This is a genomic window from Limnohabitans sp., from assembly GCF_034680285.1.
Taxonomy (GTDB): Bacteria; Pseudomonadota; Gammaproteobacteria; order Burkholderiales; family Burkholderiaceae_C; genus Limnohabitans_A.
Map to the genome: position 1 here is coordinate 57,672 of NZ_JAXITC010000009.1, position 86,720 is coordinate 144,391.

General features: G+C 58.3%; 77 protein-coding genes and 1 pseudogene (1 of these 78 only partly in view). 52 read left to right on the forward strand and 26 right to left on the reverse strand.

Annotated elements, in window-relative coordinates:
• Together SWE17_RS09005 and uvrA are read right to left on the reverse strand one after the other, a co-directional pair.
• A protein-coding gene (locus SWE17_RS09005; RefSeq protein WP_322992768.1) for a glutaredoxin crosses the window boundary here: on the reverse strand, window positions 1-227 show its 5' portion. Its footprint begins 172 nt before the window's first position; only the first 227 of its 399 coding nucleotides appear in the window; it begins with the start codon at window positions 225-227; its stop codon lies off the left edge, out of view.
• Window positions 228-279: 52 nt separating this feature from the next.
• The gene (gene uvrA, locus SWE17_RS09010; RefSeq protein ID WP_322992769.1) at window positions 280-3,195 is read right to left on the reverse strand and encodes an excinuclease ABC subunit UvrA; all 2,916 of its coding nucleotides are present in this window, start codon (window positions 3,193-3,195) and stop codon (window positions 280-282) included.
• Window positions 3,196-3,382: 187 nt separating this feature from the next.
• Here uvrA and SWE17_RS09015 point away from each other — a divergent pair, with 187 nt between their 5' ends.
• The 4 genes from SWE17_RS09015 to SWE17_RS09030 all read left to right on the forward strand — a co-directional run bounded on the left by SWE17_RS09015 (window position 3,383) and on the right by SWE17_RS09030 (window position 7,420).
• A complete protein-coding gene (locus SWE17_RS09015) occupies window positions 3,383-4,570 on the forward strand; it encodes an MFS transporter (protein ID WP_322992770.1) in 1,188 nt (395 codons plus the stop codon).
• A 79-nt stretch (window positions 4,571-4,649) separates the two neighbouring features.
• Window positions 4,650-5,150, forward strand: coding sequence for a single-stranded DNA-binding protein (gene ssb / locus SWE17_RS09020; protein ID WP_322992771.1), 501 nt, complete (start codon window positions 4,650-4,652; stop codon window positions 5,148-5,150).
• Between the two features lie 84 nt (window positions 5,151-5,234).
• Window positions 5,235-6,563, forward strand: a complete 1,329-nt coding sequence (locus tag SWE17_RS09025) for a DUF3422 domain-containing protein (protein WP_322992772.1) — start codon at window positions 5,235-5,237, stop codon at window positions 6,561-6,563.
• Window positions 6,564-6,664: 101 nt separating this feature from the next.
• Window positions 6,665-7,420 carry an SDR family NAD(P)-dependent oxidoreductase gene (locus SWE17_RS09030; RefSeq protein ID WP_100172405.1) on the forward strand — a complete coding sequence of 252 codons (756 nt, stop codon included), beginning with the start codon at window positions 6,665-6,667 and terminating at the stop codon, window positions 7,418-7,420.
• A 19-nt stretch (window positions 7,421-7,439) separates the two neighbouring features.
• Here the strand turns inward: SWE17_RS09030 and SWE17_RS09035 are convergent, their stop codons facing one another.
• Window positions 7,440-8,354 carry a LysR family transcriptional regulator gene (locus SWE17_RS09035; RefSeq protein WP_322992773.1) on the reverse strand — a complete coding sequence of 305 codons (915 nt, stop codon included), beginning with the start codon at window positions 8,352-8,354 and terminating at the stop codon, window positions 7,440-7,442.
• A gap of 97 nt (window positions 8,355-8,451) precedes the next feature.
• Between SWE17_RS09035 and SWE17_RS09040 the strand changes: the two genes are divergently transcribed.
• The 5 genes from SWE17_RS09040 to tcuB all read left to right on the forward strand — a co-directional run bounded on the left by SWE17_RS09040 (window position 8,452) and on the right by tcuB (window position 15,144).
• Window positions 8,452-9,411, forward strand: a complete 960-nt coding sequence (locus SWE17_RS09040; protein WP_322992774.1) for a tripartite tricarboxylate transporter substrate binding protein — start codon at window positions 8,452-8,454, stop codon at window positions 9,409-9,411.
• 1 nt (window position 9,412) lies between these two features.
• Window positions 9,413-11,437: a 4-oxalomesaconate tautomerase gene (locus tag SWE17_RS09045; RefSeq protein ID WP_322992775.1), complete on the forward strand. Its 2,025-nt coding sequence runs from the start codon at window positions 9,413-9,415 to the stop codon at window positions 11,435-11,437.
• Between the two features lie 85 nt (window positions 11,438-11,522).
• Window positions 11,523-12,425: a LysR family transcriptional regulator gene (locus tag SWE17_RS09050; RefSeq protein ID WP_322992776.1), complete on the forward strand. Its 903-nt coding sequence runs from the start codon at window positions 11,523-11,525 to the stop codon at window positions 12,423-12,425.
• Window positions 12,426-12,548: 123 nt separating this feature from the next.
• Window positions 12,549-13,991, forward strand: coding sequence for an FAD-dependent tricarballylate dehydrogenase TcuA (gene tcuA / locus SWE17_RS09055; RefSeq protein WP_322992777.1), 1,443 nt, complete (start codon window positions 12,549-12,551; stop codon window positions 13,989-13,991).
• Window positions 13,978-15,144, forward strand: coding sequence for a tricarballylate utilization 4Fe-4S protein TcuB (gene tcuB, locus SWE17_RS09060; protein ID WP_322992778.1), 1,167 nt, complete (start codon window positions 13,978-13,980; stop codon window positions 15,142-15,144). Before tcuA ends, tcuB begins: the two co-directional genes overlap by 14 nt.
• 1 nt (window position 15,145) lies before the next feature.
• Here tcuB and mnmA read toward each other — a convergent pair whose 3' ends face one another.
• The gene (gene mnmA, locus SWE17_RS09065; RefSeq protein ID WP_322992779.1) at window positions 15,146-16,318 is read right to left on the reverse strand and encodes a tRNA 2-thiouridine(34) synthase MnmA; all 1,173 of its coding nucleotides are present in this window, start codon (window positions 16,316-16,318) and stop codon (window positions 15,146-15,148) included.
• Window positions 16,319-16,393: 75 nt separating this feature from the next.
• On the opposite strand from mnmA, the gene SWE17_RS09070 reads away from it, so the two are divergent.
• Complete coding sequence (locus SWE17_RS09070) at window positions 16,394-17,122, forward strand: lytic transglycosylase domain-containing protein (protein ID WP_322992780.1); 729 nt, start codon at window positions 16,394-16,396, stop codon at window positions 17,120-17,122.
• 15 nt (window positions 17,123-17,137) lie between these two features.
• On the opposite strand, the gene SWE17_RS09075 is transcribed toward SWE17_RS09070, so the two are convergent.
• Together SWE17_RS09075 and SWE17_RS09080 are read right to left on the reverse strand one after the other, a co-directional pair.
• Window positions 17,138-17,896, reverse strand: a complete 759-nt coding sequence (locus SWE17_RS09075; RefSeq protein WP_322992781.1) for a sulfite exporter TauE/SafE family protein — start codon at window positions 17,894-17,896, stop codon at window positions 17,138-17,140.
• Window positions 17,893-18,387, reverse strand: a complete 495-nt coding sequence (locus SWE17_RS09080; RefSeq protein WP_322992782.1) for an NUDIX hydrolase — start codon at window positions 18,385-18,387, stop codon at window positions 17,893-17,895. Before SWE17_RS09080 ends, SWE17_RS09075 begins: the two co-directional genes overlap by 4 nt.
• A gap of 214 nt (window positions 18,388-18,601) precedes the next feature.
• On the opposite strand from SWE17_RS09080, the gene SWE17_RS09085 reads away from it, so the two are divergent.
• The 4 genes from SWE17_RS09085 (at window position 18,602) to SWE17_RS09100 (ending at window position 24,402) form a co-directional block, all read left to right on the forward strand.
• On the forward strand, window positions 18,602-20,203 hold the full coding sequence (locus SWE17_RS09085; protein ID WP_322992783.1) for a Re/Si-specific NAD(P)(+) transhydrogenase subunit alpha: 1,602 nt from the start codon (window positions 18,602-18,604) through the stop codon (window positions 20,201-20,203).
• A gap of 100 nt (window positions 20,204-20,303) precedes the next feature.
• The gene (gene pntB, locus SWE17_RS09090; RefSeq protein WP_322992784.1) at window positions 20,304-21,722 is read left to right on the forward strand and encodes a Re/Si-specific NAD(P)(+) transhydrogenase subunit beta; all 1,419 of its coding nucleotides are present in this window, start codon (window positions 20,304-20,306) and stop codon (window positions 21,720-21,722) included.
• A gap of 129 nt (window positions 21,723-21,851) precedes the next feature.
• On the forward strand, window positions 21,852-23,534 hold the full coding sequence (locus SWE17_RS09095) for a long-chain-fatty-acid--CoA ligase (protein WP_322992785.1): 1,683 nt from the start codon (window positions 21,852-21,854) through the stop codon (window positions 23,532-23,534).
• A 106-nt stretch (window positions 23,535-23,640) separates the two neighbouring features.
• A complete protein-coding gene (locus SWE17_RS09100; protein ID WP_322992786.1) occupies window positions 23,641-24,402 on the forward strand; it encodes a 5'-methylthioadenosine/adenosylhomocysteine nucleosidase in 762 nt (253 codons plus the stop codon).
• A 7-nt stretch (window positions 24,403-24,409) separates the two neighbouring features.
• Here SWE17_RS09100 and corA read toward each other — a convergent pair whose 3' ends face one another.
• Complete coding sequence (gene corA / locus SWE17_RS09105; protein WP_322992787.1) at window positions 24,410-25,396, reverse strand: magnesium/cobalt transporter CorA; 987 nt, start codon at window positions 25,394-25,396, stop codon at window positions 24,410-24,412.
• A 256-nt stretch (window positions 25,397-25,652) separates the two neighbouring features.
• Between corA and SWE17_RS09110 the strand changes: the two genes are divergently transcribed.
• The 4 genes from SWE17_RS09110 to hprK all read left to right on the forward strand — a co-directional run bounded on the left by SWE17_RS09110 (window position 25,653) and on the right by hprK (window position 29,020).
• Window positions 25,653-26,879, forward strand: coding sequence for an MFS transporter (locus SWE17_RS09110; RefSeq protein ID WP_322992788.1), 1,227 nt, complete (start codon window positions 25,653-25,655; stop codon window positions 26,877-26,879).
• Window positions 26,880-27,088: 209 nt separating this feature from the next.
• Window positions 27,089-27,418: a ribosome hibernation-promoting factor, HPF/YfiA family gene (hpf, locus tag SWE17_RS09115; protein ID WP_100118000.1), complete on the forward strand. Its 330-nt coding sequence runs from the start codon at window positions 27,089-27,091 to the stop codon at window positions 27,416-27,418.
• 168 nt (window positions 27,419-27,586) lie between these two features.
• On the forward strand, window positions 27,587-28,054 hold the full coding sequence (locus tag SWE17_RS09120; RefSeq protein WP_322992789.1) for a PTS sugar transporter subunit IIA: 468 nt from the start codon (window positions 27,587-27,589) through the stop codon (window positions 28,052-28,054).
• A gap of 24 nt (window positions 28,055-28,078) precedes the next feature.
• A complete protein-coding gene (hprK, locus tag SWE17_RS09125) occupies window positions 28,079-29,020 on the forward strand; it encodes an HPr(Ser) kinase/phosphatase (protein ID WP_322992790.1) in 942 nt (313 codons plus the stop codon).
• A gap of 12 nt (window positions 29,021-29,032) precedes the next feature.
• Here the strand turns inward: hprK and fur are convergent, their stop codons facing one another.
• On the reverse strand, window positions 29,033-29,461 hold the full coding sequence (gene fur / locus SWE17_RS09130) for a ferric iron uptake transcriptional regulator (protein ID WP_322992837.1): 429 nt from the start codon (window positions 29,459-29,461) through the stop codon (window positions 29,033-29,035).
• Between the two features lie 85 nt (window positions 29,462-29,546).
• Here fur and SWE17_RS09135 point away from each other — a divergent pair, with 85 nt between their 5' ends.
• From SWE17_RS09135 to SWE17_RS09190, 12 genes are all read left to right on the forward strand, one after another.
• Window positions 29,547-30,086 (forward strand): outer membrane protein assembly factor BamE, encoded by a 540-nt coding sequence (locus tag SWE17_RS09135; RefSeq protein ID WP_322992791.1) that lies wholly within the window; start codon window positions 29,547-29,549, stop codon window positions 30,084-30,086.
• Between the two features lie 56 nt (window positions 30,087-30,142).
• Complete coding sequence (dapB, locus tag SWE17_RS09140; protein WP_322992792.1) at window positions 30,143-30,958, forward strand: 4-hydroxy-tetrahydrodipicolinate reductase; 816 nt, start codon at window positions 30,143-30,145, stop codon at window positions 30,956-30,958.
• A 10-nt stretch (window positions 30,959-30,968) separates the two neighbouring features.
• Window positions 30,969-31,613, forward strand: a complete 645-nt coding sequence (locus tag SWE17_RS09145) for a MotA/TolQ/ExbB proton channel family protein (RefSeq protein ID WP_322992793.1) — start codon at window positions 30,969-30,971, stop codon at window positions 31,611-31,613.
• 3 nt (window positions 31,614-31,616) lie between these two features.
• Window positions 31,617-32,045 (forward strand): biopolymer transporter ExbD, encoded by a 429-nt coding sequence (locus SWE17_RS09150; protein WP_322992794.1) that lies wholly within the window; start codon window positions 31,617-31,619, stop codon window positions 32,043-32,045.
• Window positions 32,046-32,208: 163 nt separating this feature from the next.
• On the forward strand, window positions 32,209-35,004 hold the full coding sequence (leuS, locus tag SWE17_RS09155; RefSeq protein ID WP_322992795.1) for a leucine--tRNA ligase: 2,796 nt from the start codon (window positions 32,209-32,211) through the stop codon (window positions 35,002-35,004).
• 6 nt (window positions 35,005-35,010) lie between these two features.
• Window positions 35,011-35,550, forward strand: a complete 540-nt coding sequence (lptE, locus tag SWE17_RS09160; protein ID WP_322992796.1) for an LPS assembly lipoprotein LptE — start codon at window positions 35,011-35,013, stop codon at window positions 35,548-35,550.
• Between the two features lie 22 nt (window positions 35,551-35,572).
• On the forward strand, window positions 35,573-36,625 hold the full coding sequence (gene holA, locus SWE17_RS09165) for a DNA polymerase III subunit delta (protein ID WP_322992797.1): 1,053 nt from the start codon (window positions 35,573-35,575) through the stop codon (window positions 36,623-36,625).
• 66 nt (window positions 36,626-36,691) lie between these two features.
• A complete protein-coding gene (locus SWE17_RS09170; RefSeq protein WP_322992798.1) occupies window positions 36,692-37,972 on the forward strand; it encodes a glutamate-5-semialdehyde dehydrogenase in 1,281 nt (426 codons plus the stop codon).
• 119 nt (window positions 37,973-38,091) lie between these two features.
• Entirely contained in the window at window positions 38,092-39,387 is a 1,296-nt protein-coding gene (gene gshA, locus SWE17_RS09175; RefSeq protein ID WP_322992799.1) for a glutamate--cysteine ligase, read from the forward strand.
• A 112-nt stretch (window positions 39,388-39,499) separates the two neighbouring features.
• Window positions 39,500-41,368 (forward strand): potassium transporter Kup, encoded by a 1,869-nt coding sequence (locus SWE17_RS09180; RefSeq protein WP_322992800.1) that lies wholly within the window; start codon window positions 39,500-39,502, stop codon window positions 41,366-41,368.
• A gap of 71 nt (window positions 41,369-41,439) precedes the next feature.
• Window positions 41,440-42,921: a DUF1800 family protein gene (locus SWE17_RS09185; RefSeq protein WP_322992801.1), complete on the forward strand. Its 1,482-nt coding sequence runs from the start codon at window positions 41,440-41,442 to the stop codon at window positions 42,919-42,921.
• 5 nt (window positions 42,922-42,926) lie between these two features.
• Complete coding sequence (locus tag SWE17_RS09190; RefSeq protein WP_322992802.1) at window positions 42,927-44,081, forward strand: DUF1501 domain-containing protein; 1,155 nt, start codon at window positions 42,927-42,929, stop codon at window positions 44,079-44,081.
• Window positions 44,082-44,144: 63 nt separating this feature from the next.
• Here SWE17_RS09190 and asd read toward each other — a convergent pair whose 3' ends face one another.
• A complete protein-coding gene (gene asd / locus SWE17_RS09195) occupies window positions 44,145-45,002 on the reverse strand; it encodes an archaetidylserine decarboxylase (RefSeq protein ID WP_322992803.1) in 858 nt (285 codons plus the stop codon).
• 71 nt (window positions 45,003-45,073) lie between these two features.
• On the opposite strand from asd, the gene SWE17_RS09200 reads away from it, so the two are divergent.
• The 8 genes and pseudogenes from SWE17_RS09200 (at window position 45,074) to SWE17_RS09235 (ending at window position 52,092) form a co-directional block, all read left to right on the forward strand.
• Window positions 45,074-46,003 carry an ATP-binding cassette domain-containing protein gene (locus SWE17_RS09200; RefSeq protein ID WP_322992804.1) on the forward strand — a complete coding sequence of 310 codons (930 nt, stop codon included), beginning with the start codon at window positions 45,074-45,076 and terminating at the stop codon, window positions 46,001-46,003.
• Between the two features lie 2 nt (window positions 46,004-46,005).
• Window positions 46,006-46,812, forward strand: coding sequence for an ABC transporter permease (locus tag SWE17_RS09205; RefSeq protein WP_322992805.1), 807 nt, complete (start codon window positions 46,006-46,008; stop codon window positions 46,810-46,812).
• Between the two features lie 65 nt (window positions 46,813-46,877).
• Entirely contained in the window at window positions 46,878-47,753 is an 876-nt protein-coding gene (locus SWE17_RS09210; RefSeq protein ID WP_322992806.1) for an AEC family transporter, read from the forward strand.
• A 34-nt stretch (window positions 47,754-47,787) separates the two neighbouring features.
• The gene (locus tag SWE17_RS09215; protein ID WP_322992807.1) at window positions 47,788-48,486 is read left to right on the forward strand and encodes a glutathione binding-like protein; all 699 of its coding nucleotides are present in this window, start codon (window positions 47,788-47,790) and stop codon (window positions 48,484-48,486) included.
• Window positions 48,487-48,506: 20 nt separating this feature from the next.
• Window positions 48,507-49,220 carry a haloacid dehalogenase type II gene (locus SWE17_RS09220; protein WP_322992808.1) on the forward strand — a complete coding sequence of 238 codons (714 nt, stop codon included), beginning with the start codon at window positions 48,507-48,509 and terminating at the stop codon, window positions 49,218-49,220.
• Between the two features lie 101 nt (window positions 49,221-49,321).
• Window positions 49,322-50,182 (forward strand): annotated as a pseudogene (locus tag SWE17_RS09225) (3-hydroxybutyryl-CoA dehydrogenase); the annotation flags it as partial.
• A 52-nt stretch (window positions 50,183-50,234) separates the two neighbouring features.
• The gene (locus tag SWE17_RS09230; protein WP_322992809.1) at window positions 50,235-51,041 is read left to right on the forward strand and encodes a crotonase/enoyl-CoA hydratase family protein; all 807 of its coding nucleotides are present in this window, start codon (window positions 50,235-50,237) and stop codon (window positions 51,039-51,041) included.
• Between the two features lie 31 nt (window positions 51,042-51,072).
• Window positions 51,073-52,092 (forward strand): serine/threonine protein kinase, encoded by a 1,020-nt coding sequence (locus SWE17_RS09235; RefSeq protein WP_322992810.1) that lies wholly within the window; start codon window positions 51,073-51,075, stop codon window positions 52,090-52,092.
• 2 nt (window positions 52,093-52,094) lie between these two features.
• Here SWE17_RS09235 and SWE17_RS09240 read toward each other — a convergent pair whose 3' ends face one another.
• The 3 genes from SWE17_RS09240 to SWE17_RS09250 are packed head-to-tail and all read right to left on the reverse strand — an operon-like array spanning window position 52,095 to window position 55,279.
• Complete coding sequence (locus tag SWE17_RS09240; protein ID WP_322992811.1) at window positions 52,095-53,078, reverse strand: glucokinase; 984 nt, start codon at window positions 53,076-53,078, stop codon at window positions 52,095-52,097.
• Between the two features lie 11 nt (window positions 53,079-53,089).
• Window positions 53,090-54,580 carry a sensor histidine kinase gene (locus tag SWE17_RS09245; protein WP_322992812.1) on the reverse strand — a complete coding sequence of 497 codons (1,491 nt, stop codon included), beginning with the start codon at window positions 54,578-54,580 and terminating at the stop codon, window positions 53,090-53,092.
• Between the two features lie 30 nt (window positions 54,581-54,610).
• Window positions 54,611-55,279 carry a response regulator transcription factor gene (locus tag SWE17_RS09250; RefSeq protein ID WP_322992813.1) on the reverse strand — a complete coding sequence of 223 codons (669 nt, stop codon included), beginning with the start codon at window positions 55,277-55,279 and terminating at the stop codon, window positions 54,611-54,613.
• 192 nt (window positions 55,280-55,471) lie between these two features.
• Between SWE17_RS09250 and SWE17_RS09255 the strand changes: the two genes are divergently transcribed.
• The 4 genes from SWE17_RS09255 (at window position 55,472) to SWE17_RS09270 (ending at window position 59,643) form a co-directional block, all read left to right on the forward strand.
• Complete coding sequence (locus SWE17_RS09255) at window positions 55,472-56,716, forward strand: ABC transporter substrate-binding protein (RefSeq protein ID WP_322992838.1); 1,245 nt, start codon at window positions 55,472-55,474, stop codon at window positions 56,714-56,716.
• A gap of 117 nt (window positions 56,717-56,833) precedes the next feature.
• The gene (locus SWE17_RS09260; protein WP_322992814.1) at window positions 56,834-57,712 is read left to right on the forward strand and encodes a sugar ABC transporter permease; all 879 of its coding nucleotides are present in this window, start codon (window positions 56,834-56,836) and stop codon (window positions 57,710-57,712) included.
• Window positions 57,709-58,563, forward strand: coding sequence for a carbohydrate ABC transporter permease (locus tag SWE17_RS09265; protein ID WP_322992815.1), 855 nt, complete (start codon window positions 57,709-57,711; stop codon window positions 58,561-58,563). The genes SWE17_RS09260 and SWE17_RS09265 overlap by 4 nt, the downstream gene beginning before the upstream one ends.
• Before the next feature lie 12 nt (window positions 58,564-58,575).
• Window positions 58,576-59,643, forward strand: coding sequence for an ABC transporter ATP-binding protein (locus tag SWE17_RS09270; protein ID WP_322992816.1), 1,068 nt, complete (start codon window positions 58,576-58,578; stop codon window positions 59,641-59,643).
• A 46-nt stretch (window positions 59,644-59,689) separates the two neighbouring features.
• Here the strand turns inward: SWE17_RS09270 and SWE17_RS09275 are convergent, their stop codons facing one another.
• Entirely contained in the window at window positions 59,690-60,928 is a 1,239-nt protein-coding gene (locus SWE17_RS09275; RefSeq protein WP_322992817.1) for an MFS transporter, read from the reverse strand.
• A gap of 143 nt (window positions 60,929-61,071) precedes the next feature.
• Here SWE17_RS09275 and SWE17_RS09280 point away from each other — a divergent pair, with 143 nt between their 5' ends.
• A complete protein-coding gene (locus SWE17_RS09280) occupies window positions 61,072-61,650 on the forward strand; it encodes a phosphohydrolase (protein ID WP_322992818.1) in 579 nt (192 codons plus the stop codon).
• A gap of 71 nt (window positions 61,651-61,721) precedes the next feature.
• Here the strand turns inward: SWE17_RS09280 and htpG are convergent, their stop codons facing one another.
• The 3 genes from htpG to SWE17_RS09295 form a co-directional block, all read right to left on the reverse strand.
• Window positions 61,722-63,713 carry a molecular chaperone HtpG gene (gene htpG, locus SWE17_RS09285; RefSeq protein ID WP_322992819.1) on the reverse strand — a complete coding sequence of 664 codons (1,992 nt, stop codon included), beginning with the start codon at window positions 63,711-63,713 and terminating at the stop codon, window positions 61,722-61,724.
• A gap of 81 nt (window positions 63,714-63,794) precedes the next feature.
• Complete coding sequence (locus SWE17_RS09290) at window positions 63,795-64,703, reverse strand: pseudouridine synthase (RefSeq protein ID WP_322992820.1); 909 nt, start codon at window positions 64,701-64,703, stop codon at window positions 63,795-63,797.
• 59 nt (window positions 64,704-64,762) lie between these two features.
• Window positions 64,763-65,470: a Crp/Fnr family transcriptional regulator gene (locus SWE17_RS09295; RefSeq protein WP_322992821.1), complete on the reverse strand. Its 708-nt coding sequence runs from the start codon at window positions 65,468-65,470 to the stop codon at window positions 64,763-64,765.
• A 146-nt stretch (window positions 65,471-65,616) separates the two neighbouring features.
• On the opposite strand from SWE17_RS09295, the gene SWE17_RS09300 reads away from it, so the two are divergent.
• From SWE17_RS09300 to SWE17_RS09335, 8 genes are all read left to right on the forward strand, one after another.
• On the forward strand, window positions 65,617-67,563 hold the full coding sequence (locus SWE17_RS09300; protein WP_322992822.1) for an AMP-dependent synthetase/ligase: 1,947 nt from the start codon (window positions 65,617-65,619) through the stop codon (window positions 67,561-67,563).
• Window positions 67,560-68,342: an ABC transporter ATP-binding protein gene (locus tag SWE17_RS09305; RefSeq protein ID WP_100117969.1), complete on the forward strand. Its 783-nt coding sequence runs from the start codon at window positions 67,560-67,562 to the stop codon at window positions 68,340-68,342. Before SWE17_RS09300 ends, SWE17_RS09305 begins: the two co-directional genes overlap by 4 nt.
• 12 nt (window positions 68,343-68,354) lie before the next feature.
• Window positions 68,355-69,284 carry a branched-chain amino acid ABC transporter permease gene (locus SWE17_RS09310; RefSeq protein WP_322992823.1) on the forward strand — a complete coding sequence of 310 codons (930 nt, stop codon included), beginning with the start codon at window positions 68,355-68,357 and terminating at the stop codon, window positions 69,282-69,284.
• A gap of 11 nt (window positions 69,285-69,295) precedes the next feature.
• Window positions 69,296-70,372 carry a branched-chain amino acid ABC transporter permease gene (locus SWE17_RS09315; protein ID WP_322992824.1) on the forward strand — a complete coding sequence of 359 codons (1,077 nt, stop codon included), beginning with the start codon at window positions 69,296-69,298 and terminating at the stop codon, window positions 70,370-70,372.
• A 64-nt stretch (window positions 70,373-70,436) separates the two neighbouring features.
• On the forward strand, window positions 70,437-71,774 hold the full coding sequence (locus tag SWE17_RS09320; protein ID WP_100117966.1) for an ABC transporter substrate-binding protein: 1,338 nt from the start codon (window positions 70,437-70,439) through the stop codon (window positions 71,772-71,774).
• Between the two features lie 137 nt (window positions 71,775-71,911).
• Window positions 71,912-72,721: an ABC transporter ATP-binding protein gene (locus SWE17_RS09325; RefSeq protein WP_322992825.1), complete on the forward strand. Its 810-nt coding sequence runs from the start codon at window positions 71,912-71,914 to the stop codon at window positions 72,719-72,721.
• Window positions 72,722-72,766: 45 nt separating this feature from the next.
• Window positions 72,767-74,023, forward strand: coding sequence for a phenylacetate--CoA ligase family protein (locus SWE17_RS09330; RefSeq protein ID WP_322992826.1), 1,257 nt, complete (start codon window positions 72,767-72,769; stop codon window positions 74,021-74,023).
• 133 nt (window positions 74,024-74,156) lie between these two features.
• Entirely contained in the window at window positions 74,157-75,143 is a 987-nt protein-coding gene (locus SWE17_RS09335; protein WP_322992827.1) for a tripartite tricarboxylate transporter substrate-binding protein, read from the forward strand.
• 170 nt (window positions 75,144-75,313) lie between these two features.
• On the opposite strand, the gene SWE17_RS09340 is transcribed toward SWE17_RS09335, so the two are convergent.
• The 8 genes from SWE17_RS09340 to SWE17_RS09375 form a co-directional block, all read right to left on the reverse strand.
• Window positions 75,314-77,008, reverse strand: a complete 1,695-nt coding sequence (locus tag SWE17_RS09340) for a hybrid sensor histidine kinase/response regulator (RefSeq protein ID WP_322992828.1) — start codon at window positions 77,006-77,008, stop codon at window positions 75,314-75,316.
• A gap of 88 nt (window positions 77,009-77,096) precedes the next feature.
• Window positions 77,097-77,747: a response regulator transcription factor gene (locus SWE17_RS09345; protein ID WP_322992829.1), complete on the reverse strand. Its 651-nt coding sequence runs from the start codon at window positions 77,745-77,747 to the stop codon at window positions 77,097-77,099.
• A gap of 65 nt (window positions 77,748-77,812) precedes the next feature.
• Window positions 77,813-78,241, reverse strand: coding sequence for a biopolymer transporter ExbD (locus SWE17_RS09350; RefSeq protein ID WP_322992830.1), 429 nt, complete (start codon window positions 78,239-78,241; stop codon window positions 77,813-77,815).
• A 28-nt stretch (window positions 78,242-78,269) separates the two neighbouring features.
• Window positions 78,270-78,698 carry a biopolymer transporter ExbD gene (locus SWE17_RS09355; RefSeq protein WP_322992831.1) on the reverse strand — a complete coding sequence of 143 codons (429 nt, stop codon included), beginning with the start codon at window positions 78,696-78,698 and terminating at the stop codon, window positions 78,270-78,272.
• Window positions 78,698-79,504 (reverse strand): MotA/TolQ/ExbB proton channel family protein, encoded by an 807-nt coding sequence (locus tag SWE17_RS09360; protein ID WP_416235000.1) that lies wholly within the window; start codon window positions 79,502-79,504, stop codon window positions 78,698-78,700. Before SWE17_RS09360 ends, SWE17_RS09355 begins: the two co-directional genes overlap by 1 nt.
• A 69-nt stretch (window positions 79,505-79,573) precedes the next feature.
• A complete protein-coding gene (locus tag SWE17_RS09365) occupies window positions 79,574-80,245 on the reverse strand; it encodes an energy transducer TonB (RefSeq protein ID WP_322992832.1) in 672 nt (223 codons plus the stop codon).
• 124 nt (window positions 80,246-80,369) lie between these two features.
• Window positions 80,370-80,807, reverse strand: coding sequence for a hypothetical protein (locus SWE17_RS09370; RefSeq protein WP_322992833.1), 438 nt, complete (start codon window positions 80,805-80,807; stop codon window positions 80,370-80,372).
• Complete coding sequence (locus SWE17_RS09375) at window positions 80,804-82,879, reverse strand: ATP-dependent helicase (RefSeq protein ID WP_322992834.1); 2,076 nt, start codon at window positions 82,877-82,879, stop codon at window positions 80,804-80,806. Before SWE17_RS09375 ends, SWE17_RS09370 begins: the two co-directional genes overlap by 4 nt.
• Window positions 82,880-83,061: 182 nt before the next feature.
• On the opposite strand from SWE17_RS09375, the gene SWE17_RS09380 reads away from it, so the two are divergent.
• Window positions 83,062-84,030, forward strand: coding sequence for an AEC family transporter (locus tag SWE17_RS09380; RefSeq protein WP_322992835.1), 969 nt, complete (start codon window positions 83,062-83,064; stop codon window positions 84,028-84,030).
• Between the two features lie 24 nt (window positions 84,031-84,054).
• On the opposite strand, the gene priA is transcribed toward SWE17_RS09380, so the two are convergent.
• Window positions 84,055-86,160, reverse strand: a complete 2,106-nt coding sequence (priA, locus tag SWE17_RS09385) for a replication restart helicase PriA (RefSeq protein WP_322992836.1) — start codon at window positions 86,158-86,160, stop codon at window positions 84,055-84,057.
• A 397-nt stretch (window positions 86,161-86,557) separates the two neighbouring features.
• Window positions 86,558-86,720: uroporphyrinogen decarboxylase family protein (locus SWE17_RS09390; protein ID WP_322992840.1), on the reverse strand; the 163-nt coding region annotated here is incomplete at its 5' end.

Here is an 86,720-nt window from a genome sequence, read left to right on the forward strand (position 1 = left end):
TTTTCAATCGGCAGCGACAAGCGACGCATTTCTTGGCGCACCTTGATGCAAAACGGGCAGGTGCTGAACTGGTAGAGCGCCAGGCTTTGGCAGGCTTGGTCGACCGCGGCTTGCTCGGCGGGTGCGCGTTGCACGCCAGCGGGTTGGGTCAGGCGCTCTTTGAGCAGCATGACGGGGCCGAGCACGATGCGCAGAGTTCTGAAGAATGCTCGGATGACGGTTTTCATAAGGGTCTCAACAATTCAAAAATGGATGAAAAAATAGGGGGAAGCCGCACCATCACAGCAAACGTGCCAAATAGTGGCCCGTGAAGCTCGCCTTGTTTTTGGCCAGTTGCTCTGGCGTGCCTTCGCCCAGCACCGTGCCACCGCCCGCACCGCCCTCTGGCCCCATGTCAATCAACCAGTCGGCGGTTTTGATCACGTCAAGGTTGTGCTCGATGATGACGATGGTGTTGCCCGCGTCGCGCAGCTGGTGCAAGACTTTCAGCAGCAGGTCGATGTCTGCAAAGTGCAGGCCGGTGGTGGGTTCGTCCAGGATGTAGAGCGTGCGGCCGGTGTCGCGTTTGGACAGTTCCAGCGCGAGCTTCACGCGCTGGGCCTCGCCGCCAGACAAGGTGGTGGCGCTTTGCCCGAGGCGAATGTAGGTCAGACCCACGTCGAGCAGGGTTTGCAGCTTGCGGGCGATGTTGGGCACGGCGCTGAAGAACTGGTGCGCGGCTTCGACCGTCATATTCAAAATCTGCGCGATGTTCTGGCCTTTGTATTGCACTTCCAGCGTTTCGCGGTTGTAACGCATGCCATGGCACACGTCGCAGGGCACATACACATCGGGCAAAAAGTGCATCTCCACTTTCACCATGCCGTCGCCTTGGCAGGCTTCACAGCGGCCCCCACCCGACGATGCACTCACGTTGAAGCTGAAACGCCCCGGGCCATAGCCGCGTTCGCGTGCGGCAGGCACTTCGGCCATCAGCTCGCGGATGTGGGTGAACAGGCCCGTGTAGGTGGCGGGGTTGCTGCGCGGGGTGCGGCCAATAGGCGACTGGTCGACGTTGATGACCTTGTCGAAGTGTTCAAGGCCTCTGATCTCTTCGTGGGCAGCAGCTTCATCGTGGGCACGGTGGATCTGGTGTGCGGCGGCGGTGTAAAGCGTGTCGTTGACCAGCGTCGATTTGCCCGAGCCTGAGACACCCGTCACGCAAGTGAGCAGCCCCACGGGGAACTTCACGTTCACGCTTTTCAGGTTGTTGCCACTGGCCCCGACGATTTCGATGAAGTCCTTGCCCGCTTTGTGGCGCTTGGGGATCTCGATCTTTTTGCGGCCCGACATGTATTGGCCGGTGACCGAATCGGGTGCGGCCAAGATGTCGGCGCAGGTGCCCTGCGCCATCACGCGGCCGCCGTGCACGCCCGCGCCGGGTCCCATGTCGATCACATGGTCCGCCACGCGGATCATGTCTTCGTCGTGCTCGACCACCAGCACGCTGTTGCCGATGTCGCGCAGGTGCTGCAGCGTGCCGATCAGGCGGTCGTTGTCGCGCTGGTGCAGGCCGATGCTGGGCTCGTCCAGCACGTACATCACGCCCGTGAGGCCCGAGCCTATCTGGCTGGCCAGTCGGATGCGCTGCGATTCACCGCCACTCAGGGTGTCGGCGCTGCGGTCTAGGCTCAAATAATTCAGGCCCACGTCGTTCAAGAACTTCAGGCGCAGCGCGATCTCGCGCACCACCTTGTCGGCGATCTCGGCCTTGGCTCCGTGCATTGTCAGGCCCTGAAAATACTGCTGCGATTCGCCCAGGGTGATGTGGCTGATCTCGTAAATGGCGCGGGCCTGATCGCCGTCGCCAATGCGCACATGGCGCGCCTCGCGCCGCAAGCGGGTGCCGTGGCAATCGGTGCAGGCCTGCATGTTGCGGTAGCGGGCCAGGTCCTCGCGCACCACGGCCGAGTCGGTCTCGCGGTAGCGGCGCGTCATGTTGGGAATGATTCCCTCAAACGGGTGCTTCTTGCTGACCTTTTTGCCTTGCGATGCGCCAGATTCCATCACGTAACTGAACTTGATTTCTTCCTCGCCCGAGCCGTGCAGCAGCACCTGTTGGTGAATCGGTTCGAGTTTTTCAAATGGCGTTTCGATGTCGAATTGGTAATGCTTGGCCAGGCTTTCGAGCATGCTGAAATAAAAACCGTTGCGCCGGTCCCAACCCTTGATGGCGCCACTGGCCAAGCTGAGCGACGGGAAGGCGACGACCCGCTCCGGATCAAAAAACGCCATGTTGCCAATGCCGTCGCAGGTGGGGCAAGCGCCCATGGGCGAGTTGAAGGAGAACAGACGCGGTTCGAGCTCGCTGATCGAATAAGTGCACACGGGGCAGGAAAACTTGGCGTTGAACAGGTGTTCTTTGCCCGTGTCCATTTCCAGTGCCATTGCGCGGTGCTCGGCCAGGTGCAGCGCAGCTTCAAAGCTCTCGGCCAGGCGCTGGCGCAGGGCGTCGCGTGCTTTCGCATCCTCCTCAGATCGGACTTTGATGCGGTCTACCACCACGTCGATGTTGTGCTTCTCGGTTTTCTTGAGGGTGGGCAGGTCTTCCACTTCCACCGTCTGGCCATTGATGCGAAAGCGCACATAGCCCAGGGCCTGCATTTGCTCAAAAACTTTTTCAAACTCGCCTTTTTTCTCACGCGCAATGGGCGCGAGGATCATCAGCTTGGTGTCTTCGGGCAGGGCCAGCACCGTGTCCACCATCTGGCTCACGGTTTGCGCCTGCAGCGGCAGCTTGTGGTCGGGGCAATACGGCGTGCCAGCGCGGGCATACAGCAAGCGCAGGTAGTCGTGGATCTCGGTGACCGTGCCCACGGTGGAGCGGGGGTTGTGGCTGGTGGCTTTTTGCTCGATGGAAATCGCGGGCGACAGGCCTTCAATCAGGTCCACATCGGGCTTGTCCATCAATTGCAAAAACTGCCGCGCATAGGCTGACAGGCTTTCCACATAGCGGCGCTGGCCCTCGGCATACAGCGTGTCAAAAGCCAGGCTCGACTTGCCCGAGCCGGACAAGCCGGTGATCACCACCAGCTGGTTGCGGGGGATGTCGAGGTCGATGTTTTTCAGGTTGTGGGTACGCGCCCCGCGCACGCTGATATGGGTCTGCCGCAGTGCTGTCGCCAGATACCGCGCGGGTTCGGGTTCTTCGGGCAAGAGAGGAGAGTCAGCTAGTTTCACGTTGGGGCCAGATCAGCAAAACCTTTGATTATCCCCGCCGGGGCTTTTTTTGGCAGTGCAGGCCATCCATCAGGGACAATCCGCGCTTGGCTTTTCGCCTTTTTCAGAAATTTTGGTGGCAGATCTCGTGCATTCCCCTTCGCCCTCTCCTCACTCCTTGGACATGACGCCCATTGAGCGTCGCGCCAGTGCCTCGCTGGCGGGCATTTTTGCGCTGCGCATGCTCGGTTTGTTTCTGGTGTTACCGGTGTTTGCCATAGAGGCCCGGCGCTATCCAGGCGGCGAAGACCCGGTGATGTTGGGTTTGGCCATGGGCATTTATGGCCTGACGCAAGGTTTGTTGCAGCTGCCTTTTGGGATGGCGTCTGACCGTTTTGGGCGCAAGCGCGTCATTGTGTTGGGTTTGGTGGTCTTTGCACTGGGCAGCTTCTGGGCGGCAGCGGCGACCGACCTGAGCAGTTTGCTGGTGGGTCGAAGCCTTCAAGGTGCGGGGGCCGTGTCGGCTGCTGTGACCGCTTTGCTGGCTGACCTGACCCGGGACGAAGTGCGCACCAAGGCCATGGCTCTGGTCGGGGGCAGCATCGGCTTGATGTTTGCATTGTCTTTGGTGGTGTCGCCCTTGCTCACTGCTTGGATAGGTTTGTCCGGCTTGTTCTGGTTGACAGGCTTGCTGGCTTTGCTAGGTGTGGGTGTTGTGATTTGGGGCGCCCCTGCTGCACCCATGCCGGAAGTGGGGCAGCACCGGGGGCGTTTGCGTGACGTGCTGGTGAACGCCGACCTGATGCGATTGAATGTGGGGGTGTTTGTGTTGCATGCGGTGCAATTGGCCATGTGGGTGGCGGTGCCCGCCTTGTTGGTGCAAGCGGGTTTGCAGACAGCGCAGCATTGGCAGGTTTATTTGCCCGCTGTGCTGGTGTCGTTTTTGTTTCTGGGGGTGGTTTTCACCTTGGAGCGGCGAGGCCACCTGAAAAAAGCGTTTTTGCTTTCGATTGTGCTGATTGTGGTGGTGGAGGGGGGCTTGTTTTGGCAGTCGATGGGCACCACCCATTTGAGCGCGATGGCGGTACTGCTCTTGCTGTTCTTTTGCGGCTTTAACGCGCTGGAAGCGACGCAACCGAGCTTGGCTTCGCGCATGGCGCCCCGGGCTTTGCGTGGCACGGCCATGGGGGTCTACAACACACTGCAGTCTTTTGGCTTCTTTGTGGGGGGATTGATGGGAGGGTGGTTGGTCAAGTCCTGGGGTACTCCCGCACTGTTTCTGTGCTGCGGTGGGGCCTTGTTGAGCTGGTTGCTGGTGGCTTGGCCCATGCAAACGCCGGCTCGGGTGGCCACGGCTGCGCCGTCGGCCTGAGGCTGCGGCCCTGCTCGCGACGGGGGGCTGTCAGGGTGCCGGATTGGCCCCATAATTCGAACATCATCGAGGAGTTTTCATGGCATCCGTCAACAAAGTCATCATCGTCGGCAATCTGGGCGCCGACCCCGAAACCCGCTATTTGCCTTCGGGCGATGCCGTCACCAGCATCCGTGTGGCCACCACCGACCGTTACAAAGACAAGCAGTCCGGCGAGATGAAAGAGGCCACCGAATGGCACAGCATCAGCTTTTTTGCCAAACTGGCCGAAATCGCTGGTCAATACCTCCGCAAAGGCAGTCAGGTCTATGTCGAGGGTAGCCTGCGCACCCGCAAGTACACCGACAAGAACGGTGTTGAGAAATACGCCACCGACATCCGCGCCGACAGCATGCAGATGCTGGGTAGCCGTCAAGGCATGGGCGGCCCTTCCGAAGACGGCGGTGGTGGCGGTGGTTATGCGCCTCGCCAAGCCCCTTCACGTCTGGCTGCAGCACCTGCGCAACGCCCTGCAGCCGCGCCAGCGCCCAGACCTGCTGCCAGCAACTTTGACGACATGGACGACGACATTCCGTTCTGATCCACAAGCATGAGCTTTTCAAGCCCCTGATATCGTCACTCAACCCGTGGCCTTCGTCACGGGTTTTTTATTGAAAAATTGGCCATGAACGAAATCACCTCCCGGTTTTTGCCAACAGAGGACGCCCAGCGTCGTGAACTGCACAACGAAGTCCACGCTCGGCCCTCAGCCCGGGTGCGCTTGCCAGCTTTGATTGTTTATGTGGCGGTGCTCAATGAGGGCGTGTCGCGAGAGCAAGAATTGGCCCATTTGCAGCTTTTGCCGGGGCATGCCGATTTGACCTTGGATCGCATGCAGGGCAACTTTTTGCGCCTGCGCTGTGACCACTACACCGTCAAGTGGGAGCGTCACACCGAATTCACGCGTTACTCCATTGTGCAAACGCTGCCAGCACATGCGGGTTGGGGAGAGACCTTGCCCGAGCTGGCTGCGCATGTGGCGCCCGGTACCGACTGGGTGCGGGGCTTGCCTGGCCAAACCATGGCTGCCATCCACATGGGCATGCTGCAAGTGGACATCGACCAAGGTGACTTGATCCCGACAGCGCAAACTTGGTTGGGCGAGGGAGCGGTTTTGGCTTCGCGCATGGGCAACACCACCGAAGGCATGCCCCACTCGTGTATCTTGACGAATTTCCGCATTGGTGCCGATGGGTTTGAGCGCATGTTGGTGCTGGCCCCGGAAGGCACGTCCGAGGCGCGTGCGGGCCGCATTTCGCAGCGTGTGCTCGAAGTTGAAACCTATCGCCTGATGGCTTTGCGCGGCTTGCCCGTGACCAAAAACCTGTCGGCCATGTTGTCGGCTGCCGAATCTCAGCTGGCCGATCTCACAGGATCGCTGGAGCGCAAGGGGCAGACCGATCAGGCGCTGCTCGATTCGCTGGTCGCCTTGGCGGCCAGCATCGAACGGGCCACCGCTGAGCACGGTTTCCGCTTTTCGGCCACGCGGGCTTACGACACACTCGTCAGCCAGCGTTTGGTGGAATTGCGTGAGCGCCCTATTTCGGGCACACAAACTTTGGGTGAGTTCATGCAGCGGCGTTTGTCACCCGCGATGGCCACGGTGCAAGCTACCGAGATGCGACTGGCCTCTTTGGCCGAGCGTGTCTCGCGCACCAGCGCATTGCTGCGCACGCGGGTAGACATCGCGACCGAAGCTCAAAACCAAATGTTGCTAGAAAAACTGACCAAAGGCCAAGCTTTGCAATTGCGCTTGCAAAGCACCGTGGAAGGGCTGTCGATCGCGGCGATCTCTTACTATGTGGTGAGTTTGGTTTTTTACAGCGCTAAAGCCCTGAATAAATTGGGCTTGCCGTTCAGCCCAGAAGTGATCGCTGGCCTGTCTATTCCTTTTGTACTTTTAGGAACGTGGAAAACCGTGCAAAAAATCCACGCACGAATACACCGCGACTAGTTTTTTGAGCTGAAAATCAAACAGACTCAATTTTTTCGGCTGTGCAAGCTGGTTTTGTAAGTCCGCTACAGAGGGTGGCGGTTGATCAAAGAGGATGAAAAATGAACCTTCAACTCAGTGGGAAGACAGCGCTGGTGACGGGCGCCAGTGTAGGGATCGGACGTGGTATTGCCAAGGCTCTGGCGGCTGAAGGCGTGCGGGTTGCCGTATCGGCCCGACGTGTGGACAAACTCAAAGAGCTGGCCGACGAAATAGTCGCAGCGGGTGGCCATGCGCCCGTGATCATCGAATCAGATTTGTATGTCGAAGATGCTGCCAAGCGCCTGGCCGATGCGGCCCTGGCTGGTTTGGGCAGCGTGGACATTTTGGTGAACAACGCCGGGGGCTCGCGCAGCTTCAAAGAGCTGCATGTGAGTGAAGAGGCTTGGCAAGAGGCCATTACCCTGAACTTCCACCGTCCACGTCAAGTGGCCGACGCCTTGATCGACCAGATGATTGAGCGCAATTGGGGGCGCATCATCAACATCACGGGTAAGAGCGAGCCCGAGCACACCAACGGCGCGTTTTGCGCTAAGGCCGGCATGCACAGCTGGGCCAAAGGCCTGTCTCGCATGGTCGGAAAACACGGTGTTACCGTCAACTGCGTGCCACCCGGACGGATCCATTCAGAGCAGATCTTTCGCAACTACACCCCGGAATACCGTCAGTGGCAGTGCGAGAACGAGATCCCGATGGGTCGCTACGGTGAGCCCGAGGACATGGCCAATCTGGTGACCTTTTTGGCATCGCCTTTGGCCAGTTACATCACGGGTGCGGTCATTCCGGTCGATGGCGGCTTGCGTAAATACCAGTTCTAGTCCGCGTTAGGGAAGCATTTCAGAGGCCACTGATTTTGCGCTTTTGGAGTGCTTCAAACAAATGGTCATGAAACATGGCCGCTGCAGGCCTGAGAGTGGACCCTTGTTTTCTCAGCAATCCCAAGCTGCGCGCAATGGATGGATTTTTCAAAGGCAAACCAATCACCACCGGGTGATTGGTCGGTAATGCCGTTCGAGGGACTGCCGCTATGCCCAGACCCGCCTCCACCATGCCCAGCAAAGTTCCGATGTGACTGACCTCAAAGGCGAAGTTGGGTAACAAGCCCATTTTGCTCATGACATCGTCGAGTAATTGACGGTTGCCACTGCTGCGTGCCACTGAAATAAGCCGCTCGTTTTCAATGTGGGCCCAATTCACACTTTTGCGAGTGCTCAAGGCGTGGTCACGCCGCATGGCCACGACAAACGGATCGTTGTGAATGCCTTCGAACGTGATCTCCGGCATCAGGGTATTCATGAATCCGATTCCAAAGTCCGACTCTCCCGTCAACACACTTTGCAAAGTCTGGTTCATGGATTCATCAATCACCCGAATCCGTATGGACGGATATTTGACGGAAAAACTGCTGATGACATGAGGCAAAAAGTACAGCGCAGCGGATGGAACGCACGCCACCGTGACGCGACCACTGCGTGTTGCTGCAATGTCTGAGATGCCCAGTATGGCGGACTCCAAATCGTCAATGGCCGCACGTGCCCTGTCGAGAAAAATCCGACCAATGCTGGTCAGTTCAACCTCTCGTGTTGTTCGATTGAAAAGCCGGGTCCCAATGATGGACTCCAGTTTTTCGATGCGCCGACTCAGTGCAGGGGGAGAAAGATGGATGTGATCAGCGGCGGCTCGAAAGCTACCGCGCTCTGCCACTGCGATAAAAGCCTGGAGTTGTTGCAAATCAAAATTGATGTGTCTCATGCATCAATCATATTAAAAATTGCAATTCAATAAAAGCTGAATTTCCTGCACCATTCGCCGACTTTGAAATCAAGTACGACACGTTGAAAGGTTCGGTATGAAATTGAATTTGGCATGGGTGGCAGGATTAGCCTTGGCAGCAACTTGCAATTTGGGTGTGGCGCAGTCAGAAAAACCGCTGACCATTGTTGTCCCGACAGCGGCAGGCGGAGGCAACGACGCCATGGCCAGGACCATTGGTCAAAAATTGGGGGTGTTGCTCAATCGGTCTGTGATTGTGGATAACAAGGCCGGTGCCAATGGCGCTTTGGCCGCTGAGTTTGTTGCCAAGGCAGCACCGGATGGCAATACCCTCATGTTCGGTTACATCGCGACACACGCCATGAATCCGGCCTTGCAGAAGTTGCGTTACGACCCCGTCAAGGATTTTGAGGCTGTCGGTTTGGTCGGCTATTCACCCACCCTCATGGTGGTCAACCCCTCGCTCAAAGTCAAAGATGTGAAGGACTTGGTGCGGGTCTTGAAGGAAAAACCGGACCAGTACAGTGTGGCATCGGCAGGCAACGGCACCGCGCCCCATTTTGCCGCTGAACTTTTCAAAATGTCGACACAAACGTCCTTGCTCCATGTGCCTTACAAAGGTTCTGCACCGGCAGTCAATGACACCATTGGCGGACAAACACACGTCATGTTTCCCAGTTTGTTCACGGGTGTGCCTTTTGTGAAGTCGGGCCGCTTGCAAGCCTTGGCCATTGCGGGCAACAAACGCTCGGCCGTGTTGCCGGACGTGCCGACCTTGAAGGAGCTGGGCATTGACGGCGTTGAGGTGGATCAGTGGTACGCGATTTTTGCGCCTGCCAAAACACCAAAAGATGTCGTGAGCAAACTCAATCAGGCTTTGAACAAGGTCCTCAATGACCCAGAGATCATCAAAAAAATTGAAGGGCATGGGGCAGATGTTGATACCAGTACGCCAGAACAACTGAGTGAGATGGTTCGCAAGGATTTGGTGAAGTGGCGTCAGGTTGTGCAGCGTGCCAAATTGCAGGCTGACTGAAATGTCCAAAGTAAATCGTCAAATTCCTTGTGTCTTGATGCGTGCCGGCACATCTCGTGGCCCTTTTTTCCTCAAGGATTGGTTGCCATCGGATCCGGCCGCGCGTGATCAGGCTCTGATTGGTGCGATTGGCGCATCGGACCCATTGCAGCTTGACGGATTGGGTGGCAACAGCACGCTCAACAGCAAGGTGGCGATTGTTTCACTGTCCACCTTGCCGGATTGTGATTTGGATTATTTGTTTGCCCAAGTGGGTGTGGGCCACCAATCTGTCGATACACGTCCGAACTGCGGCAACATGCTCTCCGGTGTGGCCCCCTTTGCCATCGAGCAAGGTTTGATTGAGGCACAGGACGGGACCACCACAGTGCGCATTCACAATGTCAACACCGGTGCCAAGATTGAGGCGACGGTGCAGACCCCGGGCGGGCGTGTGACCTATGAAGGTTCGGCGCGAATTGATGGTGTGGCGGGGACGGCAGCTCCGGTTTTGTTGAATTTTCTGGACGCATGGGGCGCTGTCACTGGGCACTTGTTTCCCACAGGCCAGCGCACAGAAAGCATTGAAGGCGTCACGGTCACTTGCATTGATGCCGCCATGCCACTGATGATCCTGCGGGCGAGCGAGTTGGGGCTCACGGGCCGTGAACGTCCTGCTGAACTCGACGCCAACGCCGCTTTGTTGGAAAAGATCGAGGTCATGCGTCTGGAGGCGGGTCGCCGCATGGGGCTGGGTGATGTGTCGGGCAGTGTGGTGCCCAAGCCAGTCATCGTCAGCCCGGGTGACAGCCCGGCCAGTATTGTGTCGCGCTATTTCACGCCGCATCGTTGCCATTCTTCGCACGCGGTGACGGGTGCCATTGGCGTGAGCACCGCATTTGCGTTGCCTGGAACCGTGGCCTCAGGCCTGTTGCGTGCCAGTGGACGTCACTTGTTGTCGGTGGTGCACCCTCAAGGGCAAATCGACATTGATGTGGAAGTGGCGGGTGAGGGCCATGATGCGGTGGTGCAAAAAGCCGCCTTGGTGCGCACTGCACGCAAGATCATGCAAGGCCAGTTGCACTTGCCTGATTATGTTTTCCCGCCAGAGCAGGCAGATTCGCCCGTAGCCCTGGAAACTTACCCCAGCGAGCCCATCACCATCATCGTGCCCACCAGTGCCGGTGGTGGCAATGACACCATGGCGCGGGTCCTCTCGCGCAAGCTCGGGCCTCAACTTGGTCAGTCGATCGAGGTGGACAACCGTGCGGGTGCCAATGGCAGTGTGGCGGCGGAATACGTGGCGGCTGCGAGGCCGGATGGTTACACCTTGATGTTTGGCTACATCGCGACCCACGGTATCAATCCGGTCATGCAAGACGTGCGTTATGACCCGCAAGCGGACTTTGTGCCTGTCGGTTTGATTGGCCACTCGCCCAGTGTGCTGGTGGTGCGTGCTGGGCAGGGGCTGCGAACAGCCAAAGACTTGCTGGAACAGTTGCGCAGTCGACCCGAGTTGATGAACTATGCCTCGGCTGGCGAAGGCACGGTGCCGCATTTGGCGGCCGAAATCTTGCTCAAACGCCATGGTGTGGCCGCAGAAGGTGTCACACATTCGGGTGCAGCGCCCGCTTTGAACGCGTTGATGCGGGGTCAGGCGCAGTGGATGGTGCCCAGCTTGTTCAGTGCTTTGCCCTACCTCAAGTCAGGCAAGCTGGTGGCTCTCGCTGTGGCGGGGCAGGAGCGCTTGCCCTCATGGCCAGAATTGCCCACCTTCAGCGAGCTGGGTCTGAACGAGTTGGACTTGACCCAGTGGTACGGGCTGTTTGCACCCGCCGGTACGCCGTCTGCGGTGGTGGGCAGTTTGAACGGCGCCTTGAACAAAGTATTGGTCGACCCTGAAACCGTGGCACGCTTGCTGGACGATGGTGTACAGGTTCAACCCAGCTCGCCACAACAACTGGGATGGCACGTCAAATCTCAATTGCAGCACTGGGCCAAAGTGACACAAGAGTTTAGATTGACTGAGCCAGCTGAATTGGTGTGAGGGCCTCGGTATCCTCATAGGGGGGATGCCTGCAGGCTCACAAGCGTTTCGGACCACAATACAGGCCATTTGATCCGTCACGCTTATGAAAATCGATTTCGATGGCTTGCAGGCATTTGTTACTGTTGCGGAGTTGGGGGCCTTCAACAAGGCCGCCGACAAACTCGGCCTGACTCAGGCTGCTTTGACCCGTCGAATCCAGAAGCTGGAGAACTACCTCGACCTCAAGCTGATGGACCGCACCACGCGCCACATGGCTTTGACACCCGTGGGCCGAGACCTGCTGCCCAAGGCCCGGTCCTTGGTCATGGACATGGCCAGCACCTTCACGCAACTGAAGGACGCATCACAAACAGGAAAAGGCCATTTCACCTTGGCGTGTGTGCCCACCTTGGCGACCTCGGTGCTGCCGCTCTGGATTCGCCAGTACCGAGATCGGTTTCCAGCCAATCGCGTCAAACTGGTCGATGCCAGTGCTTACGAAATACGCGAGGCCGTTTTGGGTCAGCAGGCTGAGTTGGGGGTGACAGTGCAAGGCAACAAGCATCCTGATCTGGAGGAGACCATGCTCTTCGATGATCCCCTGATGTTTTATTGCCGCAGCGAACATCCTTTGAGCAACAGGTCATCACTGACCTGGGCCGACATGAATGTGGATGACCTGATTGTGGTCAGCAGCTTCACAGGCACCCGCATCGTCATGAATTACCAACTGGCCAAGAAAGGTATCGAGCTTCAGGGGCATTACGAAGTTCAGCACCACGCCACCGCACTCAACTTGGTGACGGCGGGTGTGGGTTGCGCCATCATGCCGGCAACCACGTGTGCGGACGGTGACCGTCCAGGGGTGCTGCGCATTGCGCTCAAATCGCCTGTGGTGCGCCGGAAAATTGTGTTGGTGCGCAAGAAGGGCGTGACGCTTTCGCCAGGTGCTCAGGCCTTCAGTGACATCGTGCTGTCGATGGCCCATGCGGGTTTCCGCCCTTGATGGGGTGGTCCGGGCGTTGGTGTGGTGATTGTTTCGATTCTCGCAATAATCGGCTTTATTTTTTCATTTGTCGTTCAATCGATCTTCGACCATACTGAATGCATTGACCTGAGGACTTTCCACGTGAGCTTAGATGTTTTGGTGATTGGCGGTGGCAACGCGGCCCTGTGCGCGGCCTTGATGGCCCGCGAAGCGGGGTGCAGCGTGACGCTGCTGGAGTCGGCCCCGCGCGAGTGGCGCGGCGGCAATTCGGGCCACACCCGCAATTTGCGCTGCATGCACGATGCGCCGCAGGATGTGCTGGTCGACGCCTACCCGGAAGAAGAGTTTTGGCAAGACCTGCTCAAGGTCACAGGTGGCTTGACCAACGAGCATCTGGCCCGCTTGGCCATTCGGCATTCGGCCACTTGCCGCCCCTGGATGGTCAAGCACGGCGTGCGCTTTCAGCCTTCGCTGTCGGGCGCTTTGCACACGGCCCGCACGAACGCGTTTTTCATGGGCGGGGGCAAGGCACTGGTGAATGCCTATTACCGCAGCGCCGAGAAAATGGGCGTGCAGATCCACTACAACGCCGAGGTGGACGCGGTCGAATTGGATGAAGGCCGTTTTGTGGCCGCGTCCGTCATGCACAAGCAGGCTGATGGCAGCGTGCGTCGTGAGCGCATCACCGCCCGCACTTGCGTGTTGGCGGCGGGAGGCTTCGAGTCCAACCGCGAGTGGCTGCGCGAGGCTTGGGGACAAAACGAGCGCGGTGAATACCCGGCGGATCAGTTTTTGATTCGCGGCACGCGCTTCAATCAAGGTGTGTTGCTCAAGCACATGCTCGAGCAAGGCGCCGACCGCATTGGCGACCCCACCCAAGCGCACATGGTGGCGATTGACGCCCGTGCGCCTTTGTACGACGGCGGTATTTGCACCCGCATCGACTGTGTGTCTTTGGGTGTGGTGGTCAACCGCGAGGCGCGACGCTTTTACGACGAAGGCGAAGATTTTTGGCCCAAGCGGTACGCGATTTGGGGTCGCTTGGTGGCGCAGCAGCCGGGGCAGGTGGCGTATTCCATCATCGACGCCAAAGCTGTGGGCCGCTTCATGCCGCCCGTGTTTGAAGGCACGCAGGCGGACAGCCTGCCCGAGTTGGCCCGCAAACTGGGCCTGGATGAAGCGACCTTCATGCAAACCCTGAATGACTACAACGCAGCCTGCCGTGAAGGTACCTTTGACCACACGGCCCTGGACGATTGCCACACCGAGGGCGTGAGCCCGGCCAAAACCCATTGGGCGCGGCCGCTGGACACCGCGCCCTATTACGCCTATGCCGTGCGGCCTGGCGTGACCTTTACTTATCTGGGCCTGAAAACCGATGACACGACCGCTGTGCGATTCAACGAACAACCCAGCCCCAACTTGTTCGTGGCGGGCGAAATGATGGCGGGCAATGTGCTGGGCAAGGGTTACACCGCTGGCGTGGGCATGACCATTGGCACGGCCTTTGGGCGCATAGCGGGCGAGCAGGCGGCCAAGGCCGTTAAAGCTCAGAAAGAAGGAGCTTCCCATGCAAACGCTTGAAGCCCTGACCCAAGATGCCCGAGCATTGGCGCGTGGCGAGATGACCGCGCCCGAGGCCGAAGTGGCGCGGCAGATGCAAATTTGCAATGGCTGCCGCTATTGCGAGGGTTTTTGTGCGGTTTTCCCGGCCATGACCCGTCGGCTGGAGTTTGGCAAGGCAGACATCCATTACATGGCCAACCTGTGCCACAACTGCGGGGCGTGTTTGCACGCTTGCCAATATGCGCCGCCGCACGACTTTGCCATCAACGTGCCCAAGGCCATGGCCCAGGTGCGCGGCCAGACCTACGCCGATTACGCCTGGCCGCCCGCTTTGGGCAGCCTGTACCAACGCAACGGCCTGACCTTGTCGGTTGCGCTCGCTTTGGGCTTGGCGCTGTTTTTGGCATTGGCCATGTTGCGCCAGGGCACCTTGTGGTCAACCCCTGTGGCAGGTGGCTTTTACGCGGTGTTCCCGCACAACCTGATGGTGAGCCTGTTCGCCCCCATCTTCTTGTTTGCCGTCTTGGCGCTGGCGCTGGGTGTTCGCCGCTTTTGGCGCGATGTGACGCCCGCCACCAGTGGGGCCGATTTGACGTCTCCTGCTGCAGCCGAGGCCGCACACGCTGCGCTGAAATTGAAGTATCTGGACGGTGGCCACGGAGAAGGTTGCCACAACGAAGACGATGCGTGGACACATGCCCGCAGGCGGTTTCACCACCTGACGTTTTACGGCTTCATGTTGTGTTTTGCCGCCACCAGCGTGGCCACGCTGTACCACTACGTGCTGGGCTGGCCTGCACCTTACGATTTGACGACCTTGCCCAAGTTGTTGGGCGTCATTGGCGGGGTGAGCCTGGCGGTGGGCACGGCTGGTTTGTGGCGCTTGAACCTGCGCCGCCATCCAGACCACGGCGACGCAGCGCAAAAGCCCATGGACCGGGGCTTCATTGCCTTGTTGTTCTTGGTCAGCGTGACGGGTTTGCTCTTGTGGCTGGTGGGCCAAACGGCGGCCATGCCTTTGATGTTGGCGCTGCATTTGGGCGCGGTGATGGCCTTGTTCCTGACGCTGCCCTACGGCAAGTTTGCGCACGGTATTTTCCGCACAGCGGCCTTGCTGCGCTTTGCCATCGAAAAGCGCCAACCCAACCGCTTGGGGCTGGGCGGCGAATAAGTCAGTCCGTTTTGGGGGGGCAGGCGCTGGCCGAATGGATCATGCCGCCGCCCAAACACACTTCGCCGTCGTAGAGCACCGCGCTTTGGCCGGGGGTGACAGCCCATTGAGGGTCGTTGAAGGACAGCTCAAAGCCTGTTGACCCATCGGGCATTCCGAGCCCTTGTAAGCTGCATGGTGCATCGGTCTGTCGGTAGCGCGTCTTGGCCGCATAGGTACCGGGGGCTGGGGCCTGGCCCGCGCACCAGCTCACATCGGTGGCTTGCAGCTGGGGTGACAGCAGCCAAGGGTGGTCATGGCCTTGCACCACCCACAAGGTGTTGTTCGGAATGTCTTTGCGGGCCACAAACCAAGGCGTGTGTTCACCCGCGCCCCGCAAGCCTTGGGCTTGTAGCGCCTTCATTTCTGCCCCTTTGGCTTTGATGCCACCAATGCCCAATCCTTGGCGTTGCCCCAAGGTGTAGAAGCTCAGGCCCACATGTTGGCCAATGGAGCGGCCTGTTGGGTCTTTGATCGGGCCGGGTTCTTTGCTGATGTAGCGGTTCAAGAACTCGCGGAAAGGCCGCTCGCCGATGAAGCAGATGCCGGTCGAGTCTTTCTTTTTGGCGTTGGGCAGACCGATTTCTTCGGCAATGCGGCGCACCTCGGTTTTGTGCAACTCGCCCACCGGGAACAGGGTTTTGGACAACTGTGCCTGGTTCAGACGGTGCAAAAAGTAGCTTTGGTCTTTGCTGGCGTCCAGACCCTTGAGCAGCTCGTGTCGGCCCGTTGCGCCATTCAACCGAACCCGTGCGTAATGCCCGGTGGCAATCTTCTCTGCTCCCAGGCGCATGGCGTGGTCCAGAAACGATTTGAACTTGATTTCAGCATTGCACAAGATGTCCGGATTGGGCGTACGCCCGGCCTGGTACTCGCGCACAAACTCGGAAAAAACGCGGTCTTTGTAATCGGCCGCAAAATTGACGTGTTCGATCTCGATGCCCAGCACATCGGCCACAGCGGCGGCATCCACAAAGTCAATGTTGGATGAGCAGTATTCACTGTCGTCGTCATCTTCCCAATTTTTCATGAAGATGCCGATCACCTCATAGCCTTGTTGCTTGAGCAGGTGAGCGGTGACAGCGGAATCGACGCCGCCGGACAAACCGACGACCACACGGGTGGGATGGGACATGCCCCAATTATCCCGTGACCCTTGGGTGTGCCCGCTTGAGCCCCCAAATTTATAATGCGCTACAGGGCAATATCCATGAATCAAACCTGCACTTGGTGCCAATACGGCAGAATTTTCCTGCGCGACGTCGCGCAGGGCATGTTCATCATCACCCACAGTGGTTTGGCCATGGTGGGCATGACCTCGCTCGCTTTGGTGCTGGCCCTGTGGCTGAACCCGCAATGGCTGCATTCGGCGGAAGGGACGGTTTTTAACTGGTTGCGCGATCGTCAAGTGTTGTTGTCGTGGCTGCCCCAAGACACGACCGAGCGAGCGACTGCCCTGCGTGTGCAAGATTTGCCCAAGCCCCAAGCGGCCGTGGCCGAATGGTTGGCCCGTAAATACAAAGTCGCGCCAGAGCCCTTGGCCGCTTTGGTGGCCGAGTCTTACGCTTTGTCTAAGAAAACCAAATTGGCACCACATTTCATTTTGGCGGTGATGGCCATTGAGTCGAACTTTCACCCTTATGTGCAAAGTCAGGCTGGGGCGCAAGGTTTGATGCAAGTGGTGACCGAGATCCATGCCAAGCGCTACGAAGCCTATGGCGGTCGCCTCGCCGCTTTCGATCCCATTGCCAATGTGCGCGTGGGGGTGGCTGTGCTTGCCGACGCCATCAAAATGCGAGACGGTTCAATGGAAGAGGGTCTCAAGTTCTATCTGGGTGGTTATGCACTGACAGAAGACGGCGGGTATGTGGCCAAAGTGTTGGCCGAACAAGCGCAATTGGATGCAGTGGCCGCAGGGCAAAAACCGGCTTTGCCATGACCCCTGCGGGTCGATTCAAGCGCGGTAGAAAAACACGCTGCTCATGACGAGGCCAGTACCGATGACCAAGCCGCGGACCCAACGGGCCGGGAGCCGCTTGGCCCAACGTGCTCCAACCCAACCGCCTACGGTGGCCAGTGCCATCATCCAGAGTGCTTGGGGCCATACGATGGCACCTGCCACGGCGAAGGCGGCGACCGACAGCAAGGACAGCACAAACGAGTTGAGGTTTTTCAGTGCATTGACCGTGTTCAGCCGGCTCTCGCCTGTCAAGGTGTACAGGGCCATCAGCAAAATGCCCAAACCGCCGTTGAAATAACCACCATAAATGGACACAGCCATCAGGCCGGGTAGGCGCCAGGCAGCTTGGCCTTGGCCACCATGGCGTTTGGCTAGCCAAGGGCCTGCGGCAAACAATGCGGTGGCCAAGAGCAAAAGCCACGGCACCAGGCCTGCAAACACGCGGTCTGGGGTTATCAACAGCAAGCCTGCACCAATCAGCCCACCGACGGCCGCGATGAGCACCTCCCGCTGCAGCAAGGCGCGGGGCAAGGTGCGAAGCTCAGACCGGAAGCCGAGAACGCTGCCCAAATAGCCTGGGCTGACGGCCATGGCGCTGGTGGCATTGGCCGCCAAGGGCGGAACGCCAGCAAACACCAAGGCTGGAAACGTCAGAAAGCTGCCGCCACCGGCAATGGCGTTGAGTACCCCTGCGGCAAAAGCGGCGGCACCCGTCAGTAGCCAAAGGGCTTCGTTGGGCCAAGCGCCGATCATGGGCGCAATGGCGGCAAATTGGCCACAGCCGGATCGGTGTGGATCACGGCCAGGGGAAAGCGTTGACCAGACAGGTGGTCTTCCATGCAACGTAAAACCAAAGGACTGCGATGTCGATCGGTACTGGCACGCACTTCGTCAGGAGTCATCCAAAGGGTGCGCACAATGCCCTCATCCAGTTTCAGGTGGGGCTGCAACGCTCCTATGTCGCCGCAAAAAGCCATGCGAACATAGGTGATGTCCTCACCCGTTGCGGGGCGTTGGAAGCGCGACAAGTAAATGCCCACTAACGATGTGGGTGTGAAAGGATGTGCCGTTTCTTCCAAGGCTTCACGGGCACAGCCTTCGGCCGGTGATTCGCCCGGGTCGAGGTGACCGGCCGGGTTGTTCAGGCGCAAACCTTCTTGGGTGTGCTCTTCGATCAACAGGTAGCGGCCCTCTTTTTCAATGATGGCGGCAACCGTGACATTGGGTTTCCAGCGTGTATCCATGGATTGATTATCGATGCTTGCTAAGGCATCGCACCGTTTTGGGGACTCTGTCCAAGGAATTGATGGGAGTTTTTGGTTAATATCAGGAATGACTGATATTTGCCGTGTGCGCAATGATGTGCAGTTGAACAAAGCATGCTCACCCCTGAAAAAGCTTGACATCGGTTAAGCTGGAGCATTGCTTATTTTTTGTAGATTGAGCGAGGAGACAAACATGCAAACAGGCGATACCGCCGCCACGCCTCAGCGCATTGGCGTGCCCAAAGAGATTTTTCCCGGTGAAAAACGGGTAGCCACGGTCCCCGATGCGGTGACCAAACTGGTCAAGCTCGGCTTTGCCGTTGTGGTGGAGCAAGGCGCTGGCGAGCTGGCCGACCTGTCGGACGCGGCTTTTGTGGAAGCAGGCGCGACCATTGCCCCCAACGCTGCGGCACTTTGGAGCGGCAGCGACATCGTTTTTAAAGTGCGTGCCCCCACGCCCGACGAAGTGGCCCTGACGCACGAAGGCCAGACGCTGATCGGCTTCTTGTGGCCCGCCCAAAACCCCGATTTGATGCAGCAGCTGGCGGCCAAAAAGGTCACCGCGCTGTCGATTGATGCTTTGCCCCGTACCCTCAGCCGCGCCCAGAAAATGGACGCCTTGACCTCGATGGCGGGTGTGAGCGGCTACCGCGCTGTGGTCGAGTCGGCCAACGCCTTCGGCCGTTTCTTCAACGGCCAGATCACGGCCGCGGGCAAAGTGCCCCCTGCCAAAGTGTTCATTGCCGGTGCCGGTGTGGCCGGTTTGGCCGCCATTGGCGCGGCCGCCAGCCTGGGCGCCATCGTGCGTGCCAACGACACCCGTGCTGAAGTGGCCGACCAGGTCGTGTCGCTCGGCGGTGAGTTCGTCAAGGTGGATTACGAAGAAGAAGGCTCGGGCGGTGGCGGTTACGCCAAGGTCATGAGCGAAGGCTTTCAGGCCGCGCAGCGTGAGATGTACGCCAAGCAAGCGAAAGAGTGCGACATCATCATCACCACCGCGCTGATCCCCGGCAAACCCGCACCCAAGCTGATCACGGCCGAGATGGTGCAAAGCATGAAGCCCGGCAGCGTGATCGTGGACATGGCCGCTGAGCAAGGCGGCAACTGCGAGTTGACCGAACCCGGCAAGGCTGTGGTCAAGCACGGCGTGACCATCGTCGGTTACACCGATCTGGCTTCGCGCATGGCGCGCCAGTCGTCCACGCTGTACGGCACCAACCTGTTCCGCTTGACCGAAGAGTTGTGCAAGACCAAAGATGGCGTGATCAACGTCAACATGGAAGACGACGCGATTCGGGGCCTGACGGTCATCAAGAACGGCGAAATCACCTGGCCTGCGCCGCCTTTGGTGGTGGCCCCCAAGCCCGCCCCCAAGCCCGCTGCCGCGCCTGCCGCCAAAAAAGGCCACGGCCATGGCGAGCCATCTGGCCCCATGCCGCTGGGCCAGTTGCTGATCGTTTCGGCGGTCGCTGCTGTGCTGCTGGTGCTGGTGGGTGCTTATGCGCCAGCGGCCTTCCTGTCGCACTTCACGGTGTTTGTGTTGGCCTGCTTTGTGGGCTACATGGTGGTTTGGAACGTCAAGCCCGCTTTGCACACACCGCTCATGAGCGTGACCAACGCGATCAGCTCCATCATCGCCATCGGTGCGCTGGTGCAGATTTCGCCCATGGCCGCTGCTGGACGCCCCAACACGCTGATCGCCATCTTGGCCGCTTTGGCGCTGGTGCTGACGGCCATCAACATGTTTGGCGGCTTTGCCGTCACCCAGCGCATGCTGGCGATGTTCCGAAAGTAAAAAACTTTGGGGACAGATCTTCAGCTCTGCCCCCGACCGATTAAGACTTTGAGGACAGCTCTTTAGTGCTGTTCCCAACCGATTAAGAAAAGAGACGTTTATGAACTCAAGTCTGGCCACGGTCGCCTACATCGGCGCGACCATTCTTTTCATCCTCAGCCTGGGCGGTTTGTCCAACCAGGTAACCGCACGGCGCGGCAACCTCTACGGCATGATCGGCATGAGCTTGGCCGTGCTGGCCACCATCTTTGGCCCGCAAGTCACAGCCGAAGGCATTCCCATGATCGTGGGCTCCGTGCTGGTGGGCGCCATCATTGGTTTGTACGCTGCGCGCAAAGTGCAGATGACGCAAATGCCTGAACTCGTGGCGCTCATGCACAGCATGGTCGGAATGGCCGCGGCGCTGGTGGGTTACGCGACGTATGTGGACCCGGAAGCTTCCAAGAATTTGGACAGCGCAGCGCACGCCATCCACGCGGGTGAAATCTACATCGGCATCTTCATCGGCGCGGTGACCTTCTCGGGTTCGGTGGCGGCGTTTGGCAAGTTGTCGGGCCGTATCGGCGGGAGCCCTTTGCTCTTGCCGGCTCGCCACTGGCTCAACCTGGTGGGGTTGATCGCGGTGGTTTACTTTGGCCGCGAATTCATGAACGCCCACACCGTGCAAGACGGCATGGTGCCCTTGATCATCATGACCGCCATCGCCTTGCTGTTTGGCATCCACATGGTCATGGCCATTGGTGGCGCCGACATGCCGGTGGTGGTGTCCATGCTCAACAGCTACTCTGGCTGGGCCGCAGCGGCTACCGGCTTCATGCTGAGCAACGACTTGCTGATCGTGATCGGTGCCTTGGTGGGTTCGAGTGGCGCGATTTTGTCGTACATCATGTGCAATGCCATGAACCGCAGCTTCATCAGCGTGATCGCCGGGGGCTTTGGCACCACAGCCGCAGCGCCCAAGCCAACAGGCGAAGCGGCCGAGCCGCAAGGTGAAGTCAGCCCCATCCTGGCAGCCGAAACCGCCGAGTTGCTGCGCGACGCGAAAAACGTGATCGTGGTGCCCGGCTACGGCATGGCCGTGGCCCAAGCCCAGCACACGGTGTTTGAAATCACCAAGACACTGCGTGACAAAGGCGTGAACGTGCGCTTTGGCATCCACCCCGTGGCGGGACGCATGCCTGGCCACATGAACGTGTTGCTGGCCGAGGCCAAAGTGCCTTACGACATCGTGTTCGAGATGGACGAACTCAACGACGATTTCCCAGAGACCGACGTAGCCATCGTGATTGGTGCTAACGACATCGTGAACCCCGCTGCGCAAGACGACCCGACCAGCCCGATCGCCGGCATGCCGGTGCTCGAAGTCTGGAAAGCCCGCACCAGTATTGTCATGAAGCGCTCCATGGCCAGCGGTTACGCGGGTGTGGACAACCCACTGTTTTACAAAGAGAACAACCGCATGTTGTTTGGCGATGCCAAAAAGATGCTGGACGAGGTGCTGCTGGCTTTGAAATCCTAAGAACTCAGTGCATTGGTAGAAACGAGGGGGTGAACGGTGTTCACCCCCTTTTTTTCGCGTAAACCCCGAGGCTTTTGGTGTCAGTTATCAGTCAGATCTACGGTAGACTGGCCCGCAGGAGAACCCCACATGAATGCAAATCCCATTTGGCTCAAGAGTTACCCGGAAGGCGTCCCCGCCGACATTGACCCGACCCAATACACCTCCTTGGTCGGTTTGCTCGAAGAGAGTTTTTCCAAGTTTTCAGAACGTGCTGCTTACAGCTTCATGGGCAAGGAGTTCAGCTTTGCTCAAACCGACCAGGACAGTCTGGCCATGGCGGCTTACTTGCAATCCTTGGGCTTGAGCAAAGGCGATCGCGTCGCGATCATGATGCCCAATGTGCCCCAGTATCCTGTGGCAGTGGCAGCTATTTTGCGTGCGGGTTTTGTGGTGGTTAACGTCAATCCTTTGTACACCGCGCGCGAACTGGAACACCAGCTGAAGGACTCGGGTGCCAAGGCCATTGTGATCATCGAGAACTTTGCCGCCACACTTGAAAAATGCATCGCCCAAACCCCTGTGCAGCATGTGGTGCTGGCGTCTATGGGTGACCGCTTGGGCCTGCTCAAAGGCAGCTTGGTCAATTACGTGGTGCGCAACGTCAAGAAGATGGTGCCCGCCTTCAATTTGCCACAAGGGGTTCGCTTCAATGATGCCCTGAGCAAGGGCCGCCAGCAAGCGTTTCGCAAACCCGAGCTCTCCGCCGATGACATTGCCGTGCTGCAGTACACAGGCGGCACCACGGGTGTGTCCAAAGGCGCAGTGCTTTTGCACCGCAACGTGATTGCGAACGTTTTGCAGTCCGAGGCTTGGAACCAGCCTGCCATGAAGCGCATGCCAGCAGGGCAGCAGCCCACTTCGGTGTGCGCTTTGCCGCTGTACCACATCTTCGCTTTCACGGTGAACATGATGCTGGGCTTGCGAATGGGCGGCAAAACCATTCTGATCCCCAATCCGCGTGATTTGCCTGCGGTCCTGAAAGAACTGTCCAAGCACACGTTCCACAGTTTTCCAGCCGTGAACACTTTGTTCAACGGTCTGGCCAACCACCCTGATTTCGGCACGGTGAATTGGTCGAATCTGCTGGTGTCTTTGGGGGGCGGCACGGCCGTCACACCCAACGTCGCCAAGTTGTGGCTAGAGAAAACCGGTTGCCCTATTTGTGAAGGCTATGGTCTGTCAGAAACCAGTCCCTCGGCCAGTTGTAACCTGACCATCAGCAAGGCATTTACCGGCACGATTGGTGTGCCGATCCCTGGCACCTTCATGAAGCTGTTGGACGATGATGGCCATGAAGTGACGACCCCGGGCATGCCTGGCGAAATCGCCATCAAGGGCCCACAGGTCATGGCCGGTTACTGGCAGCGTCCTGACGAAACAGCCAAGGTCATGACAGCCGATGGTTATTTCAAGTCGGGTGATGTGGGCACCATTGACGAGCAAGGCTTCTTCAAAATTGTGGATCGCAAAAAAGACATGATCTTGGTCAGCGGTTTCAACGTCTACCCCAACGAGGTGGAAGAAGTGGCCTCGGCTTGCCCTGGCGTGCTCGAATGCGCTGCCATCGGAGTGCCAGACGACAAAACCGGTGAGACGGTGAAGCTGGTGGTGGTCAAAAAGGACCCTGCCTTGACCGCCGAGCAAATCATGGCTTACTGCCGCGAGAACATGACTGCTTACAAGCAGCCTCGTATCATCGAGTTTCGCGATGAATTGCCCAAGACCCCTGTTGGCAAAATTTTGCGGCGTGAGCTGCGCAACAAGGCTTGACCTTGAGCTGGCGCAGATGCGCCGGGACGCAGACCAACGGCCACAAGTTCTCTTGTGGCCGTTTTCAATTCATACCAATTCTTAACCAAAAAGCAGGGGGCTGGCCATGGCTGTGATTGGCATCATGAGTGCCCTGCACGAAGAGCTCGCGGCTGTTCTGGCTGACATGCCGGATGAGCAACGGGTGACGGTGGCGGGCCGCGACTTTTGGGTGGGGCACTGGCAAGGCCATGCGGTCGTGGCGGTGCTCTCACGGATTGGCAAAGTGGCTGCAGCCACCACCGCTACGGTGATGCTGGAGCGTTTTGGGGTGGACGCTTTGGTGTTCACAGGGGCAGCGGGCGGCTTGGGGCAGGGGGTGCGCGTGGGTGATGTGGTGGTGGCCAGTGGTTTGGTGCAGCATGACATGGATGCTTCACCGCTTTTCCTTCGCCACGAGGTGCCCTTGTATGGGCGGGCGATTTTTGAGACGGATGCAGCGTTGTCGGTGCAATTGGCCGATGCTGCGCAACAAGTGCTGCAAGAAGCAGATCGGTTTTTGGGCCCAGACACCTTGACCCAATTTGAATTGGCCTTACCCCAAATGCACCGGGGCTTGATCGTCAGTGGCGACCGCTTTGTCTCGACCACTGCCGAAAGTCAGGCATTGCGAGAAGCATTGCCTGATGCGTTGGCGGTAGAGATGGAAGGCGCAGCCGTGGCGCAAGTGTGCTTTGACTATGGTGTGCCCTTTACAGCTGTGCGCACGATTTCGGATCGTGCCGACGACGCTGCACACACCGATTTCAATCGCTTTATCAGCGAGGTGGCCAGCCGTTACAGCCGAGCCATCTTGTCTGAGTGGTTGGCCAAGCGTTCCAGCGCTTGAGTGCGCTTTATTTGAGCCAACCGCGGCGGCGGAAATACCACATGGGCACCACCGCACTGGCCACCATCAGGGCCAAAGCGTAAGGGTAGCCCCAGGTTTGAGACAACTCGGGCATGTACTGGAAGTTCATACCGTAGAGGCTAGCGATCAAGGTGGGCGGCAGCAAGGCCACACTGGCCACCGAGAAAATCTTGATGATTTTGTTCTGGTTGATGTTGATGAAACCGACCGTGGCGTCCATCAAGAAGTTGATTTTGTCGAACAAGAAAGCAGTGTGCGAGTCGAGCGAATCGATGTCACGCATGATCTGGCGGGCGTCTTCAAACTGCTCTGCATTGAGCATTTTGGAGCGCATCATGAAGCTCAGAGCGCGGCGGGTGTCCATCACGTTGCGGCGAATCCGCCCGTTCATGTCTTCTTGCCGGGCAATCGCGCCCAGTACTTCGCTGGCCATGGCGTCGGTCACGTCACCCGACAGCACGGTGTTGCCTACTTTTTCAAGTTGGTCGTAAATGCCTTCGAGCGTGTCCGCTGAGTATTCGGCGTCGGCATCGAACAGTTTGAGCAGTACTTCCTTGGCGTCTTCGATCAGCCCTGGAGCCCGGCGTGCCCGCATGCGCAGCAGGCGGAACACGGGCACGTCCTCGTCGTGGATGGAGAACAGCACCCCTTGGCTGCGCAAGTTGGTGTTGTGCTGGTTCAAGATGAACGCACAACGGACCGTTCGGGGCTCATCATCGTCAGCGATCAAAAAGTCGGACCGAATGTGCAGCTCGCCGTTGTCTTCTTCATAAAAGCGAGCGGACTCCTCAATGTCCTCGTCCATCGCGTCTTCCGGGATGGAGAGTCCGAAGTATTGTTTGATCCAGCGCTTTTCTTCAACGGTGGGCGACTCCAGGTCGACCCAGATGGGCTGGAAACGGGAGAGTTCTTCCAACGACTCAATCTCTTCTTGAAAGAGTCGGCCGTTGACAAGGGTAAAGATGTTGAGCATGGCGAATCCGAAAAATGGCCAATTGCCAAAAGTCCAAAGGGGCGGCGTAGTGTGTTTTGCAGCTTTCGAACGTTGGGCGAGGTGCTCAGCGCGTTCGAAAGCTACCGACTCGGGGTAGTTTCCACGGCAGTGTGTCTCCAGAAAAATATTTGGCGGATTATCGCACCGGATAGTCTGCCAGGGGGGCTTTGCAGGCCGCTATTTCATGGCCTTGGGCGGCGGGTGTTAGATTCAGTCAATTCCCCTGCATCGACCCATGACACCACATTTGACCCCGCGGCGTGAGCGCTGGCTGCTCTTGATGCTGGCCGGCATCCAGTTCACCCATATTCTCGATTTCATGATCATGATGCCGCTGGGGCCGCAATTCACGGCCTTGTTTGGCATCAGCAACGCCCAGTTTGGGTTGTTGGTCTCGGCATACACCTTGTCGGCGGGCTTCTCGGGTTTGATGGCAGCCACCTACATTGACCGTTTTAGCCGCAAACAGTTGCTGCTGGTCATGTACAGCTTGTTTGGGCTGGCGACTCTCGCTTGCGCCTTGGCGCCGGATTATGTGAGGTTGATGGTGGCGCGTGTGGCTGCAGGGTTGTTTGGCGGGGTCTTGTCTGCCCTTTCCCAAACCATCGTGGCCGATGTGATTCCCTTCGAGCGCCGTGGTCGCGCCATGAGCGTGGTGATGACCTCGTTTTCCGTCTCCACTGTGGCGGGCGTGCCGCTCGGCCTTTTTTTGGCGGCGCATTTCAATTGGCATGCGCCCTTCGTGGGCATCGCAATGTTGGTGGGTCTGCTGGCGCTGGGGGCTTGGCAAACCTTGCCACGGCTGGATGCGCACCTGCACCACCCCGAAAGAGTGAGCGTCTGGCGCGGGATTGGTCAGGTACTGGCCGATCCCAACCACCTCAAGGCTTTTGCTGTCTCGGGCTTGATGATGTTTGCGGCATTCACTGTCATTCCTTACATCACCATTTATCTGCAGTCCAACGCGGGCATGCAGACGGCTGAGGTGCCCTGGATTTACCTTTGCGGCGGTGTGGCCACATTGCTGAGCGCACGCTATTTTGGCCGTCTGACGGATCGGGTGGGCAAGGTCCAGATGTTCCAGCGCCTGGCTTTGGCCGTGACCGTGCCCTTGATGGCCACAACACTCTCTCAAGGCCTGCCCCTTTGGGGCTTGTTGGTCATTTCGACGCTGTTCTTCACGGTCATGAGCGGGCGGATGATCCCTGGCATGGCGATGATTTCCTCTGCTGTCGAGCCTCGTTTGCGTGGTACGTTCATGACTTTGAATTCGGCCGTGCAGTCCGCTTCTATGGGTCTGGCCGCTTTGGTGGCGGGGCTCATCATCGGCCGAGATGCGCAGGGGCAACTGACCGGGTATTGGGTGGCGGGTTTGTTGGGGGTTGCCAGCAGCTGCCTCAGTGCTTGGCTGGCCGGTTGCTTGCGCTTGCATGGCACACCTGCGGCTCATGAAAACGCTTGAACCGGAGTGGATTTCGTTTCGCTTCAAGCAGCACGATAGCATTAAAAACAGCCTTTGACGCTAATCGCAGCGGTCTTATCAGGTTTAAATCAGGACGTCTTGCTTTTCCATCCTATGCGGCGCATAGTGGGGTTGAACCACCCCAACGGTGGTTTTGGAGCCCTGCTTCGGCAGGGCTTTTTCACCCTGAATCCATGGAGGCGACGACTATGAATTTGATCATCAGTGGGCATCATCTCGAAGTGACCCCAGCATTGCGTCAGTACGTCACGGGGAAACTCGACCGAATCACCCGGCATTTCGACCAGGTGGTGGATGTCAAAGTGCTTTTGACCGTCGAAAAGCAAAAAGAAAAAGAAAAGCGCCAACGCGCAGAATGCAACATCCATGTCAAAGGCAGCGACCTGTTCGCTGAAAGCGCTCACGAGGATCTGTATGCAGCCGTGGACGAGTTGGTGGATAAACTGGACCGTCAGGTCGTGAAGCACAAAGACCGCATCACCGATCACCACCACAGCGCCCCCAAACGCATGATGTGACGCGTTGGCTGTCCAGTTCCAACCAGGGCCACACTTTGTGGCCCTTTTTCTTGGGCGAGATGCACAGGCATATGCCTCCTCTGCACTGATGGCGAGGGGCGCACGAAAATATGTTTTAGAAGGCAAAAGTGGCGCCTCCCGCGCAAGGTGCATAATCCGGCCTCGACCATGAATCGTCTCTCATCCATATTGCCAGTTGCACAAGTTCTTGTCGGGGTGGAAGCCACCAGCAAGAAACGTGCATTCGAAGAAGCCGGACTTCTCTTTGAGAACCTGCACGGTTTGTCTCGTGCTTTGGTGACGGATAGCCTGTTTGCCCGTGAGCGATTGGGTTCGACAGGTTTGGGTCACGGCGTGGCCATCCCCCATGGTCGGATCAAGGGCCTCAAGGCGCCTATGGCCGCGGTCTTCCAATTGGCTAAGCCGATTGGTTTTGATGCGCCTGACGAGCAGCCGGTCAATTTGTTGATCTTTCTGTTAGTCCCTGAGGCCGCCACACAAAAACACTTGGAAATCCTTTCTGAGATCGCCGAATTGCTCAGCGACACTGTTTTGCGGGACAACATCAAGAACAGTACCGTTCAAGCCAATCTGCACCAACTGATTGCCCAGTGGCAGTCTGCCCAAACCGCCTGATGAACTGAATGGGGTGATTTGGCGATGAAACCAACCGTCATCAGCGCAGACCTCTTGTTTGAGGACCACCGTCAAAATCTCAAATGGCAATGGGTGGCAGGTTTAGGGGCTTCAGAGCGCCGTTTTGACGAGGTGGCTGTCCGCGAGGCACGTTCCGGTGCCGATTTGGTTGGTTATCTCAATTACATCCATCCGTACAGGGTGCAAATTTTGGGGCCACGCGAAGTGGCTTACCTGAGCAATGCCACCGCCGAAGACTGTGCTCGGCGCATTGCCCGCATTGTCACTTTAGAGCCGCCAGTGCTGGTCTTGGCCGACGGTCAAACCGCGCCAGACGCCCTGCTCTCCATGTGTGAGCGTGCCCAAATTCCGATGTTTGCGACCGAACAGTCGTCGGCTTTTGTCATCGATGTGCTGCGGGCCTACTTGTCCAAACACTTTGCCGACCGGTCCACCATGCACGGTGTGTTCATGGACATTTTAGGCATGGGTGTGTTGATCACGGGCGAGTCGGGCTTGGGCAAGAGCGAGCTGGGTCTTGAGCTGATCTCGCGCGGCAATGGGTTGGTGGCAGATGATGCGGTGGACTTGTACCGCATCAACCAAACCACCATCGAGGCACGCTGCCCCGATTTGCTGCAAAACCTGCTGGAAGTGCGTGGCATTGGTTTGTTGGACATCCGGGCTATTTTTGGGGAAACAGCAGTCCGTCGCAAGATGCGCCTGAAGCTGATCGTCCATTTGGTGCGAAAAGAGACTTTGGAGCGCGATTACGAACGCCTGCCTTCGGAGCCGCTGGTCCAGGACATTTTGGGCATTCCTGTTCGTAAAGTGGTGATCCAGGTGGTCGCGGGCCGGAACATCGCTGTGTTGGTCGAGGCCGCTGTGCGCAATACGATTTTGCAAATGCGCGGCATTGACACGTACCAAGACTTCATCGATCGCCAACGACGCGCCATGGAGTGAGCGCGGGAGCCCTCAACGCTGGCGGTGGGGGCAGGGGTTTTGTGTGCAGTGCGCGTAAAGACTCAACGCGTGGTCGGCGATCACAAAACCTTTGGCCTGCGCAACGGCTTGTTGGCGTGACTCGATTTCAGGGTCATAAAACTCTTCCACCCTGCCGCAATCGAGGCACACCATGTGGTCGTGGTGTTGGCCTTCGTTGAGTTCATAGACCGCTTTGCCACTTTCAAAGTGGTTGCGGCTCAAGATGCCCGCTTGTTCAAATTGCAACAGCACCCGGTACACCGTGGCCAAGCCCACGTCGGTGTTGTCCTGTAACAGGTGTCGGTAGACGTCTTCCGCCGTCATGTGTCGTTGTGCACCACTTTGGAAGACTTCCAGGATTTTCAGGCGTGGCAGCGTGGCTTTCAGACCATTGTTTTTCAATTCGTCGATTTGGCGCATGGTCTCGGGCATTTGGGTGGTTGCGAACGGTGCAGTCTTGAAGCTGCCGCTACAATGAGCTGATCATATCGGCCAGCCCTCAACCATGACAGCATCCCTGACTTTCTCTGCGACAGGCGCCCGCTTGGCCATGCTCTTCTTGTGTGCCGGTTTGGCCGCTTGTGGCAGCCTCTCCAACTTCACCCAAGACACGTTCAAGCCCTACATTCCTGAGGTGGTGCAGGGCAACTTTGTTTCAAAAGAACAGCGCCAGGCCATCACTCCCGGCATGGCGCGTGCACAGGTCAAGGACATCTTGGGTACGCCTTTGGTGACCAGTTTGTTCCATGCCGACCGCTGGGATTACGCCTTCAGCATCCGCCGCCAAGGTATCCCCCCACAGAGCTTTCAGCTCACTGTCTTTTTCAAAAACGATGTTGTTTCTTCGGTAGACAGCGGCGACTTGCCCAGTGAATCGGAGTTCGTTGATCGCTTGCAGGTTCAACGCAAAGCGGCCAAAGTTACCAATTTGCAGGCCAGTGAAGAAGACCTGAAGAAGTTTCCGGCCCCTCAAGTTGCAGCCCCAGTGCAGTCTGCACCTGCTTTGCCTGCCAGTTACCCCCCCTTGGAGCCTACACCCCGGTAAGGGCTGACTCACCGGGCTTGGTGCCCGTGGGCGTGCGAACTTTTCACAGAAACGACATGACTCAATTGACCCACTTGCCCATCACCGTGGCTGGCGCCTCTGGCCGCATGGGGCACATGCTGATCGAAGCCATTTTGTCCTCGGACGACTGCCGATTGGCCGGCGCACTCGACATTGCTGCAAGCCCTGCCTTGGGGCAAGACGCAGCAACCCCGCTGGGGCAATCCAGTGGTGTCTTGGTCACGTCAGATTTGCGGGCGGGCCTCAAAAACGCGTCTTGCTTGATTGACTTCACCCGCCCCGAAGGCACCTTGGCCCACCTGAAGGTGTGCCGCGAGTTGGGTGTGAAGGCCGTGATCGGCACCACCGGTTTCACCGAGGTGCAAAAAGCCGAAATCGCTGAAATTGCCACTGACATCGCCATCGTCATGGCCCCCAACATGAGCGTGGGTGTCAACGTCACGCTCAAGTTGCTGCAAATGGCTGCACAAGCCATGTCCACAGGCTACGACATCGAGATCATTGAGGCCCACCACCGCCACAAGGTGGACGCCCCATCGGGCACGGCCCTCAAGATGGGTGAGGTCATCGCGGAGGCCATTGGCCGCGACCTGAAAGAGTGCGCCGTGTACGAACGCTATGGCCACACGGGCGAGCGAGACCCGTCCACCATTGGTTTCTCCACCATTCGGGGCGGCGACATTGTGGGTGATCACACGGTGTTGTTTGCGGGTATTGGTGAGCGCATCGAAGTGACCCACAAATCCTCCAGCCGCTCCACCTACGCCCAAGGTAGCCTGCGTGCTGTCCGCTACTTGGCGACTCAGCAGCGCGGCTTGTTTGACATGTTTGATGTGTTGAGTTTGCGCTGAGTCTTCGGACATGTCACTCAACGATTTTTTGCTGCACAGTGACGCGATCAGTCGGTCGTTGGCTTTGCTGCTGTTGGTGCTGTCGGTGGGCAGTTGGGTGATCATGTTCTGGAAATGGCGTTTGCTGGCGCGTGTAGGACTCGACCTGCCCCGCAGCATTGCTGCTTTTTGGCAAGCTCCGGCGTTCGATGATGCGCAGCAGCGCGTGGCCCAGTTTGATCGCGATGCCTGCATCACCCCATTGTTGGCGGCGACTTTGCTGCCTGTGGGCGGTACTTTGGCCTCGGCGGGAGACCGCCATCCACAACTGACCCGTGTGTTGCGTGACGCCTTGCAGTCGGTGGTAATGCGCTTGCAGTGGGGGCAGGTTTGGTTGGCCACGGCAGGTGCCATCTCTCCTTTTGTCGGCCTGTTGGGCACCGTTTGGGGGATCTTCAATGCCCTCACCGGCATGGTCGATGGTGGGCCATTGACCATTGACAAGGTGGCGGGTCCCGTGGGGGAGGCGCTCATCATGACTGCGGCGGGTTTGGCGGTGGCGATCCCGGCGGTCTTGGGTTACAACGTTTTGGGACGTCAAATCAACCAAATAGAAGCGCAGCTGGAGGGCTTTGCCCATGACTTGCGCGCTTTGCTCGCCGAACCTCAAGCTTGATCCATGACCTTTGGTCGCCTCGAATCCCGTCAACCTGCTGCGCCGATGAGCGAGATCAACGTCACCCCTATGGTCGACGTGATGCTGGTGCTTTTGGTCATTTTTATCCTCACTGCGCCCTTGATGACCAGCGCCATTCGCCTGGATTTGCCACAAAGTGAAGGTGTTGAGCCGGGCGAGGTCTCACCATCGCTGTCGTTGGCGGTTGATGCGCAAGGGGCCTTGTTTTTGAACGACAAACCCATCACCCCCGAAGTCTTGCGCCTGCGCCTGGCGGAAGCTGCCCGCCGCAATCCCAATACCGAGCTGGAGCTTCGTGCCGACCAGTCGGTGCCCTACGGCCGAGTGGTCGAGGCCATGGGCTTGGCCCAAAAAGCCGGGCTGTCGCGCATTGGTTTTGTGGCGCAAACCCCGTCCACCCCCAAGCGCTGACTGGTAAAGCCCTCTCGCCAAGATGCACGATGCCCGGAGGGCGGGTGACTCGGGCAACGATGTTGAGCTTGCGTCTGAGGCGCCCGGGTCACCCATCCTGCGGGTCACCAGCGCCGGTCAATCCACCCAGAACAACGCCCGCGCCAGCCTACAATTGCAGACTATGCAAGACAAGTACAACCACCTCGAAGTCGAACCCGCAGCGCAGACCCGCTGGACGGCCCGCGATACCTACCGCGTCACCGAAGACGCCAGCAAAAAGAAGTTCTATGCCTGCTCCATGCTGCCTTACCCCAGCGGCAAGTTGCACATGGGCCATGTGCGCAACTACACCATCAATGACATGCTCACGCGCAGCCTGCGCATGAAGGGCCATAACGTCCTCATGCCCATGGGCTGGGACGCCTTTGGCCTGCCAGCTGAAAACGCCGCTTTGAAGAATGGCGTACCCCCGGCCAAATGGACGTACGAGAACATCGCGTACATGAAAAAGCAGATGCAGGCCATGGGCCTGGCCATCGACTGGTCGCGCGAAGTCGCCACCTGCGACCCGACGTATTACAAATGGAACCAGTGGCTGTTTTTGAAGATGCTTGAAAAAGGCATCGCCTACCGCAAGACCCAAGTCGTCAACTGGGATCCTGTGGACCAGACCGTGCTAGCCAACGAGCAGGTGATCGACGGCAAAGGCTGGCGCACAGGTGCCCCGGTTGAAAAGCGCGAGATCCCGGGTTATTACCTGAACATCACCGCTTACGCCCAAGAGCTTTTGGACCATGTGCAGATTGGCAACGACAAGGCCACGCTGAACGGCTGGCCTGACAAAGTCCGCCTGATGCAGGAAAACTGGATCGGCAAATCGGAGGGCGTGCGCTTTGCGTTCCCGCACGACATCAAGGATGCCTCTGGCGCTTTGATCGGCGAAGGCAAGATGTACGTCTTCACCACCCGCGCCGACACCATCATGGGTGTGACGTTTTGCGCGGTGGCTGCCGAGCACCCGCTGGCGCTGCATGCTGCGGCCAGCAACCCTGCTTTGGCAGCGTTTTTGGAAGAGTGCAAAACCGGTGGTACGACCGAGGCCGAAATGGCCACCCAAGAAAAGAAGGGCATGCCCACAGGCTTGTTCGTCACGCACCCTTTGACTGGCGAACAGGTTGAGGTTTGGGTGGGTAACTACGTGCTCATGAGCTACGGCGACGGCGCGGTGATGGGTGTGCCTGCGCATGACGAGCGCGATTTTGCGTTTGCCTTGAAATACGCGTTGCCCATCAAGCAGGTTGTTGCTGCACGAGCTCCGGCCTTGTCGTCGCCTGCGTCGGGCGCCTCAGACGCAAGCTCAACATCGTTGCCCAACGCTGGCAACGCCAAGGCCTCTGTGGTCTTCGATACGACCGCATGGTCCGAGTGGTACGCCACCAAAGACGGCGTTTGTGTCAATTCTGGCGAGCTCGACGGTTTGACGCAAAAAGCCGCCGTCACCAAAGTGGCCGAGTTGCTCGCCGCCAAAGGCCTGGGCGAGAAAAAAACCACTTGGCGTCTGCGTGACTGGGGCGTGAGCCGTCAGCGTTATTGGGGCACACCGATCCCGATCATCCATTGTGACGAGCACGGCGCAGTGCCGGTTCCTGAAAAAGACCTTCCCGTGGTGCTGCCGCAAGACTGCATCCCCGACGGCTCAGGCAACCCGTTGCACAAGCACGAAGGTTTCCACGCCGGTGTGACTTGCCCCGTGTGTGGCAAAGCGGCCCGCCGCGAAACCGACACCATGGACACCTTTGTGGATTCGTCCTGGTACTTCATGCGCTATTGCGACCCGACCAAAGCCGACGGCATGGTGGGCGAGGGCGCAGATTATTGGATGCGTGACCAACAACTGGCCACGGGCGGCAGCGGCATGGACCAGTACATCGGCGGCATCGAGCACGCGATCCTGCACCTGCTGTACGCCCGCTTCTGGACCAAGGTCATGCGCGATCTGGGCCTGGTGAAGGTGGACGAGCCCTTCAGCAAATTGCTCACGCAGGGCATGGTGCTCAACCACATTTACTCGCGCCGCACCGCCAAGGGCGGCAAAGACTATTTCTGGCCGCACGACGTGGAGCACGTGCTCGATGAGACGGGCAAAGTCATCGGTGCCAAGCTCAAGAACGAAGCCGACAGCGGCGACGGTCGCCTGCCCGTGGGCACGCCAATAGACTACGAAGGCGTGGGCACCATGTCCAAGTCGAAAAACAACGGTGTGGACCCGCAAGACCTGATCGAGCGTTACGGCGCCGACACCGCACGCCTGTACACCATGTTCACCGCACCGCCTGAGGTGACGTTGGAGTGGAACGACTCGGCCGTGGAAGGCAGCTACCGGTTCTTGCGACGGGTCTGGAACTTCGCGTTCAAGCACCACGAACTGTTGCGCTCGGCGACCAGCCAAGACCTGAGCCAAGCCGGTTTGGGCGACGCGGCCAAAGCGCTGCGCCGCGAGATGCACCTGGTGCTCAAGCAAGTGGGTTACGACTACGTGCGCATGCAATACAACACCGTGGTGTCTGGTTGCATGAAGCTGCTGAACGCGCTCGAAGACTTCAAGCCCGATGGCAGCGCAGGGGACACCGCCGCCTTGTGCGAAGGGGTGTCGATCTTGACGCGCATGCTCTACCCTGCCTGCCCGCACATCACCGACGAAATTTGGCAGCAACTGGGCTATGCCAAGGCTGTGGGTGAGTTGCTTGATGCACCTTGGCCTGTGGTGGACGAGTCGGCCCTGGAGCGTGACCAGATCGAGCTGATGCTGCAGATCAACGGCAAGTTGCGCGGGTCTATCCTCGTGCCCGCCAGCGCGGACAAGGCCCAGATCGAAGCCGCTGCCTTGGCCAACGAAGCCTTCGTCAAGCAAGCGGCAGGCGCCGCGCCCAAAAAGGTCATCGTGGTGCCGGGCCGTTTGGTCAACATCGTGGTGTAACCCAGCATGCAACCCACGCGCCGATTTTTTGCGACCGCTTTGAGCCTGAGTCTGGCGACGGCAGGATTGGTCGGTTGTGGGTTTCAGTTGAGGCAATCCAACGACTTTGCGTTCAAGAACCTGTACGCCAATTTCTCGACGACTTCGCCATTGGGGGTAGAGTTGCGGCGCAATTTGTTGGGCACAGGGCGACTTGATCTGTTGACCGAACCTCAACAAATGTCCAAGGCCGATGCCATCCTCGACATCTTGAGCGAGGAACGCCAACAGGTGCCCGTGGGTGTGAGTGCGACTGGACAGGTGCGAGAGCTCCAATTGCGATTGCGCGTGCGTTTTCGCCTGCGTACGCCCCAAGGCGCGGAGCTGATTGAGCCCGTCGAGATTTACCAGCAGCGCGATTTGAGCTTCTCAGAGTCTGCGGCGCTCTCTAAAGAAATTGAGCAGGGCATTTTGTACCGTGACATGCAAACCGACATCGTGCAGCAAATCATGCGCCGCTTGTCCTCGGTGAAGTTGCGCAGCTCGGCGCCGGTTGCCAAACCTTGATGCAAGCGCCCTGAGCCGCACCATGCAATTGCCTCTTCCCCAATTGGCGGCGCACCTGCAAAAGGGTTTGCGCAGCCTGTATGTGTTGCAGGGTGACGAACCCTTGCTGATCCAAGAGGCTGCCGACGCCATCCGGGCGACTGCCCGTGCTCAGGGTTACACGGAGCGCAGCGTGCACACCGTGTCGGGCGCGCACTTTGACTGGAGTGAAGTGCTGGCAGCTGGTGGCTCTATGAGCCTTTTTGCCGACAAACAAATTGTGGAAGTCCGTGTGCCCTCTGGCAAGCCCGGCAAAGAAGGCAGCACGGCCATTCAGCAGTTGGCCGCCTCAGCCCAAGGCAACGACACCACCTTGACCCTGTTCTTATTGCCCCGTCTTGATGCCGCCACCCGCAAAGGGGCCTGGTTTGGTGCTTTGGAAAATTCGGGCGTGTCGATCCAGGTCGATCCGGTGGACCGCAACGCGCTGCCCCAGTGGATTGCACAGCGCTTGCAGCTGCAAGGCCAGCGCGTGGTGGCGGGGGAAGAAGGTCAACGCACCCTGCAGTTTTTTGCCGACCGCGTGGAAGGCAACTTGCTTGCGGCGCACCAGGAAATTCAAAAACTCGGCTTGCTGCACCCGCCGGGTGAACTCAGCCAAGAACAAGTCGAGTCTGCTGTGGTCAATGTGGCCCGTTACGACGTTTTCAAATTGTCCGAGGCGGTGCTCTCGGGGCAGGTGGCCCGGGTTCAGCGCATGCTGGACGGCCTGCAGGCCGAGGGAGAGGCTGCCGTGCTGGTGCATTACACCTTGGCCGAAGACATTCGCGCCCTCAAGCGCGTGAAAGATGCCATCGCCAGCGGCAAACCCATGCCCATGGCCTTGCGTGAGCAGCGTGTGTGGGGCCCGCGTGAGCGTTTGTTTGAACGAGTGCTGCCCCGCATGACCGAGGCCCGCCTGAATGGCCTGCTGCAGGCGGCCCACCAGGTGGATGGCATCGTCAAAGGCCTGAAAGTGCCCGAATGGCCCACCGATGGCTGGCAGGCTTTGCAACGGCTGGCGGTGCGCTTTTCGCGCTTTTGCATCGTCCGCTGACCCAAGCGCATTCCTTGTGGGAGCGAGTCCCGCAAAAACGCGGTCCGCATCTGCGAAAATGGGCGGATGACTGAATTGAACACTGCCGCACATGTCCAGGCCCTGGGCCAGCAGGCCAAAAAGGCCTCGGCGCTGATGGCCAAGGCATCGGCTGCCACCAAGAACAAAGCTTTGCGCCATTTGGCTGCTTTGTTGCGTGCCAACACCGATGCCTTGCAGTTGGACAACGCCAAAGACCTGGAGCGCGCTCGTGCTGCTGGTTTGGCTGAGCCCATGGTGGACCGCCTCAAACTTACCCCCCAAGTGCTGGAGACCTGCGCCCAAGGCTGCGAACAGTTGGCGGCCATGCCCGATGTGATCGGCGAGATCTTGAGTATGAAGCAAGTGCCCAGCGGCATCCGCGTGGGTCAGATGCGTGTGCCCATTGGCGTGTTTGGCATGATCTTCGAAAGCCGACCCAATGTGACCATCGAGGCGGCCAGCTTGTCCATCAAGAGTGGCAATGCCTGTATCTTGCGCGGTGGCTCCGAGGCGATTGAATCGAACAAGGCCTTGGCCAAACTGGTGCAGCAGGCCTTGACCGAGAGCGGTTTGTCAGTCGATGCTGTGCAGCTGGTGCAAACCACCGACCGCGCTGCCGTGGGCCAACTCATCACCATGCCTCAGTTTGTGGATGTGGTCATCCCGCGAGGTGGCAAGGGCTTGATCGAGCGCATCAGCGCCGAAGCCAAAGTCCCGGTCATCAAGCATTTGGATGGCAATTGCCACACCTATGTGGACGAGCCTTGCGACATCGACATGGCCGTCAAAGTGGCCGACAACGCCAAGACGCAAAAGTACAGTCCCTGCAACGCCAGTGAAAGCTTGTTGGTGGCGCGAGCTGTGGCGGCTGAGTTCTTGCCCAAAATTGGCGCTATTTATGCGTCCAAAGGCGTGGAAATGCGCTGCTGCGCCAAGTCAAAGGCCATCTTGAGCCAAATTTCAGGCGCGGTGCTGAAGGATGCCATCGAGCAAGATTGGTTCGAGGAATACCTCGCACCCATCATCAGCATCAAAGTGGTTGAAGGGTTGGACGAAGCGATTGCCCACATCAACCACTACAGCAGCCACCACACCGACGCCATCCTGACCCGAGATCACATGCACGCCCAGCGCTTTTTGCGCGAGGTGGACTCGGCCAGCGTGATGGTGAACGCCAGCACCCGCTTTGCGGATGGTTTTGAGTATGGTTTGGGTGCTGAGATCGGCATCAGCACAGACAAGTTCCACGCCCGTGGCCCTGTTGGCATTGAAGGCCTGACTTCTCTCAAGTACGTGGTGCTGGGCGAAGGAGAGGTCAGAGGCTGATGACCTGGACCTGTGTGCTGCGGCACACATGCCCTTTGTTGTTGGCCGGGCAGTGCTTGCATAAGCTTCTGCCGTCCCCCTATGATCTGTATGTTTTGACAGCCCTTTAAAGGTCGCCCATGGTTCCCCATCTTGTCACCGCCCTGACCGGCCCCATCAATGAGCTGGAGCAGCGCATCCTCGACTCCATGCCCGCGATCGAACGCTGGTTCCGTCTGGAGTGGATGGAGCACACACCACCCATTTACACGTCGGTCGACATCCGCAATGCGGGCTTCAAGTTGGCGCCTGTGGACACCAACCTCTACCCGGGTGGCTGGAACAACCTCACGCCTGAAATGCTGCCATTGGCCGTACAGGCTGCGCAAGCCGCCATTGAGAAAATCTGTCCTGAGGCCAAAAACCTCTTGATCATTCCTGAGAACCACACGCGCAACACCTTCTATTTGTCGAACGTGGTGCAGCTGCAGCGCGTCTTCCACATGGCGGGTTTGAATGTGCGTTTGGGATCGATCAATCCCGAAGTCAAAGAGGCCACCACCATCGAGCTGCCCAATGGCGAAAGCGTGACCTTGGAGCCTGTAGTGCGCACCCAACACCGCTTGGGTCTGAAAGACTTTGACCCCTGCACCATTTTGCTCAACAACGACTTGTCGGCGGGTGCCCCTGGCATTTTGGAAGAGCTGCACGAGCAGTTCCTACTGCCGCCCCTGCACGCCGGTTGGAGCGTGCGCCGTAAAACCAAGCATTTTGAGTGCTATGAAGAGGTGACCAAACGTTTTGGCAAGCTGCTGGGCATCGATCCCTGGCTCATCAACCCCATGTACAGCCAGTGTGGCGATGTCAATTTTGCCGAAGGCACTGGCATGGACTGTTTGCGCAGCAATGTGGATGCCTTGCTCACCAAGATCAAGCGCAAATACAAGGAATACGGGATCAACGAGAAGCCATTTGTGGTGGTCAAGGCCGACAACGGTACTTACGGCATGGGCATCATGACCGTGCGGGATGTGTCGGACCTGGACCAACTCAACCGCAAGACCCGCAACAAGATGAACGTCATCAAGGATGGCCAGACCGTCAACGATGTGATCATCCAGGAAGGCGTGTTGACCAACGAGCGCATCAACGACGCCGTGGCCGAGCCCGTGGTTTACATGATGGACCGCTATGTGGTGGGTGGTTTTTACCGTGTGCACGCTGAGCGCGGCGTGGACGAGAACCTGAATGCCCCGGGCGCCAGCTTTGTGCCTTTGGCCTTTGCAGACACGCCGCACCTGCCTCAGCCAGGCGTCAAGCCCGGCGCCAGTGTGCCCAATCGCTTTTACATGTATGGCGTGATTGGCCGTTTGGCCATGCTGGCGGCCAGCTACGAACTGGAAGCCACCGACCCCGAAGCCGAGGTCTACGATTAAAGTTGCTGCACTGCAACAAAATCACGGAGCGAACGGTGACACGAGGCGGTCATCGGGCGCAAAATAGCGAACTTCAAGATTAAAAGCCTGATCAGTGGTCAGGCCAATTTTTGTGTCATCTACAAAATCCTCTCTCGCTGCGCTGACCTTGGGCGCCATCGGCGTGGTTTACGGCGACATCGGCACCAGCGTGCTGTATGCAATGAAAGAGGTGTTTGGCTCAGGCCATGTGCCTTTCACGCCCACCAACGTCTACGGCATCCTCTCGATTTTCTTTTGGACCCTGACCACCATTGTGTCGGTCAAGTACGTGGTCTTGGTGCTCCGCGCCGATAACCATGGTGAAGGCGGCCTGGTGGCCATGTTGGCGCTCGCTTCGCAATCGGTCAAAGACCGCCCGAGAACGCGCAAGGTTTTGCTGATCGTCGGTATTTTTGGGACTTGCTTGTTTTATGGCGATGGGGTCATCACCCCCGCCATTTCAGTGTTGTCGGCTGTAGAGGGCTTGGAGATCATCTCGCCCACCTTCAAAAAGTCGGTCATCCCAATCACCTTGGTGATTCTGTTCCTGCTGTTTTGGGTGCAAAAGCGCGGCACAGCAGGCATTGGCAAATTCTTTGGGCCCATTACCCTGGTTTGGTTTCTTTCCATCGCGGTTTTGGGTGTTTCGCACATCGTGCAGCGCCCCGAAATCCTGTTTGCCATCAGTCCGCATTACGCCTTGAGCTTCATGTGGAATGAGCCAGGCACCACCTTCATCATTTTGGGTGCGGTGGTTTTGTGTGTCACGGGTGGCGAAGCGCTGTATGCCGACATGGGTCACTTTGGCAAAAAACCCATTCGCCTGGCCTGGTTCAGTGTGGTCATGCCCTGCCTGACCCTGAACTACTTTGGGCAAGGTGCCTTGCTGCTGGCCGAGCCCGAAGCGGTCAAAAACCCTTTCTACATGATGGCGCCCGAGTGGGCCTTGCTGCCTTTGGTGGGTTTGGCCACCATGGCCACCGTCATCGCGTCGCAAGCTTTGATTTCGGGTGCCTTCAGTGTGACCAAGCAGGTCATTCAGCTCGGTTATCTGCCGCGTCTGGAAGTCCAACACACCAGTGAGACCGATACCGGGCAAATCTACATGCCCTTCGTCAACTGGGGCTTGTTTGTGGCCATTGTTTTGGCCGTGGTCATGTTCAAGTCGTCGAGCAACCTCGCCGCGGCCTACGGCATTGCAGTGTGCACCGACATGCTGATCACCACTGTGCTGACCTTTTATGTGATCCGGTATGCATGGAAATTGCCTTTGGCCTTGTGCATTGGCGCGACGGGCTTTTTCTTTGTGGTCGATCTGGCGTTTTGGGCCTCCAACATGCTCAAGCTGTTGGACGGTGGTTGGTTCCCGCTGTTCATTGGTGCAGTCGTGTTCACGCTGATGCTGACTTGGCACGATGGCCGACGCTTGCTCAACGAATCTTTGCGCTCAGACGCTTTGCGTTTGCCTGATTTCTTAGATGCCGTCTTCGTTTCGCCGCCCACCCGCGTCGAAGGTACGGCCGTGTTTCTGACGGCCGAGACCGGTACCGTTCCCAACGCTTTGCTGCACAACCTCAAGCACAACAAGGTGTTGCATGAGCGCAATTTGTTTGTCACGGTGCGCAGCCACGAGGTGCCGCGTGTGGACGTCGGGCAGCGATTGGATGTGACGCCCCTGGGGCACGACTGCTGGCAAGTCATCGTCAACTATGGCTTCAAGGACAACCCCGACTTGCCCAGCGCCTTGGCCACCATTGAAGGCGAAGGCTACAAGCTCGACCCGATGACGACCAGTTATTTCTTGTCACGAGATATCGTCATTCCCACCATTGGTGGCGGTATGGCCACTTGGCGAGAAAAACTGTTTGCCCAAATGCACCACAACGCCAGCGGCGCTGCGGCCTTTTTGAACCTGCCCACCAACGGCGTGGTGGAGTTGGGTTCGAAGATCGAAATTTAAACTTTGGTATTTTTATCTGCGGAGTGCAGACCGCTGCCTTACCGCTGAGCTGAAAAAATGAAGGGAATTTCATGCAGCGTTCCATGCATTTAGCCCATCAATTCACGCGTCGTGTGGCATTTGGCTTGCCGCATGATTCGCCCTTGCCTGATGACCCACTGGCTTGGGCAAAAGCTCAGTTGCAGCGTGTGCCACCTATCGACATCTTGGAACGCGACGGTAAACGCCGCAGCGACTTGCCGGAGTGGGTCACCCTGCTCTGGCGCATGGACGATGTGATGCATGCGTTTGAAAGGCACCGGCGACTTGAGGTGGAATCTTTTGACAAAGCCAAACGCATGTCTAAAGAGCAGTACCAGGCTGAACGTAAGCGTGATATCGCGATCCCATATTGGCAGATGGAGCATTGGAAAGAGGTCCAAGCCCGAGCGACCACCGCTTTGTACGGAGAAGCACCTGTTTTCGAAAGGTTTTGGCATTTTTGGTGCAACCACTTCATGGTTGCCCCCGGCAACCAGAACAACGACACCTTGGTGGGACCTTTTCAACGCAGTTTGCGAGAAAAAATGACGGGAGACTTCCAGTCGATACTTTGGCATGCCACGACCCATCCTGGCATGTTGGTCTATCTGGATAACAACACCAATACGGGTCCAAGTTCACGCGCTGCAAGAGAAAAATGGACCAAAAACAGCATCAACGAAAACCTGGGCCGTGAGCTCTTGGAATTGTTCACATTGAGCCCAGATTCGGGCTATAGCCAGAAAGATGTTGAGGCGGTCACCCTGATATTGACGGGATGGCGAGACATGCGCCCCGATAAACACCACAAGGCAGGGGTTCCTCTGGGGACTTTCTTTGACTTCAATCACCATGAACCTGGCTCTCAGGTGGTCATGGGTAAAACGTACTCTGCCCTTTTCCGCCCCTCGGGCAAACTGGAAGACTTGATCGCGGACTTGGCTGTCCATCCAGCAACAGCAAAGCATTTGGCCCGCAAGCTTTGTGTGCATTTCATTGACGACGATCCGCCCCCAGCGGCGGTTCGCCACATTGAGCAAGTATTTGTGCAAACCAAAGGCCATTTGCCCGCCGTACACGCGGCTGTGCTAGAGATGTGCTGGGCGCATTTGGAGACCACCCGAAAGTTTTTGTCGCCCGAGACATGGTTGCTGCAGACCTGGAATTTGATGGGTGTTGCCCCGCCGAGAACGGCACCTTTAGATGATCGAGGAGGCCTCAAAACCCTGTATGTTTTGGGTGACTTGGGTCAACCATTACCACGTTGCCCTCAACCCAATGGTTGGCCCATTCGTTCGGTCGACTGGATCTCCAAGGAAATGCTGGACCGCCGAGTGCGCTTCATGTTGGTGGTCACCAGAGATTGGTTGCAACAAGCGTCTCAACCTCGCCAAGTCCTGAATCAATTGTGCGAAAAACATTTTGCCTCAGGAAGTTCAGAATTGGCATTGATTCGAGACGTGATGGCTAAGGGTGATTTGCGTTCTGCCCACACCCTGTTCCACGCCAGCCCGACCCTGCTTTGGAGTTGATCGCCATGCAAAGAAGACAATGGTTAAAAGGTGCAGCTGCGCTGAGTTTTGCAGGATTTCAGCCAGCTTGGGCCAATGGCGATGCAAACACGCCACGGCTTTTGGTCGTATTGTTGCGCGGCGGCATGGACGGATTGGCCGCTGTACCACCGATTGGTGACGCCACTTACGCTGCCATTCGACCTACCATCGCCGTTCAGAATAGTTTGCGGTTGGATGGCTCGTTTGGCTTGCACCCAGCGTTCAAGCACTTGCACCAGTTGTGGGGGCAGCAGCAACTGGCGGTGGTTCATAGCACTGGTTTTGCATATGCCGGTCGGTCTCATTTCGAGGGTCAAGACGTGATGCAGTCGGGCATGTCAAAGCCCTACACCTCCTCGTCGGGTTGGTTGGGGCGGGCCATGCAGGTGGCGCGGGTTGCTGGGGGTGTTTCCATCTCGATCCCTATGCCTTTGATTCTTCGTGGCAATCCCGAATCGTCGACAAAGTTTCCAAACTGGATGCCTCATTTGCCGCCTGGCGTTGCGAACTCTTTGGAAGCCTTGTGGTCAAAAGACGGACTGATTTCACCTTATGCGTCAATCATACGGGCCGAGGCAGCAACGCAGCTGCAAAGTTCTGTGGGTCGGCAGGACTTTGCCAATGCCCGTTCTTTGCCTGAGCTGGGCCGATTGGCGGGTCAAGAAATGAGCCAAGCGCTGGGGCCACGCGTTGGCCTCATTGACTTCACGCATGGTTTTGACACGCACGCCAGCCAAGGCGGCGATCAAGGGGGACATGCGGAGCAATTGGTCAAAATCGATCAATTGGTCCAGAATTTCCAAGCCGCAATGGGGGCCATGTGGTCAAACGCCCTGGTGGTGACAGTGACAGAGTTTGGAAGAACTGTGGCTGAAAACGGTACCACAGGCACCGACCACGGGGTGGGTTCTTGTTGTTTGCTGGCTGGCGGCTTGATCGGCCGGTCACAGGTTTTCTCGGATTGGCGTGGCTTGCACAAAGACCAATTGTTCGAGGGCCGCGACTTGCCGCCAACGATCGACGTGTCAGCTGTTTATGCGAGAGTGATCGAGCGTGTCTTTGAAGTCACACCTGCGGTTATTCAGCAGCAAATCATTGCACACAAGCCCAGCGCTGCACTGAAGGGTTTGCTCCTTTGAACGTGTGAGCGTGTCCTTCATGAAAAAATTCAATCCAGGTCGGCCAATCTGCGCCGGACACGGTTAAGTTAAAGCCCCCATCGCCTCGCCCATCACGATCGGGCGGGTGGGTGTCCAGTCTGTGTTGAACTGCATCACTCCTTTGGGGAAAAGCATCACCACGGTGGAGCCGAGCAAAAAGCGTCCCATCTCTTCGCCTTGGGCCAGGGCGATGTTGCCCATCTCGTAGGTCCACTCGCGCACTGTACCTGGGCGAGGCGGGTTGACCACGCCGTGCCACACGGTGGCCATGCTGCCCACGATGGTGGCGCCTACCAGCACCATCACAAACGGACAGTGATCACCGTCGAACACGCACACCACACGCTCGTTGCGAGCAAACAGGCCGGGCACACCGCGGGCTGTGGTCGGATTCACCGAGAACAAATCACCCGGCACGTAAATCATGCGCGTCAAGCGCCCAGCGCATGGCATGTGGATGCGGTGGTAGTCGCGTGGGCTCAGGTACAGGGTGGCAAATTCGCCGTCTTGAAACAGCGCGGCCAGTGCTGCATCGCCGCCCACCAGAGCGCGAGTGCTGTAGCTGTGGCCCTTGGCCTGGAAGACTTGGTCGCCTGCAATCGGACCGCACTGGCTGATGGCGCCATCCACCGGGCTGACCCAATCGGCTTGGGCCAGCGGTCTGGCATCGCCGCGCAAGGGCCGGGTAAAAAACTCGTTGAAGCTCTTGTAGCTGGATGTGTCCGGGTTGGCCGCCTCCATCATGTTCACGTTGTAGCGGCGCACAAAGCGGTCGATGATGCCGGTGGTCACGCTCCCCCATTGGCTGCCCGCTACCCAGCCCGCAAAGGCGGTCAGGGCTTGTTTGGGAATCAGGTACTGCGGCAAAACCGCCAGGCGGTCAGAAAAGGAGCTGGACATGAGGGGGCCGCCGGGGCGGTTCAGAAGAATGCCTTGATTTTATCGGGCCGCCCGCAGGCACAATCTCGTCCATGAACACCCCTTTGCTTTCGGTCAAACACCTGGTCAAACGCTACGGCGACACCACAGTGGTCAATGACCTGTCTTTCCACATCGAGCCCGGTGAATGCCTGGGCGTGATCGGTCCCAACGGTGCGGGCAAAACCACCACACTGCGCATGTGCCTGGGTCTGTCGCAGCCCGATGGCGGCTCCATCCGTTATTTCGACGGTCTGCAAATGCCGCGTGATGCGCTGGGCATCAAAGCCCGTTTGGGCGTGGTCGCACAGATGGACACGCTGGACCCGGACTTCACCGCCGAAGAAAACCTGCTCGTCTTTGGCCGTTACTTTGGCCTGCCCGACGCCACCATCCGCGAACGCATTCCCCAACTGTTGGAGTTTGGTGCGCTGAGCCACAAAGCCAAAGCCAAGCCCGGCGAGTTGTCGGGTGGTATGAAGCGTCGCCTGAGCTTGTCTCGCGCCCTCATCAACCACCCGCAACTGCTCATGCTGGACGAGCCCACCACGGGCTTGGACCCGCAGGCGCGGCACCTCATGTGGGAGCGCCTGCAGGTGTTGCTGCAAGAAGGCAAATCCATTTTGCTGACCACCCACTTCATGGACGAGGCCGAGCGTCTGTGCAGTCGCCTCTTGGTGTTGGACCAAGGCCGCAAGATTGCCGAAGGCAAACCCCGCGACCTGATCGCCGAGCACCTGGAGCCCGAAGTGGTGGAGGTGTTTGGCCAAGGCGCGGTGGCACTGGCGCAAGAGGCCAGCTTGAAGGCACTGGCTGGCCGGGTGGAGGTCAGCGGCGAGACCGTTTTCTTCTACACCGAAGACAGCCGCGCCCTGCTGCAGGCCCTGCAAGCCTGGCCCGCCATGCGAACCTTGCACCGACCTTCTAATTTGGAAGACCTGTTCTTGAAATTGACCGGACGCCAGATCCGAGAGGAAGGCTGATCATGAGTCAAATTCAAAACAACATCTGGGCTGCACCTCGCCTGTCCATGCGCTGGTGGCCCGTGTTCCAGCGCAACTGGCTGGTCTGGAAAAAGCTCGCCATCCCCAGCCTGGTGGGCAACATCGCCGAGCCGCTGATGTGGCTGGTGGCCTTTGGCTACGGGCTCGGCTCGCTGGTCGGGCAGATCGAACTCGGCGGTGAGAAAGTGCCCTATATCCTCTTCTTGGCCAGCGGCAGCATCTGCATGAGCGCCATGAACGCAGCAACGTTTGAGGCGCTGTACTCGGCGTTCTCGCGCATGCATGTGCAAAAAACCTGGGACGGTATCATGAACGCCCCGGTGCGCCTGGACGATGTGGTGCTGGCCGAAATGCTGTGGGCGGCGTTCAAGGCGCTGTTCACTGTCACGGCCATTTTGGGTGTGATGATGGCCCTGGGCATCAGCCACAGCTGGAAGCTGCTGGTGGCCTGGCCCGTGCTGCTGGGTGTGGGCATCACCTTCAGCTGCATGGCGCTGATCTTCAACGCGCTGGCCAAGGGCTACGACTTCTTCACCTATTACTTCACCCTGTTCCTCACGCCCATGATGTTCCTTTCGGGCATCTTTTTCCCGCGTGAGCAGTTGCCCAGTTTTGTGCGTGTGATCGCCGACTGGCTACCGCTGTCGGTGGCGGTGGACTTGGTGCGACCCCTTTTCATGGACCGTTGGCCGGACCAACCGATGCGCCATGTGTTGGTGCTGGCGGGGTTCGCGGTGGTGTCGTTCTGGATTGCGCTGGCGCTGACGAGGAAGCGGTTCAGAAGTTGATTTTTGTGCACGAATCTCAGAAGTGATGTAGCGGTCGAAAATCTGGATTGGGCTAGGAGATTTCATTGTTTTCGCAAATTGCAGCCATCACCTTGCCAATCTTTGTTCTGGCTTTGGTCGGGTTTTTGTATGGCCGACGCGTCAGTCCGGATTTGTCAGGGGCCAACAAATTGGTCGTCGACATGGCGTTGCCCGCACTCATCTTTGTTTCTTTGTCGGCCAAGTCATTTGACCCTGTAACCGCTTTGTCCTTCACTGGGGCGTCCATTGCTTTGATTCTTCTCAGTGGCCTGATCGCTTGGGCATTGGCAGCTGCCTCAGGCGCTTCTCGAAGCGCCTTTCTTCCGTGCGCCATGTTCACCAATGTCGGTCCCGTGGGCATTCCACTGATTGCGCTAGCGTATGGCCCTGAAGGTGTTGCACCTGCAGTTGTCTTGTTGGTGATTTCCAATGTGTTGCATTTCACACTGGGTGCAGGCGTGATGAGTGGCAAAGTAGATTGGCGCATGGTGTATGCCAATCCCTTGGTTTGGGCCACTGTGCTGGGCTTGTGCAGCGCTCAACTCCAGCTGGTATTCCCCGTTTGGCTTCAAACATCTTTGACCATGCTGGGCAGCGTGTTGGTTCCCATGATGTTGCTGTCTTTGGGCGTGCGATTGGCCAGCAGCAAAATTGAGGATGCAAAAATTGGGGCCCAGTCATCGGCGCTGATTTTGCTCATCCGACTGGCTGCTGTGTATGGAATTTTGTGGCTCATCCCGCTGCAAGGTGTTGAGCGCGGCGCCTTGATTCTTTTTGCTTGCTTGCCCCCCGCTGTGTTTAACTTCATGCTCGCGGACAAATTTCAAGTGGAACCCCACAAAGTGGCTTCCACGGTCATTGTTGGGCATCTCTGCAGTTTGCTGTTCTTGCCATTGGGCCTTTGGCTGGCACTCATTTAACTTTATCCACGCAACGCGCCATAAGGCATCACACATGATTGATTTTTATTACTGGACCACACCGAACGGTCACAAGGTGACGATGTTTCTGGAGGAAACAGGGCTGGACTACAACATCAAGCCAATCAACATCAGCAAAGGTGAACAGTTTGCCCCTGAGTTCTTGAAGATTGCACCCAATAACCGCATTCCTGCCATCGTAGACCACCATCCAGAAGGCGGTGGAGATCCCATCGGCATTTTCGAGTCCGGGGCCATTCTTTTGTACTTGGCCGATAAGACGAAAACCATGATTCCACAAGATTTGCGGGGCAGAAATGAATGCCTGCAATGGTTGTTTTGGCAAATGGGCGGTTTGGGGCCGATGGCGGGGCAAAACCACCACTTTGTGCAATATGCGCCCGAGCAGTTGCCGTACGCCATCGACCGTTATGTCAAAGAAACTTCGCGCTTGTATGGTGTCTTGAACAAGCACTTGTCCGATGGACGTGCGTATATATGTGGCGACTATTCAATTGCAGACATGGCCGCTTATCCTTGGGTTTTTCCGCATGAGAAGCAGCGTCAAAATTTGAGCCACTTCCCCGCGCTGTCCTCTTGGTTTGAACGTGTGAAAAATCGTCCAGCCACACAAAAAGCCTACGAAATCGCCAAATCAATCAATGTGGCACCTACGGTGGATCAAAACGCTAAATCCATTTTGTTCGGCCAAGATGCCAAAACAGTGATTTGAGGCGCACTCGGGAAACCAGCATGAAGATCAAAGCGGTTGTATTCGATGCCTACGGCACTTTGTTTGACGTGTATTCCATTCAAGCCTTGGCCGATCATCTTTACCCTGGAATGGGTGCGGAGATTGCCGTCAAGTGGCGCGACAAACAAATTGAATACACGCGTCTGATCACCCAATCAGATCCTCACAACCCATCGGGCAGTCAATATTTCAGATCGTTTTGGGAGTTGACCCAGTTGTCACTGGTGTACACATTGGATCGACTCCAATTGAACCGCGATTCTGGGCAGGTCGAAGAGTTGTTGGCGCAATACGCGCACCTCAAGGCGTTTCCTGAGAACTTGACCGTTCTGCAAAAAATCAAAGCCATGGGGATCACGACGGCCATTCTCTCGAACGGCAGCATGGACATGCTGACATCCGCAGTCAAGAGTGCGCGAATGGACGATGTTGTAGGCCATCTTATTTCTGTGGACGCGGTACGTCTTTTTAAGACTTCGCCCGAAAGTTACGGACTGGTTCAGCAGACCATTCCAGTCCAAAAAGACGAAATACTGTTCGTCTCCAGCAATGCTTGGGATGCCTTGGGTGCCACTTGGTTTGGCTTTACAACCCATTGGGTCAATCGACAAGGTTTGCCGTTTGAAACCCTTGCGCCGACGCCCCATTTCTCGGGTCCTGACCTGAATTCGGTTTTGATTTCCCTGGGAGCCATTCAGGCAGGTGAAACATGAAGCGCATGCCGGGCGGCCTGCGGGCGCGGTGTCAGGGTGGCGTGTTTCGCCCCCGTTAAGATGGCTGTTGAACCCCCTTATTCCAATCTTTATCCCGTTTTGAAGGAAAGAACATGAGCATCCAGACCGTAGGCATCATTGGCGCAGGCACCATGGGCAATGGCATTGCACAGGCGTGCGCCGTTTCGGGCATCCAAGTGGTGATGGTCGACATTTCGGACGCGGCCGTGGCCAAAGGCGTGGCCACCGTGGCCAGCAGCTTGGACCGTCTGGTCAAAAAAGAAAAGATCAGCGAAGCCGACAAGGCGGCAGCGCTGGCCCGCATCCAAGGCTCAAGCAACTACGACGACCTCAAAAGCGCCCAGTTGGTGATCGAAGCCGCCACCGAAAACCACGAACTCAAAGTCAAGATCTTGAAGCAGCTCGACGGCATGCTGGCCCCCAACGTGCTGATCGCGTCCAACACCTCGTCGATTTCGATCACGCAACTGGCCGCTGCCACCCAGCGCGCAGACCGTTTCATTGGCATGCACTTCTTCAACCCCGTGCCCATGATGGCGCTGGTCGAAATCATCCGTGGCCTGCAGACCAGCGATGCCACCCACGACGCGGTGCACGAGCTGGCGCTGGCACTGGGCAAGACGCCCATCACCGTCAAGAACGCTCCGGGCTTTGTGGTCAACCGTATCTTGGTGCCCATGATTAACGAAGCCTTCTTCGTGCTGGGCGAAGGCTTGGCAGAAGCCGAAGCCATTGACGCAGGCATGAAGCTCGGCTGCAACCAGCCCATTGGCCCACTGGCGCTGGCCGACATGATCGGCCTCGATGTGTGTCTGGCCGTGATGGAGGTCTACCTCAAGGAGTACGGCGACAGCAAATACCGCCCCAGCCCCTTGCTCAAAGAAATGGTGGCGGCAGGCCGTTTGGGTCGCAAGACCGGGCAAGGTGTTTACAAGTATTGAGCTTGTCACTTCGGTGAATCTCGGGCTTTGGCTCTGGGCCTAACATGGGCCCATGAACACCACCCCCCACCCCGAAGGCCAGATCGACTGCACCGTGCACGGTGCAATCCTTCAAATTTGCATCAACCGCCCGGCCAAGCGCAACGGTTTCACACCCAAGATGTACCGTGAGCTGGGCGAGGCGTACACCCGGCTAGACGATGACCCCGCACTGCGCGTGGGGGTGCTGTGCGCGGCGGGCGACCACTTCACCGCCGGACTCGATTTGCCCACCATCGCACCGCTGATGCAGCGTGGCGAAAAGGCCGTGCCACTGGGCCTGGTGGACCCGCTGAACCTGGGTATGGAGGGCTACCGCCGCCGCACCAAACCCATGGTGGTGGCGGTGCAGGGCATCACCTACACGCTGGGCATCGAACTGATGCTCGCCGCCGACATCGTGGTTGCGGCCGACGACTGCCGGTTTTCTCAGTTGGAGGTGCAGCGCGGCATCATGGCCACGGGCGGCGCTACGCTGCGCATGACCGAGCGTGCGGGCATGGGCAATGCGTTGTTGCATTTGCTGACGGCCGATGTGTTCGACAGCGCTGAGGCTCTGCGCCTGAACTTTGTGCAAAAGGTGGTGCCTGCAGTGGGTTTGCTGGCCGAGGCCATGCGCATTGCCGAGATGATCGCAGCGCAAGCGCCTCTGGCCGTGGTGGCCACGCGTCAGAACGTGCTCAAGGGCGTGGAGGAAGGGCCCTTGGTGGCGATGCACGACTTCATTTCAGTGCAGAAAACACTGTCCAACAGCGAGGACGCCGCCGAGGGGGTGCGTTCGTTTGTGGAAAAGCGCGCAGCCCGTTTCACAGGACACTGAATCGGCGTAAGCGCTCGGTCACAATCGGCGCATGACCGAACCGAACGCTTTGCACCCCTACGCTGAACTCACTCCTGACCGGGTGATGGATGCTTTGACCGACCTGGGCTTGTGGCCCGATGGCCGCTTGTTGGCGCTCAGCTCTTACGAAAACCGCGTTTACCGTGCCCATCTGGACGAACCCGTGCAGGGCGCGTCGGCGGTGGTGCTCAAGTTTTACCGGCCTGGGCGCTGGAGCCGTGCGCAGATTCAGGAGGAACACGACTTCGCCGCCGAACTGCTGGCGGCCGAAGTGCCTGTGGTGCCACCCATGATGCTGAACGGCCAGACCCTGCACCAAAGTGCGGGCTTTGATTTTTCGGTCAGCCCTTTACGCGGCGGTCGCACGCCCGAGCTGGACGATTTTGAAGTGCTCGAATGGATCGGCCGTTTCTTGGCCCGAATTCATACAGTGGGCGCGGCCAAACCTTTTGCGCACAGACCCACGCTCGATGTGCAGACCTTTGCGCTGGAGCCTGCCGAGTGGCTTGAAAAAAACCAGATGATTCCTCTGGAGGTGGAACGCGAATGGCGCGAGGCATTGTTGCCTGCGCTGGCCTTGATTGAAGAAGCCTTTGCCCAGGGCGCAGCAGATCGCCGCCTCATTCGTCTGCATGGCGACTGCCACCCCGGCAACATTTTGTGGACGCCCGCTGAGCTGCCGGGTGGCGGCCCGCACTTTGTGGACTTGGACGACGCCCGCATGGGCCCGGCAGTGCAGGACCTGTGGATGCTGCTGTCGGGCGACCGGGGGCAGCGCACACAGCAGCTGTCGGCCTTGCTGGACGGGTATGAGCAGGTGCGCGACTTTGACCGCGCAGAGTTGCGCCTGATCGAGCCCCTGCGCACCTTGCGTTTGATCCACTACAGCGCTTGGCTGGCGCGGCGTTGGGAAGACCCGATTTTTCCGATCAACTTTCCGTGGTTTGGCACGCCCGACTATTGGCGCGGTCAGGTGCTCATGCTGCAAGAGCAGGTCGAGCAAATGCAGGAAACGCCTCTCAGCGTGTGAGCTCAGCGCCGCGCAGGCTGCACGCCCAGCGCCATGGCGCAGCCAATCAAAGCCGGTTGTTCGGCGCGGATGACGTAGGTCGGGATGCGCTTCATGTAGTTCTCGAAGCGGCCTTTGGCTTCAAACGCGGCCCTGAAACCCGACTGCGCAAAGTAGTCGCCTAAGCGCCCGATCACGCCGCCGCCAATGTAGATGCCGCCGCGTGCGCCCAGCGTCACGGCCAAGTTGGCTGCCGCGTTGCCCAGCAGGCGGCACATGCGGTCCAGTGCTTCTTCGCAAGCCACATCTCGGGTGGCCAGCGCCCGTTCGGTCACTTGCGCAGCCACCAGGTTTTCGGCCTCGGTGCCATTGAGTTCACAAATGGCGCGGTACAAATTTTCGAGGCCCATGCCCGAGACCACGCGCTCGACAGACACATGGGGGTGGGTGCGCCACAAAATGCGCAGGATGTCGGCTTCGCGCTCACAAGTGGGGGACATGCTGACATGCCCGCCTTCGCCTGCAATGGGCACCCAGTCGCCCCGACGCGAACGCACCAACGAGGACACACCCAGCCCGGTGCCCGGACCAATCAGGCCTTTGGGCGCATTGGGTACGGGCTCGCCCGAGCCGATCTGTCCCAGATCGCTGCCCAGCAGTGCCGGTGCCGCCATGGCCATGGCTTCCCAGTCGTTGAGCATCAAGAGGCTGTCCAGCCCCAGCGTCTGGCGCGTGGCCTCGATGGAGAACTGCCAGTGGTTGTTGGTCATCTTCAGCGCATCGCCATCGATGGGGTTGGCAATCGCGATGCAGGCTTGACGCACCCCGCTCTGGCCGACTTGCTGCAGATAGCTGCTTGCTGCAGCCGCCAGATCTGGGAACTGCCCGGTGGGCAAGGTGACTTCTTGCGTGATGGGTGAGCCGTCGCCATGGACCAAGGCAAAGCGGGCATTGGTGCCGCCGATGTCGCCCAAGAGGCGAGGAGTTTGTGCGTGGAGTGCGTTCATATGGGAGGGGTTTATGCAGCGGGGGTTGGCGACAGTGGCAATCGGATCGACACGCACAGGCCGTGGGGCAGCACTTCATCCAGCTGGACCTTGCCCTGATGGCGCTCCACGATTTCCTTGACGATGGCCAGGCCCAAGCCGCAGCCTTGGCCCACATCGCTGGCGCGGACAAAACGCTCAAACACCCGCTCGCGCTCGGCAGGTGTCAGGCCCGGCCCGTTGTCGGAGACTTGCAGCAAGGCGAGTGGTGTGGCGCTGGAGTGATCAGTCATCACCCGTACCGTGACCTGGCTGCCAGTGCCCGCATAGTGCAGTGCGTTGTCGATGAGGTTGGTCAGGGCCTCGCGCACCAGCAGCTCGTTGGCTTCTATCCAGACCGGGGCTGTCGCGCTGTCGTCCAGACCCAAGTCAATGTGGGCGCGCAGTGCGCGTGGCACCCATTCGGCAGTGAGTGTTTGCGCCATGCGCTGCAGGTCAAAGCGTTTGCGGTCGTGGGCCATGACCGATTCGGGCTCGGCCCGCGCCAGTGTCAGCAGTTGGTTGACCAAATGGGCGCTGCGCGTGGCGCTGTCGTGCACGCGCTGCAAACGGGCTCGCAACTCGGGGTCAGTGGCCAATTGAAGGGCAATTTCGGTTTGACTTTTCAAGCCAGCCAAAGGGGTGCGCAATTGGTGAGCGGCGTCGCCAATGAACCTCTTTTGCGTAGCCACGGTGTTTTGCACGGCCGACAACAAGGTGTTGATGGCGGTCGCCAGTGACCATAACTCGCGCGGCGCTGAGGCCAGTTGCAATGGGGCCAGATCGGTTGGGGCGCGACCTTCAACTTGCAGGCGCAGGCGTGCCAATGGCGACAAGCCCGCGCGAATGCCTAGCCAAACGATCAGCGTCATCAACAGCACCAAACTCGACATGGGCAGCAACATGTCCACCAAAATTCGGCGTGCCAGCTCTTCGCGGTTGGCACTGCTGCGGGCCACCTGTACCAGCATGGTTTGCGGTTTGGCTGCATCTTCGCCAAAGCGCAGGTAAATGCCCACCAGCCGCAAAGCCTGCCCCTTTGGTACGTGCAATGCGGCGCGGCCATTCACAGGCATGGTGCCGTCGTAAAAATAAGGGGTGTTCAGCAGAATGTCTTCTTGTTTGTCCTGGACGGGAGGCAGAGGCAGTGACTGGTTACCTAAAATGAACTGGCCTGGAGGAGAGCTGACCATGTACAACTGGCGGTCTGTCGGATCGGCTTCCAGCACATCCTGTGCCGCACGAGGAAAGTCAATCAGCAAGCCATTGCCAATGGGCTTGAGCTGTCTGGCCAAAGACCGACCCGCTTGGAGCAGGCTGGCATCGATGGCTTGGTTGGCATAACCGGCGGCGAACCGGTAGGTGGCAAAGCCGCCTGCCATCCACAGCACCAACTGGGGCAGAAGCAGCCAAAGCAATAACTGACGCATCAAGGATGCGCCCACTTGCCCCGTGGGTAGTGTGGCTGAAGCAGGCGTTGTCATGCCCGGATCCTCAAGTTGGGTCCCGACGGGTCACGCTTGGGCCTCCATCAAATACCCCAAGCCTCGCACCGTGCGGATAACCAGACCCGCGTCTTCCAGTTTGCGGCGCAGCCGGTGGATGTAGACCTCGATCGAATTACCACCGCTGGTTTCGCCCCCTTCGGCACTCCATGCCTGGGTGATTTGTTCTTTGGTCACCACTTGGTCACGATGGTTAGCCAAAAGTGCCAGCAGGGTCCACTCGCGACCACTCAGTTCCAGTGCAAGACCTGACACCATGGCGCGGCGTGAGGTATGGTCCAGCGTGAGCTGACCCAGCAGGGCCGGGGGGGTATTGGGTTGGCTGCGCCTGAGTAAGGCCTGCAAACGAGCGACCAACTCCGGAAAGTCAAAGGGCTTGGTCACGTAATCGTCAGCGCCTGCTTGCAGTCCCGCCACCCGGTCATCCAGTGCATCACGAGCAGACAGCAAAAGTACAGGCAAGGCGGGTTGTGTCTGCCGCACGTGTTGCAAGACGGCCAGGCCATCCATCATGGGCAAGCCAATGTCGAGCACAGCAATGTCGAAACTTTGTTTTTGCAGTAAATAGTCGGCCACGGCCCCATTCGGTGCGTGTTCCACCTCAAAGCCAGCTCCGCGCAATTGGGTCTGGAGCGCGTCAGCCAGCATGGCATCGTCTTCGGCAAGCAACAGTTTCATGCCCGGAAGCTTAATGGATTGCTCGCGCTTTTGCCCTTATTCAGGCTGTTTTGACATTGGGGTTTAACCTAATGTTAATTTATTAACAAAAAATTAACATTGGCTTCGTCGAGGTCAATACAGGCCATTCCGCCACCTCGCACATCCACACAGGCCCTATGCGGCCGCAACCGGGAGACCCTCTTGAAAGCTATGAAATTGTTCCAGCGTTCGATCTTGGCCACAGCCGCTGTTTTGGCCCTGGCAGCCCATGCAGGTGAAGTCGAAGTCCTGCACTATTGGACCAGCGGTGGCGAAGCCAAATCGGCCGCCGCTCTGAAAGCCACCTTGCAAGCCAAAGGGCATGTCTGGAAAGACTTCGCTGTCGCCGGCGGCGGCGGTGACAACGCCATGACCGTGCTCAAGTCGCGCGTGGTGTCGGGCAATGCCCCAGCTGCCGCCCAGATCAAGGGACCCGCTTTGCAAGAGTGGGCTGGCGAAGGCGTTTTGGCCAACATCGACGATGTGGCCAAGGCTGAAAAGTGGGACAGCTTGCTGCCTCCAGTGGTCGCCAACGTGATGAAGTACAAAGGCAACTACATTGCCGCTCCCGTGAACGTGCACCGTGTGAACTGGCTGTGGGCCAGCAACGCTGCGTTCAAGAAGGCCGGCGCCAAAGTGCCGACCAATTGGGACGAGTTCTTTGTTGCCGCTGAAGCCCTGAAAAAAGCCGGCATCATTCCCGTGGCGCACGGTGGCCAAAACTGGCAAGACTTCACCACCTTTGAGAGTGTGGCTCTGGGCGTCGGCGGTGCAGACTTCTACAAAAAGGCTTTGGTGCAGTTGGATCAAGCCGCATTGACCGGTGCCACCATGACCAAAGTGCTCGACACCTTCAAGAAGGTCAAGACCTACACCGACAAGAACGCTCCCGGCCGTGACTGGAACCTGGCCACTGCCATGGTCATCAAAGGTGAAGCGGGCATGCAGTTGATGGGCGACTGGGCTAAGGGTGAATTCGTAGCCGCTGGCAAGAAGCCCGGTGCTGACTTCACTTGTGCAGCAGCGCCTGGTACTGCCAAGTCCTTCACGTTCAACGTGGACTCCTTTGCGATGTTCAAGTTGAAGAACGACGACAACACCAAGGCTCAAAAAGACTTGGCCTCGGCCATCATGTCCACTGACTTCCAAGAAGTGTTCAACCTCAACAAAGGCTCCATCCCTGTGCGCCTGAACATGAACCTGGCCAAGTTTGACGACTGCGCCAAGCTCAGCTCCAACGACTTCGTGTCGACCGCCAAGAGCGGAGGCTTGGTGCCTTCTGTGGCCCACGGGATGGCCATTGGTTCGGCTACCTCTGGCGCGATCCAAGATGCTGTCAGCCAGTTCTGGAACGATGACAAGATGAGCACAAAAGATGCTCAAACCAAGATCGCTTCGGCCGCCAAGGTCAAGTGAGTCTTTGAGCCGACCCAAGGGTCGGCTCACGCAGGCCACCAGAGTTTGCTGTTCATTTAGCCGTCGGGCTGCAGGTCACGAGCTTGCAGCCCGCACGGGCTCCCGATCGGATCACCCATGTCTTCATCCTCCCCACAGCAAGCCGCTTGGCTGCCCAAACTGGTCATTGCGCCCAGCTTTGTCTTGTCTCTGTTGTTCATATACGGTCTGATGGCCTGGAACGGTTACCTGTCCGTGTCCGCTTCACGCCTGTTGCCCAACTATGAGTTTGTAGGCTTGCAGCACTACAGTGCTTTGTTGGACAGCGACCGCTTTCGCGTGGCCATGACGAACATGGCGGTTTTTGGTTTTTGCTTTATCGGTGGTGCGATGGCTTTGGGTGTTTTGCTCGCCATCTTGCTTGACCAGAAGGTGCGTGGCGAAGGCGTCTTGCGCACCATTTACCTGTACCCCATGGCGATCTCGTTCATCGTGACCGGCACGGCCTGGAAGTGGATTTTGAACCCCGGCCTGGGACTGCAGCATCTGATGCACAGCTGGGGCTTTACGGATTTTCAGTTCGAGTGGCTTGTCGATCAGGACATGGCCATTTACTGTGTGGTCATTGCCGGTGTGTGGCAAAGCGCGGGCTTTGTCATGGCGTTGTTTTTGGCGGCACTGCGCGGCATCGACGACTCCATCATCAAGGCCGCCCAGGTGGATGGCGCGAGCTTACCTACGATTTACTGGCGCATCATTTTGCCCAGCCTGGGACCGGTGTTTTTCAGTACCCTGCTGGTTGTCGCGCACCTGGCCATCAAGAGCTTTGACTTGGTCATGGCGCTCACGGCTGGCGGCCCAGGCTATGCCACCGATTTACCCGCCACTTTCATGTATGCCACCGCCTTCACGCGAGGGCAGATCGGTGTGGGTGCGGCCAGTGCCACTGTCATGTTGGCCACTGTGGCGGCCATTGTGGTGCCTTACCTTTATTCTGAATTGCGGAGCAAACGATGAGCCGCTTGAACTTTCATCGCCTCGTTCTGTGGACCATGTTGCTGCTGTTTGCGGCTTGGTTTTTGGTGCCGCTGTATGTGATGCTGACCACTTCACTCAAAGACGCCGAACAGTTGCGCACAGGCAACTTGTTGAGCCTGCCAACTGCGCCTACTCTGGATGCATGGTTCAAGGCGTGGGGTAGCGCTTGTACTGGCGTGCAATGCGAGGGCCTCAAGCCCTTCTTTTGGAATTCGATCGTCATGGTGGTGCCCGCGGTGCTGCTGTCCACCCTGATCGGTTCCCTCAACGGCTATGTGCTCTCTAAGTGGAAGTTTCGCGGCAGCGAAACCCTGTTTGCCTTCATGCTGTTTGGCGTTTTCATGCCCATGCAAGTGGTGCTGCTGCCCATGAGTCAGGTGTTGGGGTGGCTGGGCGTGGCCAGCTCGGTGTGGGGTCTGATGCTGGTACACGTTGTGGCAGGCATTCCATCGACCACGCTGTTTTTCCGGAATTACTACATTGGCCTGCCGGACGAGTTGATCAAGGCTGCGCAGTTGGATGGCGCAGGTTTTTGGATGATTTTTCGCCGCATCGTGCTGCCCCTGTCGCTGCCCATTTTGGTGGTCACGTTGATCTGGCAGTTCACCAACATCTGGAACGACTTTTTGTACGGTGTGGTGTTCTCTGGCGCGGACAGCAAACCGATCACCGTGGGCCTGAACAACCTGGCCAACACATCGAGCGCTGTCAAGGAATACAACGTCGATATGGCCGCAGCCTTGATTGCGGCATTGCCCACCCTTTTTGTGTATGTGGTGGCAGGTAAATATTTTGTGCGTGGCCTGACGGCTGGCGCCGTCAAAGGCTAAAGGGAATACACCATGGGCGCACTCGCCATTCGCAATATCCACAAGACCTATAACGAGACGGTCCACATCCTCAAAGGCATCGATCTGGAAATCGAGGCCGGTGAATTCTTGATCTTGGTTGGCCCATCCGGTTGCGGCAAATCGACCTTGCTGTCGATGATCGCGGGCCTGGACCATCCCACCAGCGGCAGCATCCACATCGGCGAGCGGGATGTGACGAATTTGCCCAGCAAGGACCGCGACATCGCCATGGTGTTTCAGAGCTACGCGCTCTACCCCAACATGACGGTGGCGCAAAACATCGCCTTTGGTCTGGAGATCCGCAAGGTGCCCAAGGCCGAGCGCAAGGCGGCGGTGGAACGCGTGTCGGCCATGCTGCAAATCGGCCACCTGCTGGACCGAAAGCCCGGTCAGCTCTCGGGCGGGCAGCGTCAACGCGTGGCCATGGGCCGGGCCTTGGCACGAGACCCCAAACTGTTTTTGTTTGACGAGCCGCTGTCCAACTTGGATGCCAAGCTGCGCGTGGAAATGCGCGCCGAGATCAAACTGCTGCACCAGCGCACCAAAACCACCACCGTGTATGTGACGCACGATCAGGTCGAAGCCATGACCCTGGGTGACCGCATCGCCGTGATGAAAGACGGCTTGGTGCAACAGTTTGGTACGCCCGCCGAAATCTACAACCACCCGGCCAACCGATTTGTGGCCGAGTTCATTGGCTCACCCGCCATGAACATGGTGGATGCGCAACGCTTGGGCACCACATTGACAGCGCATGGCGTGGAACTGCCCATCACCGATGCGCAAAGCGCCGCTGTGCAAGCACACGGCAGTGCCGAGCTGGTTTACGGCCTGCGCCCTGAAAGCGTCAGCTTTGCCACCACTGGCCTGCCTGGCACGCTCAGCATGATCGAGCCCACTGGTCCTGAAACCTATGCCACGGTGGAGACTGCAGCAGGCAAGCTGACGGCCCGCGTGCCGGGCGTGTTGCAAGCCGCAGTAGGTGACGCGGTGCACCTGCAATGGTCGGCCGAGCAGTCGCATTTGTTTGACCGCGCCAGCGGCGTGCGTGTAGGCTGAAGGCTTGATGGGCCAGCCAGTGCGGCTTGAAACCGCTCCAGTCTGATCAGAGGGCGTTGAAGCGTTCAGCTTTGCGCACCCGCCAAAACAGCCAGCTGGCGATGCACAGGTTGAGCAGGTTCCACGCGATGCCGTTCAAAAAGGCAGCGTGGTAACTGCCCGTCACATCAAACACCCAGCCTGACATCCAGCCGCCCAAGGCCATGCCCAGCAAAGTGGCCATGATCACCGAGCCCACACGCGCCCCGGCTTCTTTGGGGTCAAAGTGTTCACGAATGATGATGGCGTAAGCCGGCACTATGCCGCCCTGAAACAGCCCGAACATGGCTGAGACGATGTACAGCGGCACCATGCCGTCAAAAGGCAAAAACATCAGCAGCGCCACGCCCTGCAAAAACGAACCCAACAACAAAGTGCGGATGCCCCCAATGCGGTCGCTGATCACACCAAACACCAGTCGACTGACAATGCCGCTGGCCAGCATGAGTGAAAGCATTTCTGCGCCACGTGCTGCGCCAAATCCCAAGTCTGAGCAATAGGCCACGATGTGGACCTGTGGCATGGACATGGCTACGCAACAAGCCACGCCCGCGACAAACAGCAGGCCTTGTGCGTGAGCGGGCCGCAGACCAAATGGGCGGCTGCGGTCCACGGGTGCGGTGCTGGCGTTGGTGGGTGTCAGCGTCACCAGAGGCGGGCGCTGACGCATGCGCGTGGCCAACAGCAGCATGCCGACTCCGCAAAAAACGCCCAACAATATATAAGTCTGTCGCCAGCCCAAAGTCTCCACGCCGTGCTGAACAATCGGTGGCCAAATCGTGCCCGCGATGTAATTACCGCTGGCACAAATGGCCACGGCAATGCCCCGACGGCGGTTCCACCACAAGGCGGTATCGGCCATCAGGGGCGCAAAGGTCGACGAGCTGCCAATCAAACCCATCAAGCCATGGGCCAGCCCAAAAGCCCAAATGCTGCCTGACATGCCCGCCCACACAAAGCCTCCACACACTGCCAAAGCGCCGACCCACAGCACCGGCATCAGGCCGTGGCGGTCAGCCAATCGGCCGGTGATCAGACCGCCCAGCCCCAGGCAAATCATCATCAAGGTGTAAGGCAGCGAAGCGTCGGCCCGGCCCACGCCAAACTCGGTTTGCACGGCCGGCAGCACCACAGAGACGATGTACATGCTGCTGTTGCCCAGCACCACGAGGCCCAAGGTGGCCAGCAAGCGCCAAGCAGCCTGTCGGGAATCGATGAGGGAAGGGTCGGCAGGTAGGGTGTGCATGGCCGCAATCTAGCCGATGCGTGAGGGCACGGTTGTCTTGTGGGTTACTGCGTCCTTGGCGGCCTTGAGGACTGCAGTCATCTACCCGACAGTTCGCACGCATCAGACCCTGTACGCTGACGCTTTCAGTTGCAGGAGCGCCCATGAACGACCGAGCCCAATTCATCCGCATGCAGGACAGCACCCAGGAAGACTGGAAGCTGATCGCTGGCGAGTTCATGCAGTTCACGCAGACGCTGCCCGACCGTGTGATGGCGCACCTGAAGCTTTTGGACGGGGACTACGGCGGCTTCCCGGTGGACCGCTACACCCACTGCCTGCAAACCGCCACGCGGGCTCTGCGCGATGGGCGTGATGACGAGTACGTGGTCTGCGCTTTGTTGCACGACATCGGCGACACGCTGGGCACCTTCAACCACCCGGACATCGCCGCCGCCATCCTCAAGCCCTTTGTGTCAGATGCCAATTTTTGGATGGTGCAAAACCACGGGATTTTTCAGGGCTACAACTTTTTTCACCACATCGGCATGGACCGGAATATGCGCGACATGTTCAAAGATCACCCGCATTACGCCCGAACCGAAGAGTTCATCGCGCTCTACGACGACCCGGCGTTTGATGCGAGTTACGACACGCTGCCCATCGAAGCCTTTGAGCCGATGCTGCGCAAGGTGATGGCCCAGCCGGTGAACTCGGTTTACAAGGACGCCTTGAAGGCCTGATTCTCAGAGTAGCAAACAAAAAAGGGGCGGCACCCACAGGTGCCGCCCCTTTTATTTGAGGAGTGCGCGGTTCAGCTCAGCAGCGCATTCACCCGCTTCACATAAGCCGCCGGGTCTGCGGGCAAGCCGCCTTCGGCCAGCAGGGCTTGGTCAAACAGGATGTGAGCCAGGTCGTGGAAGTGGACCGAGCCGTCGAGCTTTTTGACCAGCGCATGCTCGGGGTTGACCTCGAGCACGGGCTTGACTTCTGGGGCTTGTTGACCGGCTTGCTTGAGCATGCGGGCGAGCTGCATGCTCATGCCGTCGTCTGTCACCACCAAGCAGGCGGGGCTGTCCACCAGGCGGCTGGTCACACGCACGTCTTCGGCTTTGTCTTTCAGCGCTTCTTTGAGCTTGGCCAGCACGGGCTTGAAGGTTTCGGCCGCGTCTTCGGCGGCTTTCTTTTCTTCTTCGTCTTGCAGCTTGCCCAGGTCAAACGCGCCCTTGGCCACGCTTTGCAGCGGGGTGCCGTCGAACTCGTGCACAAAGTTGAGCGCCCACTCGTCCACGCGGTCGGTCATCAGCAAAACTTCGATGCCTTTTTTCTTGAAAACTTCGAGCTGTGGGCTGTTCTTGGCGGCGGCCAGGGTGTCGGCGGTGATGTAGTAAATCGCGTCTTGGCCTTCTTTCATGCGGGCTTTGTAGTCGGCAAAGCTCACACTCACGGTGTCACTGGTGGTGGACGCGAAACGCAGCAGCTTGGACAGGCGGTCTTTGTTGGCAAAGTCTTCGCCCAGGCCTTCTTTGAGCACCGCACCGAACTCGGCGTAGAACTTGGAATACTGGCCGATCTTGGCTTTGTCCTCTTCACTTAAAACATCAGAGACCCCTTCGGTAGTCGCATCCGTGGCATCGGCAGAAGCCTCGGGGGCCTTGTCGTGCTTGGCCAGATCTTCGAGCATCGACAACACGCGTTTGGTGCAGCCTTCGCGGATGGCTTTGACGTCTCGGCTTTCTTGCAGCAGCTCGCGGCTCACGTTCAGCGGCAGGTCGGCGGAGTCCACCACGCCTTTCACAAAGCGCAGGTAGCTGGGCATCAGCGCCTCGGCTTCGTCCATGATGAACACGCGCTTCACATACAGCTTGATGCCGGCTTTCTTGTCGCGGTTCCACAGGTCTTGCGGGGCTTTGCCGGGGATGTAGAGCAGCTGGGTGTATTCGGTGCTGCCTTCCACGCGGTTGTGGGTCCAGGTCAGCGGCGCTTCAAAGTCGCGGCTGATTTGTTTGTAAAAGTCGGCGTATTGCTCGTCCGTGATGTCTTTCTTGGGGCGGGTCCACAAGGCGCTGGCTTTGTTGATGGTTTCCCACTCGCCGGTCTTGACCATGCCGCCGGGTTTGCGGCCAGCTTCTTCGTTGCTCGGGTCGATCAGCTCGCCGTCTTGCCACTCTTCCTTTTCCATCAAGATGGGCAGGCTGATGTGGTCGGAGTATTTGCCGACGATTTCCTTGAGCTTCCAGCTGTTGGCGTAGTCCAGCGCTTCTTCGCGCAGGTGCAGTATCACGCTGGTGCCGCGTTCGGCGCGGTTGATGGTCTCGACCTCAAAGTCGCCCGTGCCGCCGCTGATCCAGCGCACGCCTTCGGCCGCTGCTGCGCCTGCACGGCGGGTTTCAACCGTGATCTTCTCTGCCACGATGAAGCCCGAATAAAAGCCCACACCGAACTGGCCAATCAGCTGTGCGTCAGACTTTTGGTCGCCGCTCAGCTTGCTCATGAAGTCCTTGGTGCCGCTCTTGGCGATCGTGCCCAGGTGGTCAATGGCTTCTTGCGCCGTCATGCCGATGCCGTTGTCAGTGATGTGGAGCGTCTTGGCGGCTTTGTCGAACGACAGGCGCACTTGCAACTCAGGCGCGTCTTCGTAAAGCGCAGTGTTGTTGAGCGCTTCAAAGCGCAGCTTGTCGCAAGCGTCCGAGGCGTTGGAGATCAGCTCGCGCAGAAAGATCTCTTGGTTGGAGTACAGCGAGTGGGTGACCAGGTGCAGAAGTTGTGCGACTTCGGCCTGGAAGGCATGGGTTTGTTTGCTCATATCAATTCAACAGGTAAAAACAAAGATCAAGAAACCAAAACGCCCCACAGTTGGGGGCGTCTGGCAGTGTTTCAAGAGGTGTCAGAACGATTCATTGGGCCCCAAATACCGCCAAGTGCCTGCAGGCATCTGGCCCAGCTGCACATTGCCCATGCGGATGCGCTTGAGGCCTACCACTTTCAGGCCGACTTGCTCACACATGCGGCGGATCTGCCGTTTTTTGCCTTCGGTCAGCACAAAACGCAGTTGCTCGGGGTTTTGCCATTCCACCTTGGCGGGTTTGAGGGGTTTGCCGTCCAAGCTCAGGCCATGGCGCAGGCGCTCGAGTTGGGCTTTGGGGAAGATGGCTTGCACGTTGGCGCTCACGCGGTCGAAGTCGCCAATGGTGGTGAGCTGGTTAGCCTTGCCGCCGTAGGTGGCCGAGGCGGCAGCGGCGGCTGCGGTGTTCTCGTGGCCGGTGTAGGCCACGCGCACCAGGTACTCTTTTTCCATCTCGGAGTCTTCGCCGATCAACTGACGCGCCACACGTCCGTCTTGTGTCAGCACCAACAGACCGGTGGAGTCGATGTCCAGGCGCCCGGCGGGGGCCAGGTTGCGCAGGTGGGGTGGGGTGAAGCGGAGTTTGGACGGGTCACCGCCCCAGTGGCTGCGCGGGTTGATTAGGGTGATGGCGGGCTCGTGCCCGTCTTCGGCTTGGCCGCTCACATAGCCCATGGGCTTGTGCAAAAGAATAGTCACTTGCCGCTCTTGTTGCTGTTCAGCCGCTTTGTCGATGGTGATGCGGTCCGACAGGGTGACTTGTTGGCCCATGGTGGCGGGCAGGCCGTTCACCATCACCCAGCCTTGCTCGATCCAGGCATCGGCTTCGCGGCGCGAGCACATGCGCAACTCGGCCATGCGTTTGTTCAGGCGCGAGGTGCCACTGGGAGCGGCAGCTTCGCCTTTGCCTTCGGGACGGGGAGCGCGTTTGAAAACCGGGGGCTGAGTCATTGAGAGGTTCAAGAAGGGGCTGAAATTGGCCGGATCCCAATTGTCCCTTCTTTTGGGAATCAAAATTGCGCCGTGCGCAGTCCTTGCAAATCCAAAATCCGCAACCCACCGTATTCCACCCGTATCAATTGTCTTGATTCAAGTTCCTTGAGTGCTTCGTTCACCCGCTGGCGGGACAAGCCCACCAGATAGGCCAATTCTTGCTGCGTGATGCGCAGTACTTCGCCTACGCCGGAGAACAAAACCGGATTGAACAAGGCCGCCAAGTGGCGTGCCAGGCGCAGCTCTGGGTTGGTCATGCGGTCCATTTCGCGGGCTGCGATGAACTGCCCCAGCCGTTCATTGAGCTGCTGCATGATGAAGCGGTTGAAACCGAGTGAATGGTCAATCAGCCAGTGGAAGGTGTCGACCGGCAAACCCGCCACCACGCTGGCACGCAGGGGCTGGATGTTGTAGCGGTAGATCTCGCGTTTGAGGGCCGTGCCTTCGCCAAACCAGCCCCCAGGCGGCACCCCGGTGAAAGTCATGGTCTGGCCGCTCTCGTTGTCGCTGCTCATTTTGAGCAGGCCCGAAATCACCCCAAACCAATAGGTGACCGGACGCCCCACACGGCAGACATAGTCGCCGGGCTGCGGGTCACTGACGACCAGTTCGGATTCGATTTGCTGGCGCTCGCTGGGTGTCAGCAAAGACAGCCACGGAATGCTGGCCAATTCCTCGGGTGTCGGGCTACGGCGGCGCTGGTAAACGCTCTGTGTGGTGGCCATGGCGGTGTCAGACTCAGGTCAGTTGTGGTAGGGGTCTTCCCTGAATTGTCGTCCAAACGACAACATGGCGTCAAATGAGTGCCTACGATCCGCCCAAGTTCAGTTGTACGCCATGTCGTGCAACCCATTTGGAGACCCGTCAGATCATGCAAACAACGTTTCCCCGTTTGATGCTCAAGCACGCTGCCGAGCGCCCCTCCGCGCCCGCACTGCGCGAGAAGGAATATGGCATTTGGCAAACCACCAGCTGGTCGGATTTGTCCAGCTTGGTCCAGTCAGTGGCCTGTGGCTTGCATCAGGCGGGCTTGCAGCGCGGCGAGCACCTGATCGTGGTGGGCTCCAACCGCCCTCGTCTTTACGCCACGATGCTGGCCGCCCAGTCTCTGGGGGCGATTCCGGTGCCGCTTTACCAAGATGCTGCCGCCGCCGAGTGCGTGTTTCCCATCACCAACGCCGAAGTGCGCTTTGCGGTGGTGGAAGACCAAGAGCAGGTCGATAAGATGCTGGAAGTGCGAGAGCAGTGCCCGCAGTTGACGCATATTTTTTACGACGACCCACGCGGCCTGCGCAAGTACACCGAAGACGGTTTGGGCTCGCTCGAAGAGCTGATCTCCGCAGGAGGGGTGTTTGCACAGCAGCATCCGCAGTTCTTCAACGAGGAAGTTGAAAAAGCCGCCTACACCGATGTCGCCGCCATGTTCTTCACGTCCGGCACCACGGGCAACCCCAAAGGTGTGGTGCACACGCACGGCTCCCTGATTGACCGCGCCGACGCGGGCGCTGAATTCGACAAGCTGACCAACGCAGAAGATGTGCTGGCTTACATGCCGCCCGCCTGGATTGGCCAAAACATTTTCAGTTATGCGCAATGGCTGGTGTGCGGTTACGTGGTCAACTGCCCCGAGTCATCGGCGACCGTGACCATCGACCTAAAAGAGATTGGGCCGACTTACTACTTCGCGCCGCCGCGTGTGTTTGAAGGCATGCTCACCAGCGTGATGATCCGCATGGAAGACGCGGGCAGCTTCAAGCGCAAGCTGTTTCACTATTTCATGGGCGTGGCCAAAAAAGTGGGCCCTGCCTTGATGGATGGCCAATCTGTTGGCTTGGTCGATCGCTTGGTGTATGGCCTGGGCAACCTCATGGTGTACGGTCCTTTGCGCAACAACATGGGTTTCAGCCGCGTGCGCGTGGCCTACACCGCGGGCGAGGCGATTGGCCCCGATTTGTTCACCTTCTTCCGCTCGATCGGCGTGAACATCAAGCAGCTCTATGGCTCGACCGAAACCGCTGTGTTCGTCTGCCTTCAACCCGACAACGAAGCCCGTGCCGACACCGTGGGTGTGCCGTGCAAAGGGGTGGAGATCAAGGTCGCCGACAACGGCGAGATCATGGTCAAGTCGCCAGGTCTGCTCAAGGGCTATTACAAAAACCAGAAGGCCACCGACGAAGTGCTGACGCCCGACGGCTGGTACCACACCAGCGACGCGGGTTTCATCGACAACCACGGCCACTTGAAGATCATCGACCGCGTGAAAGACGTTGGTCGCATTCAGGGCGGTGCCAACGATGGCGCCATGTTTGCGCCCAAGTACGTCGAGAACAAACTCAAGTTCTTCCCGCACATCAAAGAAGTGGTGGCTTATGGCGACCAGCGCGAAAAAGTGTGTGTGATGCTCAACATCGACTTTGACGCCGTGGGCAACTGGGCAGAGCGCCGCAACCTGCCCTATGCCGGGTACACCGACTTGGCGCAAAAGCCCGAGGTGTACCAATTGATCCAAGAGTGTGTGGAAAAGGTCAACGCCGATTTGGCCGAAGACGCCTTGTTGGCGGGCAGCCAGGTTTCGCGTTTCTTGATCTTGCACAAAGAGTTGGACGCGGACGATGGCGAGTTGACGCGCACCAACAAGGTCCGTCGTGGCTTTATTGCGGAAAAATATAAACCGCTGGTGGATGGCCTGTATGAAGGCAAAACCGAGCAGTTCATCGAGACCGTGGTGAAGTTTGAAGACGGCCGCACCGGCAGCGTCAGCGCCACGCTCAAGATTTCAGACGCCAAAACATTCACACCCGTGAAGGCAGCAGCATGACCAAGAAAATTGGCGACGTCATCCTGGACGTCAGCAACATCAGTTTGCGATTCGGCGGCGTGAAGGCGCTGACCGACATCTCTTTCAATGTGCGCGAGCACGAAGTGCGGGCCATCATTGGCCCCAACGGCGCGGGCAAAAGCTCGATGCTCAACTGCATCAACGGCGTGTACCAACCGCAAGAGGGCAGCATCACCTTCCGTGGCCAAAAGTTTGGCCACATGAACAGCCGCCAAGTGGCCGAGATGGGCATTGCCCGTACCTTCCAGAACTTGGCCTTGTTCAAAGGCATGAGCGTGATCGACAACATCATGACCGGCCGCAACCTGCGCATCAAGAGCAACCTGTTCATGCAGGCCTTGCGCATTGGCCCTGCGCAGCGTGAGGAAGAAGAGCACCGCGAGTTTGTCGAGCACATCATCGACTTTCTGGAAATCCAGGCTTTCCGCAAAACCCCGGTGGGGCAGTTGCCATACGGTTTGCAAAAGCGTGTGGACTTGGGCCGCGCCCTGGCCATGGAGCCGCAAGTGTTGCTGCTCGATGAGCCCATGGCCGGCATGAACATGGAAGAGAAGCAGGACATGTGCCGCTTCATTTTGGATGTGAACGACGAGTTCGGTTCGACCATCGTGCTGATCGAGCACGACATGGGTGTGGTGATGGACATTTCGGACCGCGTGGTGGTGCTGGACTATGGCAAAAAAATTGGCGACGGAACCCCCGAAGAAGTGCGCAACAACGAAGAAGTGATTAGTGCCTATCTGGGCACCAGCCACTAAGGAGAACTAGACATGGCATTTTTTCTGGAAGCTCTGCTGGGTGGCCTGATGGCCGGCATGCTCTATGCGCTGGTGGCGCTTGGCTTTGTATTGATCTTCAAAGCATCGGGCGTGTTCAACTTCGCGCAAGGTGCGATGGTGTTGTTCGCCGCTTTGGCCATGGCCCGGTTTTCCGAATGGATTCCCGGCTGGCTGGGCATTGAAGACAAGTTCTTGGGCAATTTGATCGCCTTTGCGCTGTCCGCGATCATCATGTTTGTACTGGCTTGGCTGATTGAGCGCTTGGTCTTACGCCATCTGGTCAACCAAGAAGGCGTGACCTTGCTCATGGCGACCTTGGGCATCACCTATTTCCTGGACGGTCTGGGTCAAACCATCTTTGGCAGCGACATTTACAAGATCGACGTGGGCATGCCCAAAGATCCGGTGTTCCTGTTGGACTCGGTCTTCCCCGGTGGCGTGCTGGTTAACCTCGAAGACGTGTATGCCGCTTGCATCGCAGCTTTGCTGGTGGTGGTCTTGTCGCTGTTCTTTCAAAAGACCAGCACCGGTCGTGCTTTACGTGCAGTGGCCGATGACCACCAAGCGGCGCAATCGATTGGTATTCCGCTCAACCGCATTTGGGTGATTGTGTGGTTTGTGGCCGGACTGACGGCTTTGGTGGCTGGCATCATTTGGGGTTCCAAAATGGGCGTGCAGTTCTCGCTGACCACGGTGGCTTTGCGGGCGTTGCCCGTCATCATTTTGGGTGGCCTGACCTCGGTGCCCGGCGCCATCATTGGCGGCCTGATCATCGGTGTGGGCGAAAAATTGTCCGAGGTGTACCTCGGCCCCATGGTGGGTGGCGGCATTGAAATCTGGTTCGCTTACGTGCTCGCCTTGGTGTTCTTGCTTTTCCGTCCGCAAGGTCTGTTTGGCGAAAAAATCATCGACCGCGTGTAAGGAGACAACACATGTTTTACAGAGAAAACGGTCAATTCAAGACCTCTTACCGCAGCGACCAGCAAATTTTCGCCATCGCGCAAGACCGTTGGGCCATCCTGGCGCTGATTGCCTTTGCTTTCGTCGGCGTCCCTTTTTTGGTCGACGAGTACATGTTCCGCGCCATCTTGATCCCCTTCCTCATCTTGTCGTTGGCGGCGCTGGGGGTGAACATCCTGGTCGGTTATTGCGGCCAGATTTCACTGGGTTCAGGGGCCTTCATGGCGGTGGGGGCCTACATGGCCTACAACACCTACATCCGCATTGAGGGCATGCCCCTGATCGTGGCGTTGCTGGCCGGGGGCTTTTTTGCGACCTTGGTGGGGATGTTCTTTGGCATTCCCAGCTTGCGCGTCAAGGGTCTGTATTTGGCAGTGGCCACCTTGGCTGCGCAATTCTTTTGCGATTGGGCTTTCCTGCGCATTGGCTGGTTCACCAACAACAACGCCTCGGGCTCGGTGTCTGTGTCCAACTTGAATGTGTTGGGCTGGTCCATCGACACCCCTTTGCAGAAATACTTGTTTTGCTTGGCCTTTTTGGTAGTGTTTGGTTTGTTGGCCAAAAACTTGGTGCGCTCGGCCATTGGCCGTGAGTGGATGGCCATTCGCGACATGGACGTGGCCGCTGCCGTGATTGGTATCCGCCCCGTTTATGCCAAGCTCAGCGCCTTCGCAGTGAGCTCTTTCATCGTCGGTGTGGCCGGCGGCTTGTGGGGCTTTGTGCACCTGGGTTCTTGGGAACCCGCCGCTTTCTCGATTGACCGTTCTTTCCAGCTCTTGTTCATGGTCATCATCGGCGGCATGGGCTCGATCATGGGCAGCTTCTTTGGCGCTGCATTCATTGTGATCTTGCCGATTTTTCTGAACCAGTTCCTCCCAGCTGTGGGCGATCTGATCGGCGTGAGCATCTCGACAGCAACCGTCTCGCACGCCGAATTCATGATCTTTGGCGCCTTGATTGTGTGGTTCCTGATCGTGGAGCCGCATGGCCTGGCCAAACTGTGGTCGGTGGCCAAGCAAAAGCTGCGTCTGTGGCCTTTCCCGCACTGATGTGCCGCAATTTTTCAGAGTTTTTTACCCCAAGTGCTTCCCTTTTTTTAACAGGAGACAAACCATGAAGCTTCGTCAACTCGTCCTTGCCACCACAGTGGCGGCTGCCGGTCTTGCCAGTGCGCTGGTCAGCACCGTGGCCACGGCCCAAACCAAAGAGCAGTTTTTCCCTGTGCTGGTGTACCGCACCGGCGCTTACGCCCCGAACGGCGTGCCCTTTGCCAACGGCTATGTCGACTACCTCAAGCTGGTCAATGCCCGCGGCGGCATCAATGGTGTCAAAGTCAGCTTTGAAGAGTGCGAAACCGGCTACGCTACCGACCGCGGTGTGGAGTGCTATGAACGCCTGAAAGGCAAGAACGGCGGCGCGACCGTGTTCCAGCCTTTGTCGACTGGCATCACCTTCGCGTTGACCGAAAAAGCCCCTGGCGACAAGATCCCTTTGATCACGGCAGGCTACGGCCGCAGCGAATCGGCTGACGGCGGCGTGTTCAAGTGGAACTTCCCCTTGGCCGGCACTTACTGGGTGGCTGGTGACGTCATCGTTCAAGACATTGCCAAAAAACTTGGCGGTGCCGACAAGCTCAAGGGCAAGCACATCGCTTTGGTCTACCACGACAGCCCATTTGGCAAAGAAGCCATCCCGATCTTGCAAGAGCGTGCGGCCATGCATGGCTTCAAGCTGAGCCTCTTGCCAGTGACCCACCCTGGTGTGGAGCAAAAGTCCACTTGGCTGCAAATTCGCCAAAGCCGCCCTGACTACGTGGTCAACTGGGGCTGGGGCGTGATGAACTCCACATTGCTCAAGGAGGCTCAAGCCACCGGCTACCCACGCGAGAAGATCTATGGCGTGTGGTGGGCGGGTGCCGAGCCTGACGTCAAGGACGTGGGCATGGGCGCCAAGGGCTACAACGCCATCACCATGCAGCACGGCACCGAAAAGGGCTCTGCGATCGTGAAAGAAGTGCTGGAAAAGTTGCACGCCAAAAACCAAGGCACAGGCCCCAAAGACGAAGTGGGTGAAGTGCTTTACATGCGCGGTTTGTTCAGTGCCATGTTCGCCGTGGAAGGCGTACGTCAAGCTCAGCAAAAGTATGGCAAAGGCAAAGTCATGACCGGTGAGCAAGCTCGCTGGGGTTATGAAAACCTGGATTTGACTCAGGCCAAGCTGGATGCACTGGGCTTCAAAGGGGTTTTGCGCCCTGTGTCTACCTCTTGTGCTGATCACATGGGTGCCAACTGGGCCCGTATCCACACATGGAACGGCAGCAAGTGGGAGTTCTCCAGTGACTGGTACCAGGCCGATGAGCAGATCATCAAGCCCATGGTCAAAGCCGCTGCTGACAAGTACGCCGCCGAGAAGAAGTTGACACGCCGCACCCCTGCGGACTGCCAGTCCTGATTGGTGAACAGCCCGCTGCGCAAGCGGTGGGCTGCAGCTGCACGGTGGTTCACGCCACCTGCAGCTGCCAAATGAAACCCTTGCGTGCAGCGGTTTCATTTGGCTTGAACCCCCAGAGTTATGAAAAGGCACAGCCCATGAGCGACAAAAACATTGTTCTGAACGTCAACGGCATCGAAGTCATTTACAACCACGTCATCTTGGTGCTCAAGGGCGTGTCCCTGCAGGTGCCCGAGCAAGGCATCGTGGCCTTGCTTGGCGGCAATGGCGCGGGCAAGACCACCACGCTGCGGGCGATTTCCAATTTGCTGCAAGGTGAGCGTGGCGCAGTGACCAAGGGCTCGATCGAGCTGCGCGGCGAGCGCATCGAAAACCTATCCCCCGCGGACTTGGTGAACAAGGGTGTGGTGCAGGTGATGGAAGGCCGCCACTGCTTTGCCCACCTGACCATCGAAGAAAACCTGATGACCGGCAGCTACACCCGCACCGACAAGGGCGAGATCGCTGCCAACCTGGACAAGGTCTACACCTATTTCCCCCGCCTGAAGACCCGCCGCACCTCGCAGGCGGCCTACACCTCGGGTGGTGAGCAGCAAATGTGCGCCATTGGCCGCGCCCTGATGACCAACCCCAACATGGTGTTGCTCGATGAGCCCTCTATGGGTCTGGCCCCGCAGATCGTGGAAGAGGTGTTCAACATCGTCAAGGATTTGAACGAGAAGGAAAAAGTCACCTTCCTGATCGCTGAGCAGAACACCAACATGGCCCTGAAATATGCCGACTACGGCTACATCATGGAGTCGGGTCGAATCGTGATGGACGGCGCGGCCGAAGACTTGCGCACCAACGAAGACGTGAAAGAGTTTTACTTGGGCATGGGCGGCGGTGAGCGCAAGAGCTTCAAGGACGTCAAGAGCTACAAGCGCCGCAAGCGTTGGTTGGCTTGATGCCAGCACCGTCCGTTCCCTCCGCAGTTCCCCCGAAAGAAAAACATGTCTCAGCACTTTGATGCGTTGGAAACGCGTGCCCCTGAAGTCCGTGAAGCCGCTTTGATGGCCGCTTTGCCTGCGCAGGTCGCGCACGCTAAGTCGCATGCCCCGGCCTTCGCCGAATTGCTCAAGGACGTGGATGCCGCCAGCGTGAAAAGCCGCGCTGCGCTGGCTCAATTGCCGGTCATCCGAAAATACGAATTGATGGAGCGTCAAAAAGCATCTCGTGCCGCTGGCGGCAATGTGTTTGGCGGTTTCAGCACCCTGGGTTTTGGCCAAGGCATGACCCGCGTATTCGCAAGCCCGGGCACGATTTACGAGCCCGAAGGCACCCGCCCCGATTACTGGCGCATGGCCCGCACCATGTTTGCGGCCGGATTTCGCCCGGGCGAGCTGATCCACAACTGTTTCAGCTACCACTTCACCCCGGCAGGTTCCATGATGGAAACCGGTGCCCATGCCTTAGGCTGCACCGTGTTCCCAGGTGGCATTGGCCAGACCGAACAGCAAGTGGCAGCCATGGCCGAGTTGCAGCCTGCGGGCTACATCGGCACCCCCAGTTTCCTGAAAATCATCCTCGAAAAAGCCGCCGAGATGGGTGTGGCTTTGCCCAGTGTGCGCAAGGCGCTGGTGTCAGGCGAGGCTTTCCCGCCCAGCCTGCGCGACTGGATGACGGCGCATGGCGTTGATGCCTACCAGTGCTACGCCACAGCGGATGTGGGTTTGATTGCCTACGAAACCGCCGCGCGTGAAGGCTTGGTGCTGGACGAAGGCGTGATCGTCGAGATCGTGCGCCCCGGCACGGGCGACCCGGTGCCTGAGGGCGAAGTGGGCGAGTTGGTCATCACCACACTCAACCCCGATTACCCCTTGATCCGTTTTGGCACAGGCGACTTGTCGGCCATCTTGCCGGGCACTTGCCCCACAGGCCGTACCGGTCAGCGCATCAAGGGCTGGATGGGCCGCGCCGACCAGACCACCAAGATCCGCGGCATGTTTGTGCACCCCAGTCAGGTGGCAGAGATCGTCAAGCGCTTCCCCGAGGTGAGCAAAGCCCGTTTGGTGGTGACCGGCGAGATGGCCAATGACCAAATGGCGCTGCATGTTGAAACAGGCGCCTTGTCTGACGATGCATTGAAGGCCCGAGTGTCTGAAGCCGTGCGCGATGTGACCAAACTGCGTGGCGAAGTGCATTTGGTGGCCGCAGGCAGTTTGGCCAATGACGGCAAGGTGATCGAGGACGCCAGAAGTTACCAGTGAGCTGGCCAGGGCCTCCAAGTGGCCTCATGGCCTTGTTTCACGGGGGAAATTAGGGAAAGCGACTAAGTACTTTCCGCCATGTCAAACCCCAACTTTGGTTCTAGACTATCAAAATAACTTTTGAGGTTTAGAAATGAAAAAACTGTTTGTTTTGGCTGCCATGGCAGCTGTTTCGGCGGGGGCTTTGGCCCAATCTTATCCCGGCACCAAGCCTATTTCCATTGTGGTGCCCTTCACTGCGGGTGGCCCGACAGACCGCGTCGCACGCGATTTGGCCGAAGCGATGCGCAAGCAGATTCCTGGCAGCAACTTCGTCGTTGAAAACGCTGCTGGCGCTGGCGGCACGATCGGTGCCACCAAGGTGGCCAAAGCCGCTCCTGATGGTCACTCACTCTTGTTGTTCCATATCGGTATGGCCGCTACTCCTGCCCTGTACCGCAAAATTGCTTACAAACCGCTGGAAGACTTCGAGTTCTTGGGTATGGTCAATGACGTGCCCATGACCCTCATCGGCAAGCCCCAGTTGCCCGCCAACACCTACCGTGACTTTGAAAACTACATCCGTGCGAACGCAGGCAAGCTGAACATCGCGCATGCGGGTTTGGGTTCTGCCTCCCACATTTGTGGCTTGCTGTGGCAGTCGAACCTGCAGACCAAAGACGCCATGACGACCATCCCCTTTGGTGGCACCGCGCCCGCCATGACCGCTCTGATCGGCGGCCAGGTTGATGTGATGTGTGACCAGACCACCAACACGGTGGGACAAATTGAAGGCGGACGTGTCAAGGCGTTTGCTGTCACAACGGCCAAGCCCTTGGCGGGACACCCTGTGCTCAAGTATTACCCCAGCCTGCAAGAAATGGGTCTGAAGAACTTTGACCTCACCATTTGGCACGGTTTGTATGCCCCTAAAGGGACCCCGCCAGCCATCACCAAGATGCTTAATGATGCATTGAAGAAGGTCTTGAAAGACCCCGAGTTCATCAAGAAAAACGAGGCCTTGGGTGCACTGGTGGTGACCGACAAGCGAACCGACCCTGCAGAACACAAGAAGTTTGTGGCCGCGGAGATGGTGAAGATCAAGGCCGCTGTGGATGCGGCTGGCAAATACGCCGACTGATCTGGAGTATGACCCCGCCAAAAGCCGCTCTTTGGAGCGGCTTTTTCTTTGGATGCGCCACTACGCCAGCAACGTGCCGGCCATCTCTGACTTTGGTTCTAGGTCGCATTGCCAATGACAAGCACTGAAGCCGAGGGCGTGTCAATGTCCCAAAATTCTCTGACCTTGGGTCAAATGTGGGCCGCTATGAATTTTTCGATGGCGTGGATGTCAATGGGTTTGTACATGACTTCGATGTTGTGCTGACTGAACAAATCCAAATGCTGGGGTGATGTGTCAGCAGTCACGATGCACGCTGGGATGTCTTGGTTGAATTCTTCTCGTAATTGCTGGATGAAGTAAAGCCCATCTTTGGGCCCCAGCCTGAAGTCGCTCACGATGAAATCCAACGGGGGGAGTGACTCTAAGCATTCGTGGAATGCGGTCTCTTCGTAGGGCACGATGTGGACGGTGTATCCAGCTTGCGTGAAGTAATGCAAGTAGGCCTGCGAGAGTGCTTCGTCATTTTCCAAGATGCCCAAATGACCCTTGGAATTATGGCCGTCTCGTGGGTGTGGCCCGTGCCCAACGGCTTCGCCAGAGGCCAGTGTCGGCTGCAGAGGCTTTGTGGGCTGAGCGGGAATGACGGCAAACCGGGTATGAACGGTGAACAAAGAGCCTTTGCCGACTTCGGATTGAACGTGGCAGTGGCCATCGATTTTTTTCACGATCCGGTTCACGATGGCCAAGCCCAAGCCCAGCCCATCGTAGTGAGAGCGTGAATGGTCTGAGCGGAAGAATTCGGTGAAGATCAATGGCAAATCCGCTTCAGGAATGCCACAACCGGTGTCTTTGACGGAAAAGCTCAGCGCATCAGAGCTGGCATCAAAAGCCACCTCGATGTGCCCTTGGTCGGTGTATTGGATGGCATTGGCCAGCAAGTTCCTCAATATTTGCTCCATCAAATGGAAGTCACCCTGCACCTGGTGTTTCACGCCCTTGAAGGACAACTTGATTTTTTTTTCGGCGCACAGGTCGCTGAAGCTGTCCTCCAAACTGTGAACGATCTCAATCAGATGGAACGCACGTTCTCGAATCGCCACATTTGAATCCAGCTTACTGATGTCCAGCAGCGTATTGAACATGCGGTTCAACACCGTGATGCTTTTGCGCATCCTGTTGAAAATGGAGCCATCACTTTCACTCAGCTGGCGGGTGTCGATCATGTCAACGAAGATATTGATGGATTGCATGGGCTGCCGCAGATCATGGCTGGCAGTGGCAATGAACTCGGACTTGGCCAAGTTGGCGGCCAAGGAAGCATTTTTTTCTTCGGTCAATTGCTCGATGAGGGCATCGTTTTTCAAGCGCAACGCAAATGACTTTTCCCATGATTTGGAAAATATGAATGCCATCTTGAAAGCCAAATAAACAGCCACCATGGAGCCCAGCGCAATGGGCCATACAACTTCACTGAAATTGACAGTGATGAAAATGAGCTCAGGTACTTTCAGAGGCAAGACAAAAGCGAAAAAAGTCTTCCAATTGACGCAATAACCCACCATCCCGACAAACAACACCGTGAGGCTGATGATTTGATAGAGCAAATAGCTCACCATGTCAGTGGGTTGTACAAAAACAAACCAACCCAGCCCCCACATCAGAGTCCCCATGCCAATCGCCAAGTTCAAGACTCGACCGTCTTGGAGTGGATTGGATAAAGCCCTTATGGATCGGAGTAAGGCATACCGCGTGATGACCGCCAAGGTCATGGCGGCAAGCCACGCCCCAAATCGAAGTGGTTCTGTGTCTTCCCAATACAAAGGAACACACAACAGCGGTGCCAATACGGTGGCGATGGTGCTCGATTTGGAGTAATCGAGCATGTATTGCAATTTTTCAATCGCAACCAGTGCCTGATCTCGAAGCCCTTCCACATGTGGTTCTTGTTGATGCGCAGATGGGGTCATACCATCATGAGGAGATCGGAGTCACGGATGGGAGCAGGAGCTTTTGAGCTTTCAATACAGCTTGGGTTCGGTTGAAGACCCTTAGCTCTTTGAAAATTTGATTGATGTGAATCTTGACGGTTTGTTCTTTGATCTCCAGCAGATCGGCAATGATCTTGTTGGGGTGCCCCATCGAAATCAAGGTCAAAACCTCCAATTGCCGCTGTGTGAGTCGGTATTCATGGGCGTCACTTGATGCACCTTGAGGATGGTGCCATTGCGTGCCGTTGTAGAGGGCTCTGAGCCTTTTAAAGATGATCGCGGAGGTGTTGTTCTTCGATAAAAAGAGGGCTGCGCCAGCGGAGACGGCGCGTGGCTCCCAGATGTCCGCATCCAAACCCGAAATGGACACGACGTGCGCCACATTCGGTTTGCTTCTGAACACCTTGATGCCGGCCAATCCGCTCAAGCCCGGCATCAACATGTCCAACAAAACAATCCAAGACTGCTTGGACTCGTCCACCAAGGTCATGCCCTCGCTGGCGTTGCTGGCGGTTTTGACGTCCACGCCCAAGGGGGCAAACTCTTTGGTTAAGGCTTCGCCCAGAGCTTCGCGGTAAACGGGGTGATCATCAATGATGAGCAGGGCAGGCTGGCGAGTGGCTGAATCGTTCATACGTTCGTCGATGCTACCCCTGTGATGGCCAAAATCAATGGAACTAAGGTTTTAGAGCGGGTCGCTTAATTGGCAAATTGCTCGGTGCCCACAATGCCCAATTTTGTCAGGCCTGCACGTTGGGCCCCGGCCAGCAAAGACGCAATCACTTCATATTTGGCTTTGGCATGCGAGCGGATGTGCAGTTCAGGCTGGGGCTGAAAGGCAGATACCTCGGCCAGCTTGGACTCCAGTGCAAGTCGATCTGCCAAAGGCTGACCGTTCCAACGCACGGTGGCGTTGGCATCGATGTCGATGTTGATCACGACAGGCTTGGTTGTTTGCGGAACGGTCGTGGCCACAGGCATATCCAGATTCACCGAATGCAATTGCGCAGGGATGGTGATGATCAGCATGATGATCAGCACCAACATCACGTCGATCAGCGGCGTGGTGTTGATGTCCATCATCACCTCGGATTCGTCGTCGCTGCCGGTGCCCAAGTTCATGGCCATGTGTGTCTCCTGGTGCCGCTGCGGTGTGTCACGGTGTCGGGTCGGTGATGAAGCCAACTTGGGTGATGCCCGCGCGTTGCACGGCGTACATGACACGCCCCACCGACTCGAAGGCACTTTTCGCATCACCGCGTATCTGCACATCGGGTTGGGGCTTCATGGCGGCGAACTTTTGAAGCCGCGCATTCAGGTCTTTGTTTGACTGCATGGGGGTGTCGTACAGGAAGATCTGACCAGCCTGATTGACCGAAATGACCACGGTCTCAGGCTTGGCCACGCGTACCACGTTCTGTTCTTGGGGCAGGTCCACCTTGATGGACGTGGTGACCACGGGGATGGTGATCAAAAAAATGATGAGCAGCACCAGCATCACATCCACCAGTGGCGTGGTGTTGATGCTGCCGATGACTTCGTCATCGTCTGACGTGCCCAGCGTGGGGCCGAGGTTCATGCCCATTATTTGGGGGCCGATGCCAACAGCACCGCGTGCAGGTCAGCTCCAAAGGCGTTGACTTCTTCCATGGCTGCTTTGTTACGTCGAACCAACCAGTTGTAGCCCAGTACCGCAGGCACAGCCACGGCCAAGCCTATGGCCGTCATGATGAGCGCTTCCCCCACGGGGCCTGCCACTTTGTCAATGCTGGCCTGGCCAGACATGCCGATCTTGACCAGCGCATGGTAGATGCCCCACACCGTGCCAAACAAGCCAACAAAGGGGGCGGTGGAGCCTACCGTTGCCAACACCGCCAAGCCATCTTGCTGGCGGCTTTGCACGGTGCCCATGGCCCGTTGAATGCTCATGGTTACCCAGGTGTTGAAGTCCACGCTGCCCAGCAGGCCCTCATGTTTGGCGGCACCTTCCAGGCCTTTTTCAGCAATAAACCGGAAAGGGCTGTCCGCTTCCAAGGCGTCAGCCGCTTGGCGCACAGAGCCTGCAGACCAAAAATTGGCCCGTGCTGTCTCGGCAAATCGGTGCAGTTTGGATTGGGCAGTGAATTTGGTGAAGATCACATACCAGCTGCCCATGCTCATCAGCACCAAAATCAACAGTGTGCCTTTGGCCACGGCATCGCCTTGAGCCCAAAGAGCGCCCAGGCCGTAGGGGTTGGCTTCAGGTTGGGTGGCCTCTGCAGCGGCCAAGCTGGCGCTGGCCACAGGGCTTGAGGCCACGGGCGCATCTGGCGCGGCCATGCTGTGCCCTGCGAACAAAAAACTGGCGCAGATCAGGATGCCCAGCAGGCCGTGTTTCAGAGTGGTGAACATGAAGGCGTTTCCTTGGAACTTCTGTAAATCAAGGGTGAATCGGAGTGTAATTTGGGAATGGGCGATGGGTCATTCCAAGCGCCAAACGTATTGGATGGTGGTCCAAGCCTCTTCTGGTTTGCCATCGACCGTGGCGGGCTTGAACTGGCATTTCGCCAAACCCGCCCGTGCGGCTTCATCCAAGCGTTTGTAGCCGGAGCTCTTCGCCACTTCAGACTGAATGACTTTGCCATCGGTTCCCACCAAGAAGCGCAAACCGACGGTACCTTCCTCTTCCATGCGCCGTGATGCCGTGGGGTAGTCGGGTTTGTCGCATTGGGCAATGTTGACGCCCGCTGTGGTGCGCACAGGGGCTTTGGCCGGTGCCGCAGGGGCCGCTGCAGGGGTAACAGGGGCTGGCGCAGGCGCTGCAGGTGCTGCCAGTGGTGGGGTAGGGCTGACCGCTACGATGGCATTGGCCGATGCCACCACCATCGGTATGACAGCTGGCGGCACATAAGCTGGCGGTGTGGGCGTGGGTGGTGGGGCAGGTTTTGGCGCAGGAGGCGGTGGCGGTGGCGGCAACTCGGCCCGTTTCTCCTCCAGCAACAGCGCCTGCACGACCACCGGCATCTTTTGCATGACGGTTCGCGTCAATCCGGTTTGAATGGCCCAAAACAGCAAACCATGCAACACCACCACCGCAGCCAAGCCCAGCCATTTGCGCTTGGAGGGTGCTTGGAGGTAAGTGCTGTGGGACATGGCGAACGATGGTTGGATGCTGGGCGCTGTCAAAGGGTTGATCGGTTGACTGAGCCCTGTATTTTGCGTGAGAAGGCCCCGCGTTCCGACTTAAAACACCGCTCCAGCGGTGGTTTTTAAGCGTTCAGGGTTGTCTTTGCAGTCGAAAATCTTGCCCGGTTTGATTTTTCTCAAACCTTTGCCCTTGGATCAAGCGGCCGCAATGCCCTTGAACGGGGCGGCCCAGCCAAGTGGCCGCAATTCGCACACCGTCGTGGGACTCTTCCAGGGTGAATTCGCCCTCGTCCAAATCGGCCACCACGGCATAGCGGTGTTGTCCTTGCAACAGTTCCCCCTTCAGGCTGCCTGCATGCTCAGGGTGCGGGCCCAAGCGCATACTGAAGGGGTTTGTCGCACCTGCCAGTTGAACCTGCCATTCGCCAAACAGCATGTCTGAACGCAGGCCTGCGCCTGAAGGGCAGTAGGGCGGCATGGGTGAGTTGGCGCAAGCGCAGACGGCGAGTGCGAGCCACACGGTGAGGGTGATGCGCCAAAAGCGAACGGCTTGCAAGGACGGTTTCATGTGGGGGCTTGTGCCGCCGCATCGGCTGCGCGTTTGGCAAATTCGGCGCGCAAGGCCTTGAGCTTCTCGCGCGGGTCTTCTTTGATGGTGTTTTCGTCCAGGCGCATTTCGGCGATGAAGCGGCTGGGCAGGGCGGCCACGGTTTCGCGGCCTTTTTTGCGGCGTTGGGTCCAGCTCACCGCCAAGCTGCGCTGGGCGCGGGTGATGCCCACATACATCAAGCGCCGCTCTTCTTGCAGGCGCAGCAAAATGCCCTCTTGGCTGGCCCCAGCAGTGGTGTCGTCGTCACCCAGTTTGAAGGGCAGCAAGCCCTCGTTCACGCCCACCAGGGTCACATGCGGCCACTCCAGCCCCTTAGAGGCGTGCAAGGTCGACAGTGTGACCACGTTTTGGTCTTTCTCACGCTCGCTCAGCGTGGAAATCAGCGAGATGGTCTGTGCCACCTCCAGCAGGTTTTTGGTGTCGGTGGCGTCCGTCCCCGTGGCGTCTTCGATCTCGCCGCCGCAACGCCCGGCCATCCAGTCGCAAAACTCCAGCACATTGGTCCAGCGGGCCGAGGCCACTTTCTCGTTGTCCTCGCCGTCGTACAGGTGCGACTCATAACCAATCTCTTTGAGCCATTCGAGCAAAAACGCCAGCGCGTCCGTTTTGCCCAAGGTGTGGCGGGCGCGGTGCTCCAGGTCGTTGATGTAGCGGCCAAACTCGTGCAGACCGTCCAAGGCGCGGGTGTTCACTGCGCTGGGCAGGCTGCCCGCAAACAAGGCCTCGAACAGGCTCAGTTTGTACTGCGTGGCAAAAGTGCCCAACTGGCCCAGTGTCTGGTGGCCAATGCCGCGTTTGGGGCTGGTGATGGCGCGCAAAAACGCCGGGTCGTCGTCGTTGTTGATCCACAGCCGAAACCAAGCGCACAGGTCCTTGATCTCGGCCTTGTCAAAAAAGCTCTGCCCGCCCGACACCTTGTAGGGAATGTTGGCGCGGCGCAGCGCCTGCTCAAAGGGGCGGGCCATGTGGTTGGCCCTGTACAGGATGGCGAAGTCCTTGAATTCGCGGTGCTTGGACGGGTTGAGTTGACCACCACGGATCGACTGGATGCGCGCAATGGCGCGGTCTGCTTCGTGCTCTTCGTTCACGGCGTCGACCACGCGCACGGGTTCGCCCTCACCCAATTCCGAAAACAGGGTTTTGGGATAGAGCTTGGGGTTGGGTTCGATGACGTTGTTGGCCGCACGCAGAATAGCGCTGGTGGAGCGGTAGTTCTGCTCCAGCTTGATGACTTTCAGATTGGGAAAGTCCACGGGCAAGCGCTTCAAGTTGTCGAGCGTCGCGCCACGCCAGCCGTAGATCGACTGGTCGTCGTCGCCCACCGCGGTGAAGCGGGCCCGCTCGCCCACCAGGTGTTTCAGCACCTCGTATTGCGTGGCGTTGGTGTCTTGGTATTCGTCCACCAGCACATGGCCCATCTTGGCCTGCCAGCGCTCGCGCACTTCGGGGTAGTCGGCCAGCAGTTTCAAAGGCATGCCGATCAGGTCGTCAAAGTCCACGCTTTGGTAAGCTGTCAGCCGCTCTTGGTACAGCGCCATGATGCGGGCGATCACGCGGGCGTTGTCGTCAGGCGCTTGGGCCGAGGCCTGCTCGGCGTTCAGGCCCATGTTTTTCCACAGGCTGATGGTCCACTGCCATTGGCGGGCCGTGGCCGCATCGGTGGTGCCGCCGCAGTCTTTCAGGATGCTGGTCACATCGTCCGCGTCCATGATGCTGAACTGAGGTTTCAGGCCCAGCACCGCGCCGTCTTCTCGCATGATGCGCACGCCCAGGGCGTGGAAGGTGCAGACCGTCACATCCTTGGCGGCCTTGCCGATCAGCTGCTTGGCCCGCTCGCGCATCTCGGCAGCGGCCTTGTTGGTGAAGGTGATGGCCGCGATGCGCTTGGGCTCCAGACCAGCTTCGATCAGGCGTCCGATTTTGTGCGTGATCACCCTCGTTTTGCCCGAACCCGCCCCGGCCAACACCAGGCAGGGGCCGGAGACAAAGTTCACGGCTTCGAGTTGGGCGTTGTTGAGTCCGGCTGACATGGGGAGGTGGGCGTTCGGGGCAAAGCGGGCCATCATAGCGGGCTTGAGTCTGGCGACTGCCTGAAAGATGCGGATCGACTGTGCAAGCGTCCTCCATGGAGGCCGTAGGCGTTCGCCCAGCTTGTCCACACCGTGACTGCCCTTGCCCAGGGGATCTACTGGTTTACCCCGACAATCGGTGCATGTTTGAAATTTTGCGTGTCACATTTCCCTTCTTTGCACTGGTTTTGTGCGGTTACGTGGCCGCCCGGTGGCGGTTTTTGCCTTTGGCGGCCATTCCCGGCTTGAATGGCTTTGTGCTGTTTTTTGCACTGCCGTGCATGTTGTTCCGGTTCGGGGCCGACACGCCGATTGCGCAGTTGCTCGACGCCGGGGTGTTTTTCTCTTATTTGTTTTGTGCTTTGGTGATGGTGGCGTTCAGCATCGCCATCAGCTTGAACGAGCGCATCCGATGGAACGATGCGTCTTTGGGGGCTTTGGTCGCGGCTTTTCCCAACACAGGTTTCATGGGCGTGCCCTTGCTGGTGGCCTTGCTGGGGGCGCAGGCGGTGGGCCCGGCCATTGTGACCATCGTGGTGGATTTGGTCATCACTTCTTCGCTGTGCGTGGCTTTGTCGCGCATGGATGCTGCGGGTGAGCACGGCGCGGCTGTGGCGGCCCGCAAGGCGCTGGCCGGGGTGTTGCGCAATCCCATGCCTTGGGCCATCAGTCTGGGCGCGGCGTTTTCATTTTGGAACCTGGCCTTGCTGGGGCCGGTGAACAAAACCGTGGGCTTGCTGGCCGATTCGGCTTCTCCCGTGGCCTTGTTCACCATTGGTGCGGTCTTGGCCCGCTCGCAAATGTTGGCCCATGAGCGCACGGACGGCCCCTTGCAAATGGGTGATTACCTGCCAATTGCCTTGGCCAAGTTGGTGCTGCACCCGGTGTTGGTCTTGTTGGTGGGTCTGACGGCCATCCAATGGGGCGTGCCGATCGAGCCTTTGGCGCTGCAGGTGATGGTGTTGGTGGCCGCACTGCCCAGTGCCAGCAATGTGTCGCTGTTGGCTGAGCGCTTGGGGGCTGACAACGGGCGCATTGCCCGCATCATTTTGGTCACCACCGCGGCCGCTTTTTTGACTTTCTCCGGGGCGGTGGCCTTTTTCAAAGCCTGATCCCTACAGGGTTTGAGGCCCCGATCAAATCGCCTGAGGGTCCACGTCCACCAGCCAGCGGATGACGCCTTTGTGTTCGGGTTGGCTGCGCACTTGATGCAGCACGGCGTGCAGGTGCCACAGCATTTTTTGCAGGGCCATGCGGTTGGGGCTCTCCAGCAGCATTTGGGCGCGCTCCACATCGGCCACGCGCTGCATGCTCATGGGCACGGCGGGGTATACGCTCACTTGCAACACCAAATCCTGGGTGGTCGGGTCGGCGCTCAGTTGCGCTTCCAGCGTTTGGCGTGCGGCATTCAGCAAGGCTTGGGCGGCTTCTTGCGTGCGGGCGTCAGCCCGCAGCAGTGCCTGGTGGCTGATCGGCGGCAATTCAGCGGCGGTGCGCTCGGCCAGTTCGCTTGCCGCAAAGGCCGGATAGTCGTGTTTTTTGAGCGCCTCGAACAGCGCATGCGTGGGGTGAAAGGTCTGCACCCACATCTCGCTGGTGGCACTTTGGGCGGCATCGCGCCCAGCACGGCCAGCAGCCTGCATGAGCAGGGCAAACAAGCGCTCGGGTGCGCGAAAGTCGCTTGAAAACAGTGCGGTGTCCGGGTTGACGGCGGCCACCAAGGTGATGCGCCGGAAGTCATGCCCTTTCGCAATCATTTGCGTGCCAATCAAGACATCCACTTCGCCGGAGTGGACTTGGGCCAATTGGCTCTCGAGTGCGCCTTTGAGGCGGGTGGTGTCGGCGTCGATGCGCGCAATGCGCACCGGGGTGCCGTCGGGGCGCAAGACATGCGCCAGCAATTCGCCCAAGTGCTCTTCAAGTTGTTCGGTGCCTCGGCCAATGGGCGCGATGTCGGCGTTGCCGCACTCGGGGCAGGCGCGAGGCACGCGCTCGGTCAATCCGCAGTGGTGGCAGCGCAGGGTGCGGTCAATTTTGTGGAACACCCGGAATGCGCTGCAGTGCTTGCATTCGCTTTTCCAGCCGCAGTCGGCGCAGTGCAGCACGGGGGCGTAACCCCGGCGGTTGAGCAGCAGCATGCACTGCTCGCCCCGCTGGACCCGCTCTTGAATGGCCGCCACCAGCGGGGCCGACAGCACGGTGCGTCTTGGCTGTTTGTTCATGTCCACGCGGCGCACTTTGGGCAGCAGGCCAGTGCCCATGCGCGAGGGCATCAGCAGCCGTTGGTAGCGCCCGCCCGAATCGTCGGCATCGGCCGGGCGGCTGTGGTGCCAGCTTTCGAGAGACGGCGTGGCCGAAGCCAGCAACACGGGGGCGTTGTGCAGGCGACCGCGGTAAACCGCCAAGTCGCGGGCCGAGTAGCGGGCCCCTTCTTGCTGTTTGTAGCTGGGGTCGTGTTCTTCGTCGACCACAATGAGTTGCAGGTGCGGCATGGACGCAAAAATGGCCATGCGCGTGCCCAGCACGATGCGGGCATGGCCCGCGTGCGCGGCCAGCCAGCCCTTGAGGCGCTGGGCGGGCGTCATGCCGCTGTGCATGGACACCACGGCCTCACTGCCAAAGCGGGCTTGCACCCGCTCTTCCAGCTGCGGCGTGAGGTTGATCTCGGGTACCATGAGCAGGGCCTGGGCCTGTGGGTCGGCTTGCAGCATGCGCTCCACGGCCTGCAAATACACTTCGGTCTTGCCGCTGCCGGTGCTGCCAAACAGCAAAAATGGGCCTGAGCCTTCGGCCATCTGCGCCAGCACAGTACTTTGTTCTGATGAAAGGGTGGGACCCGCCGAGGTCTGCACCTTCCGCATGGTGTTTTGCTTTTTCAGGCGGCGCGCCAGTTGATCGGATGTCAGATCCCGCAACTGCGGGGGCAAGGCCGACAAAGCCACCTCGCCCAAAGAGCGTTGGTAATACTGGGCGGAAAACTGCACCAGTTGCCGCCAGTGCATGTCCAGTGGTGGCAATCCTTCCAGCACCCCCAGCACATCGCGCACGTTGGCCTCGGGCATGTCCTCCGGGGCTCGGTCACGGATGGCCCAAACCACACCCAGCACTTCGCGCGGGCCAAAAGGCACGCGGACCAACACTCCCGGCTGCACCAAAAAGGGGCTGCGGTAAGTCAATAACCCCCCCACCTGGGTGTGGGCGGGGGTCTGGACGGCAACGTCGATCCAGCAGTGTGTGCTCACATGGTTTCCGGTGAATTGAGGTGGATTTGACGGAATTGAAGGTTAGCCGATTTCTTGAAACAAGATGTAAGTCGTTGATTTTTCAGCGCTTTGGGCTTGATTCATGAAATCTGTGGATAACTTTGTTGAAAACTCCGTCTGGATGCGCTGGAAGCCTTGAAAATCAAGCCTTCCAACAAATTGCCCATCCAATGTGCAAGATAAAAAAGTCAATTAAATCAATAACTTACGGTTTTGGCTTGAGGCCTATTTTGCTGCTGTGCAGCAAGCCCGCATCGGCGAAGTGGCTTTTCACTTTTGTGCATAAGTCAAGCGCCGAATGCCAAATATTTTGCAAATAAAGGCTTTAAATGGTCTTTTTTCTATGCTAGTGCTTGCGACACGCAGAGTGCCATGCTCACTTTTGGCGCATCGCTCGCGAATGGCTGTGCACCGCCTCGACCAGCGCCGTCACATGCTCGGGCGGGGTGTACTGGCTGATGCCGTGGCCCAGGTTGAAGATGTGAGTGGGGCCGGTGGTGTTGCGGTCGGTGTGGGGCGTGCCAAAGCTGTCGAGCACA

What these genes read in the sequence shown, in the direction of transcription:
- ssb (WP_322992771.1), top strand. Translation starts at nt 4,650, where the DNA reads ATGGCATCCGTCAACAAAGTCATCATCGTCGGCAATCTGGGCGCCGAC.
- SWE17_RS09145 (WP_322992793.1), top strand. Translation starts at nt 30,969, where the DNA reads ATGTCACTCAACGATTTTTTGCTGCACAGTGACGCGATCAGTCGGTCG.
- SWE17_RS09200 (WP_322992804.1), top strand. Translation starts at nt 45,074, where the DNA reads ATGAACACCCCTTTGCTTTCGGTCAAACACCTGGTCAAACGCTACGGC.
- SWE17_RS09070 (WP_322992780.1), top strand. Translation starts at nt 16,394, where the DNA reads ATGAATCAAACCTGCACTTGGTGCCAATACGGCAGAATTTTCCTGCGC.
- SWE17_RS09305 (WP_100117969.1), top strand. Translation starts at nt 67,560, where the DNA reads ATGACCAAGAAAATTGGCGACGTCATCCTGGACGTCAGCAACATCAGT.
- hpf (WP_100118000.1), top strand. Translation starts at nt 27,089, where the DNA reads ATGAATTTGATCATCAGTGGGCATCATCTCGAAGTGACCCCAGCATTG.
- SWE17_RS09245 (WP_322992812.1), bottom strand. Translation starts at nt 54,580, where the DNA reads ATGACAACGCCTGCTTCAGCCACACTACCCACGGGGCAAGTGGGCGCA.
- SWE17_RS09325 (WP_322992825.1), top strand. Translation starts at nt 71,912, where the DNA reads ATGAGCGACAAAAACATTGTTCTGAACGTCAACGGCATCGAAGTCATT.
- SWE17_RS09150 (WP_322992794.1), top strand. Translation starts at nt 31,617, where the DNA reads ATGACCTTTGGTCGCCTCGAATCCCGTCAACCTGCTGCGCCGATGAGC.
- SWE17_RS09040 (WP_322992774.1), top strand. Translation starts at nt 8,452, where the DNA reads ATGAAATTGAATTTGGCATGGGTGGCAGGATTAGCCTTGGCAGCAACT.
- SWE17_RS09260 (WP_322992814.1), top strand. Translation starts at nt 56,834, where the DNA reads ATGTCTTCATCCTCCCCACAGCAAGCCGCTTGGCTGCCCAAACTGGTC.
- hprK (WP_322992790.1), top strand. Translation starts at nt 28,079, where the DNA reads ATGAAACCAACCGTCATCAGCGCAGACCTCTTGTTTGAGGACCACCGT.
- SWE17_RS09170 (WP_322992798.1), top strand. Translation starts at nt 36,692, where the DNA reads ATGACTGAATTGAACACTGCCGCACATGTCCAGGCCCTGGGCCAGCAG.
- gshA (WP_322992799.1), top strand. Translation starts at nt 38,092, where the DNA reads ATGGTTCCCCATCTTGTCACCGCCCTGACCGGCCCCATCAATGAGCTG.
- SWE17_RS09110 (WP_322992788.1), top strand. Translation starts at nt 25,653, where the DNA reads ATGACACCACATTTGACCCCGCGGCGTGAGCGCTGGCTGCTCTTGATG.
- mnmA (WP_322992779.1), bottom strand. Translation starts at nt 16,318, where the DNA reads ATGTCCCATCCCACCCGTGTGGTCGTCGGTTTGTCCGGCGGCGTCGAT.
- SWE17_RS09375 (WP_322992834.1), bottom strand. Translation starts at nt 82,879, where the DNA reads ATGTCAGCCGGACTCAACAACGCCCAACTCGAAGCCGTGAACTTTGTC.
- SWE17_RS09270 (WP_322992816.1), top strand. Translation starts at nt 58,576, where the DNA reads ATGGGCGCACTCGCCATTCGCAATATCCACAAGACCTATAACGAGACG.
- SWE17_RS09350 (WP_322992830.1), bottom strand. Translation starts at nt 78,241, where the DNA reads ATGGCCATGAACTTGGGCACCGGCAGCGACGACGAATCCGAGGTGATG.
- SWE17_RS09030 (WP_100172405.1), top strand. Translation starts at nt 6,665, where the DNA reads ATGAACCTTCAACTCAGTGGGAAGACAGCGCTGGTGACGGGCGCCAGT.
- SWE17_RS09100 (WP_322992786.1), top strand. Translation starts at nt 23,641, where the DNA reads ATGGCTGTGATTGGCATCATGAGTGCCCTGCACGAAGAGCTCGCGGCT.
- pntB (WP_322992784.1), top strand. Translation starts at nt 20,304, where the DNA reads ATGAACTCAAGTCTGGCCACGGTCGCCTACATCGGCGCGACCATTCTT.
- SWE17_RS09365 (WP_322992832.1), bottom strand. Translation starts at nt 80,245, where the DNA reads ATGTCCCACAGCACTTACCTCCAAGCACCCTCCAAGCGCAAATGGCTG.
- SWE17_RS09300 (WP_322992822.1), top strand. Translation starts at nt 65,617, where the DNA reads ATGCAAACAACGTTTCCCCGTTTGATGCTCAAGCACGCTGCCGAGCGC.
- SWE17_RS09190 (WP_322992802.1), top strand. Translation starts at nt 42,927, where the DNA reads ATGCAAAGAAGACAATGGTTAAAAGGTGCAGCTGCGCTGAGTTTTGCA.
- SWE17_RS09360 (WP_416235000.1), bottom strand. Translation starts at nt 79,504, where the DNA reads ATGTTCACCACTCTGAAACACGGCCTGCTGGGCATCCTGATCTGCGCC.
- SWE17_RS09250 (WP_322992813.1), bottom strand. Translation starts at nt 55,279, where the DNA reads ATGAAACTGTTGCTTGCCGAAGACGATGCCATGCTGGCTGACGCGCTC.
- SWE17_RS09335 (WP_322992827.1), top strand. Translation starts at nt 74,157, where the DNA reads ATGAAAAAACTGTTTGTTTTGGCTGCCATGGCAGCTGTTTCGGCGGGG.
- SWE17_RS09315 (WP_322992824.1), top strand. Translation starts at nt 69,296, where the DNA reads ATGTTTTACAGAGAAAACGGTCAATTCAAGACCTCTTACCGCAGCGAC.
- dapB (WP_322992792.1), top strand. Translation starts at nt 30,143, where the DNA reads ATGACTCAATTGACCCACTTGCCCATCACCGTGGCTGGCGCCTCTGGC.
- SWE17_RS09215 (WP_322992807.1), top strand. Translation starts at nt 47,788, where the DNA reads ATGATTGATTTTTATTACTGGACCACACCGAACGGTCACAAGGTGACG.
- SWE17_RS09330 (WP_322992826.1), top strand. Translation starts at nt 72,767, where the DNA reads ATGTCTCAGCACTTTGATGCGTTGGAAACGCGTGCCCCTGAAGTCCGT.
- SWE17_RS09230 (WP_322992809.1), top strand. Translation starts at nt 50,235, where the DNA reads ATGAACACCACCCCCCACCCCGAAGGCCAGATCGACTGCACCGTGCAC.
- SWE17_RS09080 (WP_322992782.1), bottom strand. Translation starts at nt 18,387, where the DNA reads ATGGATACACGCTGGAAACCCAATGTCACGGTTGCCGCCATCATTGAA.
- fur (WP_322992837.1), bottom strand. Translation starts at nt 29,461, where the DNA reads ATGCGCCAAATCGACGAATTGAAAAACAATGGTCTGAAAGCCACGCTG.
- SWE17_RS09045 (WP_322992775.1), top strand. Translation starts at nt 9,413, where the DNA reads ATGTCCAAAGTAAATCGTCAAATTCCTTGTGTCTTGATGCGTGCCGGC.
- SWE17_RS09015 (WP_322992770.1), top strand. Translation starts at nt 3,383, where the DNA reads ATGACGCCCATTGAGCGTCGCGCCAGTGCCTCGCTGGCGGGCATTTTT.
- SWE17_RS09220 (WP_322992808.1), top strand. Translation starts at nt 48,507, where the DNA reads ATGAAGATCAAAGCGGTTGTATTCGATGCCTACGGCACTTTGTTTGAC.
- asd (WP_322992803.1), bottom strand. Translation starts at nt 45,002, where the DNA reads ATGTCCAGCTCCTTTTCTGACCGCCTGGCGGTTTTGCCGCAGTACCTG.
- SWE17_RS09235 (WP_322992810.1), top strand. Translation starts at nt 51,073, where the DNA reads ATGACCGAACCGAACGCTTTGCACCCCTACGCTGAACTCACTCCTGAC.
- SWE17_RS09320 (WP_100117966.1), top strand. Translation starts at nt 70,437, where the DNA reads ATGAAGCTTCGTCAACTCGTCCTTGCCACCACAGTGGCGGCTGCCGGT.
- SWE17_RS09185 (WP_322992801.1), top strand. Translation starts at nt 41,440, where the DNA reads ATGCAGCGTTCCATGCATTTAGCCCATCAATTCACGCGTCGTGTGGCA.
- SWE17_RS09265 (WP_322992815.1), top strand. Translation starts at nt 57,709, where the DNA reads ATGAGCCGCTTGAACTTTCATCGCCTCGTTCTGTGGACCATGTTGCTG.
- SWE17_RS09135 (WP_322992791.1), top strand. Translation starts at nt 29,547, where the DNA reads ATGACAGCATCCCTGACTTTCTCTGCGACAGGCGCCCGCTTGGCCATG.
- SWE17_RS09370 (WP_322992833.1), bottom strand. Translation starts at nt 80,807, where the DNA reads ATGAAACCGTCCTTGCAAGCCGTTCGCTTTTGGCGCATCACCCTCACC.
- SWE17_RS09280 (WP_322992818.1), top strand. Translation starts at nt 61,072, where the DNA reads ATGAACGACCGAGCCCAATTCATCCGCATGCAGGACAGCACCCAGGAA.
- SWE17_RS09050 (WP_322992776.1), top strand. Translation starts at nt 11,523, where the DNA reads ATGAAAATCGATTTCGATGGCTTGCAGGCATTTGTTACTGTTGCGGAG.
- SWE17_RS09310 (WP_322992823.1), top strand. Translation starts at nt 68,355, where the DNA reads ATGGCATTTTTTCTGGAAGCTCTGCTGGGTGGCCTGATGGCCGGCATG.
- SWE17_RS09255 (WP_322992838.1), top strand. Translation starts at nt 55,472, where the DNA reads ATGAAATTGTTCCAGCGTTCGATCTTGGCCACAGCCGCTGTTTTGGCC.
- SWE17_RS09345 (WP_322992829.1), bottom strand. Translation starts at nt 77,747, where the DNA reads ATGAACGATTCAGCCACTCGCCAGCCTGCCCTGCTCATCATTGATGAT.
- SWE17_RS09240 (WP_322992811.1), bottom strand. Translation starts at nt 53,078, where the DNA reads ATGAACGCACTCCACGCACAAACTCCTCGCCTCTTGGGCGACATCGGC.
- SWE17_RS09075 (WP_322992781.1), bottom strand. Translation starts at nt 17,896, where the DNA reads ATGATCGGCGCTTGGCCCAACGAAGCCCTTTGGCTACTGACGGGTGCC.
- SWE17_RS09085 (WP_322992783.1), top strand. Translation starts at nt 18,602, where the DNA reads ATGCAAACAGGCGATACCGCCGCCACGCCTCAGCGCATTGGCGTGCCC.
- SWE17_RS09205 (WP_322992805.1), top strand. Translation starts at nt 46,006, where the DNA reads ATGAGTCAAATTCAAAACAACATCTGGGCTGCACCTCGCCTGTCCATG.
- SWE17_RS09025 (WP_322992772.1), top strand. Translation starts at nt 5,235, where the DNA reads ATGAACGAAATCACCTCCCGGTTTTTGCCAACAGAGGACGCCCAGCGT.
- holA (WP_322992797.1), top strand. Translation starts at nt 35,573, where the DNA reads ATGCAATTGCCTCTTCCCCAATTGGCGGCGCACCTGCAAAAGGGTTTG.
- tcuB (WP_322992778.1), top strand. Translation starts at nt 13,978, where the DNA reads ATGCAAACGCTTGAAGCCCTGACCCAAGATGCCCGAGCATTGGCGCGT.
- SWE17_RS09095 (WP_322992785.1), top strand. Translation starts at nt 21,852, where the DNA reads ATGAATGCAAATCCCATTTGGCTCAAGAGTTACCCGGAAGGCGTCCCC.
- SWE17_RS09295 (WP_322992821.1), bottom strand. Translation starts at nt 65,470, where the DNA reads ATGGCCACCACACAGAGCGTTTACCAGCGCCGCCGTAGCCCGACACCC.
- SWE17_RS09275 (WP_322992817.1), bottom strand. Translation starts at nt 60,928, where the DNA reads ATGCACACCCTACCTGCCGACCCTTCCCTCATCGATTCCCGACAGGCT.
- leuS (WP_322992795.1), top strand. Translation starts at nt 32,209, where the DNA reads ATGCAAGACAAGTACAACCACCTCGAAGTCGAACCCGCAGCGCAGACC.
- SWE17_RS09035 (WP_322992773.1), bottom strand. Translation starts at nt 8,354, where the DNA reads ATGAGACACATCAATTTTGATTTGCAACAACTCCAGGCTTTTATCGCA.
- htpG (WP_322992819.1), bottom strand. Translation starts at nt 63,713, where the DNA reads ATGAGCAAACAAACCCATGCCTTCCAGGCCGAAGTCGCACAACTTCTG.
- corA (WP_322992787.1), bottom strand. Translation starts at nt 25,396, where the DNA reads ATGCTCAACATCTTTACCCTTGTCAACGGCCGACTCTTTCAAGAAGAG.
- SWE17_RS09340 (WP_322992828.1), bottom strand. Translation starts at nt 77,008, where the DNA reads ATGCTCGATTACTCCAAATCGAGCACCATCGCCACCGTATTGGCACCG.
- lptE (WP_322992796.1), top strand. Translation starts at nt 35,011, where the DNA reads ATGCAACCCACGCGCCGATTTTTTGCGACCGCTTTGAGCCTGAGTCTG.
- SWE17_RS09290 (WP_322992820.1), bottom strand. Translation starts at nt 64,703, where the DNA reads ATGACTCAGCCCCCGGTTTTCAAACGCGCTCCCCGTCCCGAAGGCAAA.
- SWE17_RS09380 (WP_322992835.1), top strand. Translation starts at nt 83,062, where the DNA reads ATGTTTGAAATTTTGCGTGTCACATTTCCCTTCTTTGCACTGGTTTTG.
- SWE17_RS09355 (WP_322992831.1), bottom strand. Translation starts at nt 78,698, where the DNA reads ATGGGCATGAACCTCGGCCCCACGCTGGGCACGTCAGACGATGACGAA.
- SWE17_RS09120 (WP_322992789.1), top strand. Translation starts at nt 27,587, where the DNA reads ATGAATCGTCTCTCATCCATATTGCCAGTTGCACAAGTTCTTGTCGGG.